The 114,448-nt window shown below is 42.7% G+C and carries 98 protein-coding genes and 8 pseudogenes; 26 read left to right on the top strand and 80 right to left on the bottom strand.

Annotated features, from left to right (window positions below; genetic code table 11):
- Positions 1 to 78 (top strand): IS3 family transposase (locus AB4Z50_RS27060; RefSeq protein WP_441884045.1); only part of this gene is annotated, 78 nt, incomplete at its 5' end.
- 100 nt (positions 79 to 178) lie between these two features.
- On the opposite strand, the gene bioC is transcribed toward AB4Z50_RS27060, so the two are convergent.
- The 26 genes and pseudogenes from bioC to AB4Z50_RS26930 all read right to left on the bottom strand — a co-directional run bounded on the left by bioC (position 179) and on the right by AB4Z50_RS26930 (position 24,262).
- On the bottom strand, positions 179 to 1,045 hold the full coding sequence (gene bioC / locus AB4Z50_RS27055; RefSeq protein WP_441884024.1) for a malonyl-ACP O-methyltransferase BioC: 867 nt from the start codon (positions 1,043 to 1,045) through the stop codon (positions 179 to 181).
- Complete coding sequence (locus tag AB4Z50_RS27050) at positions 1,035 to 1,793, bottom strand: alpha/beta fold hydrolase (protein WP_441884021.1); 759 nt, start codon at positions 1,791 to 1,793, stop codon at positions 1,035 to 1,037. Before AB4Z50_RS27050 ends, bioC begins: the two co-directional genes overlap by 11 nt.
- Positions 1,790 to 2,968, bottom strand: a complete 1,179-nt coding sequence (gene bioF, locus AB4Z50_RS27045) for an 8-amino-7-oxononanoate synthase (RefSeq protein ID WP_441884018.1) — start codon at positions 2,966 to 2,968, stop codon at positions 1,790 to 1,792. The genes AB4Z50_RS27050 and bioF overlap by 4 nt, the downstream gene beginning before the upstream one ends.
- A 13-nt stretch (positions 2,969 to 2,981) precedes the next feature.
- Positions 2,982 to 3,980, bottom strand: coding sequence for a biotin synthase BioB (gene bioB, locus AB4Z50_RS27040; RefSeq protein ID WP_441884015.1), 999 nt, complete (start codon positions 3,978 to 3,980; stop codon positions 2,982 to 2,984).
- Between the two features lie 5 nt (positions 3,981 to 3,985).
- Positions 3,986 to 4,732 carry a dethiobiotin synthase gene (gene bioD, locus AB4Z50_RS27035; RefSeq protein ID WP_441884012.1) on the bottom strand — a complete coding sequence of 249 codons (747 nt, stop codon included), beginning with the start codon at positions 4,730 to 4,732 and terminating at the stop codon, positions 3,986 to 3,988.
- Between the two features lie 5 nt (positions 4,733 to 4,737).
- Entirely contained in the window at positions 4,738 to 6,060 is a 1,323-nt protein-coding gene (bioA, locus tag AB4Z50_RS27030) for an adenosylmethionine--8-amino-7-oxononanoate transaminase (RefSeq protein WP_441884042.1), read from the bottom strand.
- A 370-nt stretch (positions 6,061 to 6,430) separates the two neighbouring features.
- A complete protein-coding gene (cntE, locus tag AB4Z50_RS27025) occupies positions 6,431 to 7,618 on the bottom strand; it encodes a staphylopine family metallophore export MFS transporter CntE (RefSeq protein ID WP_441884009.1) in 1,188 nt (395 codons plus the stop codon).
- Between the two features lie 58 nt (positions 7,619 to 7,676).
- Entirely contained in the window at positions 7,677 to 8,411 is a 735-nt protein-coding gene (locus AB4Z50_RS27020) for an ABC transporter ATP-binding protein (RefSeq protein ID WP_441884006.1), read from the bottom strand.
- Positions 8,412 to 8,414: 3 nt separating this feature from the next.
- Complete coding sequence (cntD, locus tag AB4Z50_RS27015; RefSeq protein ID WP_441884003.1) at positions 8,415 to 9,221, bottom strand: staphylopine uptake ABC transporter ATP-binding protein CntD; 807 nt, start codon at positions 9,219 to 9,221, stop codon at positions 8,415 to 8,417.
- Positions 9,222 to 9,225: 4 nt separating this feature from the next.
- Positions 9,226 to 10,122, bottom strand: coding sequence for a staphylopine uptake ABC transporter permease subunit CntC (cntC, locus tag AB4Z50_RS27010; RefSeq protein WP_441884000.1), 897 nt, complete (start codon positions 10,120 to 10,122; stop codon positions 9,226 to 9,228).
- Complete coding sequence (gene opp1B / locus AB4Z50_RS27005; protein WP_441883998.1) at positions 10,123 to 11,055, bottom strand: nickel/cobalt ABC transporter permease; 933 nt, start codon at positions 11,053 to 11,055, stop codon at positions 10,123 to 10,125.
- Between the two features lie 96 nt (positions 11,056 to 11,151).
- Entirely contained in the window at positions 11,152 to 12,768 is a 1,617-nt protein-coding gene (gene cntA / locus AB4Z50_RS27000; protein WP_441883995.1) for a staphylopine-dependent metal ABC transporter substrate-binding lipoprotein, read from the bottom strand.
- Between the two features lie 44 nt (positions 12,769 to 12,812).
- Entirely contained in the window at positions 12,813 to 14,117 is a 1,305-nt protein-coding gene (locus AB4Z50_RS26995; protein WP_441883992.1) for an opine metallophore biosynthesis dehydrogenase, read from the bottom strand.
- Positions 14,118 to 14,147: 30 nt separating this feature from the next.
- Positions 14,148 to 14,942, bottom strand: coding sequence for a class I SAM-dependent methyltransferase (locus AB4Z50_RS26990; RefSeq protein WP_441883989.1), 795 nt, complete (start codon positions 14,940 to 14,942; stop codon positions 14,148 to 14,150).
- Between the two features lie 26 nt (positions 14,943 to 14,968).
- The gene (locus AB4Z50_RS26985; RefSeq protein ID WP_441884039.1) at positions 14,969 to 15,802 is read right to left on the bottom strand and encodes a diaminopimelate epimerase; all 834 of its coding nucleotides are present in this window, start codon (positions 15,800 to 15,802) and stop codon (positions 14,969 to 14,971) included.
- 97 nt (positions 15,803 to 15,899) lie between these two features.
- Positions 15,900 to 16,133: a hypothetical protein gene (locus AB4Z50_RS26980; protein WP_441883986.1), complete on the bottom strand. Its 234-nt coding sequence runs from the start codon at positions 16,131 to 16,133 to the stop codon at positions 15,900 to 15,902.
- A gap of 117 nt (positions 16,134 to 16,250) precedes the next feature.
- On the bottom strand, positions 16,251 to 17,150 hold the full coding sequence (locus AB4Z50_RS26975) for an NAD-dependent epimerase/dehydratase family protein (protein ID WP_441883983.1): 900 nt from the start codon (positions 17,148 to 17,150) through the stop codon (positions 16,251 to 16,253).
- 35 nt (positions 17,151 to 17,185) lie between these two features.
- Complete coding sequence (locus AB4Z50_RS26970) at positions 17,186 to 17,845, bottom strand: type 1 glutamine amidotransferase domain-containing protein (RefSeq protein WP_441883980.1); 660 nt, start codon at positions 17,843 to 17,845, stop codon at positions 17,186 to 17,188.
- 109 nt (positions 17,846 to 17,954) lie between these two features.
- Entirely contained in the window at positions 17,955 to 18,842 is an 888-nt protein-coding gene (locus AB4Z50_RS26965; protein WP_441883977.1) for a LysR family transcriptional regulator, read from the bottom strand.
- A 276-nt stretch (positions 18,843 to 19,118) separates the two neighbouring features.
- Positions 19,119 to 19,658 (bottom strand): GNAT family N-acetyltransferase, encoded by a 540-nt coding sequence (locus AB4Z50_RS26960; protein WP_441883974.1) that lies wholly within the window; start codon positions 19,656 to 19,658, stop codon positions 19,119 to 19,121.
- A 374-nt stretch (positions 19,659 to 20,032) separates the two neighbouring features.
- Positions 20,033 to 20,926 (bottom strand): nicotianamine synthase family protein, encoded by an 894-nt coding sequence (locus AB4Z50_RS26955; protein ID WP_441883971.1) that lies wholly within the window; start codon positions 20,924 to 20,926, stop codon positions 20,033 to 20,035.
- 177 nt (positions 20,927 to 21,103) lie between these two features.
- Positions 21,104 to 21,337 (bottom strand): annotated as a pseudogene (locus AB4Z50_RS26950) (thioredoxin reductase); the annotation flags it as partial.
- Positions 21,338 to 21,398: 61 nt separating this feature from the next.
- Positions 21,399 to 21,851: a helix-turn-helix domain-containing protein gene (locus AB4Z50_RS26945; protein WP_441883968.1), complete on the bottom strand. Its 453-nt coding sequence runs from the start codon at positions 21,849 to 21,851 to the stop codon at positions 21,399 to 21,401.
- 363 nt (positions 21,852 to 22,214) lie between these two features.
- On the bottom strand, positions 22,215 to 23,081 hold the full coding sequence (locus tag AB4Z50_RS26940; RefSeq protein ID WP_441883965.1) for an SDR family oxidoreductase: 867 nt from the start codon (positions 23,079 to 23,081) through the stop codon (positions 22,215 to 22,217).
- Positions 23,078 to 23,587, bottom strand: a complete 510-nt coding sequence (locus AB4Z50_RS26935; RefSeq protein WP_441883962.1) for a hypothetical protein — start codon at positions 23,585 to 23,587, stop codon at positions 23,078 to 23,080. The genes AB4Z50_RS26940 and AB4Z50_RS26935 overlap by 4 nt, the downstream gene beginning before the upstream one ends.
- A 105-nt stretch (positions 23,588 to 23,692) precedes the next feature.
- Complete coding sequence (locus AB4Z50_RS26930) at positions 23,693 to 24,262, bottom strand: MarR family winged helix-turn-helix transcriptional regulator (protein WP_441884036.1); 570 nt, start codon at positions 24,260 to 24,262, stop codon at positions 23,693 to 23,695.
- A gap of 300 nt (positions 24,263 to 24,562) precedes the next feature.
- On the opposite strand from AB4Z50_RS26930, the gene AB4Z50_RS26925 reads away from it, so the two are divergent.
- On the top strand, positions 24,563 to 25,147 hold the full coding sequence (locus AB4Z50_RS26925; RefSeq protein ID WP_441883959.1) for a hypothetical protein: 585 nt from the start codon (positions 24,563 to 24,565) through the stop codon (positions 25,145 to 25,147).
- Between the two features lie 159 nt (positions 25,148 to 25,306).
- On the opposite strand, the gene AB4Z50_RS26920 is transcribed toward AB4Z50_RS26925, so the two are convergent.
- The 5 genes from AB4Z50_RS26920 to AB4Z50_RS26900 form a co-directional block, all read right to left on the bottom strand.
- Positions 25,307 to 26,032, bottom strand: a complete 726-nt coding sequence (locus AB4Z50_RS26920) for a glycerophosphodiester phosphodiesterase (RefSeq protein ID WP_441883956.1) — start codon at positions 26,030 to 26,032, stop codon at positions 25,307 to 25,309.
- Between the two features lie 78 nt (positions 26,033 to 26,110).
- Entirely contained in the window at positions 26,111 to 26,296 is a 186-nt protein-coding gene (locus tag AB4Z50_RS26915) for a hypothetical protein (RefSeq protein ID WP_441883954.1), read from the bottom strand.
- Between the two features lie 116 nt (positions 26,297 to 26,412).
- Positions 26,413 to 27,243 carry a metallophosphoesterase family protein gene (locus AB4Z50_RS26910; protein WP_441883951.1) on the bottom strand — a complete coding sequence of 277 codons (831 nt, stop codon included), beginning with the start codon at positions 27,241 to 27,243 and terminating at the stop codon, positions 26,413 to 26,415.
- A 36-nt stretch (positions 27,244 to 27,279) separates the two neighbouring features.
- On the bottom strand, positions 27,280 to 28,227 hold the full coding sequence (locus AB4Z50_RS26905; RefSeq protein ID WP_441883948.1) for a glycoside hydrolase family 43 protein: 948 nt from the start codon (positions 28,225 to 28,227) through the stop codon (positions 27,280 to 27,282).
- Positions 28,228 to 28,282: 55 nt separating this feature from the next.
- On the bottom strand, positions 28,283 to 28,642 hold the full coding sequence (locus AB4Z50_RS26900) for a GntR family transcriptional regulator (RefSeq protein WP_441884033.1): 360 nt from the start codon (positions 28,640 to 28,642) through the stop codon (positions 28,283 to 28,285).
- Between the two features lie 567 nt (positions 28,643 to 29,209).
- Between AB4Z50_RS26900 and AB4Z50_RS26895 the strand changes: the two genes are divergently transcribed.
- Complete coding sequence (locus AB4Z50_RS26895; protein ID WP_441883946.1) at positions 29,210 to 29,662, top strand: GNAT family N-acetyltransferase; 453 nt, start codon at positions 29,210 to 29,212, stop codon at positions 29,660 to 29,662.
- A 251-nt stretch (positions 29,663 to 29,913) separates the two neighbouring features.
- Here AB4Z50_RS26895 and AB4Z50_RS26890 read toward each other — a convergent pair whose 3' ends face one another.
- Positions 29,914 to 30,666, bottom strand: a complete 753-nt coding sequence (locus AB4Z50_RS26890) for a class I SAM-dependent methyltransferase (RefSeq protein WP_441883944.1) — start codon at positions 30,664 to 30,666, stop codon at positions 29,914 to 29,916.
- Positions 30,667 to 31,610: 944 nt separating this feature from the next.
- On the opposite strand from AB4Z50_RS26890, the gene AB4Z50_RS26885 reads away from it, so the two are divergent.
- A complete protein-coding gene (locus AB4Z50_RS26885) occupies positions 31,611 to 32,063 on the top strand; it encodes a MarR family winged helix-turn-helix transcriptional regulator (RefSeq protein WP_441883942.1) in 453 nt (150 codons plus the stop codon).
- A gap of 23 nt (positions 32,064 to 32,086) precedes the next feature.
- The gene (locus AB4Z50_RS26880; protein WP_441883939.1) at positions 32,087 to 32,605 is read left to right on the top strand and encodes a GNAT family N-acetyltransferase; all 519 of its coding nucleotides are present in this window, start codon (positions 32,087 to 32,089) and stop codon (positions 32,603 to 32,605) included.
- Between the two features lie 996 nt (positions 32,606 to 33,601).
- Here AB4Z50_RS26880 and AB4Z50_RS26875 read toward each other — a convergent pair.
- The 12 genes from AB4Z50_RS26875 to AB4Z50_RS26820 all read right to left on the bottom strand — a co-directional run bounded on the left by AB4Z50_RS26875 (position 33,602) and on the right by AB4Z50_RS26820 (position 50,120).
- Positions 33,602 to 34,483 carry a carbohydrate ABC transporter permease gene (locus tag AB4Z50_RS26875; protein WP_441883936.1) on the bottom strand — a complete coding sequence of 294 codons (882 nt, stop codon included), beginning with the start codon at positions 34,481 to 34,483 and terminating at the stop codon, positions 33,602 to 33,604.
- 24 nt (positions 34,484 to 34,507) lie between these two features.
- On the bottom strand, positions 34,508 to 35,440 hold the full coding sequence (locus AB4Z50_RS26870; RefSeq protein WP_339203157.1) for an ABC transporter permease: 933 nt from the start codon (positions 35,438 to 35,440) through the stop codon (positions 34,508 to 34,510).
- A 1-nt stretch (position 35,441) separates the two neighbouring features.
- Positions 35,442 to 38,141: a glycosylhydrolase-like jelly roll fold domain-containing protein gene (locus tag AB4Z50_RS26865; protein WP_441883932.1), complete on the bottom strand. Its 2,700-nt coding sequence runs from the start codon at positions 38,139 to 38,141 to the stop codon at positions 35,442 to 35,444.
- Positions 38,138 to 39,670 carry an ABC transporter substrate-binding protein gene (locus AB4Z50_RS26860; RefSeq protein ID WP_441883929.1) on the bottom strand — a complete coding sequence of 511 codons (1,533 nt, stop codon included), beginning with the start codon at positions 39,668 to 39,670 and terminating at the stop codon, positions 38,138 to 38,140. Before AB4Z50_RS26860 ends, AB4Z50_RS26865 begins: the two co-directional genes overlap by 4 nt.
- Positions 39,671 to 39,766: 96 nt before the next feature.
- A complete protein-coding gene (locus tag AB4Z50_RS26855; protein WP_441884030.1) occupies positions 39,767 to 41,365 on the bottom strand; it encodes a response regulator transcription factor in 1,599 nt (532 codons plus the stop codon).
- A gap of 2 nt (positions 41,366 to 41,367) precedes the next feature.
- Positions 41,368 to 43,146, bottom strand: a complete 1,779-nt coding sequence (locus AB4Z50_RS26850; protein WP_441883926.1) for a histidine kinase — start codon at positions 43,144 to 43,146, stop codon at positions 41,368 to 41,370.
- A complete protein-coding gene (locus AB4Z50_RS26845) occupies positions 43,131 to 43,760 on the bottom strand; it encodes a TetR/AcrR family transcriptional regulator (RefSeq protein ID WP_441883923.1) in 630 nt (209 codons plus the stop codon). The genes AB4Z50_RS26850 and AB4Z50_RS26845 overlap by 16 nt, the downstream gene beginning before the upstream one ends.
- Before the next feature lie 11 nt (positions 43,761 to 43,771).
- Positions 43,772 to 44,977 carry a pectin acetylesterase-family hydrolase gene (locus tag AB4Z50_RS26840; protein WP_441883920.1) on the bottom strand — a complete coding sequence of 402 codons (1,206 nt, stop codon included), beginning with the start codon at positions 44,975 to 44,977 and terminating at the stop codon, positions 43,772 to 43,774.
- Positions 44,965 to 45,900, bottom strand: a complete 936-nt coding sequence (locus tag AB4Z50_RS26835) for a poly(ethylene terephthalate) hydrolase family protein (protein ID WP_441883917.1) — start codon at positions 45,898 to 45,900, stop codon at positions 44,965 to 44,967. Before AB4Z50_RS26835 ends, AB4Z50_RS26840 begins: the two co-directional genes overlap by 13 nt.
- Before the next feature lie 530 nt (positions 45,901 to 46,430).
- Positions 46,431 to 47,570 (bottom strand): Ger(x)C family spore germination protein, encoded by a 1,140-nt coding sequence (locus AB4Z50_RS26830; protein WP_441883914.1) that lies wholly within the window; start codon positions 47,568 to 47,570, stop codon positions 46,431 to 46,433.
- On the bottom strand, positions 47,567 to 49,015 hold the full coding sequence (locus AB4Z50_RS26825) for a spore germination protein (protein ID WP_441883911.1): 1,449 nt from the start codon (positions 49,013 to 49,015) through the stop codon (positions 47,567 to 47,569). The genes AB4Z50_RS26830 and AB4Z50_RS26825 overlap by 4 nt, the downstream gene beginning before the upstream one ends.
- Positions 48,999 to 50,120 (bottom strand): GerAB/ArcD/ProY family transporter, encoded by a 1,122-nt coding sequence (locus AB4Z50_RS26820; protein ID WP_441883908.1) that lies wholly within the window; start codon positions 50,118 to 50,120, stop codon positions 48,999 to 49,001. The genes AB4Z50_RS26825 and AB4Z50_RS26820 overlap by 17 nt, the downstream gene beginning before the upstream one ends.
- 108 nt (positions 50,121 to 50,228) lie before the next feature.
- Here AB4Z50_RS26820 and AB4Z50_RS26815 point away from each other — a divergent pair, with 108 nt between their 5' ends.
- Positions 50,229 to 50,438, top strand: coding sequence for a hypothetical protein (locus tag AB4Z50_RS26815; RefSeq protein WP_441883905.1), 210 nt, complete (start codon positions 50,229 to 50,231; stop codon positions 50,436 to 50,438).
- 246 nt (positions 50,439 to 50,684) lie between these two features.
- Here the strand turns inward: AB4Z50_RS26815 and AB4Z50_RS26810 are convergent, their stop codons facing one another.
- From AB4Z50_RS26810 to AB4Z50_RS26770, 9 genes are all read right to left on the bottom strand, one after another.
- Positions 50,685 to 51,290, bottom strand: a complete 606-nt coding sequence (locus tag AB4Z50_RS26810) for a DUF1349 domain-containing protein (RefSeq protein ID WP_441883902.1) — start codon at positions 51,288 to 51,290, stop codon at positions 50,685 to 50,687.
- 997 nt (positions 51,291 to 52,287) lie between these two features.
- Positions 52,288 to 52,509, bottom strand: coding sequence for a hypothetical protein (locus tag AB4Z50_RS26805; protein ID WP_441883899.1), 222 nt, complete (start codon positions 52,507 to 52,509; stop codon positions 52,288 to 52,290).
- Positions 52,510 to 52,741: 232 nt separating this feature from the next.
- A complete protein-coding gene (locus AB4Z50_RS26800; protein ID WP_441883896.1) occupies positions 52,742 to 53,740 on the bottom strand; it encodes a phytanoyl-CoA dioxygenase family protein in 999 nt (332 codons plus the stop codon).
- Between the two features lie 93 nt (positions 53,741 to 53,833).
- A complete protein-coding gene (locus AB4Z50_RS26795; RefSeq protein ID WP_441883893.1) occupies positions 53,834 to 54,742 on the bottom strand; it encodes an AraC family transcriptional regulator in 909 nt (302 codons plus the stop codon).
- 754 nt (positions 54,743 to 55,496) lie between these two features.
- Complete coding sequence (locus AB4Z50_RS26790) at positions 55,497 to 56,330, bottom strand: carbohydrate ABC transporter permease (RefSeq protein ID WP_441883890.1); 834 nt, start codon at positions 56,328 to 56,330, stop codon at positions 55,497 to 55,499.
- 24 nt (positions 56,331 to 56,354) lie between these two features.
- Positions 56,355 to 57,233, bottom strand: coding sequence for a carbohydrate ABC transporter permease (locus AB4Z50_RS26785; RefSeq protein ID WP_441884027.1), 879 nt, complete (start codon positions 57,231 to 57,233; stop codon positions 56,355 to 56,357).
- 171 nt (positions 57,234 to 57,404) lie between these two features.
- Positions 57,405 to 58,745 (bottom strand): ABC transporter substrate-binding protein, encoded by a 1,341-nt coding sequence (locus tag AB4Z50_RS26780; RefSeq protein WP_441883887.1) that lies wholly within the window; start codon positions 58,743 to 58,745, stop codon positions 57,405 to 57,407.
- Positions 58,746 to 58,883: 138 nt separating this feature from the next.
- Positions 58,884 to 60,440, bottom strand: a complete 1,557-nt coding sequence (locus AB4Z50_RS26775) for a response regulator transcription factor (protein WP_441883884.1) — start codon at positions 60,438 to 60,440, stop codon at positions 58,884 to 58,886.
- On the bottom strand, positions 60,418 to 62,190 hold the full coding sequence (locus AB4Z50_RS26770) for a cache domain-containing sensor histidine kinase (protein ID WP_441883881.1): 1,773 nt from the start codon (positions 62,188 to 62,190) through the stop codon (positions 60,418 to 60,420). Before AB4Z50_RS26770 ends, AB4Z50_RS26775 begins: the two co-directional genes overlap by 23 nt.
- Before the next feature lie 293 nt (positions 62,191 to 62,483).
- Between AB4Z50_RS26770 and AB4Z50_RS26765 the strand changes: the two are divergent.
- Positions 62,484 to 62,933 (top strand): annotated as a pseudogene (locus AB4Z50_RS26765) (transposase); the annotation flags it as partial.
- 483 nt (positions 62,934 to 63,416) lie between these two features.
- On the opposite strand, the gene AB4Z50_RS26760 reads toward AB4Z50_RS26765, so the two are convergent.
- The 5 genes from AB4Z50_RS26760 to AB4Z50_RS26740 form a co-directional block, all read right to left on the bottom strand.
- Positions 63,417 to 64,682, bottom strand: a complete 1,266-nt coding sequence (locus AB4Z50_RS26760) for a chloramphenicol phosphotransferase CPT family protein (RefSeq protein ID WP_441883879.1) — start codon at positions 64,680 to 64,682, stop codon at positions 63,417 to 63,419.
- Between the two features lie 488 nt (positions 64,683 to 65,170).
- On the bottom strand, positions 65,171 to 65,296 hold the full coding sequence (locus AB4Z50_RS26755; RefSeq protein ID WP_441883877.1) for a hypothetical protein: 126 nt from the start codon (positions 65,294 to 65,296) through the stop codon (positions 65,171 to 65,173).
- A gap of 545 nt (positions 65,297 to 65,841) precedes the next feature.
- Complete coding sequence (locus tag AB4Z50_RS26750; RefSeq protein ID WP_441883874.1) at positions 65,842 to 66,201, bottom strand: winged helix-turn-helix transcriptional regulator; 360 nt, start codon at positions 66,199 to 66,201, stop codon at positions 65,842 to 65,844.
- Between the two features lie 809 nt (positions 66,202 to 67,010).
- Complete coding sequence (locus AB4Z50_RS26745) at positions 67,011 to 67,139, bottom strand: hypothetical protein (RefSeq protein WP_441883871.1); 129 nt, start codon at positions 67,137 to 67,139, stop codon at positions 67,011 to 67,013.
- Positions 67,140 to 67,299: 160 nt separating this feature from the next.
- A complete protein-coding gene (locus AB4Z50_RS26740; RefSeq protein WP_441883868.1) occupies positions 67,300 to 67,431 on the bottom strand; it encodes a hypothetical protein in 132 nt (43 codons plus the stop codon).
- A gap of 163 nt (positions 67,432 to 67,594) precedes the next feature.
- On the opposite strand from AB4Z50_RS26740, the gene AB4Z50_RS26735 reads away from it, so the two are divergent.
- Both AB4Z50_RS26735 and AB4Z50_RS26730 read left to right on the top strand, forming a co-directional pair.
- Positions 67,595 to 68,002, top strand: a complete 408-nt coding sequence (locus tag AB4Z50_RS26735; protein ID WP_441883865.1) for a hypothetical protein — start codon at positions 67,595 to 67,597, stop codon at positions 68,000 to 68,002.
- Between the two features lie 179 nt (positions 68,003 to 68,181).
- On the top strand, positions 68,182 to 68,361 hold the full coding sequence (locus tag AB4Z50_RS26730) for a hypothetical protein (protein ID WP_441883862.1): 180 nt from the start codon (positions 68,182 to 68,184) through the stop codon (positions 68,359 to 68,361).
- A 712-nt stretch (positions 68,362 to 69,073) separates the two neighbouring features.
- Here the strand turns inward: AB4Z50_RS26730 and AB4Z50_RS26725 are convergent.
- Genes AB4Z50_RS26725 through AB4Z50_RS26710 form a run of 4 tightly spaced genes read right to left on the bottom strand, consistent with a single transcriptional unit; the run spans position 69,074 to position 72,528 of the window.
- Positions 69,074 to 69,484, bottom strand: a complete 411-nt coding sequence (locus tag AB4Z50_RS26725) for an SDR family NAD(P)-dependent oxidoreductase (RefSeq protein ID WP_441883859.1) — start codon at positions 69,482 to 69,484, stop codon at positions 69,074 to 69,076.
- On the bottom strand, positions 69,484 to 70,644 hold the full coding sequence (locus AB4Z50_RS26720; RefSeq protein ID WP_441883856.1) for an SMP-30/gluconolactonase/LRE family protein: 1,161 nt from the start codon (positions 70,642 to 70,644) through the stop codon (positions 69,484 to 69,486). The genes AB4Z50_RS26725 and AB4Z50_RS26720 overlap by 1 nt, the downstream gene beginning before the upstream one ends.
- Before the next feature lie 31 nt (positions 70,645 to 70,675).
- Positions 70,676 to 71,689 (bottom strand): zinc-dependent alcohol dehydrogenase family protein, encoded by a 1,014-nt coding sequence (locus AB4Z50_RS26715; RefSeq protein WP_441883853.1) that lies wholly within the window; start codon positions 71,687 to 71,689, stop codon positions 70,676 to 70,678.
- On the bottom strand, positions 71,686 to 72,528 hold the full coding sequence (locus AB4Z50_RS26710; RefSeq protein ID WP_441883850.1) for an SDR family NAD(P)-dependent oxidoreductase: 843 nt from the start codon (positions 72,526 to 72,528) through the stop codon (positions 71,686 to 71,688). The genes AB4Z50_RS26715 and AB4Z50_RS26710 overlap by 4 nt, the downstream gene beginning before the upstream one ends.
- Positions 72,529 to 72,810: 282 nt before the next feature.
- Between AB4Z50_RS26710 and AB4Z50_RS26705 the strand changes: the two genes are divergently transcribed.
- Positions 72,811 to 73,470 (top strand): TetR family transcriptional regulator, encoded by a 660-nt coding sequence (locus tag AB4Z50_RS26705; RefSeq protein ID WP_441883847.1) that lies wholly within the window; start codon positions 72,811 to 72,813, stop codon positions 73,468 to 73,470.
- Positions 73,471 to 74,009: 539 nt separating this feature from the next.
- A complete protein-coding gene (locus AB4Z50_RS26700) occupies positions 74,010 to 74,174 on the top strand; it encodes a hypothetical protein (protein ID WP_441883844.1) in 165 nt (54 codons plus the stop codon).
- 90 nt (positions 74,175 to 74,264) lie between these two features.
- Here AB4Z50_RS26700 and AB4Z50_RS26695 read toward each other — a convergent pair whose 3' ends face one another.
- The 3 genes and pseudogenes from AB4Z50_RS26695 to AB4Z50_RS26685 all read right to left on the bottom strand — a co-directional run.
- Positions 74,265 to 75,719 carry an alpha/beta hydrolase family protein gene (locus tag AB4Z50_RS26695; RefSeq protein WP_441883841.1) on the bottom strand — a complete coding sequence of 485 codons (1,455 nt, stop codon included), beginning with the start codon at positions 75,717 to 75,719 and terminating at the stop codon, positions 74,265 to 74,267.
- Positions 75,720 to 75,768: 49 nt separating this feature from the next.
- Positions 75,769 to 76,257 (bottom strand): annotated as a pseudogene (locus AB4Z50_RS26690) (alpha/beta hydrolase); the annotation flags it as partial.
- A gap of 725 nt (positions 76,258 to 76,982) precedes the next feature.
- Positions 76,983 to 77,198, bottom strand: a pseudogene (locus AB4Z50_RS26685) (transposase); the annotation flags it as partial.
- A gap of 553 nt (positions 77,199 to 77,751) precedes the next feature.
- Here AB4Z50_RS26685 and AB4Z50_RS26680 point away from each other — a divergent pair.
- From AB4Z50_RS26680 to AB4Z50_RS26665, 4 genes are all read left to right on the top strand, one after another.
- The gene (locus AB4Z50_RS26680) at positions 77,752 to 78,042 is read left to right on the top strand and encodes a putative quinol monooxygenase (RefSeq protein ID WP_441883838.1); all 291 of its coding nucleotides are present in this window, start codon (positions 77,752 to 77,754) and stop codon (positions 78,040 to 78,042) included.
- A 176-nt stretch (positions 78,043 to 78,218) separates the two neighbouring features.
- Positions 78,219 to 79,385, top strand: coding sequence for an MFS transporter (locus AB4Z50_RS26675; protein ID WP_441883835.1), 1,167 nt, complete (start codon positions 78,219 to 78,221; stop codon positions 79,383 to 79,385).
- 27 nt (positions 79,386 to 79,412) lie between these two features.
- On the top strand, positions 79,413 to 79,871 hold the full coding sequence (locus tag AB4Z50_RS26670; RefSeq protein ID WP_441883832.1) for a heme-binding protein: 459 nt from the start codon (positions 79,413 to 79,415) through the stop codon (positions 79,869 to 79,871).
- Between the two features lie 264 nt (positions 79,872 to 80,135).
- Entirely contained in the window at positions 80,136 to 80,870 is a 735-nt protein-coding gene (locus AB4Z50_RS26665; RefSeq protein ID WP_441883829.1) for an IclR family transcriptional regulator, read from the top strand.
- Positions 80,871 to 81,436: 566 nt separating this feature from the next.
- Here the strand turns inward: AB4Z50_RS26665 and AB4Z50_RS26660 are convergent.
- The 4 genes from AB4Z50_RS26660 to AB4Z50_RS26645 form a co-directional block, all read right to left on the bottom strand.
- Entirely contained in the window at positions 81,437 to 81,955 is a 519-nt protein-coding gene (locus AB4Z50_RS26660; RefSeq protein ID WP_441883826.1) for a ClbS/DfsB family four-helix bundle protein, read from the bottom strand.
- Positions 81,956 to 83,557: 1,602 nt separating this feature from the next.
- Complete coding sequence (locus AB4Z50_RS26655; RefSeq protein WP_441883823.1) at positions 83,558 to 85,318, bottom strand: S-layer homology domain-containing protein; 1,761 nt, start codon at positions 85,316 to 85,318, stop codon at positions 83,558 to 83,560.
- 418 nt (positions 85,319 to 85,736) lie between these two features.
- Complete coding sequence (locus AB4Z50_RS26650) at positions 85,737 to 88,508, bottom strand: GLUG motif-containing protein (protein WP_441883820.1); 2,772 nt, start codon at positions 88,506 to 88,508, stop codon at positions 85,737 to 85,739.
- A 240-nt stretch (positions 88,509 to 88,748) separates the two neighbouring features.
- Entirely contained in the window at positions 88,749 to 90,806 is a 2,058-nt protein-coding gene (locus AB4Z50_RS26645; RefSeq protein ID WP_441883817.1) for a LuxR C-terminal-related transcriptional regulator, read from the bottom strand.
- Between the two features lie 334 nt (positions 90,807 to 91,140).
- On the opposite strand from AB4Z50_RS26645, the pseudogene AB4Z50_RS26640 reads away from it, so the two are divergent.
- Positions 91,141 to 91,296: pseudogene (locus AB4Z50_RS26640) on the top strand (IS110 family transposase); the annotation flags it as partial.
- 975 nt (positions 91,297 to 92,271) lie between these two features.
- Here the strand turns inward: AB4Z50_RS26640 and AB4Z50_RS26635 are convergent.
- Complete coding sequence (locus tag AB4Z50_RS26635; RefSeq protein WP_441883814.1) at positions 92,272 to 92,415, bottom strand: hypothetical protein; 144 nt, start codon at positions 92,413 to 92,415, stop codon at positions 92,272 to 92,274.
- Positions 92,416 to 92,831: 416 nt separating this feature from the next.
- On the opposite strand from AB4Z50_RS26635, the pseudogene AB4Z50_RS26630 reads away from it, so the two are divergent.
- Positions 92,832 to 93,878: pseudogene (locus AB4Z50_RS26630) on the top strand (SpoVR family protein); the annotation flags it as partial.
- A gap of 623 nt (positions 93,879 to 94,501) precedes the next feature.
- Here AB4Z50_RS26630 and AB4Z50_RS26625 read toward each other — a convergent pair.
- On the bottom strand, positions 94,502 to 95,788 hold the full coding sequence (locus AB4Z50_RS26625; RefSeq protein ID WP_441883811.1) for an IS110 family transposase: 1,287 nt from the start codon (positions 95,786 to 95,788) through the stop codon (positions 94,502 to 94,504).
- Positions 95,789 to 96,131: 343 nt separating this feature from the next.
- On the opposite strand from AB4Z50_RS26625, the gene AB4Z50_RS26620 reads away from it, so the two are divergent.
- Positions 96,132 to 96,731: a hypothetical protein gene (locus AB4Z50_RS26620; protein ID WP_441883809.1), complete on the top strand. Its 600-nt coding sequence runs from the start codon at positions 96,132 to 96,134 to the stop codon at positions 96,729 to 96,731.
- Positions 96,732 to 97,552: 821 nt separating this feature from the next.
- On the opposite strand, the gene AB4Z50_RS26615 is transcribed toward AB4Z50_RS26620, so the two are convergent.
- The 3 genes from AB4Z50_RS26615 to AB4Z50_RS26605 form a co-directional block, all read right to left on the bottom strand.
- Positions 97,553 to 98,299, bottom strand: coding sequence for an SDR family NAD(P)-dependent oxidoreductase (locus tag AB4Z50_RS26615; RefSeq protein ID WP_441883806.1), 747 nt, complete (start codon positions 98,297 to 98,299; stop codon positions 97,553 to 97,555).
- Positions 98,300 to 98,375: 76 nt separating this feature from the next.
- Positions 98,376 to 99,560, bottom strand: coding sequence for an epoxide hydrolase family protein (locus AB4Z50_RS26610; RefSeq protein WP_441883803.1), 1,185 nt, complete (start codon positions 99,558 to 99,560; stop codon positions 98,376 to 98,378).
- Between the two features lie 102 nt (positions 99,561 to 99,662).
- Entirely contained in the window at positions 99,663 to 100,607 is a 945-nt protein-coding gene (locus tag AB4Z50_RS26605) for a helix-turn-helix transcriptional regulator (RefSeq protein WP_441883800.1), read from the bottom strand.
- 575 nt (positions 100,608 to 101,182) lie between these two features.
- Here AB4Z50_RS26605 and AB4Z50_RS26600 point away from each other — a divergent pair.
- Positions 101,183 to 101,320, top strand: a pseudogene (locus AB4Z50_RS26600) (IS110 family transposase); the annotation flags it as partial.
- Positions 101,321 to 101,365: 45 nt separating this feature from the next.
- Here the strand turns inward: AB4Z50_RS26600 and AB4Z50_RS26595 are convergent.
- The 3 genes from AB4Z50_RS26595 to AB4Z50_RS26585 all read right to left on the bottom strand — a co-directional run bounded on the left by AB4Z50_RS26595 (position 101,366) and on the right by AB4Z50_RS26585 (position 104,971).
- Positions 101,366 to 101,956, bottom strand: a complete 591-nt coding sequence (locus AB4Z50_RS26595) for a pentapeptide repeat-containing protein (protein WP_441883797.1) — start codon at positions 101,954 to 101,956, stop codon at positions 101,366 to 101,368.
- Between the two features lie 27 nt (positions 101,957 to 101,983).
- Entirely contained in the window at positions 101,984 to 104,089 is a 2,106-nt protein-coding gene (locus AB4Z50_RS26590; protein WP_441883795.1) for a PrsW family glutamic-type intramembrane protease, read from the bottom strand.
- Positions 104,090 to 104,413: 324 nt separating this feature from the next.
- Positions 104,414 to 104,971, bottom strand: coding sequence for a hypothetical protein (locus AB4Z50_RS26585; RefSeq protein ID WP_441883792.1), 558 nt, complete (start codon positions 104,969 to 104,971; stop codon positions 104,414 to 104,416).
- A 154-nt stretch (positions 104,972 to 105,125) separates the two neighbouring features.
- On the opposite strand from AB4Z50_RS26585, the pseudogene AB4Z50_RS26580 reads away from it, so the two are divergent.
- Positions 105,126 to 106,109 (top strand): annotated as a pseudogene (locus AB4Z50_RS26580) (IS110 family transposase); the annotation flags it as partial.
- Positions 106,110 to 106,313: 204 nt separating this feature from the next.
- On the opposite strand, the gene AB4Z50_RS26575 reads toward AB4Z50_RS26580, so the two are convergent.
- Positions 106,314 to 106,844 carry an acyltransferase gene (locus AB4Z50_RS26575; protein WP_054025019.1) on the bottom strand — a complete coding sequence of 177 codons (531 nt, stop codon included), beginning with the start codon at positions 106,842 to 106,844 and terminating at the stop codon, positions 106,314 to 106,316.
- Between the two features lie 991 nt (positions 106,845 to 107,835).
- Here AB4Z50_RS26575 and AB4Z50_RS26570 point away from each other — a divergent pair.
- Both AB4Z50_RS26570 and AB4Z50_RS26565 read left to right on the top strand, forming a co-directional pair.
- Positions 107,836 to 108,264: an IS3 family transposase gene (locus AB4Z50_RS26570; protein ID WP_441883789.1), complete on the top strand. Its 429-nt coding sequence runs from the start codon at positions 107,836 to 107,838 to the stop codon at positions 108,262 to 108,264.
- A gap of 89 nt (positions 108,265 to 108,353) precedes the next feature.
- Positions 108,354 to 108,728, top strand: a complete 375-nt coding sequence (locus AB4Z50_RS26565; RefSeq protein WP_441883786.1) for a transposase — start codon at positions 108,354 to 108,356, stop codon at positions 108,726 to 108,728.
- A gap of 542 nt (positions 108,729 to 109,270) precedes the next feature.
- Here the strand turns inward: AB4Z50_RS26565 and AB4Z50_RS26560 are convergent.
- Positions 109,271 to 110,137, bottom strand: a complete 867-nt coding sequence (locus AB4Z50_RS26560; RefSeq protein ID WP_441883783.1) for an AraC family transcriptional regulator — start codon at positions 110,135 to 110,137, stop codon at positions 109,271 to 109,273.
- A 190-nt stretch (positions 110,138 to 110,327) separates the two neighbouring features.
- Here AB4Z50_RS26560 and AB4Z50_RS26555 point away from each other — a divergent pair, with 190 nt between their 5' ends.
- The 4 genes from AB4Z50_RS26555 to AB4Z50_RS26540 are packed head-to-tail and all read left to right on the top strand — an operon-like array spanning position 110,328 to position 112,810.
- Complete coding sequence (locus tag AB4Z50_RS26555) at positions 110,328 to 111,062, top strand: hypothetical protein (protein WP_441883781.1); 735 nt, start codon at positions 110,328 to 110,330, stop codon at positions 111,060 to 111,062.
- The gene (locus tag AB4Z50_RS26550; protein WP_441883778.1) at positions 111,022 to 111,360 is read left to right on the top strand and encodes a hypothetical protein; all 339 of its coding nucleotides are present in this window, start codon (positions 111,022 to 111,024) and stop codon (positions 111,358 to 111,360) included. Before AB4Z50_RS26555 ends, AB4Z50_RS26550 begins: the two co-directional genes overlap by 41 nt.
- Before the next feature lie 6 nt (positions 111,361 to 111,366).
- The gene (locus tag AB4Z50_RS26545) at positions 111,367 to 111,825 is read left to right on the top strand and encodes a GyrI-like domain-containing protein (RefSeq protein ID WP_441883775.1); all 459 of its coding nucleotides are present in this window, start codon (positions 111,367 to 111,369) and stop codon (positions 111,823 to 111,825) included.
- Between the two features lie 58 nt (positions 111,826 to 111,883).
- Positions 111,884 to 112,810 carry a phosphotransferase family protein gene (locus tag AB4Z50_RS26540; protein ID WP_441883772.1) on the top strand — a complete coding sequence of 309 codons (927 nt, stop codon included), beginning with the start codon at positions 111,884 to 111,886 and terminating at the stop codon, positions 112,808 to 112,810.
- Positions 112,811 to 113,423: 613 nt separating this feature from the next.
- On the opposite strand, the gene AB4Z50_RS26535 is transcribed toward AB4Z50_RS26540, so the two are convergent.
- On the bottom strand, positions 113,424 to 114,104 hold the full coding sequence (locus AB4Z50_RS26535; RefSeq protein ID WP_441883769.1) for a GNAT family N-acetyltransferase: 681 nt from the start codon (positions 114,102 to 114,104) through the stop codon (positions 113,424 to 113,426).
- Between the last annotated feature and the right edge of the window lie 344 nt (positions 114,105 to 114,448).

The raw sequence follows: 114,448 nt of genomic DNA, 5'->3' as shown, positions 1-114,448 counted from the left end.
ACTTACTATAACGCAATTCGTATTCAAACGAAACTAAATAACCAGTCGCCGATTGATTACAGGCGACTGGCCGTTTAAACTTGAAGGTGTTTTGATCCCTGTCTCACAAATGGGGGTCAGTCCCGAATACCATGTTCTAGACGGGGCTGCTTTTTTTAAACTTTGTGATTTTACTTATTTACTCATTTGCCAATGCTTGAATCAATAGAAGTTCATAACTGGCAGCAACGCCTCCTTGCATGCTGAACTTCTCCTCGTATTCCTTATACATGTTGGCAAACAACCGCCTCGAACTGAGACCTCGCTTCGTATTAGCCTCTGAAGTGCTAGCTCCCATCGCTTTTACCGAGTGAAGAAAGTCTCTTGCTGAAGCATACTTTTCCGTCTGAATGAAGCTTTCAGATTGAATACTAGAAAAACCAGATTGAATGAGCAAGCTGCTCCATTCATTTGTCGATAGAAACCAAAGTCCGTGCCGCTGCGGCTCGACTACACTGGCTCGATAAGCTTCGTTAAAAGCATAATGCATCTCGCAAAATGTAGCAGGTCCGAATGTCGTGAATATGAGCAAGCCTCCAGGACGAAGCATGCGCCGAAGGTGACCAAATGTTTGCCTTGAATTGCTCAGCCATTGAAAACAGGCGTTGGAGACGATGAGATCATAAGAGGATTCCTGAGCATCTTCTCCCCATACTTCAACATCCGCCTGAATAAAGCTTATACGCTCTGAAGTGTTTTTTAGGATGCCATCACGGTTCGCTTCATTTGATAATACACGTTGTTCAGCCAGCTTGATCATGGCGGGAGCAATATCAAGTGCTGTAATACTTGCACTAGGCCATTCATGAACTAGAATCTCAGTCAATGTCCCCGTGCCGCAGCCGATCTCAAGAATCTTGGGCTCGGCCATGTTGCGTTTGTTCTTCCACCCAATGAATGCTTTCGCAAGGTGATCTGACATCCTACGCTGAACATGAGCATGAGCGTCATACGAATTTGCACTGCGGTTAAATTGACGTCGGATATCATTTATCCTACTGATCATGCCACCATCTCCTCAGTTCATTAGCTATTTGGTCTTCCCTTCCTAAGAAAGAGGCATGCCCGCAGGCTGGCATCGTGAATAACGTTGCTTTTGGCAACTGGGTCATAAGCTCCACTGCCGCGCCGTAAGGACAAATACGATCATCAGACCCATGCACAATAAATACCGGGCAAGTGATGCTCTTTAGTTGAGACAAACAATCCTCGCTTCGCAAAATTTGAAGTCCTGCGATTAACGCTGGGGTTGTCCAGCTGCCGATCGTGGATAGGCTTTCGTCTAGAATGACTTCCCTTTCTGCATCCGAAAACATGAGCTCTCGGAATCTTGATTCTACCCCTTGTCGGTCCTGTTTGAGCCCTGTAATCATCTTCCTAACATATATATCTGCAAAGCCGAGATCAGACTCACCTTTTGATCGAGTAAATCGAGCAGTTGCTCCGAACAACACAAGACCATCAGCAAACCCTTTTGCCGCGAGTCTTAGTGCAAGTAAACCGCCAAGAGACCAACCTCCGATTAACAACGGACCATGATCAGCCATCGTCTTGTCTACTGCCATTTCAGTCAGGAGCAGCATTTTCTCTGGAGAATCGGCATCACTGTAATCAACAGAAACATGATGAAAATCCGGAAGAAACTCACGAATCCGATCGAAAACCGTATCTGGCATACTCCATCCGCATAACCATAAAATAGTGCCGCTTGTCTGTCGCTTAAGTTTCACTGATTCGCTATCCAATGTAATCATGGACTCAGCACTCCTAGTCGAAGTCCGATTGAATGAATGCGTGCGGCTGCATTTAACAACTCCTTATCTGTATGAACTGCTGACAAGGAAAAGCGAATACGCGCTGTTCCATCAGGTACAGTAGGTGGACGGATGGCAACCGCTGTGATTCCCTCTTCTTCAAGAGCTTCGCTGAAGCGTAAAGCCATATCGTTAGAGCCTACGATTAAGGGTACAATTTGGGAATTTCCGGAACCGATGTTAAACCCCGCATCACTAAGGAAGGAACGAAATAATCTGCTTGCTGCATAAAGCCTTTCTCGACGCCAGTGTTCCTCTTTTACTAAAACTAACGCCTTTGAAATACCAGCAACGATTGAAGGAGGCAGCGCAGTTGAATATAGGAGTGGTCTAGCCTTATTCACAAGCCATCGTATTAGCAAGCGGCTGCCACAAATATAAGCGCCATAAATACCGAACGATTTACTGAATGTTCCCATATGAATATCAATGTCATTCTGCAATCCGAATTCATGGCACAATCCTTCGCCTCGCCCTCCGTAGATCCCCCCACTATGTGCCTCATCCACCATAAGCATCGCTCCGTACTCCTGTTTGAGCGCAACAAGTTCACGCAATGGTGCCATGTCGCCATCCATAGAGAAAATAGCGTCTGTAACGATCAGCTTACGCCGTTTATCACGATACTTATTTAATAGCGTACGTAAATGTTCCATGTCGTTATGGCGATACCGGGCGTGCTCCGCACGGCTGAGTACAATGCCGTCCACCATACTCGCGTGGTTCAACTGATCGCTAAAAACAACATCTCCTCGCCCTACAAGTGCACTAATCACACCAGAATTAGCCATATAACCATTTGCAAAAACTAACGCTGCTTCACAGTTTTGCCAATCCGCTAGTTCTTCTTCTAGACAACCATAAGGTAATCGGTTGCCTGTCACATGGCGTGATGCACCTGAACCAGCTCCTTCAGTGAGCAAGGTCTCACGCATCACTTCAAGTATGGCCGGATGCTGGGCAAGTCCAAGGTAGTCATTAGAGGACAAATTGAGCAATGTTCGTTCTCCGCGCATCGTATAACCAGGTGATCCGAATACAGAGCTAGTTATACGCAAAGAACGCTCCCTCGAAACATCAGCCAATAATTCTAGTTCTTCTTCCATCCATTTCATAGTTGGCACCGCCTTAAAGGGCAATTAACTCAATCTCAAAGCCCAAATCCTCAATAATTTGATGATCAGCTGATATGTCTTGGCCTGCTGTCGTTAAATAATCCCCCACAAAAAGTGAATTCGCGGCGAAAAGAGATAAAGGCTGCAGCGTACGTAGGTTGACCTCTCGGCCGCCTGCCACACGGATTTCTTTAGAAGGACATATGAAACGAAACAGTGCTAGTACCTTCAACGCTTTCATCGATGGCGTGCGACCTGCGTGTTCCAGTGGTGTTCCCGGTATTGCATTCAGAAAATTGATTGGAATTGAATCCGCATCTAGTTCGCGCAGCGCATAAGCCATTTCGACAATTTCCTGATTTGTCTCACCCATGCCGATAATGACGCCAGAGCAAGGGGACATGCCGTATGTCTTTACTTTTTCCACAGTTTCAACGCGTTGATCATAAGTATGGGTCGTCGTGATGGAAGGGTAGTTGGCTTTACTGGTGTTCAAGTTGTGGTTGTATCGATGTAGGCCTGCTTCAGCAAGTCGCCTGGCTTGATCATCCCCAAGAATACCCAAACATGCGCAAATTTTTAGAGGCATCGTTTCACGAATTTCTTTTACTGCAGCCACCACTTGGTCTAGCTCCCTGTTAGTTGGGCCTTTCCCGGACGCAACAATACAATAGGTTCCAGCTTTACGCGCCATCGCCTCACGTGCACCTGAAAGCAATGTGTCTTTATCAAGCAGAGAGTATTTTTTAACTGGGGCCGTCGAAACAATCGATTGCGAGCAATAGCCGCAATCCTCGGGGCAAAGGCCGCTTTTGGCGTTGATGATCATATTCAGCTTCACTTTTTTACCGTAAAAATGTTTTCTCACCGTAAACGCTGCTTGCATGAGCAGCAGCAGCTCATCATCGTCGGCTTCAAGCACTGCGAGCCCCTCATCTAGCGTTAAGCATTCTCCATGCAATGCTTTTCTGGCAAGCGATTGCCAATCCGTCTCTACTTTAATTGTTTTCATCTCTATCATCCTCCTATGGGTTTAACTGCAAGTGCCTCTCTAATAGGCGCGAATTGTATGGATTTTTGTAAGGTATGTATCAGCATGTGTGTAGTCTCTTCGGTATGCAAACGAGGAAACCGACCGAGAACTTTAAGGCCGCTAAATTGTTCAATTAGTTGTGCATTCGTAGCAACACTCGGATCGTCATCTGTTTCCGTTAATTCACCATCGTTCAGTATAACGCCAACAATAGGAACCCCCCGATTTTGAAGGAAAGAAGCAGTCAGAAGTGTGTGGTTAATTGTCCCGAGGCTGGAACGGGCTACAATTAGAGCAGGAATCCGAAGCTCCGCAATGAGATCCACCATGAGGGTGCCATCGGTCAGTGGCACAGCGACGCCGCCAGCCCCTTCGATGAGCAGTGCTTCATAATGTTTTGTGAGCGGTAAACCAGCGGCAATTAGCTCCTTAATCGTAAGCATCACACCAGCCTGCTTAGCTGCGAGCATTGGCGCAAGTGGAGCTTCGAATGTAAATGGCGCGACTGCCCCAGGCTGTTCGTTTATTCCCGTGCTTCTTATCAGCCGCTCAGCATCGGTAAGACCGCTGCCAAGAGGAGCACCGGTTTGAATCGGCTTCCAGACACCAGCATTCATTCCTTCAGCACGGAGCATAGCGGTAATGGCTGCCGTTATAACCGTCTTCCCGACGGCTGTATCTGTACCTGTCACAAATAATCCGCGTATCGAATCATCGTTAAAAATGTTCAAAGAACTCATTCCCCTTCGGTGACGTGAAGTATCGATTCCATCAAAATATTTGTCATGGCATCCAGTTCAGCAACATTACTCGAGAGCGGAGGAATAAAGACGATCACATTGCCGAGCGGCCTTGTTAGCATTCCTAGCTCCCTTGCCCGCAAGGTTGTGCGAACTCCAATTCGATCTGCCCAGTCATACGGCTCACGTGAAACCTTGTCGCGTACGAGCTCTATTCCAATCATTAGTCCCTTTTGCCGGATTTCACCGACATGCTGGCAATCCTTTAGCGCTGCGAGCTTTCGCTGGACAAACGATGCCTTTGCTCTTACTCCCTCGATCATATTGCGCTCTTCAAACAACTTTAAGCTTGCCAAAGCAACGGCACAGCCAATCGGGTTACCGGTATAGGAATGACCGTGGAAAAATGTTTTCTGCTCTTCGTAATCAGCATAAAACGCTTCATACACCTCGTCAGTTGCAAGTGTCGCTGCTACAGGCAAATACCCACCGGTCAGCCCTTTGCCAATCACCATCAAATCAGGCGAAACATCTTCGAGTTTACAAGCGAACATCGCGCCTGTCCGACCGAAACCAGTCGCCACCTCATCAGCAATGAGCAGTACGCCATACTCACGGCACAGCGCAGCCATCTGGCGTAAACAGCCTGAAGGCATAACGATAATTCCCCCAGCCCCTTGCACAATCGGCTCCACAATAAGTGCCGCGATTTCATCCGACTTTGTCTCAAGCAAATGACGCAGTGACGCTAACGTATCTTCCAGTGCCTGCGCCTCACCGCCTGAATGACGATAAGCATAGGGATATGGAATGGTGTAAGAAGAAAATAACATGGGGCGAAAAGTGTCATGATACAGAGGAATGGCACCGACGCTCACCGCACCAATTGTATCGCCATGGTACGCTTGGTTCATCGTTACAAACTTCGTCTTACCTCGTATCCCCTTGTTATGCCAGTATTGAAATGCCATTTTGATCGCGATCTCGACACCGGTTGCTCCTGAATCGGAGTAAAATACTTTGTTTAGTCCTTCCGGAGTAATTTCCACCAATTTTTCTGCAAGCTCAATTGCCGGAACATTAGCCATACCAAGAAGGGTGGAATGGGCCACTCGCCCTAATTGTTCTGTAATCGCCTGATTTAGCTCCGGCACATTGTGTCCATGTACGTTAAGCCAGACGGATGAGAAACCGTCATAATATGCGCGTCCTTGGACGTCATATAGCATGATGCCTTCTCCGCGTTCAATAATGAGTGGATCAGCGTTATTGTAATCTTTCATTTGAGTAAATGGATGCCATAAGTGGTTCTTATTCATGGCAGCAAGCCGTTCGAAATCTGTTATCACAAATGATCACCATCCATTATTTTTAATTGTTAACCTATAATAATTAATTTAGGTTAACAATCGGATTTTGCTATTCTAGCAGACCTGCACTCCCCTGTAAAGAGAATACAAAATGAAAGATTAAAGATTAACTCCGTGAGGAAGCAACCGAAAGCCTCATGAATAATAACAAAATATAGAATTATACTTTTGTTCAGCTACTCAAAAAAATACTAAAATAGAAACAACAAAAACCCTTCTGCTTGGATCACAAAAGGGTCGATTTTTTAAATTATGAAATATGATTTAATGTTTTTTTAGCTTGCACATGTCTATGAATAATAAATATTTTCAAGCCCTGCTATCGTTGTCGAACAGACATTTTCCCTCGATCATAAGCAAGGATGATCATCGTCGCACCTAAGCCAGCACAGATCATATACATCATAGAATATGAGGTGAAATCAGCTATTGGCCCCATTATAACGCCGCCCAGCGAAATTCCTAAATCAGCCATAGCAATAAAAAGTCCGATTAACACATTGCGGCTCTTCTGCGGCAAAACAAATGTTAAATAGGTTGTTAATGTAGGATAGATGAGAGCCTGAGCCGTTCCCATTAAAATGGATCCCGCATAGAAAAAAACAGCTCCTCCCGTTACAGAAAAGCTCACGCATTGCGCCGCCAATGTCAAAAGGAGCATATTCCCCATCAGAAATGATGAATGCCATTTACCGCTTGACGGAATCTTTTTTCTTAAAGCAAAACGAGCCAAAACAACGGTACCCGCTTGCAGCATTAGATAGATTCCAGCATTGCCATTTTTTAATTCCGAAGCGTATAAAGGAATAAAGGTGGTAACTGCTCCAAATACCATTGAAGCTACTAACATCAACATGCTGCACTTAAACAAGATTGGGTTAGTTACTAACTGACCGAAGGATTTAAACATACTTTCTGACTGCCCGGTCTGATTTGCAGCAGTCTGGTCGCTTCCTTGATCCATTTTGGTGCCATAACCGAACACCCCAGTAAAGATTGCAATCGCAATCATGACCATCGTAAAATAATTCATATCCCCCGTTTGCCAAATGCCCAAAGCCAGAACAGGGCCAAGGATACCCGGCATATACGTAAATAAAGAATAAAGTGAAATGCCTTGGGAGCGATCCTTCTCTGGCAGTGAATCAATGATGCCGATCTGCAAAGCCATTGAGAAAAAAGCGGTTGAAACTCCTTGTAAAATACGAGCAATTAAATAACCCTCTAAACCCGTAATCGTATAGAGGATTAATGCAAAACCATTGACGATAAGAATAATGCGCAGCACTTTTATCGGTCCGTGCATTTGAATAATTCGGCCTGCCCACGGTCGAAAGAACATGGTTGTGAACAAATACGCCCCCATGATTAAACCGATCGTTGTGTTGCTGGCTCCGAGTGACTCTCCACGCAAAGGTATAATGACATTTAATATGGAATTGCCGCTGAAATAAAGAAGAGCCAGCATATACAATCGTATAAAAGGCCAAGATAATGCTCCACTCACAACTTCCCTTCCTCCTAACTTCTGCATGCAAATATCCTATTCTCCAAAACTCATTCAGCTAAAAAGTGATAAGCATCTGCAACAATTTTTTCGCATATTCCGACTTGACGTCTTTTAATTGTTCGATTCTCACTATTTCTTCAACTTGACCATCTCTAAAAATAATGACTCTATCGCAAATATAGGCCGCAGCCTGTATATCATGTGTGATAAATACATAACTCATGTTGTACATTTTTTTTAAATCTTTTAATAAATCAAGCACTTGGGTTTGAACAGATACGTCTAATGAGCTGATTGCTTCATCCAACACAATGCATTTTGGCTCTGTGGAGATGGCTCTTGCAATACATACCCTCTGTACCTCTCCGCCCGATAGTTCATGTGGATATTTTTTTCTATAGGATGGATGTAATCCAACTTGATTTAACAGCGTATCAACCATGCTATGTTTTTTTTTATACCTTTTTATTGGCTCCATAATAGCTTCTTCGACCGTAAAAAAAGGATTAATGGACGACTTATAGTCTTGAAATACCGCGCTAATGTTGCCAAAGCGCACTTTTCTATCCCCTACACACTTRCCATCAAATAAAATGCTGCCTCGATCAGGATTTTCAATGCCTAATAACAAACGCCCTAAGGTTGATTTTCCGCTGCCGCTCTCTCCAATAATACCGAGACATTCACCCGCTCCACATTCAAAACTAATATCATTCAACACTTTTTGTTTCTTTTTCGAAAAAAACCCGCCTTTTTCATACGATTTATCCACATGATCAATTTTCAGCATTGTTCAACCCTCCCCCATAATCAGCTTAAAATGTTTACTCAGCGCCAATCTAGTAGACAACAAATATTTAGTATATTCATGCACTGGTTCTGAAAAAACAGCTCCATTGCTCCCTTGTTCTACAATCTCTCCATCCTTCATAACCAAAACGTCATCAGCCATTTTTTTTACAACGCCTAGGTCATGAGAAATAAAGATCATCGAGCAGCCCATTCGCTCACGCAATTGCATAAATTGTTCAATCACTTCAAATTGTGAAATGGTATCCAGACCCGTTGTTGGCTCATCCGCGATAATAATGTCAGGCTCCAGTACTAATGCGAGCGCAATCATAACTCGCTGCAGCATGCCCCCAGATAGCTGATGCGGATACTTATTCATCACTTCGATTGGATTGTTCAACATCACGCTTGCCATAGCTTTTTTCATTTTTCCTACGATTTCGTTCGTACTCCAGCCGAAATGTTCATAAAGGGTTTCCTTCAAATGAATGCCGATCACACATGAAGGGTCAAATGCACTCATCCCATTTTGCATAATCATACATAGCTGCTTTCCCCTTTTTTTCCTCATTTCATGTTCAGAAAGATGATTTAGATGTTCACCTTTAAATATGATATCTCCAGCTTGGCGCAGCCAGCCTTTATTCAACCCCATAATCGACCTGCTGGTGACAGACTTGCCGCTCCCGCTTTCCCCTACTATAGCGAGGCAGCTGCCTTGCTTTAACTCGAATGAGCTGTTATGAATGATCACATGATCCGTTTTCATATCCCATACTTTTAAGTTTTTCACCTCTAATACATTCATGGCTCTAATCTGCCACCTCTTTTTCGCGAAAACTTTCTTTGGTCACGATTCGTTTCTCTTGAAGCATAGAATTAGACCTCATTAACTTCGGATCCAATGCAATCTGAAGGGCATCCGACAAGAAATTAAATGCCGAAACGATAATAATAATAGCTATGCCTGGGGCTAACATGAGCTCAGGTCTTGTGAACATAACTTCCCGCGCTTCATTCAGCATCATTCCCCATTCCGCGTCGGGCGCTTGAATGCCTAATCCTAGAAACGAAAACCCTGATATTTGCAAAATCATCGAACCGATCGCGCTGCTCGAGATGACTGTTATGTCCGCAAATGTAACTGGAATCATATGCTTATAAATAATTTTTGTATTGCTGATGCCAGATGCTTTGGAAAATTTGACATAATTAAGTTCGGAATACTGCATCACAGACGTTCTGATTACCCGAGCAAACCATGCCCATTTCATAACAACAAACGCTATCAAAATGTTTTCAAGACCTACGCCTAGAATGCCGACTAACGCCAGTGTCATAACATATAGCGGGAAAGAAAGCATGATATCGCAAACTCTCATAATAAAGGCATCTACTTTTCCTCTAAAGTAACCCGCGATAAAGCCTAATAAAGCGCCTATCCCTATCGATATCGCTAATGCTGCCAATACCCACAAGACACTGGGACGAATCCCATAAATTAATCGGGATAGAATACATCTCCCCAAGTGATCGTTCCCGAGCAGGTATTCCCAGGACGAGGTCGCATATCTTACGCTCATCTTGACTTCGTTAGGATCGTGCGGGGCAAAAAAAGAAGGAAATAATCCGACAATAAGCGTTGCAGCAATAACGATTAAGGATAAGCTGCCTATTTTATCTTCGCTTATGTTTTTTAATCGTTTCATCTAGATCTCCTTCCTCATTTTAGGATTCAAAGCGGTATTTACGATGTCCGATACAGTATTAAATAGTACAAATGCGACTGCCACTATCAGAACATAGGCTTGAATCACAGGGAAATCTCTGCTCAGAATCGATCTTATACTTAAACTGCCTAACCCTGGCCACGCAAAAACATTTTCAACAACGACGGTGCCTCCTAAAATAATCGGGATAGCCATACCGAATATCGAAATGGCAACCTGCAAGGAATTTCTTAATATATGCATCGTAATTTTTTTCTCAGACAAGCCAGATGCCCTGCCATATAGAACATAGTCTTCATTTAGATTGCTTATCATCGAGCTTCTGACGTTTCGAAAATAAATCCCTGCATAACTTATCGCAATCACAGTTACCGGCAAAATATAGCTTTTATACGAATCCATTCCGCTCGTAGGCAGTAAATCCAATTTAACGGATATATACCAAATTAAAATAGCTGCAAGCCAGTATGACGGCATGGATGTTAATAAAAATGAGATGCCCCTTACTGATTTGTCTATCATTTTCCCTTCATTTATTGCACTAAGCACCCCCAATAGGATGGACAAAACAATAACAACGATAGATGAAACCAGCGTTAGCTTTAACGTATTCAGTAAAGCTGGGCCTACCATTGACCAAATCGGTTTTCCTGTGACATATGAATCTCCAAAGTCTAGTTGCATGCAGGCAACGACCCAATGTAAATAACGAATGATAAATGGCTGGTTCAAGCCAAGTTCTTCTTTCGTCTGAGCAATTAAATCATTTGTCATATTGGGTATGCCTTGCGCTTGCAATATCAATTGGGCCGGATCTTGGGGAGAGAGATTAATGAATACAAACGTTATAAACGAAATAATTAATAGAAGAGGGATTGCTAACAATAGCCTTCTAATGATGTACCTTGCCATATAAAAATCTCCTTTCTACAGAAAATATCAAATGACTCTATCCTTCTTTACTCAAAATAAAAAAGGGAGTAATCCTCCCCTTTAATTTTTTGCGTTCTATTCAAAGCTCATTCGCTCGAATGGCAGCTCAAATTGTGTTTGTTTAAACGTGATATCTTTTATTTCTTTTGGCGCCACGATAGTGACACTGCCATTCGAGATTGGAATAAAGACAGCTTCGTCATGAACGATTGTCATAATATCAGCATATAACGATTTCCGTGCAGCCTCATCCTTGGATACCATGACCGCATCAATTTTCTTGTAAAGCTCACTTGCTTCCGCAATTCCGCTTGTTGTATGCAAATAAGCATTCTCAGAAGTAAAAGCAGAGATAGTGCTTTGCGGATCATAAGCTAGTCCCCATGTTTGATTGAATAATAAATCATAATCTCCGGTTGATCTTCTTTTGGCGATTGAGGTTGATTCCTCACCGATAATTTCCAATTGAATACCTATCTCCTTCAAAGAGCTTTGAATAAATTCAGCCTGCGTTTTTTGGGAAGAAGAATTGCTGTCATAATATAATTGGATTGCTAATGTTTTGTCATCCTTTACTCTAGCAGCAGCGCCTTTCTCCAGTTTCCATCCTGCACCTTCCAATAGTTGCTTCGCTGCTTCCAAATCATAGTCTCGTTTCTTCAAATCGACATTCGCATAATTGACGTTAGCAGAAAATAGGGAATGGGCTGCTGATTCAGTCCCGTTAAAAATATCCTTACTAATCGTATCTCTATCAATAGAGTGCCAGATGGCTTCACGAACAGCTTTTTCACTTACGGGATGATCGGATTTACTGCTGTTGGCCACGATCATTTTTGTGTTCATCGCTTCACTTCTAACAAGCTGATAATTGCCTGTTTCGATTAATTGTTCCATAGCTTCAACATCAATACTGTCTGCACCACGATCATCAGTGAACACAAAGTTCACTTCACCCTTTTGCAAAGCTAGGARTGTCGTCTCCCCCGCTGGGAGAACTTTAGACGTAATTTTTTTAATGTTAGGAACGCCGCCCCAATATGCATCATTCGCTTCAAACGAAGCATACTTATCGGTTTTATGATCCGTAAGCTTATATGGCCCTGTGCCGTTGTAGCCATTTACGCCATTTTTCGTTTCTCCATCCATAAAGTTTTTAGGGGAGATGAATACGTACGGCCTAGTCATGGATAATTCAACTAAGGTTGGATAATAGGATTCAGACAGTGTGAGTTCAACTGTATATTCATCTACCGCTTTAACGCTTACTATTTTTGTCGACAGCTTGATCCAAGTATGCTTTTCTTTATTATGTTGTACCGCTTCAATATTTTGCTTTACAGCCTCTGCATTATAAGGTTCACCATCATGGAACTTCACATTTTTCCTCAAATGAAAGGTATATATTTTGCCATCTTCAGAAATTTCCCATGATTCAGCCAGTAAAGGCATGATTCCCTCCTTTGTGTTTTCGACTAAAGATTCGTACACTATTCCTTGTGCTGGCATTGAACCTGCATAAAGATGTGGATTCATATCATTAATGTCTTTGGCCGATGCATACACGAGTTCTGTTTTCTTTTCCTTATTTGTTGATTTCGATTTCGCATCCTTGACGTCGCTGCAGCCTGCCAGCACAATTAAAAGCATCAGCATGGATAAAACAACAACAAGCAAATTTCCTTTTTTCACAATATTTCCTCCTAAAAAATATAAGTTCATTATGATTTCAACAATTACGCTTTTAAATATTTTCCAATTTCATTACAAATTCTGTTCAAGTCTTCTTCAAAGCTTTGAACAGCAAATGCAGCAGATAACCTAATTTCCTTATGGGATTGAACAACTTCTTCCAATTTATTCTCATAGGTAAGTATGAATTTATCGATGGTAGGGCAGCTCGAATCTATAAATTTTGCAATTCCCTGAATGATTTTCAGACGATAATAATCCTCCTTTGGCATTCTTGGAATATCCAAATCACCTTCCCTATTGATGAACATCTTTCTGATAGGGACTGCAGAAAAGTCGAAATATTTCCCATCCTTATCTGGTTCAGAAAAAGGATCGATCAATAGCGAGGTGTAACGGATATACAACAAATACTCTTGATGAATAGTTTCGAACGTGGGGAAATTATCTATATCATGACGTGATAAACTTTCGAGTCTTACCGGATAATTGTCATCCGTCATAAATTTAAGTAAATTTATACCTTTTATATGTAGCTTACTGATAATATTCATAATTTCTTTCCAATGGGCCAACATCTCACGAATGAGTAATGGTGTAATTGGCCCTTCAGGATAAATTTTATAAACATACTTTTTGGTTTCTCGATCCCCGAATATCGTGCTTAAAGAAACGTCATTCATAAAGAGCGGCGGATGAACGTATAACGAAATATTTCTTGTTTCTGCTTCAATCGGCGATTCCATTATGTCTATCGCAATACCTAATTGTTTGTATGCTTTACAGAGTTCTTCAACATTAGGAGATGGGTACTTTGTAGAGCCTATAAAAACTTTTTTCTTGACCGCTGTCGTTAGGGCATGATTTGTAGGTCTCGCATGCATCCATCTTGTATCACCAAAGTAGGTGGAAAAACTAATAATTTCCGTACTCGGATTATAATCATTCATATAATGGCGAATTAAGCTATTCGAGCCCAACGTCGGTGAAATTAATAGCATGCTCTTTACTTTCCTTAGAAGCTTAGGATCGATTTGTTTCAACACTTCGATATAGGCATCCGTTGTGACAGCAAATATAAGGGTATCCCACTCACCTGTAATCGTTTCGTACCCTTTAAATACGTGATCTACAAAACATTCACCCTCCATAGCACGATGCTTCTCATTCTGAATGCTTACACGTATACGTTGATTGCTCTGTTTAATCGAATCAAAAAATGACTCAGAACGCACGGATTCTCTCCCTACTATCGCTATACGGCAATCCCAACATTTTTTTAGATTCACAGCGAGTTGAATCGTAGCTGGTCCCGTGCCTAACAGCAAAACATGTTTGAAATCACCCATAAATGCCTTCCTTCCTAATAAAAAAACACACTATGCTTTTTGGTACAATGCAATATCAAACAAATGATCTGGACGTCTTACCTGTTCAACCAACCTCCATTTTTGAGCATTCACCTCTTTCAATGGAAAATTGAATAATGATTTTATTTGTTCTCCATATCTCATTGCCACAACGACATGCTTATTGGTCAATGAATAGAGCTGATCCAATATGTCATATTTATTTTCAACGGTTGAGCTAAAAATGATATGGGACGCCAGTTTCGTAAAATCAAGATTTTCCACCAGCCTATTCTCTAATCGAATATTCAAGCCGCTGCTAAATTTCTCCACAACGCTCCTTCCAAGCTCTATAGCTTCATCGTCAATATCTAAGCCAACGACCTCCGCTCCAGTGCGCTTCGCAATCAAAATGGGCGTCATCGGAAATGCACCTGAGCCTATTAATAACACTTTTGAATCCGAGGATAGTTGGAAGCTCCCAAATTCTTCTTCGATGCACGATTCTATGTTTTTGAAATAATCGGTTATCTCAGCATTTCCTTCATGAAGCTTTAATGCACGATATTTCTCCATAATCGCAACGCAAAATGCCGATTTTCTTCTCAAATCCACCACAAGTTGAAGAATATCATTGGAATCATGATGTCCAAGTAGATCCCAAGCTTCATGGTTACTTCTGTTTGTTACGAATTTCGAATATTCATCTATTAAATTTTCCATCTCCGAGCTATTGTTAACCGTATGATCATATCGACCTGCTAAACGATCAAATTTTTCTGAAAATTCAATCAATTTATTTTGAAAACTCTCCACCTTATTCATTGTTTTCCCCCTGCTATAAAAAATCACTACACTTCTATAAAAGCTTTGCCCTGCGCAACAATTCCAACAGATCCTTCAATTTTAAGACTAGCAAGTACTTCTTTATAACAATCCGCCATTACTTTAATCGTGCCACCGGGTTGTTTTATTTGTGCAACAACTCCCTTCTTATTTTTCCATGCTAGATAAGCACCCAATGAAGCAGTACCTGAACCGCATCCCCTTTCCCAGATCATACTGTCTAGATGCGGAACATAAATCAGCGGAGCTAATTCAGCAGATTGTGATTTATACAATAAAATGCCAACCAAGTTTGCTTTTAAAGTTGATCCAAATAATTTAGCTAATCTTTGCGCTTTATCTCTATTCCATTTATCAAATTGCTCTACTTCTATCACAATATGAGTAAACTCCTGGTAACTCACTAGAATAACATCCAGATCGCAACCGTCATGTTTAATCGTTCTCTTTTCTATCTTGTTAGGAACTGGCATAGCAACTTGACATAAATATTCATCTGCCATTTTCCTTACCTGGCATATGATTAATTTATCTGTTCCTGATACCTCTAATCGTAATTCCGCCAAGGCATCCTGATCCAACCCTTTTTCTGACGCAATAAAAGCTGCCAATGACATGCACGCATTCCCGCAAAACTCACCTCCAGCCATGATCAAATGTGCATCCGCTTCTTTTTTATTCGATTTTTCGATAAAACCTACTTGCTCCGCATTCACGTTGTCATAGGACATCATTTTTGTTGCAATATGCTTATACTCATCAACAGGATGATTCGATTTAACTAAAATCGTCATATTTTGTGTTGGATTAAATTTAATAAAATCTATTTCCTGTTTCATCACAACTACCCTCAACCCTCCAATTTTTTATTGGTATTCCTTTAATGTGTAGAGTTTCCCAAGCTATAAAGTGTAATCATTACGATATAACATTGTTTTAAATGTAATGATTACGATTATCACTCACAGGATTGATTATAGCATGATGTTGAACCGTGTCAATATTGATTTTGGTTTTTTTTGGTTTTTCAATACTATTTGACGCTACTAAACATCGGTTGCGCGGAATTTTATGTTTTTCAAAAAGAAAAAGCCACCTAAAAAGGCGGCTTACAATCCAAAAGAGTGCAAAAGAATATTTTCCATTCCCCGCTCCCAGCTTTAAATCCAATAACAAAGGAACAATTCCCTCCCATTAACCTTTTTCTTCTGTCCTCGATTGGATGAAAGTGCTCTGATTAACGGGAGCTCCTCCCTTGTTCATGCTCTTAAAATTCTCTACTTCTTACTATTGTAAATTGTTTTTTATCCAGCTAAGCAGTGATTCTTCCTTAGGGGCCCAGCCAAGTAAATTTCTTGCGTGAGCCGCACGTACACGGCTGTTTGAAGCGATGGCAAAACGCGCCCAATCCCCAAGCTCTGCAATCGCCTCGTCTGCGGACCAGCTTATCGTCTTGCCGCCAAAGCCTAGCGCCTCACTGACCGATTTGGCGATGTCCCCGTACGATTCCTCCCCATTTTCGGCAAAGAAATACGATGCGGAAGGTGCTTTTTCAAGTGCCAACACATACAGCTGAACCAAATCCTTGATGTGTACATTGGACCAGCGGTTTACGCCTTTACCAACGTGAACGCCACCTTTCAGCTCACGCGACTTGCGAATAATTTGAGGCAATTGATCGCTTTCCACAGGCAATGCTAATGCATCACCATAGATCATAGACGGGACAATCACGATGCCTCTCACCCAATCCTCAATCCCAGCCCTGCGCACGAGGTTGTTGATCGCTACGCGATTTTCCCTAATATCCATAGGCACAAACGGCGTTTCCTCGTCAAAAATATGTTCGCTCGCTGTATCGCCGCGGGCATCATCCCCAACCACACTTGAACCCGATGTATGCAAAAATGGTTTCCCGCTTCCGCGCAGCGCAGCAATAAAAGTCTCAACTGCCACTAAATGATCAGAATCGGCCGTATGAATAACCGCGTCGCTGAGTTTGGCATACTTCGTTAGATTATCTGTATCATCCAACGTTCCGAGTATAGGCTCTATACCGATTTCCCTTAATGCTTCCACCTTATCGGGATTACGAACCAGACCGTAGATGGTATGCCCCACATCAAGCAAAGCTTTTGCCACCGATCCACCAATATAGCCTGAAGCTCCTGTAACAAACACTTTCATAACTATCCCTCCTCAATCATGTTGTATAACTTAATTTAAGATAACTTTTCAATAACGGCTTTCGTTACAGCAAGCGTAGATTGCGGGTTTTGACCAGTAATCAGGTTGCCGTCCACCTCGTAATGAGTAGACCAGTTCGGCGCTGCAACGAATATTGCTCCCAGATCACGAAGCTTGCTCTCCAGCAAGAAAGGCAGATGCTTGTCCAGCGTCGTTTGGGCTTCCTCCCGATCAGTAAATGCGTTGACTCTTTTACCCGCTACAAGCGGTTGTCCATTTGTCAAAGTTACACCAACCAGCCCCGCAGGACCGTGACATACAGCAGCTACAATTTTATTTTGTTCATAAAAATCACATACCAGCCTCTTCAGATTTTCGTCATGCGGGAAGTCGTACATCGTTCCATGACCGCCAGGCAAAAATATAGCGTCGAACCCTTCAGCGGATACTTCATCCAGTTTTATAGTGTTCTCCAAATATTTCTGTGCATCCAAAATTTCTTGAGGTGTGTTAGCATCAACACTTCCAGGATCAATTGGGCCGTTTCCTCCAAGCGGGCTTGCAACCGTTACTTTATATCCTTGAGCCGTAAACTCCATATATGCTTCGGCGAACTCTGAAAGCCATATGCCGGTCTTTTTTCCTTCATGAATATCGGAATGGTTCGTGACAACGATCAGCACTTCTTTTGACATAATATTTAGCCTCCATTATTTTTTATTCTGCTGCTTCTTTATTTTAAGGCTCAGTTCATATATAAAACAAATTACGAAATAACTGTTCATTAATAATTATTTTTATAAATCAAACGAAATGCTCCTTCGTATTTTCCTTAATGACTGACATGATTTCATTGATTAGAGGCAAATGCTTATTCTTTAACTGATAAGCGAGATATAGCTCGTTTTTTACTTTTAAATGTTTAAAAATAACTTTTGTTTTCCCTGCTTTTAACGAATCTTGCAAGAGATATGTAGGGATGACACTCAAGCCCATTCCAAGCTCAACAGCATTCAGGATCATATGTAAATTAGGAATGACATGAATAGGTCTAATTTGAGGACGCATCTTAAAATGCTCTCTCCAAATTCTTCTTATGATTGGCAGTTCCAAGCCATAGCTGATCCATTTCTGTTCTGAGAGCCATTGCTCTTCAAGCTTCAGATTATCGAATGCAACAATTTCATAATCGCTTGGAGCAACGATAACAAACTCCTCATCCATCAATTTCAAATACTCGATACCGGGCGTTTGAAACCTTTTGGACATAATGAGGATGTCTAGCTTGTCTTCCTTCAGCAGCTCCAGCAATTGCTCAGCAGTTCCAAAATGTGAAATGGTACAAACATTATATTTAGGAAGCTGCGGCAGTATTTTTTCACTAAAAAACTCATGCGCCGCTCCAATCTTGATTACGCTCAGCGTAGGCAAAGAAGTTGATTTAAAGTTCATCGTCGTATTCTCTAACGATTCAATGAGCGGAGCGAGCTGGGAATACAACTCCTTTCCCCGCTCTGTCGGGGTGATTTTTCTAGTCGATCGAATAAATAAAGTTTCTCCGACCTCCGCTTCCAAGGCAGCTAAATGCTGACTCATGGCCGGCTGCGTCATCATGCGGGTTTTTGCTGCTTCGGAAACGGATTGATGCTTGTAAATCGTGCAAAAGCTTCTATACCATTCAAAATCAACCATGCTGAATCCACCTTTGTACTAACATAAATAACACTATATTATCACACCTTGCCAGTGGGAACATGCATTTAAAACACATGGGAATGCAGTTCTATAAAATATTGTTAATATCAATAAAAGTAAGTACAGAGCCGGTTTAGTCAAATAAAACAATTACACAGAAGAAAAACCTTCCAGCAATCGCTTAGAAGGTTCTTTTTGTTGCTTTTAGTGAAGCTTTTCGTCATACAAAAAACGGTCCAAAACTTTCTTGAAGACAGTTTTTTGCATAGTTTGTTACGTAGCAATATCATGTTGCATGATTTTATTGCAATCTAAAAAGTCTAACCGCTCCACTTTATACAAATCATAGATCTGTTGCGCATTATTTATCGATTTATATATTTGATGGTTTATATCATTTGCTAATTTGGCATACGGTAATTTTTCTATCGCCTTCCTCGATCGAATATTTTGTTTACGGACTTTCAAAAATACCGTTTCGATATTATGCTCAAGGAATAGTTCAGTAAAAAAGGATTCCTTCGCTCGTTGGTTATAACCTTTTCCAAAATAAGGAGTTCCAATCCATGTGGCTAAAAAGCCGGTTTTATTAACAATATCATATAGATCAATGGTACCAATGGGATGTCCATTCTCATTTATTATTGTTCTAGATATACATGTCTCCTGTTCTTCTTCAACGATCAACTGTTTGGTTATGAATAAGTATTGTTCATATAATTGGCAATTATAACGAACGTAAGGAAAAACCGCAGGATCCATCATTAAGTCATACAGTGAATGGCATTCCTGCAAATCACGTTTTTTTAACATTAAATCTACCACCTAGTCCTTTTATTTCGCTATTTCTAACCCTTAAAGTATATAAAAGAACTTCGATGCTTTAATTAATTCTATATGGTCTTTGTGTAAATTCATCGCTGAAATTACTTACGCTTTAACTGCGGCAGAGAATGATGTGAGTTGATCTAATCAGCTTGTCCACCATCCCTCATTTAAAGCGTGTCCTTTAGCAGATAGGTCACTAAATGAGCAATAAAAATAGCCACCTGGAAGGGTGGCTCGCACTAAAAAAAAGTGCAAAAGTATAGACTGCTCGACTTATCCCAAGCTCCTCATGCAAATCAGCTCCTCTAGATCTTCGCCAATAATGTCGATTGCTTTGACGTTATGTACACGATACGGTGTCAACCAGGTATGGCAGGACTAGTCATACATTCAAGAAACAAGGTCGAATTAATGACTAGCGTTTCTTCAGGCCAAGTTCGCGTCAGAATCCGCCACCCTTGCTTTTTTAACTGCGATTCATCAACCGCTTCGTACATGATTCGCTTCATTCCCTCAGCTGTTCGAACAGCTACTAGAGAATCTGGGGATGTACGTTTAATTTGATTCAGCACCCCAAGCTTATCTCTAACGAGACTAGCCACGAATACTCTACTATAAGAGCTATAATCAAAATCTGATCCATTCTCCAATACAACAGTCACTTTATTCCCTAATCCCATACGCTCGAGCAAAAAACATGATGCATCATAGGCCACAGGATCAATTTCTAGGCAGAGAACCTCAACATCCCCGATAAGATGCAAAATAATAGGACTTAGCGGCATCGGCCCACTTCCAACAAAGACAATGCGCGACTTCTCTTTCTGGCCATCAGCTCGAGTAATCCGGCGAAGAGTGGACAGCTCCTCACTAACTAAGGCCATATAAATGTTCCAGTAAGATAGCCTTCGAACGTTATCCAAGACGGAATCCTCTGATTTGCAAATGTGAAGAGAATCGCCTAACTCTACTAAAAATTCGGCTTCTGACAACTTATCCTGCAAATTTCGTTGRTTCATTCGAATATATTCGTTGCTAAGAACGGCCTGTACCTCCTCCGGTAAGTAGTGGGAACGTAATTGAAGTGAAAGGCGCCTAATCATGTTCGTAACTAATTGATTAGCAGGAGACAGATCAACTTCTTTTTGAAGAAGTTCATTTACTTCACGGATAAAAGCGATAAAGCCGTCAACCATTTGTATTCTTGTTGTGTTGCTTGTAAGTAAAATAGAACCAGATGAATAAACCTCCATTTACCCATTTCCTCCTTCATTCTCGATCCAATTTCTTACTACAGAATATATTCATATGATTAAGGTTGTATACGAATATAGGAACGTGGATGGAACAAAGTAAGGGGACGCGAAGGTTCGCGTCCCCTACTCACTCAAATACTTACTAAGAACCAAATGCACTTCACAAAATGACTTTTATTTCGTATATGAGCTTTTCATCAGTTCACGGTTTTTTTTCCTAAACAGGTCATTGTGCGAGGATACCATTCCATTCGCATTTGCATCCGGAGTCATGTATTGCTTCGCTTTATTAACTGCGTTCGCAGCGTCCTGGAACGCCCCCGCAATGAGATGCAGCTTTCCATCATGTTGTAAAATATCGCCTCCTGCATAGATGCCTGGCATCGATGTTTCGCTCATCGGAGATCCAGAAATCCAATGATCATGGAGCACAACACCATCAGTTGCAAGCTTAATCTAAATCGGAAAATCAATATATATGATTATCTAATTTATGTGTGTATGCGGATGGAGACACACCAAATTTTTTAAAAAATAATCTGCTGCAATATAAAGGTTTCGTATAACCTATGCTTACGGTAATATCGTGGATGGAGAAATTGCCTGCTTTGAGTAGGTCACTGGATCTTTCCATACGATAATTAAAAACATAGTCAATTGGACGGAATCCGGTATATTTGTTAAAGAAGTCATTCTCTCGATTCCTGCAACCAATTAGAACTTGATGTAAGATGCTTAAGAATAATTCCTTGACACGAAGTTTTTCAATCCCTCCAGATGCATGAACATTCTGATGAAGCATGATTTGTAATTCTATCACTCTTGGATTTGCTCCCGGTTCAAGCCTGAAATGAGAGTCGCATTCATGAGTCCAATTTACATCATCTAACTTATCTATTTTATAAAAAAGCGAATATTTCACGCAATATATTTTTCGGCTGGATGACTAAACGATAGACATCTTCTATTTCATAGGTACCAGCAGCAAAGATCTCTGCTAATTTATTTAAATTTATCATTGTTCTCTACCTGCTCCCTAGCATCAAGTCGTTTTTAATGTAAACTTCGAGAATGTTGTATTTATAATTCTCTCATATATTTCTTCTACAATAAATGATGCCCTTCTAATATTATCAGAATCGATTACATCAATAGAGTGGCGTAAGAGGTTTTCCTATTTCAAGCAGAACCTTTCGCTGGAATAACGTTAATCACAAAAACCGCCTGAAGGCTGTGACAGCCGGTTCAGACGGTTTGGTTTGGAGAACGGACTATTTACAGATGCCTACCGAAATATTTCCACATTCTCTTGCAGGAACCCGTCCAGCGTTCGGGGCTGTCTGCCGAGCAAACGCGTGACATCGTCCGTTAGCCTTTCCGGCACCAACGTAGACATCGTCTGAATTTCTACAACGTGGTTTGCGAGCCAAGGGGGCATGCGCCCTTGCTCAGTCAGATTGCGAAGCATTACTTGAGGCTCCACGTTTATGTAGCGAATCGTCTTGCCTAGCAAAGCGGATAGCTTATCCGCGATCTGCGGATAGCTGTAGATCTCCGATCCGGTAAGCGTATAAATACGACCGGTTGCCTCCTGGTTGGTCAGAACTTCTGCTGCAACGTCCGCTATATCCCGGCAATCGATGAAATTGCAAGGCGCATCGCCCATGACGCCGAAGAAAGCACCTTGAGCTGTAATCGTCGGAACATGGCGCAGCAAGTTTTGCATGAATGCATAGGGACGCAATACCGTGCGAGTCATACCGGAATCGTCCAAAAACGACTCGATATCGCGATGCCAGCCGGCGACTGCCACGGGCGAGAGCTCCTCGAAGGCTGGACTGGATATTTTGACGATATGCTCGATGCCGGCTTCGGCGGCGAGGCGAATGATGGACATTTCCATCTCGACCTGTCTCGGGCTGTTCGATATGGTCAAGAAGAGCTGCTTCACTCCAGCAAACGCGCGGCGAAGCGATTCGGGATCGGCGGCATCTGTCCCTGCCACCTCGATCGTGGATTTACCTGCATCTCCGAGCTGGTTGCGCAGCTTCTCCGGTTCTCTGCTGAGCGCCCGAGCGGGCACCCCAAGTTCGGCCAAACGTTTCAAAAGTTCGCTCCCTATCGTGCCTGTTGCTCCAATAATCGCTATCATCTTCGATCTCCTCCGTTTAACGTATCATTTTTTTCCAACGCCTTGCGCCAACGCCATGTTATGATCGTACTTGCAATCGTGCCGGATAACGGAAAATCGATCCATATGCGATCAAACCAAATCGAATAGTCGCTCAAACGAACTGTATCCGGCACTTTGTTCGTCACCCATGCGGCGTAAATGCCAAGCGAAGCGCAGATTATCGCGAACATGACAACGACTAGCAAACGAGGCGGTCCAACAACCCATCGTATGCTTCTCCCCCGTTTGCGCAGCCAAAGCCCCAATAGCCATGCAATCAGTGCGGACGTTCCCCCAATTGTGGTTAACGCAGCAATCTGAAGGCTCTTGTCGCCTGTGATCAGTCCCCCGATGCCTGCCATGACGGCGGGCGAAACATAGGCCATCAGTACTTCGCGCCATAGCACAAAACCTTTCAATTCGGAACCTTCCGTTGCAAGGTTATAAGCAGGATCTGTTTTGTGCGAATGCTTCACATTGTTCATGTTGTCACCCCTTTCTTCCATGATTTGCTGCAACTATTTATATCGCCATATAATAAGGCGCCTAACTATATGGCGGTAAATAAGGGCTAGCATGACTAGCCCGTTTTACCCTTTCTGTATGCTACCATTTTCCTTAGATGCGCCCGGCTCGTCGGTCAATGCCGACATGCCTTGCGTCACCCGGCCTAACAAATCGAGAAATACACTGCGCTCCTCGACCGTAAGCAAGCGGACCATCGCTTCCAGTCTCTCGAAGTGCTCTGAAGCCATGTCGCGAAGCTTGCTCGCTCCATTCTCAGTTAAGATGACTGACTTCTGACGGCCATCCGCCGAACTGGTCCGGCGGGATACGTAACCGTCCCGTTCGAGATTGTCGATAAGCCCCGTCACGGTAGCACGCGTTACGCCTAGATGCTCCGCTAATTGCGAGGGCAGCTCTTCGCCCTGGTGATCTTCAAGATCCGCTAATAAACGATACCGGCCTGTGGACAAACCGAATCTGGAAAAATGAATTTCCGCGGCATGTTCAAGCTTGGCTCCAGCGGCCATCAGCCTAGACGCGACAAGTACGGCTTGCGCATCGACGTTCAACCCGTAGCGCTCAATCTGACGTTTCGTTTGGACAAGTGAAGGAACAGCTTGACTATCCATCATTACATTTTTATCGTTCGCCATAAATGTAGTATGGCACCTAATCATTTTTGAGTCAATATTTTTTTTCGCTGTCATCCCAGCTCCTCTCCCCCTCGTGAGTGTTCAGTAACACAAATGGGCGAATGCGCATAGACTAGCGCTGAATATCATGATTCTTTGGCATTGGAGATGTGAGAATTAAGCAATACAAAAACAAATAAGGATAAAGCACAGCAATTTTCCATGAAAAAACTTTCACCCGTAAGCATTGTAAGAGAGCTTCCTCCCGTCCGCGGTAATTTAAGGACCTCCTCCTCAAATTCTAAGCCCTCCGATAATCAAATGGGCACAATATCGGCTATCGATGCATGCGTAGATCGCGCTTTTCGAATTCCTATATTTTTGAGTACAACAAACTCAGTAAATGACCTGCAAGGACAATTTCTGAATCGTCTTATTGCGGAAATTGAAGATGCATTGCTCTTTCCCCGCACATTGACTGTAAGCGAACAATATCCAGAGAGCATCCTCACGAATATACGACGCTTGGTTTTTTCAAGTTACGGGTTGCTCGCGATCAACTTCCGCAAATTTTTTGTTGAAATTCTTCAATCCAATGTGGGGCAGCCGCCATCGAGCACTCCGTTCTGGGAAGGATCGACTTTCTCTCAAATCGAGCCTGCCATGGCTTTTCAATTCGGAATTCCAATATTATTAGTTAGAGAGAAAGGAACGGACGTCCATAATGGCGTTTGGGCTGGAGGAATCACACCTCTCAACATATTTATTGATTGGGATTCCGACAACCAATCCGTTGACGATTTCTTTAACAGTGTTCAATGGAGAGAGGTCTTTGCAAATTGGGCTGCAGAGGTAAGAGGTAACTATTTACTTAGAACGGAACCCTTGTTCAATAATCAACATTAATTAAAAATCCACAGCCTTAATGGCTGTGGATTTTTAAGAATGAAGGTGAACCAAGTGTGAGCGTGTGCAAGTGATTAAGCCTAAAAAAAAGACAACCTTCATCAAAAAGGTTATCCTTTACACAGTCAAATATGTAATCATGTGCTTGTAAACGTCTTTTTAAGATATGTGTAATTCGGGATGTTTGCGGTAAAAATCCGCCCAAAGCTCCAGATTGTCAGTTGTAACCAGAGATGTCGGATAATTTTTTGCGATTAACTCCATATCCTCAATCGTATCAATCGGCCAAGGGCCGGATTCAATGCCGTGCTCCGCAATCATTTCCGCATATTTCGGCGTCATAAATTGTTTATGCACCCCAAGATACGTACAGCGGATCTCCTTCATAAACGGGAAAACGTAAGGCATACTGCCACCGCAAATCATTCCCAATTCAATATTAGGATCAAGTTCTCTAGTACGTGCTATGGAAAAATGGTCGAAGCTGATAATCCGCGATTGGTCCAATGTATTCGTACGGCGAACAACATCCAGCACCGCTTCTTCCAGTCCCGGATACCGGTCTCCGGTTTGCTTTAATTCGATAAGCACAGAAATGTTGCCCTTAAGCAATTTCATCGCTTCCTCCAGCGTCGGGATCGTTTCTATTTCCTTCACACGAAACCTTTTCAATTCCTCCAACGTAAAATCGCGGATCAAACCTTGCCCGTCCGTCATACGGTCAATGGCAAAATCGTGCATCAGCACGGGCACACCGTCCTTAGACAAATGGACGTCCAGCTCCAAGTGGGTAAAGGACAAGTCAATGGCCGCCTGAAACGAAGATAATGTGTTTTCCGGCAATATCACCGGATAACCCCTATGCGCTACACCTCTGATTTTCATAGCCTTTTCCTCCGTTATTATGAATTTATGAATAGGCATTCGGCTGATAAAGTAAACAGCAGAATTTGCAAGCAAATTCTAGTATTTCTTAACTGTCAGATTCGAATCCGCCGGTTGTTCGATACGAGAGACTTTCTGGAACCTCTGCCGCTCTACATAGTTGGCGACTCTTGCAAACATCATGCTTGTCAGTACAGTAAAAAGCACGAAACCATAGAAGCCTGCTCCTAACCCGATACCCGCTCCACCCACGAATAGTATCATGGCCGCCGAAGTTCGTAGTATAGTTCGAAATGACGTACGATATCTGACACGGCGCCTGCCAGAGCATCATTCATTGCCTTGCCTCCACTCCAGAGCGATCTTTTTAGTTTGTACCACTAAAACAACATGATTTGATCCCGATCCGCGTTTTGCCCATATGCATTTAATGGCCGATGATACAGAGGTAATTTTTCATATAAAACCTGCGCAGCTCTTACTAATTCTTCATCCTCGAAGGCTACAATTCGGGTGCGAACTTCAGACTTATCGATTTCCACGATGCGTATGGAAGGATGACACAAGCCTGCAGCAGTTTGAATAAAGTTCCATTGTCCTTCCTTTACAATGGAGTGTACGTGATTGTGGCCGTTGAAGTAAAAACAGTTTCCTTGTCTTTTTTGTAATACGGCTCGCATATCAATCGTAGGATCAATATGCATCTTCTCATCCAGTGACCCAGTTGTCGTGTTATATAGGGGATGATGGGCAAAAACCAAGATTGGCTTAGATGGAGAAACGAACATTTGTGCCTCCAACCATTCCAATTGTTCCGGATTAAGATGACCGCTATAATCTTGCGGGTCCATTTCTCTAGTCGAATCAACAAACACGAACAGGGCATCACTTGTTTCATATACATCGTTTAATGGTTGATCAATCAAATATTGAAGTTTTGTTTTAGGTAATTCATATGCATCGTGATTCCCTAGTACTTGTCGAAACGATACACCGGAGCTACGAATATACTGATATACGTTTTCGAATTCTTCCTCCGTTCCCATGTGAGTCAAGTCGCCAAGGGAGATGTGTAAATCTGCCTCGATTTCGAATAGCTTTTGCAAATATTTTTCATAGAAACATTCTTTAGCCCTTAACAGTTCTTCATTTCCTTGCACAAATTTGTTATCAAAAAAATGCAAATCTCCAAATAGCACCAAACGCATCATTTTATCTCTCCCCTATCTAAATTTGAGTCGATTTCATTATTCGCCAGAAGGCACATCAATTGGCTGATCGATTGGGACCGGAATTCCGAAATCGGGATTACCCTGTTCATCCCATCCGAATTTTTGTGCTCTAGTACTTCTATGCGCACTTCCTGCGCCTGATACTGAAATAGCGTGGTAGATTATCCAATCTTCCTTGCCATCAGGTGACTTAACAAAACTATTATGCCCTGGCCCGAACACTTCGTTTTCCAAGCTCTTTTGGAATACTGGACTTTCGGTTTTTATCCAAGATTTTGGATTCATCAAATTATCCTGTTCAGAGCACGTCAGCAAACCTAGTGAATAGTCATCAGACCAACAAGTGCTAGCCGAGAACACAAGAAAAATCTTCCCGTTATTTTTCAAAATTACAGGGCCCTCATTAATCGCCATACCACCTTGCATTTCCCAAGGGTCCGTTGGTGCACTTAGCAGGACGTTTTCTCCTTCTAATGTCCAAGGATTGATCATTTTTGCCATATAAATTGCAGACCCATACTCCGGAAAATGGCCATATCCCGCATATAGGAAAAAAAGACTGCCCATATGTTCAAATACCGTACCGTCCAAGCCTGCATATTCTGTATTAATAAATCCTTTATCCGTCCAGGTTCCTTCAAAAGGGTCATCTTCTTCATTCTCAAGGACAAATATTTTACGAGTACTGTCCCCGTCCCCATCATTCGCCGTATAATACACATACCACTTTTTGTTAATATAATGAATTTCTGGAGCCCAAAGATTATTACTGTTTATTCCGGTCTCTTCCGGGATCCAGATTGTTTTTTTGTCACCGTTGGCGATATTCGTAATATTGTCTGATCTCCATAGGTCAAGACGATTCCTTCTTGTAACCATAAAATAATAGGTTCCATCTACGTGTTTATACATCCAAGGATCCGCGCCATGCACTAGTAATGGATTCACAAAAGTTTTGCTCATACGATTCCCCACTCTTCTATATTATTTAAAGTTTGTATAGTCCCATCCCTATTCATCAAGATTTCAGATGAAACTGAACGGGAACCACAATATGTTTAACAACACTTTTTCCATTGATTTGAGAAATTAAAGAATGCACAACATGTCTGCCCATTTCTTCATAATTTTGTTTAATGAAATGAACATCTGGTAGACCGATTTCGTCAAAGGTTATCATTTCTACTTTGCTTAATAAAGATAACTGGTTCAAAGCATTGTAGGTTATTGTTGCCGTTTCAATATTCCCAGTAATCAAAGCATTTTTTGCCGTCATACTGCTCACATGATACTGATTCATCAATTCACTTTCAGACAAAGCCCGATCGCCCGGCCGTAAAGTTCCTTTACGAATCTGATTAACGATAATATCCTGGATATGTTTGTAAGTAAGTCTGCTTAGGATAGAAAACGCTTTCTCAAAAGTCCAAAGAAACTCTCATCGTTTTTGTCTTACTGCGGTATTGAACATCAGCTCAACATGCCCTAAAATCCGAATATCAATATGCAGTTTTATTTGTAATACCTCCTTTTCCAATTTTTTCAATACCAAGACTGTATATTTGTGTTTATTATACTTAGGTTATTTTTAAAGTTATATATTAAATTTAGTACATAATATATAAGTTATAATAAAGAATATGAGCTGTTAGCCTAAAAGAAGAAATTCTCGCAGATTTTGAATCTTCAGTGAATACCTCTTACTAGCCTCCATGAATTCCGAGAATGCAAAAAAGACACCTGACAAGGTGTCTCCTCGTATTTTTTTAGCGTTAGCCATTCTAGAACCTCAACCAAAATAACCTTATTAATATTGATATAATAATGTACAACCACTTTGCTCACTTTTGGTCACTCTCAACATCCATTATTAGATTATTAGATTTGTATAAATATACTTTTCACTGTATTATTATTAAATGCATTTAAAAAAGGAGCATATCTAATGTCATTTCTAATCCGAAACGCTGAACCTAATGATTTAAACAATTTGACCGAGTTAATGTATGAATATATCGTCGGTTTTTATCAAAATCCTAAACCACCTGTCGAAAAAATTCATAATCTTATACAAACCCTTTTTGACCAGCAAAATGGCGTGCAGTTTGTAGCCGAACAAAATGGAGAGTTAGTGGGTTTTGCTACATTATTCTTTACTTTTAGCACGATGAAAGCAGAAAAAGTCACCGTTATGAACGACCTCTTTGTGATTGAAAAATTTAGAGAAGATACAGATGTAGAATCACAGCTTTTTTCAGAATGTCAAAACTACTCACATAATCATGGATATTCTTCCATGAGTTGGATAACTTCTTCTGATAATAAACGCGCTCAAATCCTCTTTGAAAAAATGAATGCAGTTAAAGGAAAAGATTGGGTTCACTTTTCCATAAGCTAAGTGGTTGTAACCCTCTACTTTTGAGGGTTTTTATTTTGTTATCTAAGATGCAGACCAAATTCTTTTCTGCGCCTTTTACTTACTTGATCACTAAAAAATACCATTGCTTTGATACAATTCTACCGTTCATAATAAAAACCCTCCCGGTCATTGAGCTTGTTGGATATTAGCTCTAGTCGGGAGAGTCTTCAAGTTATTTGAGCACATAAAGTGGAACTCAAGCAGCATCTTCTTCGATTGAGCTTGAACTCTTATAGTTTTCTTGCCTTGATTACAAAAGTTAAAGGAAGCATCTTTGCTTTTTTGGCAAATTCACTGCTTTTATCTTCCCGCGATTGCATTATTTCATCATCAGTTTGCTCAATCATTTGCTCAATGACAAATCCCGCTTTTGCCAACGCATTCACATAGGTTGATAGTTTACGGTCCGACAATGTTAGCATTCCTTCACCGGCTAAATTAAGAGGTACCGAATACCAAGATTCATCAAAATAACTCTTGTTAAAAGTAAGTGTGTTATTTTCTGCAACAACACATTTATGTATAGGATGAGACCAACTGAAAATAAATACGCCGTCTTTTTTTAGATAGGAAGCGATCCGGCAAAAAGTACTCTCAAGGTCGGTGGTCCAGCCTATGGCATAAATCGAATAAACATAGTCAAAATATTCCTCTGGTATGCCACATTCTTCTTCCATGGGAGAACAGATCAATTTTGCTGAAAGACCGCACGACGTCAAATGCTGCGTTGCCTTTTCAATTTGTTTTTCTGATATATCCATACCCCATAGTTCAGATGCTTTGCGTTCCCCCTGATACTGCAAGGATTGACCATTTCCACAGCCTATTTCCAACATCTTTTTTCCTGAGACATCACCAAAAAGTTGGCATTTTTCTTCTGAGACAAATGCTCCATAAAGAGGAAGCACGATTGCCCCTAAAAAGTCATTTCCTTTGGTATCCCAATAGAAGCTGTTTGTTTTATAAACTGCATTCTTGTCCATGCGGGCGCCCTCTCCCTCTAAGCTCTTTTGCTATACTAATGGTTGAAATATTCTCCTTGATACTCCTCATCATCATATCCGTAATAGAATGTCATTTCCCAGAGGCAATGGGCAATAAAAATGTACATGTTAGTTGCGTTTTGTGCAGGTAGAGTCATTCTCAGTTTTTCATATAAGAGACTGAATTTTTTTCAATCTAAAAAAATTAGATGTAATAATATCATTAAAACGACTTGATAATTCGACGAATTTATTACCCCAACCCATTATCTATGGATATTTCTTGTAATGATCCTGTCGGAGCAAAAAGAATTTCCAACTCTGAGAAGACTGATTCGTCATGTTGGTTAATTCTTTTCTTGTACATATCTAGTTCTAACCATATTTCTTCAACAGAATTGTATTTGGACCATGTAATGTCCGTTTTAGGGGAATTTATCAAATTTCTAACATCCAACAGTAAGTCAATTAATTGACTATAACCATCCACTTTTTTAGCACCTTCATTTCAATCAAATCATGTTTTCTTTGAAAGATATTTTAATAGTAGTGTTCTTGCTTTCTCATAACTCCTGTATTCATAAATAAATATTGAAAAATGTGCAGCGTTCTTTTCAAGGAATGTAATCAAGGATAGCTTTCTTCTGGAATTATGAAGAACTCACGTTTATAACGTTCCAATATTCTATCAGCAACTCTATAAGTAAACATTGACTATCTTTGTTTTATTCACATTTTTCACTTCAAGTACAACATTGTTCAGTATATAAATAATACCATATATTGGAACGAACGTCTTTATCGTATTCTTTGAATTTTTCCCATAGTGGATCGATGGAATTACTATCCCTATTTTAAACTCAGTTTTTTGTTGTATATGCAACAAAAATGCTGTATTATTTTTCTTAACTTATTGAAAATTTAATGTTAACGGAGTTGGTAAAATGGAGGAAATTTTACGTGAAATCGGTATGATTGCCAGAGCTTTGGATTCAATCAGCAATATAGAATTCAAAGAACATGAGCTTACAAAGGGGCAGTATCTGTACCTCGTGCGCATAGTTGAGAATCCAGGATTTATACAAGAAAAAATAGCCGAAATGATAAAGGTGGACCGAACAACAGCTGCTCGCGCTGTACAGAAACTTAAGATTAATGGCTTTATTGAGAAGCATGATGATCCTAATAACAGGAAAAGTAAAAAACTATTTCCTACTGAGAAAGGGAAGACAGTTTACCCTTTTATAAAAAGGGAAAACGGTTATTCCAATGAGGTTGCACTAACTGGATTCACCGAAAGTGAAGCAGTAACGCTTAATAACCTGTTGCAAAGAGTTCGGGAAAATGTGACAAAGGACTGGGAGCTTATAAAACGGGGAAACAAGAGAAGTTATTAATAGATAAAAGGAGTGCTATTAAAATGACTATTACTATTAAAAGGTGTACGGTTGATGATCTCAGCCTACTTCAAGAAATTAGTGTTGAAACATTTAATGAAACATTTCAGAATCAAAATTCACCTGAAAATATGAGAATCTACTTGGAAAGTGCATTTAACTTACAACGATTGGAAATAGAATTGACAAATAACTCTTCAGAGTTTTATTTTATCAATTCAAACGAAGAAACTGCTGGGTATTTAAAGTTAAATATGAATGATGCTCAATCTGAACCTATGGGCAATGATTCGCTTGAAATTGAGAGAATTTATATTAGAAAGAAATTTCATAAACAAGGTCTTGGTAGATACCTAATAAATAAAGCTTGTGAAATAGCGATAGAACGAAGAAAAGAAAAGGTTTGGTTAGGAGTTTGGGAAAAAAATCAAGGTGCAATTACCTTTTACAAAAAAATGGAGTTCGTTCAAACAGGAACCCACTCTTTCATTATGGGGGACGAAGAACAAATTGATTTAATTATGATCAAAACAATCAAATAACGTTTGAACCATGGAGCAGTTTGCAATCCGCTGTTGTTATGATTAAAAATATATTTAAAGTATAAAACCAATTGCCCGAAAAAGACTGCAATCAGAAACATTCATGAGATGTTAGTTTGCGAAAGACAACCATCTTGAAAATTCCACGTTTGTCCTCTGCCGTTAGCATAAAAGATGGTTCTCCTGGCTTCTTAAATCTCCGTCCGTTCTGCCTTTTCACTTCACGATCAGGCGTATGTACAACCATGGGTTCCATGTCGCCTGTTCGTACTTGAAAGCATCTTATATGTCCCCCTAGGAGCTGGCAGCCTGTTACTTGTAGTATTCAAACTTACGGGGATAATCGTAATTTCAAAAGCAGTAAGAGCACCCTCTCTACAATCAGAGTTGTAATTAACTGTATATGTATGGTAACAATGTGCTATCCAGATGAAATTACAATCTATCTCTTGTTCCAAATGTGCCAGCCGGATCTATTGTTAATGGATGATGGCTAAAGCTCTTTTCGAACAGCTCAGTAAAAGATTTGCACTCGAAAAACACACCGATGATTAACGTGTCTCATTGCTCCATCTTATTTCTAATAAAATTACTGGAGAGAGCATAGCTATTGTTACAGCTCCAATATTTTTCTCAAAAAAAACCACCCCGAAGGGTGGTCCGTAATGATGAGCACACTGTAGGATTTGAATAGGAGTGGAGAGTCCTGTGCTGAACCTGTAGGTTTTACTCTTATAATAACTATCAAATATCCTATCATTTTATATAGTTTTTTCTTTGTCTAACGACAGTTTCATTCAATAACTGTGGATGCTCTGAAAAATCAAGCCTACGCAAACCATGAGGCCTATTCATCATGACAACACTGGGATTGCCCATTTCTGAATTTCATTGATTCTCCAATACTCTTTACCTCAGCACATGCTCGCCTTCTCCTCCACTGTCATGAGAGGAAGCCATTCCTTTATTTTCACTTGTTCCATTTATTCATCCACCTTACCCCTTCACTGCACCAATCGTAATCCCCTTGATAAGATACTTTTGGAAAAAGGGATACATCACCATAATCGGCAGAACTCCGATCACAGCAATCGCCATTTTCACCGTCGTACTCGGCAAGTTAGCTCCAGCCTCACCTAGCTGAGCACTAAACTTGCTCTCCGTCAGAAACTGGATGTCGGTTAGCATTCGATTCAATATGTTCTGTACGCTGAACAACCTGGAATCGGTCACGTAGATCATCCCATTAAACCAATCGTTCCAATAAATAATCGTCTGAATCAAACCTACTGTAGCTACGATCGGCATCGATAGCGGCACAATTATTTTCCAGAATATTTTTAATTCTCCTGATCCGTCGATTTGCGCCGCCTCGATAAGTGCCGGGGGGATCGTCGTCATGAAGAATGTCCGCATTAGGAGCACATTAAAGCCATTCATGAGCAAGCCTGGTACGATCAAGGCCATAATGGTGTTTTTAATATCGAAGTATTGGACATAAACCAAGTAGGTTGGTGTAAGTCCGCCGTTGAATAGCAGCGTGAAAAACACAAAAAATGCAATTCCGTTACGTAAAGGAACTCCCTGTCTGGACATCGGGTAAGCAAGCATCGAGGTCATCAGCAGACTTGCTGCCGTGCCGAATACCGTAATAAACACCGTGATCCCATAAGCACGGGCGAGCTGCTCCGAGTGATTCCATAGATAGTTATAAGCGCCCAATCCCAATTGATCCGGAAAGAAGGTATATCCCTGTCGCAGAATTGAGCTCTCATCGGAGATCGATGAGATTACAAGCAGCAGGAACGGCAGCACGCAGGCCACCGCCAGGGCCATCATCGGAAGATGAAGCCATATTCCCTTGTTGATCGTTTTCATGCTTCTACACTCCAGTCCCACGCCTTAGAACAATGCGCTGTCCTTGTTGAATTTGCGCACCGCGTAATTCGATAACAGTACCAGTATAAAGCCGACTACGGACTGATATAGCCCCGCTGCCGAAGACATTCCAATATCACCTAAATTCATAAGCGCCCTGTATACATAGGTATCGATAACCTGTGTCGTATCATTCAGTGCCCCAGAGCCGAGTGGAACTTGATAAAATAGACCGAAATCAGAATAGAAAATTTTGCCGATGGCAAGCAAGGTCATCATGATGATAATCGGATACAATAATGGGAGAGTAATATAGCGAATTTGTTGCCATTTGGAAGCCCCGTCTAGTTTTGCTGCCTCATAATATTCAGGATCAATCCCGATGATCGCAGCCAGATAGATGACGCATAAGAACCCGGCGCCTTTCCATAAGCTGATAATCGTCAGAATGAATGGCCAATATTGCGATTCGCTATACCATGAAATACCCTCTATCCCCAGACTGGAAAGAATGGTTTTGTTAATAAATCCAGTCTCCATGCTGAGCAGGGAATAGGCCAAATAACTTACGATAACCATCGATATCAAATGGGGCAACAGTAATACACTCTGGTAAAACCGCGACATAAAGCGGCTGCGAATTTCATTCAGTGCGATTGCAATTCCCAGTGCAAAAGCAGTATTTAAGATGATGAAACAAAAATTGTACAATATCGTATTGCGTGTAATGATATACGCATCCTGCGTTTTGAATAAATACTCAAAATTTTTCAGGCCAACCCAGTCACTGCCGAGTAGTCCCTTTGCAAAATTGTAATCCTTGAAGGCGATAATTAGCCCGAACATCGGCAAATAATTGTTGATGAGCAAGTAGACAAGCCCCGGTATCATCATGAGCAGCAGTACGTAGTACTTTCGCACACTGCTCTTCCGGCGGGGCCGATAGGTTTGTTCCATATTACTCCCCGCTTCCCTGGCTGATCGCAGATGAACCAATAATGCTAACTGGACCCAGCAAGCCAGAGGGCTCCTGCTGGACGAACTTGGAGAACCAGTCCTGCTGATTCTTCGCTAGTGTATTGGTCACCTCAATAGTCACTTCATTCTCTCCTTGCTTCCAATAGCGAGCGATATTCCATACATAAGGCGCACACAGCTTCACACCGACATCCTGACCATTAACCCACACCTGTGCAGTCTCATAAACCTGCCCCAGATCCAGCCATATCGGGTCAATTATTTCACCAGTTAATTCACCAGTTACGACACACTCATATTTCATCGTGCCAGAAAATCTCGGCATCAGGTCGCGTGAGCTCATATTACGCAGCTCCTTCATGGTCCCCCAAGGTGTGAATGCTGGATATTCTTTGGCTGTAGCAAGGGAAATGTTCCACTGGACATTCTCAATCAAACGTCTGGATAAAGCACGATCCGCACTGGCATACAGGCTCAAATCTGTCCCAAGTGGAGCACGCTGCCACTGGCCTATTGGTGCCGGTAGATTCCCCTCTTCTCCATCCAGTACACGAAGCAAAATTAGTGATTCATAAGTGCTCAGTCGCAAATCAAGCTGATAGTTTTCTCCTGCCCCTACGCGATCCACCTTGTTAGTGAATGCGTCATAACGAAGCCATACACCAGAGCCTGGGAGCGTAATGCTAGTCTCAATTGGCTGATCTGGATTCTCATTGAACAGCATAAGAACTTCCAATTGATCATGACGGTATTGGTAGGCTCGTAGATAAGGCTGTTTGTCCCTGAGCACCAGCTCATTCATCCCTCGGTCGATAAGCGTCTCTGCCAGAAGCTTCAATGGGGTTATAGTAACCTGAGGGTAAGCCGTCAGCTTCTTCAGCACTTCCTCGCATGGTACAGATTGGCTCGCTCTTACTGGCAATGCGTCAATGAAGATAATAGACAAACCAGCTGATGCGAGCTCAGTAAGCTTATCCAGCCATTCTATTGGCAGCGCCTCGGCATAAGGTACGATTAGGCAGCGATAACGTTCTTTGTGCACCGCTAGCTCCCCATCGATAACTTCCGAAGAAACCAGGATATCGATCGGCAGCACATCGCAGTCGATTTGGCTCTGCATCAACTGCTTCACCGGCTCCTGGAACAGCATGTATTCCCCGGACCATTCAGCCTCAGCGTGATAAAGCACAGCAGCACTCGCAATATGCTCCCCATCATTCAACAAGTGGCATACCCGGTTCGTATAGTCATTAAGCAGTCGGTAATACCTGAACTGCGGATTATACCCTCTGGCATAGAAGTGCGGCGGGCAATCCCAGTCAGGGAACTCTTTCTGAGAAAAAGCATGCGGCACAAAATGATTGACGCCTCTAACCAGCATATGGTCGGTCAGCCACTTCATCAGCTTCAGCCCTTCCGCCCAGCCGTAAGCGCCGAAGATTTCGCAAAAGGTTCTTCCTTGCTTCCTAGGGTCGATATGTCCCAGTGAAGCAGCTAGTTTGGTCATCCCGTAATGGAAAAAGACGCTGTCTGTCTTTCCACCCATCCATGAGAAAGACATTTCATCAAACCCGGGTACAATTTGCCATAACACGACATCTAGACCAGACATGTCCTGCCCCTCCAGTGCACGGAAGAAATGCCCTGCTCCGCAGCCCAGTCTGGCGTGTACATTATTGTCCTCCATTAGATGGCCGATATAGGCTACGCCGCGTTCTCGGCACCAGTCTCCAATCCGCCTGCTGAAGTGCTCCGCGTACAGCTTGCTCACTACGTTCATGTAGGCGTAGCGCACAGCAAACGTCTGAGGTCCTCCCTCATGCCAGAGCAGAGGCAGATGCTGCCGCAGGTTCTGACCGTATTCTGCCTCCAGCAGCTCCAGCAAATCAGAACGCCACGGCAGAGCCATCTTGGCATCGCCAAGTCCCGAAGCATAATCGTACGATGCTTTGCTATTATAGAAGCCAGGCTCATCCGAGAAGAAACCTGCGAATGCGACGCCAAAATCATCCTTGTATCTTGCGTAATAGGCTTCGTAGATTGTATCGATCAGAATCTGCGTCGATTCCGGCACGATCGGGTTCAAATAATCTTTGCGGCGATCATCCCCGCCTTCCCTGGTGACGACGAACAGGCAGATCGTCCAGTAGCCTTCCGGCACAGGCCAATAAAGAACCCCGTCTTGCACTGAAGCTTCGAGATCTATTGCAATAAACTCCCCATCCAGCTCGCCCGTAACTGGATCACGCCTAGCTGCAGCAGCACCGACAGGTCTTGCTCCATCTAGCACCGACCAGGGGCGCAGCAGGAACGAAGCTTCAGAATCGGGACCGCGTGCATCAATTCGACGCTCTGAGAGGAACTGCCGCTGGTGTTCCAGCGGCGCGTCCTTCACCTTACCTGCTGCGTGTCCTGTCGGAAAGTGATCATCGTCGAAGACCCAAATTTGCATGCCATGCTTCCGGGCTTCATCCATAATGATATCCATATCCTTCCACCACTGTGGACCAAGCATATCAGGGTGGGGACGGGATTCCACACATACGGCATGGATGCCCGCTTCCCGTATACGAGCCAGCTCCTCACGAATGACCGCCTCTTCTTCTCCGCGCTGCCAGAAGAACGGAAGAATATAATTCCGTTCCTCACCTCTTAGCAATTCATGAAGTTTACGACTCATTGCACACCCTCGGCTTTCGCCCATTCATCCAGCTGGCGCTGCTTATCCGCAATAACCTTATCGATTCCTGCGGCCTTCAGCTTCTCAATAAATTGCGGCAACACCTTATCTGGGTCCACAGAGCCTGTTTCCAGAACAAGATAATATTGCGCGATGACGTTGGATACTGCCGCTATTTCTGTTTTGACGGACTCCGGATTCATCGTAAAGCCCATCGCCTTGGATTTAATCGCCTGCTCATTGAATTCCTTCATCTTCTGCCAAATATCCGGGTCTTCACCCTCAAATACATAAGAGAGGAACTGGTTGCCAAACAGCCAGCTCATATTTAAATTGTAGCCGTTCGTCAGCATTGTGACGCCTTCTGGGTATTTGATGACATTATCGGACACTTTGACATAATGCTTGCCTTCAATACCCCAATCCAGCAGATTAACAAGCTCAGCATCCCCATACATCAGATCCAGAAACTTCATAGATGCCACCGGATTCTTAGCTTGACGCGGAATCCCCCACATAATGTTCAGCACATGATCTGTCATGGATACAGGATTAGACAAGGTTGCACTAATCATTTCCTTGCCAATGGATCTGGACTCCTGCGCATCAAATCCCGGTTTCAGCTTAGAGAGATAACCAAAAGCTCTATCAGCCTTCATTAATTCAATTTGGCTCGACTTGTTGGTTGCTGAATCTTTCAACGTATAACCCGCTTCATACCAGTTCCTCATCCGTTTCAGGAGCGCAGCATATTCCGGAGACTCGATGCTGTTAACAAGCTTCAGACCATTATCGTAGCGTGGTAGCACACCCATCCCGTTGCTAAGACCATCATGCCAGCTGTAGCTGGTCAGAAAGGAGAAGCCAGCTCCGCTAGGAATTAGTGGCGTAATGTCTGGTTCATTATCTTTAATGATTTTGAGCGCTGCTTCTACATCATCCAGTGTTTTAATCGCACTCGCGTCGATTCCATGCTTATCTGCAAGATCCTTGCGCATTGTAAATCCGTTGGCTGTTGCCAAGTCTCTCACAGGCGTGACGCCGAAAACCTTTCCATCTACCTTACTGGCGTTCAAGTAGTCCGGGTCAAGCGCCTTGCGAATATTTTCCCCATTCTTCTCCAGCAGCTCATCGAGCGGCAACAGCTGTCCTCTGGACACTTGGGAGCTAAATCCAAATGGTGATCCGACGACAATCAGATCCAGCTTCTCATTGCTCGTCAGCATTAAGTTAACCTGCTGGGCATAAGCGCCGTAATTGATTGGCATCAGATTAACCGCTACATTGATTTTTTCCTTTGTAATCTTGTTAATCTCATCTTCTACTGCCTTCATATCCGGTGGCGTGCCGGTTACACTGAGAAATGCGACATTCAATTCATCGATCTTTTGCGATGCTTCCTCGCCTGTTGTTCCGGGGCTGTTAACCGGTTCTTTCGCCAATCCGCCTGAATTTCCGTTCGAACCACATGCGGATATGAGTAGCGATAGACTCACTAGACTTGCGATTAACCATGTCTTCTTGCGCATTTTGTTTTCCCCCTGGCTTGATCATTTGGCTTTCTCTTGCCATTATAGCGGGAAGAGGACCGCATCCTCTGCTTCAGGTTCGACCTTTGCCTGACGTCATTTCGACTTTGCAAGGGGGGCACCTCGTCCGTGCTGGCGAAACTCGATTGGGCTTAAGCCTGACTGAGCCTTGAACAACTTTGCAAAATGAGAAAAGTTCGAATAGCCCGTAGCCATCGCCACGGCGCTTACAGGAAGCTCAGAATGAATAAGCAGCTGCCTAGCCAGCTTGATTCTCTCCTGCAAAATATACTCTGGAATCGTACAGCACAGCTCTTTTTTAAATAAGCGGGTCAAATAGTCCGGGTGCAAGTATACGTGATTCGCTGTCGTTTCTCTGGACAGATTCTGATCCAGATTGGATACAATATAGCGTGTCGCCCGTTCAATCACATCGCTAATCGAGGACGGATGTGTGGTATTCACAGCCTTCATAATGACATGGGCAAGCCAGCGCTCCAGATCGGTAAGCGAGCGGGATGCAGCTTCCGCCAGACGCAGGCTCTCCTCATCACAGAACATGAGATGTGCTTGAACCCCTTGCTGCTGCAGGACTGCATGGGCCATTTGCAAAAAATTCTCCTTCAGCGCACGCAAATAATCGCCATCTATTCCCGTTTGATCCCGCAGTCCATGGATGCAAGCTCTCACTTCTTCCTGCAGCCTCTCCTTCACGCCTTGCCTCATCATCGCTGCCCAGCCACTCATATCTGGCAGAGCTGGAGGTGCTGCTGCAAGACGCTTTGCCTCATTCAGAGCAACATAATGGATTCCGGTCACATTATCTCTGTCTAAATTGTGTAATTGAGCCAGCAGAGCAGGGAGTTCATGTCCTTCTACTGGCCGCCCCCCATAGCAATATAATTCACAGTATAAATGTACACGACAAAACTCAACCAAGCGGCTACACATGATGGCAAGTCCGTTCTCTAGTTGTTCCTGTTCCACAGGCACAATAAGCAACCAAGCGTCATTCCCGGCAGGTACAACGACACTGCCTAACGTAAGCCTTCCCAGCATCTCTTTGCCTGCGTTCTTGAGACCATATTCCAGCAGCTTTCGATCTCTGACCAGGAAGTCCTGCTGCCAACCACGTATGATCATTAACACTGGCAAAACCAAGGAGTCCGCAGGGAGAGATACTTGCCTTGCCGCCGCTTCCTTTGCAAAAATCTCACTCACTGCCGGAATGGTTTCATTCAGAACATCCAGCCAGAAGCGCTCATGATTTATATCCTGCTGCCGAGACCACCAGTTCTTAACCCGCTGCGCATCCGCCAGTTCTTGCTCGCGCTTCACAGCGTCTGCCGCCTTGCACAGTGCGGCTTCCAGCTCTTCCTTGGTCAGCGGCTTCAACAAATAATTGGAGCAGCCCAGACGTACAGCTTCTTGGGCGTAATGAAAATCCGCATGGCAGGTCATCAACACAGGAACGGTGCGAATTCCCTTCTCCCGCATCCACTTCAGCAGCTCTAGTCCGCTCCGCTGCGGCATTTCAATATCGCATAGCAGAATATGAATCTCCTGTACCTCAAAAATCCGCTCCGCCGCAGTCGGATTGTAAGCAACATAAACGTTGGAAATACCAAGCTGCAACCAGTCCACCATTTTTTTAACCGCTTTCACAAAATGAATCTCATCATCTACGATCAGCACGTTCAGCAAGGTGTGCCCTCCTCTCCTTCCGGGAATGACTTCATGGGTAAGCGAACTTCGACTCGAGCCCCGCCTGAATGAAGATTAAGAAAGGTAAGGTCGGCTTTTCCGCCATACAATAGCTCCAATCTGCGCCATGCATTCCAGATGCCATGCCTGCTGCCGTCCTCCCGCTCCAAGTTCCTCTTCTCATTTAAGAGCTGCAGCAGCTCTGGGGTGAATCCTTCGCCGGTATCTTCAATAACGAGTAGAATGCGAGGCACCTGACCATCTGATTCTAGCTTTCCATGAATCGATAGCCGGAATGGCGCTTCCAGCGTAAAGGCGTGCTTGATGGCATTCTCCACAAAGGTTTGAATCACAAGCGGGGGTATAGCGAGGTTCAGCAGATAAGATGGCACCTCAATTTCACTGCTCAGCTGATCTGGAAACCGCAGCTCCTGAATACGTATATAATTGCGCATATGCATCAGTTCATCCCCGAGAGAGACGAGTGACACATGACTACGGAAAATGTAACGGAAATAGTCCGAGAGACAGCGCGACATCTCCTGGATTAATTCATAATTGCGTACAGCAGCCAAACTGTGCAGCATATTAAGGGAATTTAAATAAAAATGAGGATTAATCGTTGTCTGCAGCTGCCTAAGCTCCGCCTGCTGTTTGCTTAATTGTTCCTCATAAACATGGATTTTCAGCTCTCTAATGTGGGAAAGCATTTGGTTAAAATGATCGTTAACGACGCGAAATTCTTCGGTTGAGGCTTTAGATTCTGGAATCCCTTGCATATGCCCTTCACCGATTCGATTCATGGCAGATAGCAGTCTTCTGATCGGAAGCAAAATCATCTTGCGAAGCAGCACCAAACTCAAGGGAATCAGCAATATTGAACCCACAGAGACAAACCTATTCCAGCTCCAGAGATTGAAAAAACCTTTCAAAATATCTTGCTCCGGTATAAGCGCAACCAGTCGGAAACCACCATGCCGGGATCGTTCACCTACCGTCAGATAACGTTCCGGACCACCTGATAAGCTATATCCACCAGAGGCAAAGCTTAAATCAATTTGTTTTTCGCGAACCACTTCAGCATGCAGCATAGGCTCTCCAGCTTCTGTAGAAAATAGCGAAAAACCGTTCTCGCCTAAATTAATCAGGTTAAACGGAATGAGAAGTGTGTCCGCCTTGACCCAGGCGCCAACATAAGTGTTGGGAGCTGCCTGAAGCAAGCGGAGAATATAATAGCTGCCATCGATCTGTCGTACAAGCCAGTCACGCCCCCCAAGCTCAGACTGTGTGGGGGACGCATTCAGCTTACGGGTAACCTCACCTGATACCGCTACTCTTTCCATATAGGATGGGCGTGGACTGAATGCTTCTATGAAGCTTGCATCTAGTGTGCTATAAATAAAAAAGCCGTCCACTGCTCCATTACGGGAGTTTTCGTTCCATAGCTGCTTGGACAGTTGTACCTTTAGCAGTGCCGTCTCGGCTTCTGGCTGCCTTCGGTCCAGCAGCAGCAGGTTCGAGTCAGAAGCCACCATGTTAATTAAGAAGCTGTCGATTTCATCGAGCAGCCCATCAATTTGATTCATATAGAGGGTGATAAAGCTCTGATTGCTCTCAGCGACTTGCTTACGTACTACTTGAGCGGCATAATATTGGTTGAAATTGAGCAGCACAATGAGCGGAACCAAAATGGCGGCTACGCCCACAATGAGTTTGAATCGCATCGTATTTCGAAGCTTGCTTCTGCGCTGTATATTCATTGCCTTTCCCATAGGCTAAGCAAAAAATCCTTATAACGCGCATTCTGCTCCAGCTCTTCTGCCTTGGTTGCGTCACCGTTCTGACGGCAAATCAAGACAGACTTTTGTAAATAAATGAAGTACAAATGTGTAATCATTCGCGTCCGTTCGATCCAAGCCAGCTTCTCATCATTAGGAATTTCGGCTGCGCGCTCAGTGGCAAAAGCACTCATCGACAGGCGTGTCTCCTCGCTGATCAGCTCCTTGAATGCCTCCAGTTCCGCCGGATTCTTGCCCATACTGGCGTAATACACACTAAAGAGCGAATCATAATAGAGAAGATCTGGCTGGTGCTCTCTTAACCACAAATACTTGTCGAGAATGGCTTCAATAGAAGCACGCGGGGATTTAAAATCGAACTCCACCAGCAAGCGTCCGAACATGCGCTTCAGATTATCTACATACACTTCAGTGGCCAGCTCCTCCTTATCCTTAAAATGATGGTACAAGGTACGTCTGGACGCGCCTGAGCGGGTAGCAACGAGTACCAAATCCGCACCCTCAATCCCCTTCTCGCAAAAGGCGGCCAGCGCCGCCTCTTTAATCATTTCTCTGGTAAGCTGCAGTTGTTTCTCTCTAAGCTTCATCATGTGCTCCCCTATCCTGTAGTGCTAAGCTCTTCGGCAGCATTGGAGCTCGCTTCTGCAGCGTTATGCAGGAAGCGTGTGCCTCGAGAGCTGCGTTCTTGCTTGTGAATAATGCTATCCAGCCATGCCACTAATTTCTGCCCTTCCTCCTCTGCCTCGTAGAAGGCTTGCATCGGCAGCAGTGTATGCGGAGTCGTGTGATTCTCCTTATCATAGCCGTATTCTGTTAGAAAATAATAAAAATTAGGCAGTTGTTCGTCAAGCTGGCGGGTAGCCGCTCGAAACTGTTTGCTCCATGCCTCCAAACTTTGCGGGTCAATATCGTCTCCTTTGCCATTAAGACGGTTCTGGAACGAGGTGAGCACCTTGTCATTAATGGTACAAGCATGCATGAGCACAGCATGAGCAGGCATGGCCTTCGCATTGTAGCGGAACGCCGCTCCAATCATATCTGTCTCCATCGGAAATGCGAACTGGCGTGTGAAATCAGTATTCCACTGCTTGTTTACAATACTCGGCCATTGCTCGGAAGCAAGAAAGGAGCTGTCAGAGAGATGATAGATTTCTGCATCTGCATAATGGCTCGCAATGTCACTGGCATAGAATGCTGAACCAAACCCACCAGCACTAGAGCCTGTAATCAGAAGCTTATCCGGTGTGTCGAAATTTGCATACACCCATTGCAGCGCTTCCTCCACATTATTCCTGCCATTATGACGGATATGCCGCACCTTCTTTCCCTTCTCATCGCTGTAAGTAACTGCAGCATTGCCGGTATGGAAGTCAGCTGAGACATAAGGAATGAAGACGACATTCCACTCGGAGAACGGGTTGTCTGGACGTTGATCGAAGATCCCACGGTGCATATTAAAGATGTAGAACGGAATTCGGGCGAAATAATAGCCAAATTGCCCATACTTGAGATAAGAACGCAGGGACAACGGGATCTTCGCTGTCTCTGCATCCCAGCAGGCCCCGCCCCCGCAGAAATAGACCATCAAATTTCGGCTGCTGCCTTTGCGAGAATACAAGCAAAACGTTGAACCATCCGTGGCCATTGTCTGCTTGCTAAGCTTTACCTTGTTCCACTTGCCCGGTTTCGTATCACGGAAGCTATTCTTTTGGCTTGGTCTTTTGAAAACCTTACGGCTGACAAAGACAATGGAAAGGACTGCCACTGCAACAATAAAAAAGAATGTTCGCTTCAGCCTTTGCATGCTAATTCCCCTCTTCTCTCATAATTAACAGCCTTCAATCCTTGTGAATGGACACCGCTCCAGCCTTTATTGCGGTACAGCTCCGGATGCTCTCCAGAAAAAGCTGCCGCTGCATCTGAATCATCAGCCAACCGATAACGCAGCCATGCGGTCAAATAACCTCTATGCATGCCGCCCTGCCCCATGCTCTCTAGATGATGTGCCGCTCTCGTCATCGCCATAACAGCTGCTTGGCCTGATCGAACCGCTGCGTAGGCACTCCGATTGGAGAATTTTGGCGAGATCATAAAATCATGCGTTCCCGCCATGAAAAATAATGCAGCAGTTTGCGTTTCAATCTCATAAACATCCTTGGGTTCACACCACATCGGAGCAGGCAGCGCAATTGTAACCACCGTCTGAAGCGGCTCATCCAGATAATTCCCTGCATTCAGGACCCCTGTCGCGCCTTGGGAATGACCCACTGCACCAATGCGGTCTATCAGCAGTTTGCGATAAAAGAGGCTCGCAGGATCAGCATTCTCCTGCAGGGCATAACGGACCGTATCTGCAACTTCTCGGCCTGTGCCCGTATGACGGCAATAGCTGTCGATGACAACAAAGCCCCACGTCGCCAAATGAAGCAGCAGCGCATCATAATTCTCAGGCTGAGCATCCGAGCCATTGCCCCAAACAATAACAGGACAAGCTTCGTCCATCTCCTCCGGGCAATAGATTTTGTATTGCGGATTCCCATCCTCTTCCTTAATTACCACACTTCTGCTACGATGCGGCCCTGGTTCGCCATAACGCTGCTCCACAGGTTCTGGCTGATAGCGGTAAAGCCACCTTCGTAATTTAAGCGGATACATCATTAGCAGATAGACCGGAATTAAAATCCACTTTACCCAGGGGCGGGAAGCTGGCTTCTCTGATGTTATCATCCGTGCTTGCCATCCTCTCATTTTCATTTCGCATTACACCAAGATTACTTACTGCACACCGTGTGTAATGAAAGTATAATAAAGGACACTGCCACTGTCAATGCAGGATTTGTGAAGTTGCGAATTGTAGTTGCTAGGGACGAAAATAAGGGCAGAAAAGTGCAGCACATTAAGGCTTTTGTGTGGAGAGGAATCCTAATTCTTTGATCGTGGCGTTGTTGAGGGTTCTGGAGAGGATAGGGCTATTGGACCTTCGCCAATAGCTCTTTCTTGTACCGTTTCAGTCTCATCGCTCGGACTTTTTTTCCCATACCGTTGCTTCTCGACGTTAGCTTTTTTGCTTTTGCTTTGACTTTCATCTTGGCGGTAGATTTTGGGTGAACTACTGGCGGTTTCTACTCCAGGTATGTAATTGGCTCTCTTAAAAACAAGGCTATGTATACTGATAGATCATTTTAACGAATAACTAGCATTGCTTTTAACGCATAAAAGGCCAGAATCACCTTAATGTGACTACCAGCCTTTATGACTCAAGAAGTAAAATTCGTATGATCTATTCTCGTATGCACCTGTATGTCAAATTTCACTACCGGATAGTACTCCTTCCAATTATCCTTCATTTTACGCCAATATTTTGGCTGCTTACGATGAATCATTTCTCCTATCCCAAGCATATCAACCTTATTTTTCTTGGAAAATTGAATAAACCGATCGATCTCTTGGGTAATGCTTTCATTTAGCGCTTTCTCCCAAGTGGCTACCTCTTCCGAATCGATCTTCGTATCTGTGCATTGTTGACTAGTTAAATTCAGATCCGCATAAATTTCTATTTTGACAATTGCTTTGAGCTGCTGATCCACAATAGGATGTATGACGCTGCGGTTATTAATGTTTTCAAATGTCAGCATCTCCTTCTTTCGCCCGCACCTTATCGTTTCGGAAGAACCGTTCATCTGGCCTGAAGCACGAAGGAAACCTTTTGTTTCCTGTACATGCAAGAAACCGACGAGATGATCGCCTTTAAAAGCAAAAAGTCCCTTCGTCTGTAACAATTGAAGTTTTTTATCTACCTGGTCACTAACAATCTCTATCGACGGAATGCTTATGTCTTTGTACTGGTTAATTAATTCTTGATAGACATCAATGAAAGTAGTTTTTTGGGTTAAGGCCGTCGTGTTCCCTCCCTCGGATAAACCCTTTAGTGCTTGAGAAGAGATGGATACGTTTGGCATAGATACTTTTAACGCTTCAAAAGCAGTACCTTCCTTTACGTACACTAAAGTTGAATTCCGAAATTGTCTTAACCGCCGGATATCCTCTAACATCTTATCAATTCCGCTCCTAGCTAGGTCCGCACTAAATATAATGGCAGACGTGTGGCCCCAAAGCAGCGTTCGGTCCGATTTCGATCTCATGAGACGGGCGGCCTCGAATAAGCTTCTACCCTCCGTGGATAAAAAAAACGTTCGCTCCTGCATCCCCTTCGGCTGTTGTCCGCCAGTCGTCAGCCTCGCAATTTCAGCCGTTAATCTAACCGCTCCGTTCTCTCCTTTGTCAATGGCAATGGAATGTACAATATGGAGTTCGTTAAGCTCCATACTGCCCTTGCAGCCGGTATTAATAAAGCAAACAACAATTACCGCGACAGCAAACCATTTTCTTGCTTTCATCTTTGCTTACCTGAGAATCGCCTGTTTTGAATCGAACGAAACAATCCGGGCCGTTTATTGTTCATTGAATGCGGCCTACGAACGATAATGTCCGTTAATTCTTCGAACTTAAATGGTGAAGCAGGTCCCAAATAAGGAATGCCGAAAGAGCGAAGCGAAGCGAGGTACGTCAAGAGCATAATGATCCCAACCATCACTCCGACATATCCTAATAAGGAAGCAAGCAGCGTCATTCCGAACTGAAGCATACGTATGACATAGTTAATAGCGGTAGGAGGCAGCGTAAACGTGCAAATTCCGGTTAGAGCAGCGACGATAACCATAATGGGGGATACGATTCCAGCTGCTACGGCAGCTTGCCCCAATATGAGGGCGCCTACGATGCTGACAGCTTGTCCGACCTGCTTCGGCATGCGGATGCCCGCTTCGCGCATAATTTCGAAAGCGATCATCATCATGAAGCTTTCCACCACCGCCGGAAAAGGAACAGGCTCTTTCGCCGATGCGATGCTCTGCAGTAAAGTCGTCGGTACCAGCTCATGGTGAAATGTAACCGTAGCTACGTAAAAAGCAGGAAGCAGCATGCCGATCATTGCGCTGAAAAATCGAATTAGACGCATCACAGAGCCGATATAGTAGTTCCAGGCGTAGTCCTCGCTCACTTGGAATGCTTGCAAAAAAACGAACGGCAGAAGCATTACAAAAGGCGTTCCTTGCACAATGACCGCAATTCTGCCGTCAAGCAATGCCCCGATAACTCGATCGGGCCTCTCTGTCGATTCAATTAACGGAAATAAGGTCCCGCGGTTATCGGTGATCCACTCCTCCACGTAGTTGCCTTCCAGTATCGTATCCGCTGGAATTTCACTGATTCTTAAGTGGACTTCCTTTAAAATTTCCGGATTCGTTATTCCTCCAACTGACAGAATGATGAGGTTTGTTTTACTCAAGTGACCTACCTTGCGGTATTCAACCTTTAAGATGGGAGACGGAAAATGATAACGGATCAAAGCTAGATTATTGGTCAAGGACTCCGTAAATCCACTTCTTGGACCTTTCACTACCGCTTCAGTTACCGGTTCATCCACGCTTCGTAGTTGGATTCCGAGCGTATTGATGGATATCGCATATTCTTTTTCATCAAAAAGCAGTACCGATAGGCCAGCCGAAAGAGAGTCCGCGGCATCCTCGATGGTGTAGACCTTCTCGTCCATTCGGAAAGCAGTCAGCAAGTTTTCATCTTCTTTATATCGAATCAGCATAAGATCAAGCTTCCTCGTATCTGTCATTTCATTTAGATAACATACCGTAGCAGACTGGCCCTCGCTAAAGGTGGAATGAACCATAACCAGATCATCCGTCGCTTGCATGTATTCCTTTAGCAATCGTTTGTTATCGCAAACGTTGCTCGTGAGCTTTGTTTTGTTGTTACTGTTGTTGCCCACAGCATTCACCTGCTTTTTTTTTCATATTCTCTTTGATCAAAGCAATAAACAGCAGCACGGCTGGAATGAATAGCTGAAACATAACAAAATACCAAGCCTGGCTGTCATAAAAGGCAGATAGCTCGATTAATCCCCATACTTTGAACTTGGAGACGATAACAAAACCAATGGCCAGCGGAATAATGAACATGTGAGGCTTGCGGAGCCGCAGCAATTGTGATAGACCCTGGTTCGCGGACCAGAAGTATACCGTTATTTTGATAAACGAGCTCATCACCCAAACAACAACGAGCGCGGCATCAAACCGTTCTATGTTGCTGAACAGCTTTATATTTTGAATGAGACTAATGCTCGGGTAAGTAAAGGTTGCCGTCGTCTTGCCGCCAAACAGCATCGTGCACGATAAGATCGACATCAAAAGCAGCAGCAATGTAATGCCCACGGCACTTATGGCATAAGCATTCGTGTGCTTCGTCTTACGAACATGCTGCAGAACCATTGATATAAACATCAAATCACCAAACCAGGACATAGAGAGCAAAAGCCCCCTGAGCGGCTGAGCCAGACCGTTTTCCAGTATTGGAAGCAAATATTCGGGGTGATATTGGTTGATCAGCAGCAAGTAGATCAACAAGAAGGTGGTTACTGTAACAAAGAATATTATCTCTGAAACACGCGCAAACACTTCAAGGCCATGATAAGCCGCATACGCACACATGATAGCACCGGCAGACAAATACCAGATCTGCGGAATGAGCGGATTTAATACGATAATAAAAAACTGGGAAAACTCGCGTAAAACCCAAGACGTTACGTCAATAAAATAGCAGATAAATAAAAAGGCCATAACGCTTCCGATCCAAGAACCGAGCAGATGCGTACAAATGGAAATGATATTTTTATTCGGGTAAAGTTGATTGAGCTTCAAAAAAACGCACAAATTTATGAGACCCATTATTCCTCCCGCCACTGCCAAGTACCAAGAGTTTCGTTCCGCATAATCGGCAAATGTTGCAGGGGCGTAAAGACTTGAGGTTCCGATCGTTGAAATGACGATTAAGGTCATCATTTGAAAGTTGCTTATTGTCGTGATACGACGTTCCATATTGAACCTCCCTTACCGATTGATTCATTATGCGCTGTAATTGGTAATTTATTCGTGGCATAATTGGGTTGCGCATAAGGAATAATAGCTCAGAGGTGAGAGATCATTGTGAAAGCTTATATCATCGTGTCTACTTTTTCAGCCGTCTGGCTTGTTATGGTGTATGTGTTTTTATCTGACTACTATTGGTACCAAAGGATAGCTGCTGGAACATGGGGATTTATACTCGTGAATGCCATTACGCTGGTTCCCGTATTGCTATGTTTCTTTATTGCTGATCGGCTTCAGCCTGTCGTGAAATCGGAAGATTCGCAATAAATTGATTTTATGCGTTCTTCGCTATCAGCTGAGTTTATCTGTACCTCTCTCTCTATACGAATAATGCCAATGAAGATATTAAGAAGTACTTGGGTTCTGGCAGTTCGCCACAGGAATACAGGTGTATTATAAATAAAAAAAAACTGCGATAATCCCGCACTTATTTGGGGTTATCGCAGCTTAATCAGTTTCTTATATGTTGGAAAAAACCTCTTTATATTTGTTAACGAACACATTCGAATCAAGTTATACACCATACCGAATATTGTTAACCTTTGTATTTGTCAATGAAAAGTTTTGAAAGACTCGTTCTCCACCTTTTCCTATTGGTGCTTGAGCTACAAGTCCCACCTTAATTGTCTTTTCGACTGGTAAGCTAAAGAATCGCATCATATCGAACTTAACCCCATCCAACGAATAATGGAATGAAAATGAGTTATCAACTCTTGCAACCTGTAACCATACATGATTACCTTTAATGTTACACCCGTTAGCGTCATCCGAATGATGATTCGTGACAACACTTACTACAGCATGTGTACCAAAATCTGTCTGTTCGAAGCATGCTTTAGCCCACACCTGGAGATCTTGCATAACCATAATTGTCGCCGCATCGTAAGTATCCCTGAAATCATGAGAAACCTGAACACGCATCACAAAATCGCCTGTAACTTCTTTGTAATAAAATGGTGCATTGCAAAGATTTTCCGGTGTAATTCCTGTTTCGGAAACGGCACCATTATTACAGAAGAAATCACTTTCTGCAGGGGCTTCAATAATCAGTTTGTCATTTTCATAGGTTGCCTTGCTTTCATTAATCCACTTAAAATTGTCAAATATTGAATTTCCCATTGGAGATTCTCCTTTGTTTCGATAAAGTATGATGCAAATTACTAGTTTAAAGTAGCTGATTGCTTAAATACAATAGTACCATTTTATGCTGATACAACGATAAATTAACCTAATCAATCTCCTTCAAACAAGAAAACCGACATGTTTGACAAGTAAATTATACCGTTTTTAATTATCCCAATAATTCACTAGTAAGAGTTAATGATTACATTTGAACATTTTTGAGATGGAACCAAACGATTCATCGAGGTAGGAAGTCCCAACTGATATCTGTGTTGATTATAATAATGTGGCCAATCTCTCTTTGCAATTATATCAAACTTTTTCCATTTTTAACAATTGTCATTATCATATATATCGCCGATGATAGACTCCTGAGGAGCATTACATCATTTGAATTGACTGTAGGTTTATTTGTATCTGTATACATCAAGGATAAGCGATACTGCTCTTTTGGATCATTCTCTGCTCTACCGCTATAAACCAAACTAAACCAGTTATGACGGACACGTATCTGGTATCGACGTGACATCAAGAAAAGTCCTTCAGCAATTCATGATTGCTCAACCAGGTGAATGTCCATTCTCTACTTTAACTACAGCTATGAAAAAAGTAGATGTTGTTTAGCTAAGCATAACATTCCCCTGTACTTGAATCCGCGACGAGATAAACGTAACATGATAGAACGTATTATAGAAAAAACAATTCCAAACAGAACCACACGAATCCACTGCTCTATCCATTTCTGATTAACTTAAGATGGTAATAAACCTGTTTCTTGTTGTCCCTTCGAATGCCATTTTTATTGAATGATTAATCCAAAGTTATTTTGAATGTAATTCACGTTAGGATTAGCAAATTACTCGTTGTCAGATTGTTAAACGTTGCATACCCATTGCCGGTATAAGTGTAAATAGCTGCTCCTTTATGCGGCAATGTGAATCGTGAGGTTAATGTTCCGTCAAGCCCAGTACCATTGATGTTACTTATGCCACTACTAATAATCGTATCCGGTAAGAGAATGCCAGTATTGTTCTGAAAGTGGGTAATCAGGGAACACGGTATTCATTCTGATACCGTTACCGTCTACAGTGTCGCTGATAGCATTATTTGTTGACTTGTGTCCTCCTCCAAAGAATGCAACGGCTGCTGCACGCCAGTTGTTCTCAATGGTGTGGTGTGACACTGCTGACGCGCCATTGGCTTTACTCGTCCACACAGCGATGCCATCATCTCCATTATTGTGTAAGCTGCTGTTACGAACAGTCGAATTGGGCAGTTGGAATTTATATAATGAAAGCGATATGCTTCTTTCATGCCCAATAGACAGAAAAGGTTTGATATGTATAGATGTTTACACAGAGCAGTCGCCCCAAGCTATGAACCCGCTTGAGGCGACTGTATTTTATTTATTTCAATATGGTTGGAAACAATCCAAATATCAATACTTCTTATTCGCCTTTTTCCGTTCCAATTGGCATCATCATACCATTATCCATCCCCATCATTGTAACGCTGCTCGATTCTTCTTCTCCGTCTGCCAAATAAACCTCAGTTCCAAATGCTGGCTCAGCATAAGGGAGGTTTGTGTTTCCGCGGACGAGAATTTGACGGTAATTCCCTGAATGACCTTCGAATCCGTCATGGTCCCATGGAACCCAAGAACGTGCATTGCAATAATGGCAAACGAATGAGCGACGGTAGCGATCCTGGGTACGATTCGGGTAGGAGCGATGAAGTAGATGCGAATGGAAAAATAAAACATCTCCAGGACTTAGCCGAACGGGTATGGCAGGAGGATAGTTTGCGACAACCTTAGATAGCGTATTCACATTATCGTCCAAATGGCTCACATTCTGCACACCATTCAAATCCTCGAATGCATCCACCGCGTGCACATTTCCTCCTCCAACACCATCAGGAGGATATATGGGTTCGTGGTTCGAACCGGGTACAACCCATAAGCAGCCATTTTCTTCATCTGCATCCTCTAAGGCGATCCACGCTCCGATTATCGTATCTGGATGCGTCTTAATATAGCATGCATCCTGATGCCAGCCTTGACCGCCTTTTCCAGGAGGATTTAAGAAAAGCATGGACTGAAGGGCGTATACATCCGGCCCGACCAATGCCTCAGTAACATCAACTATTCGAGGGTTAAGCATGCCCCTCTCCGCTGCTCCGCTGAAACGAGACATCATGTGAATTCGTGTCGCCTTTGCAAATTCCTCCTTGAGAGGGTCCTTACTATCACGATCTGCCTGATTATCCAGCTGAAGGCTATTAAGCCTTGATTGCTCTGCTAATTCATATAGCTCGTCGATGTCTTCTTTTGACAATAAGTTTCTGACAATTAAATAGCCTTCTCTGTGATAGTGGGAATAATCCTTCACGCTTACTAAATAGCGGTTATCCCTCGCACGTGATTTAGGTATATAAAACTTCCCCATAACCAGTTCACTCCCTCGATTTATATGCCTACCCCCTAATTTTAGCGTGATGAGGCAGCACTCTCCATAGTCTAAAACCGGCAAATGATGTGTTTATTTGACCAAGGAATTCACCAAAATATTTCGATTTAAAGGATAAGGAGTGTACGGGTCCAATACGGATACCGTGTGGCGAAATAAGGGATCCTGGCACCTTTTTATGTAATCCGATGCCGTTATTCCACGAACTTTTTTATACATTTTTGAGAAATGGTGTTCATCACCGAAGCCTACCGAATAGGCAATCTGTTTTACCGTGCCGGTGCCCCTCATCATCAGTATCTCAGCACGCCTAAACCGTAATTCGAGCAGCATCCGTTTGGGGGACATGCCCGTGGTAGCGACAAACATTCGTGTGAAGTATTCATGTGACCAGCCCGATATCGCTGCGATTTCTTCAATCTTTACAGGATCGGTCAAATACTCTTCCATATAGGTAATCGCGTGTTGAACAGGAATAGGCAAGGGAATGGCTTCCCCTTCCGCAACTTGTGAGGAAAAGGACGATAGTTCTTCTAGAGAGGCGGAAATCAAAACGGCAAGCCTTCTCCGCCAATACGCAGGCTGGTGATTCGCAATCCAAAGTATTTTCTCCATTAAGCCAGTTACGAGCATATGGCGCCCTGCCAGGAACATATGCCCTTCTCGGAGCAAGGCCACGAATCGTTCGTCCGCATTCCGCAGTGAAGCATAATCAAAATGCACAAACAAATGCCGTACGTTTTTTTCCGGCGCGAACCGGTAGGTATGCCAGTCACCTGGGCGTGTGAATATGAAGCATGGCTCTTTAAGAACAAATAGGCTTCCGCCTATCTCATATTCCGTTTGGGTACCATCGGGAAAGTAGACTAATTCGAAATCGTCAATTTGCCTGGGCCCGAGCACAAACCCAGCTTGAATGACAAAGTCTCCTGCGTTATGGACTAAGGGCAATTGAAAGGTCTCTTGCTCTTGTTCACTCATATTCATCAACTCCCTCTCTATCTAATATGTACAGTCAAAGGAATTATTTTATTTGTCCCTTCGCTTGAAGATATCATATAAATAGTCTAATGCTAAAAAAGAAAAATACCTTACGCACGATCGATGCACCATACCCTGCAGTTATATCGCTACCAGTTTCATTTGTGGTTTTCACACATTATATAACTGATACTCTCCCTGATCCTGTTGAGCTGGACGTGGTAAAAATTCAGTCAGAGGTATGAATGCCTCCTTCGAATCATCACATAAATTCAGTCGTTACTTGCTGCTGATCCCCTCCGGACAGTATGTATGGAAAAACGAAGCCATATCTTTCACTCCACTCAACTTCATCGACACAAAAAAATGGACATCATCGTTCCTAAGAAACGGATGCCCACATATGTTGTGTAACAATATATAAAAATACTAAGAATTATAGGTTCGTCAACGTAATAGATAACGGAGAGAAGTAACTGCATACGGAATACCACAACCTGTTTGGCCACGATGAAGCTGAAGCAACTTATAATGCTTATGCGAAGCATAAAAAGCGAAAAAAAGGCTTGGCAATTCGTAAAGAAGTTGAAGTTATCAGCCGGAAGTACATTTCGATGCGTTCTGCAGAAGATCCAAAAAAAATAAAAGCTGCTAATAACACATAATTCTATAATACAGGGTTCGCGGGCATCGCTGTACGATAAGGAAACGGATAGAGGTCTCTTAGGTCTCAACCCGTTTTTTTATGATCGGTTTATCCTTTTATGCCGGACAGTGTTACCCCTTCAATAATATAACGCTGTCCGATCATGTAAACGACCAATACCGGGAGCAGAGCGATTGAAGCACCAGCCATCATCAGCGTCCAGTCCGTCGCATACATGCCGCGGTATAGATTCAGCATCATAGGTACCGTAAATTGCTCCGGGCTGTTGAGAAAGATAAGCGGATAAAAGAAATTGTTCCACATGCCCAGAAACGTGAATATRCCGAGTGCTGAAAGTGCAGGCTTGACAAGCGGAAGCATGATGCGCGTATAGATCGTAAAGCGATTGGCACCATCCACAATGGCTGCTTCTTCCATTTCCTTCGGGATGCCTCTAAAAAATTGGCGAAGCAGAAAAACGCCAAAGGCATTTAATAAGGCAGCAGGCACGATGATCGACTGATGCGTATCGAGCCAACCGAAATTTTTCATCATCAAGTACAGCGGGATGATTGTCACTTGTCCGGGCACCATCATCGTTGCCAGAAACAATATGAACAGCGGTTCCCGGAATGGGAACCGGATTTTGGCGAAAGCGTATGCAGCCATCGAGCATGTTATCAGCTGCGCGAATACGACGATGACATTAATATAGAAGCTGTTAAAGTAAGCTCGCCCGAATGGCAAGGCCGTCAACGAAGTTTTGAAATTGGACCATACGAACGGTTCTGGAATCCATTTAGGCGGAACGACGAACACTTGGGACAAATCTTTTAGCGCACTGAGTATCATCCATAGGAAAGGCAGCCCCATGATGCAGGCCCCAATGATCAGCACGACATGAAGCACCATCGTAGAGGGTTGAAGCTTTTTCGAATTCATGAGTTTTCTCCTTCCCGGTCATCCTTATTCTTCGTAATGAACCCAACGTTTGGATATTTTCATCTGCAGCAAGGTCAGCGTCAAAATCATCGCAAACAGCGTGACAGCGGCCGATGTGCTTGTACCGAAGGTAAAATCAACAAATGCCGAGTCATAAATGTGGTATACAAGTGTATAACTGGCTTTTGCCGGTCCACCCGAGGTCATGACAAAGGATTGATCAAACACCTGGAAAGATCCGATCACGGACATGATGGTGACAAAAAATGTAGTCGATGACAACAAAGGAACCGTAATATGCCGCAGCTGCTGCCATTTGCTGGCGCCGTCAATTTGTGCAGCCTCGTAATATGTCGCGGATATTCCCTGTAATCCGGCAAGGAAAAGCACCATACTGCCTCCAAGTCCCATCCATATGCTAAGCAGCGCAATGGAAGGCATCACGAACCGCGTGTCTGTCAGCCAACGGGGACCTTCAATGCCGAACCAATCTTTTAAGTATAAATTAATCAACCCGAAATCCGCGTTAAAGAGCCACATGAAAACGACTGCTACAGCTACGGACATCGTAATGTTAGGCATAAAATAAATGAGCCGGTAAAGGATCTTTCCTTTTACTTTATTTAAGCCAATAGCAACAAGCATCGCCAGAATGATGCCGGTCGGTACGGTGAGAACGGTATAATACAGCGTGTTAACAAGCGCGATCCTGAAGTCGGGATCTTTAAACTGCCCCAAGAAATTGTCCAGTCCGACAAAGGTCCGTTCACCGAAGCCGTCCCAGCTCATTAGACTGATGGCGAAAGCCAATATAAGCGGAATCAACGAAAAGATAACCAAACCGACCATTTGCGGAAAGATGAAAAAATATCCCCAAAGGCTGTCCACCGTCTTCGTCCTCATGAAATGACGTTTCGTATCTGTTTGGTCTATTGACGGAGAGGGCCCATTATTAACGGCCGTTTTCATATCCATGTTCGCCACGCCACCCTTCCTCTATTATAGTAAGAAGGAAGGGATTTCCGAATGTTCGAAAGGCCCCTTCCATTCCCTTGTGAAAGGACTGCTGCTTGCTTATTTTTTTCCTTTGTATTCCTCAATCTTCTTGTTCGCCAATTCCTCGATTTCCTTCATTGCTGTATCCAAATCCTCATTTTTCAGCCATAGCGCCTCAAAACGGGAATTAATATCATTACTTAGACCGGGAATACCCGCTTCAAACGGGGTTAATGCATAGCCGATTTCACGGGCATCCAGGAAAAACTGTGCATGCTCGGGAAGGTTCCCTTCAAGCACTACTTCATCTGCTCCCGATACCGAAGGAACGGCATTGCCACCTCCTTGAAGACGATAGGTTTGACCTTCCTTATTGACGAATTCCGACAAGAAGGTGTACGCCGCCTCTTTATGCTTGGTAGTCTTATTCAGTACCATATAGGCTGTCGGGATACCTGCAGGCTCGATTTTATTGCCGGTATTTGTCGGCCAGGTGACGATATCGTACTCGAGGCTATCGTTTTTCTTGAACAGCGGCAGGTACCAGCGCCCTGCGCCAACAAAGCCAACCTGATTGGACATAAACATCGCATCGCCGCCTTGTCCTTTTGGAAGCGTACCGGCAAATGTAATGTTTTTACTCTTGACGTTATCATATAAGAATCGGAATGCTTCGACCGCTTTCGGATCCGTGTAGCCGATATATTTGCCATTGTCGTCATAAACCTTTCCGCCGTTAGAGGTTACCCAACTGTGAGTACTGTTCCATGCATTATCAAGTACGTAACCATATTTGCCGCTTTCGCGGATTTTGTCGGTCATTTCCTTAAAAGCGTCCCAGTTCCACTGACCATTTATCTGCAAATCGGCGGGCATTTCAGTAATGCCTGCGTCCTTTAACACCTTCTTGTTATACCAAAGCACCATCGGGTTATTGTCTACCGTGGCCCCGTATATTTTACCATCGCGCTCAGCGGCTCCCCATAGGCCAGGAAAGAAATCCTCCTTCTTAACTGCGCTTCTTGCATCATCCATTAACGGTGTGAGTTCCTCGATGCTGCCGTTTTCAATCAATTTAACAATAAAAGCGTCACCGGCATAGAAAATGTCTGGGGCCGTTCCGCCACTCAATTGTGTTAAGATTTTTTGATCGTACTCACCCGGGATCGGGATTAACTCTGCTTCAATTTCAGGATGCTTCTTATTAAAATCGTTTGTGAAATCTTGAAACCTTGTTAATTCTCCCGGATTTCCCCATGTAGCCCACTTGATTTTCACTTTCCCCTCTTTTGGACTGTTTGTTCCGGCTTCTTCTCCATTAGACACCCCGTTGTTGCCACCACCGCTCGTACCGCAGGCTTGAATCAAAGCAGTCACAGCAATAATCATGATGAGTAGAGACCATTTGAGCTTATTCATTCTCTTTTTCCTCCCTCAAGATATCTAATTTTCATTCAAAAATATTTTGTAAGCGCTTTAATTATAGTTCATTGTCAAAGCGGGTTTGAACGGTTTATGTTCCGAAAGAGTGTCTTGTTTTCCGCAATTAGCATGATTTTATTTTCGCAACAAACCTTGAAATTCGGCTGGAGATACACCTACGATCTTTTTAAATTGCTTGCTAAAATATTTTACGTCGTTAAAACCAGACTGCTCGGCTACCTCATACACCTTGAGCGATGATCCTTGCAGCAGCTCTTTCGCTTTCTTTACGCGCAAGGCGATCAGGTGGTCGATGAAGTTCTCTCCTGTTACACGTTTGAACATTTCGCTGAAATAATTCCTGCTAACATTTACCGCATCAGCCACTTCCTGCAGGGAGATCGATTCCCTATAATGGCTCTTGATATAGTCAGCGGCCTCCATTACGATCCTTTGGTGCAATGTTTTATCCGGCCGCGGAGAGTCTTCACCGCCCACGATTGTTTGGTAGCCATCTTTTACATGTTGAATGACCTCAGTGACATAACACAGCCTGCCAAGCTCCCGGATTTTCCGGATGATGGAAGAATCTGCGTCTTTGAATATGGCAAACAGGCTAAGCAATTCCTCTGCCTCCTGCAGCACTTCCTCTTTCGATCGATATTGCGGTAACCAATGCTTCATGATTTCATTTATTATTTGTTCTGATCTGGAATGAAAGCCCATCGTTAACGACTCTTTGAGATCGTGTAAGGCTGTCGCAAAAGGATAGGGCGATGCCGAAATGGAATCCGTTTGCTCCTCAGCAGCAATCAAGCGACACGGTCCGAGGAAGAAACCGACCGCTAGCATTTTTTTCGCCTCCATGGAGGCATTCTGAAGTTCAAGATAATTCTCATAAACGACGCTGAGTCCTATGGATACTTGCAGTAGGTGCGACTCGGTATGCTGCGAAAACTGCTCGATAAGCTCATAAAACGTGGCATGCATGTTTGGGTGTACAGGAAGAGCAGCCAAAAGCAAGTCCGGACGAAGCATGACCGACACATAGGAACCAAATGCTTGATAGAGTACCTGTTTGAGCACTTCTCCCAGCTCCGTTAGGAGATCATTCCTTTCAGCATCCGTTTTGCCAAATACGTTGATCCCCAATGCGGCAATACGGTAGCTTTCTTCCGGGCATTCTGTCTTTATTCGTTCGATAGCAGCCAAGTCACCGCATAGCGCTTTGCAGAATGTCTTCTCCAGCATTTTCAGCTTATTAGCGAGCTGTTGGTCTTCAAACTGCTGAACGATTTGTCTGTTCTCGCTTTCTTCCTGAAGCTTTTTTTTCATTTGATTCAGAACCGTTATGAGTGAATCCGAATTAAGTGTCGGCTTCAAGATGTAATCGCTGGCCCCTAACCGGATTCCTTCCCGCACATATTCGAAATCATTATGACAGCTGAGCAGCAACACCTTGACCCAAGGACATAATTCTTTAGTCTTGCGCGTGAGCTCGAGTCCATCCATCACAGGCATAGCAATGTCGGTGATCAATATATCAATCTCTTGATTCTGAATCCATTTCATTGCGTTTTGCCCGTTTGACGCTTCACCAACCAATGTAAATCCGTGTCTCTCCCAATCAAAAGTGGTACGAAGCCCGATTCGCGCTATCTTCTCGTCATCAACCAATAGCACTCTGTACATAAGTTTCCTCCTTTGAATCAGCAATCGTAATAAGCACCCGGGTCCCTTCGTTTTTGATACTTGAGATGCTGAGACCGTATGTATTTCCGTAATATAACTGGATGGTCTGATGAACATGATTCAGCCCGATATTGGTCATCCCTTTATTGCTGCGCTCTTTATCGTTCATCTGCAGTTGATGAAGCCTTCCTTCATCTATTCCGATACCGTCGTCGGTTATTTTGACCACGATATTTTTCCCGTTTTGTTCGACTTCGATATCAATTGATCCATCTGCATCCTTTGGAGCGATCCCATGGAAAATGGCGTTTTCGACGATGGGCTGAAGCAGCATTCGGGGAATTTGTATTTTTTTGAGCTCCTCCCGGCAATGGATATTTAAACTGATTTTGTTATCATAGCGGTATTCCTGAATGATCATATATTTCTGGAGCAGTTCAAGCTCCTCCCCGAGTGGAATGAAAACGCCATTCCGTTCAAGACTGCCTTCCAATATTTGAACCAGCGTAGTGACGGCGTTATCTACATCATTGGTCCGGTTCAATTTAGCCATCCACCTAATCGAGTTCAGCGTATTATAAAGAAAGTGAGGGTTAATTTGATAGCGGAGCGCTCGTACCTCCGCCTTTTTTTTCTCCGATTCCTCCTTGGCGATTCGGGCGATTAACAGATCGATCTGTTTGATCATTTTATTAAAGCTGCGGCCCAGCTGCCCAATCTCGTTCCGGCCGACGCTCTTGCTCCGGACGCTCAGGTCGCCGTTCTCGCCTTTACGCATCAATCGGCTCAGATTAACTAACGGATTACCGATTTTACGGGTAACGAAATACCCCATGCCCATTGCAGAAAGGATGCAGCAAAGTGCAATCCACATCGTGAATTTCCGGATACTGGCCGAATCGGCTGTCAGTTCCTCGAGAGGTACAACCCCAACCACATCCCAGCCGTTATACAGGCGTTCAGGAATCACCAGCGTGCTTTTGTTGTCTTTGTTATATTCCGTCGCTTGCGAAGGAAGGATGAGCTTGGACTCTTTCCCATACTGCTTGGAATCCGGATGATAGAAATAACGGTTCTTGTCATTTGTGACGTAGATGTAACCCGTATCCCCAAATTGAACGCGGTCAAGCTCATCGATCAGAACCTCGCCCATAATCTCAAAAAACATCACGCCGATAATGTCGCCGGTTTCCCAGCTTCGTATGGCGCGGCCAAGGCCGAATACAGGAAACCCCATTTCCGTTTTTTTTAAATAAGAGTTTTGAGAGAGTCCGAACCAAACGCTATTACCGTTTGCTTCCAATATCGCTTTATACCAGTCGGAATCCCATTGATCCAGAGACACCAAGGAGTCCGAGCTTAATACCGAATTGTTGCGGTTCACATCGAATATATAGATATCGAGGATTTCTGACGAATTAATCATGATGGATGTTAGGATATCTTGTCCATCTTGAATCTTGAGCGTGGTTTCATACAACTTCTCTTTCGATTGTTCCTTCAAAATATTGTGGATGACCTTACTGTTTAACACCATCATGGACGAATCATCAAGCTTTTTGAAATAAAGGTTCAGCTTGTCACTCACCTGTGTAATAGTAAGCGAGGCTACCTTACTGACTTGTTCCTCTACGATAGAGGACGATTTATGATAAGACAAAAAACCCATGACCAGAACGGGAAGCGTCATGCCGATAAAGCAGAACAAAAAGAGTTGGACTACAATGGAATGAAAATGACGGAAGCGCATGGTCGTTCCTCCTTTATATTCAACATTAGTTTGCTGAACTCTATATTACTCAAACTATAACAGCGCTTACAATAGTTCATATTAAAAAAAAAAAGATTATCTTCAACTCTTTCTCTTTTTTTATGAAGGTGCATTTTTTAATAATCAATGCCCTCGAACCATAAGGTTTTCTGAGCATAACAAAGAAACTTCACCCTGACTTGGAGAAGTTTTCAAGTAACACACCCGAAAACGAGCCAAGCAAGTGAAGTCACTTGTATATTCTCCAAGAAAGCCTATTATTCTTTAACAAACTGCAAGCACCGCTTGAGAACATCGATACATTTACCGGCCTGCATCGCCGTTTGAATGTGGATCTTCGCTTCCGTTACCATTGCAGCCTTCGGCTTGATCGGGAAGCTCCTTCGGTAGCGACATTAATCCGTATCTTCGCCGAGAAGACAAATCAAGAACTTGCTAAGCGCCTATTTAATGATCTTGTCACACGCTGTATGCAAGAAGGAGTCATCGATGGGAGTCACATGGCTGTCGATAGTGCAGCGATTCATAGCTATGAGAAGTAGCAACCGAAACGCAAATTAGAACTGACTGGAAATGCCAACTGGGGTGCGAAGTTCGACTCCTTCCGCAACAAAGTCGAGTGGTTCGGCTACAAGCTTCATCTTGCCGTTGATACCACAAGAGAGCTACCTATGGCGCTATCGATTACACCGGATCATGTTAATGACGGCGATATGGCCCCCTGCTCTGATAAAAGATACCGATACCGAAAACCAATAATAAATATGGCAGTTTTGATGATCTTCTTAACGAACTGGCAATCGCATTTGAAATTGGATTATAACCTCTGGACAAAAGAATAATGACAGAACTCATAATTGAGAAAAATAATTCCCAAAAAGTTACAGAAACACCTCTCAAATGGGGGGGGAAATAGCGGTGATTAATTTATTACGTCCTTGTATAGGAATAATGAGGTTTTTTTCAAAAAAACGCCCCGAAGGGCGAAGCATGTTCCTCCACTATCGTACCCGTTAGCTTAATAAAATGAGCATGCCAATGTAGTGACTGCTCATACATGTGTGTTTTTCAACTATCGTTACCCGATAATTGAATAGAAACGTGGGTTCAGGCTAAATATCATACGTAATCTGACCCCAGTCATACCAGGTAGATAATGCGAATGTTGCGCTTTCAGAGTCGTTTCAGAGTGTGTACTCCACCACCTACGTCATGGCCTCAAGATGCTGGAAAGCTGAGGGCAGCGACTCTTCTTCGAGGCGCTGGTGGATCAAGGCGGCACACTCTTCGGAACTAAGCACCGAGGTGTCAACCTCCAGATCATAGATACCAAGCATATGGACAGCCTGCTGCCACAATCTCACCGGCTTTGGCACAGATCCGTCATCTTCGTAGCCGGAATTCCAAGTAGCGATCCTCCGCTGCATAACAACCTCTAATGGGCATCGCACACCAACAAACAAAACCGGCAGTCCACTCAGAGTCCGGGCACAGCTAGGAAGAATCCCCCGCGGGATCGAATAAGCATCGTGGTGACCGACATCAACTACAACATTCAGCCCCAAGCGGCTGTGCGCAGCAATAGACTCATACATGGCTTGATAAAGGGTCACAATGAGTGGCTCAAGGTCGGGGCGTTCCCCACCTGGCCGAAGCCCAATCCCTGGCCGGTAGCGTTCAGGGGTCATCTGCATGAACCGGTCGACTCCCATGTTCATCCACACACCCTCGAACGTATTCTGAATCACAGTGGCAATACTGGACTTCCCTGACCGCGGAGTCCCGTTTAAAATAATAATCTGTCCGGGCACATCTACCTGTAACATTTGCTTCCCCCTTGATTGTAATGAATAAAAGTTCCTGCTCTCAACCTCAAGACGTTGGAACTCCGGCCACTCTTGGAGGCGCTGGCGGATCAGGGCGGCACACTCTTCAGAACTGAGCACCGAGGTGTCAACCTCCAGGTCATAGTTACCAGGCATATGGACAGCCTGCTGCCATAATCTCACTGGCTTTGGCACAGATCCGTCCTCTTCGTAATCGGAATTCCAGGTAGCGATCCGCCGCTGCATGACAACCTCTAATGGGCATCGTACACCCACAAACAAAACAGGCAATCCACTCAGGATCCGGGCACAGCTCGGAAGAATCCCCCGCGGAATCGAATAAGCATCATGGTGCCAGACATCCACCACGACATTCAGTCCCAGACGGCTGTGTGCAGCAATGGCTTCATACATGGCTTGATACAGGATCACAATTAGAGGCTCAAGTTCAGGGCGTTCCCCACCTGGCCGAAGCGAGATCCCAGGCTGGTAGTGTTCGGGGGTCATTTTCTTGAACTGACTGCCCCCAACGTTCATCCATACACCCTCAAACATATTCTGGATCGCGGTGGCAATGCTTGACTTCCCAGCCCGCGGATTGCCGTTCAGAATGACTATTTGTCCGAGTTTATCTTCTTGTGACATGCGTTTCCCTCCACACAATGATTTCGTTCATACTGTGAATGTTTTTTCTATCTTTGGAAGTTACAATATAGATTGTAGCAACTATACGGCTAATGGAATAGTCTGTAATTTTAATATAATAAGGCGTAAAATTGAATGAGAACATAATCTTATCTTGTTGTGCTATTCTGCCCGTTCATATTATAGTTCAACTAGATATATCCTTATGCCGCAGTCATTGTCAGATAGGTCACTTAATTAGCAAAATAAACCACCACGAAGGGTGGTCCGAACTCATGATGAGCACTATCGGATTTGGATAGGAGTGGAGAGTCCTGTCCTAAAGCTGAAGCTTTTTAGTGTTAGACTCATACATGTCTTTCTTCATCATTCTAGCAAGAGATTAATGATTGATTATTCGACACTGCGTAACCAACAAAAATGAAACCTGTAAAGACGATGATTCCAATCAAGGTTTGTTGGTCGCAACTTTGGATCTCCACGAGCCCCTATGCCTTTACGCCGAGCACCTCTGATTTTCGTTGAAGTAAATCGTATTGTGTAAGCAGATGCTCTTTTTTGGCTAACTTCGTACCGTGCCTGATGCCAACCGAACAGCTTGCAGCGGCTTTCAAACCTGATATTGCTTAGTATTAGGGATGCTGCTCGTAACTTGAATGAAAACAAATAGCAGTTGCCGCGGCAAGCTGCTACCTGTTTGTTTATAGAATCAATATTAACACATATTGGAAGTACCGACATTTAGTTAAATAACGAAAGAGGAGCTGCCAACTAGCAAGCCCCTCTCCCATTAGGTAAAGACTATATACTCCTGTTCAGTTTAAAATCGAAACAATTATCACTTGTATAGCGGGATCTGCAGCTACTTGTTCGGGCTTTCTGAGTATTACCATAAAATGTGAACATCCGTTTCTGTTCCGTAATATCCGGATATTCGTCGATCGCGCGGTTGTTGCCGTCTCCAGCAAAGTTCGCTGTCACCTATTTGCCGATGAGCCTTCTCCCGTCGTTGTTGGTATAGGATTGGTTTATTCCGCTAAATTTTGAGTCGGCATTCTCTTTGAACATAAAGCTTTGCGTCCTTTTAATAATACCTCCACACGACCGAATAACCTCCTACATTGGTAATGGAGCATTCAGGAACTATGGCGTGATTTTATTATGAAGTAATATCGTCGAAATTTCGCAATAGGCGCTGCTTCAGCCCTTTTTCGTTTGTTGTTAGTTCTTGCATGATCGGAATACTCATATTGGTATTTGGGTTGTATTTAAGGCCCCAGTGCATTATGGAAAATACGACCGGAAACAGATCAAGTGCCTTTTGTGTTGGTCGGTACATCGTTTGTGCGCGGTTTGAATCGCCTTCAATCTTGACGAGCAGGCCTGCTTCAGTGAGTGATAGGAGCCGTGCGCTCAAAATATTGGTTGAGATGTTCTCGCGTGAAGCAAGAAACTCACGGTAATGCCGCTTGTTATGGATAAGGACGTCACGAAGTATGATTAGGCTCCATGGATCCACTACCAAGACATTCACCACTGCACCATCAATATCACCGAACTTGTTCTAGGTAAAAAAGTTGTTTGGCACATTGTAGACAACTACTTTAGCTTCGTAAAGGACAAGAGCGAGTGGAAAGGTACCGACATTGTCTTTGAAATCGCCATGAAGGGTGACAAAACAGAAGTTCGCTTTACGCACGTAGGCCTCGAGCCCGCGCACGAATGCTACGGCGTATGCTCGGACTCCTGGGGTACCTACATAAACGGCAGCCTGCGCAACTTGATTACCGAGGGTAAGGGCAGCCCAACCAAAACGAGCAAATTGCAAACAAACACGGCATAGAAAACTCTTAAAAGTTTGTTGAAAATAAAATTTTAGAATGGCTTTGATGATCTGTTACGTTTTTTGCATCGCCAATTCGATATCCTTCATTTTGACCTTGATAAAAGAGAAAGCGGCAGCCCAGTACGCGAAAACCAGATAATAGTTGTCAAGCTACAGTGTGGGGAATTTTTCAAAAACTGATATACTGTTTTTTGAACACAACAAATAATCCTTCAATGACGTGAAAGATTGTGGATAATTGCGGTGATTAAATCTGCTAGGGTTGGTCTTTATTAAGGATGGCTTAAACGTGATGAAGGAGCTTATTGGCGTAAGTAATCACAACCTCCTTGTAGGGCTTGCCCTCTTTTCTTTTCATATCATAATAATCCTTCAATCTGCTATTTCTTCCACCACGTAGTCCGCATTGAAAGGCTAAATATAGAGCTCTTCGAAGTCTTTTTGATCCTCGTTCTTTAGCTTTGCCTCGACATACATCGAGGTTATAACTCATGTTGTCTTGTCACATGCTGTAGCTCATTATACAACTCGTCCCATGTACGATGTGGAGTTACATCACCCCGATAGTAAATGTCGGCTAAGTGCCATGCATCTATAGCTTCGGTTTTCACTTTTCGCAGTTGCGTGTTTCTTGCAGGTTTAGATTGAAGTGGGTGATTATAAAAATACTCCCCACTTATTAGAAGAAACTAATCCTCGACGGTAATGATCTGTTGCTTCCAAAACAACGACTGGCTCCCTGCCCGTGTGTTCCTTCAATTTATCTAGCAATTATCCTAGTCTTTCAAAGCCGCTCTTCACGTGCGTAATACTCTCCAATATTCCATACGGTTCATTCCTTCGTACAAAAGCCTGAACGACGCTGAATCCTTTAGCTACATCTAAACCTACAACCGGCTCCATAACACACTCCCTAATTTTAAAGTTGCCTTCACTCCCACAATGGTTTTAAACCCATAGCTTCGCTTGTGATGCGAGATCCCTAGCTCAACCACCTCAAACATGGTCATTGGGGCAGTGAGAGAACTGTTTTCACGACGGGGTTGCCCCAGTCGGCTATTACCACATGCGAAAAGAGGCTCGCAGCTTCCGTATAGATTGGATACAGATGCTAACAGCTACTGATGAACGATTCGAGCGTCCTGCTGATTTTTCTGCGCCTAGATTTCTCTTATCAAGTCTACTACCTGATTCTGCTGAAATGGATACCTTTATTTCCATTCAGATAGATGGGAGCGAGCCTGCATTCGATGATTTAAGTGGACATTGCTTTTTGGCTCATGGCCTTGTTGAACGTTCTCAGTTCGAGGCGCATTTCAAGCTAGAGGAAGATACAATTTTGCATCAACTTCCTTACTTCCTTCTTAATTATGGCGGGAAAATTCAATTGAAGGAACCGCAGTTTCTCAAACAGCGGATGGTTGAAGTAACCATGAACTTGTACAAATATTATGAAGCACAGCTTCTTCACTGACCATTCCTGTCAGTGAAGATGGGGTAGAATGAGAGTATGAATTTTTTTAGAAACATCATATTAACTTTAGACCTAGAGGAGCTGGATCATGAATTTACTTCAAGTTCGAATATTGGTATAAGATTTCCCGAAGAGCGAGGCTTTTTATAGAGATGTTTTGGAGCTCCAAGCTGACTGGTATGAGGAATCGATGGAGCATGCACTATTGTGCCGCTCGAATTGAGCTGCTGTCTCGTAAAGCAATTGGAGAAACGCTTGGTGAAGATCTGGAGCAAGCTGAAAGATATGGGACGAAGTCTTCACCAATCGATCATAGATTTCTCATTCATTCTCTCGAAGAAGCATGTGGTGTTGACTAATGCCAAGCAGAAGGGATGCTGTTGCGTAGCGTAAATGATTATCCACAAATATCCGGCTTGCTGCTGGAGCGTGTCGGTAGGATAAAAGAAAAACCCACGATTTTAGCAGGTTGGAATAGGACTATATTCTTGTCATCCGACAAGTAAGCATTGAAAAGAGAGTACGTTTAATAAAGAGAGTATAGTGCCACTGCTATTTTTATTTTTTATACAACTCAAACGTAAATAATCGACTCCCTCAGCAACTGGAATTATGCCAAACTACCAGTATGTCTGGGTCCAAAGTTGTTAACACTCTGCGATGAAGAATCGACAATACATCAGAACTATCGGACTTCTACCAAATAAAAAAGCAACCTTTACGGTTGCGATGTTTTATTATCGTGGAATTTAGGGGGGGATGCATGAATCTTGATTTTTGTAGCTGACGACGCGTATCCGGATGAAGCTTTCAGCGGTAGATTCAAACGCTGTGCTCCTCCACCTTCGGCTACGTTTACGCTTCACTGAACCCCTGACCAATTTTGGTCCAGCGAAGAGCTCTCCATCAGAGCTAATTTTCCAAGATAAATCCTGATACTGAACTTCAATTCTTTGGGTTAGTGTAACAAATCCCTCCATGCTCCCGTGGTGGTTCGTTGCCATGACCAGAATTGTCAAACTTAAGGCATGTACCTTGACACGGTACATACCACGCTCAGTGGACGCCGCTTTATTTGAACCGCTGGGATTGCCTTGAAGGCATAATAGTCAGTTCCGGAATGTTGACATGCTCAGTCTGCTCCAGTGCATAGAGTGCTGCTTCTGCAACATCATCGGGGTGTAACGGCAAAACTTTCGAAGTAAACGCACGAACTTCAGCCAGTTGTATATCGGCAGGTACCGCCAAAACCTCGTACAATTCCTCTTTATGCAAGTCTTGAACCAGCTCATCCAATCGTTCCCGACGGCGTGCCACTAAGGCTACATATGCGCCGCGCTTTGCCAGTTTCCTGGAAATCGATGCCCCGATGCCACTGCTGGCGCCAGTCACCAAGGCTACTTTTCCTGCTAGACTCTCCTTAGCATTCCAAGATAGCTCCAAATCATCCAGTTTCATTTCGCATCCTCCCGGATCCAACATTATTTTGTTAAAAGCACGCGATGTAAACCCTGGCTGCCTCCAGGTGCCGTTCCTATATATAAATATCCGTTATGACTTACAGCCGTAGTTACACCATATAATGAGCCTTCTGGATCATGCCAGCTTTCGATAAGCTCTCCCTGCGGACTGAACACAGCAGCAAGCCCATGCTTCGCCGGTGCGCTTGCACCGCTAAGCAGCGATTCTGGCAATTTGGCCATGGTACCGGCCAACCAAGGGCTGCGATGCATCTGATCTACAAAAGAGATGCGAGTCGTGAAGATGCCCACCCAGAATTGACCATGCTCATCACGTGTAATATTGTCTGGGAAGCCTGCGAGATTTTCCGCAAAAATATCAGATGTCCCCTTCTTTGTGCCCTTGAGCCAGTATCTAGTCAACTGGTAATGATATGATTCCGCAACAAGCACAAAATCTTCATCCGCAGACAAGGCAACCCCGTTTGCAAAATAGAGGCCTTCCAACAGGACGGTCGTCTGTTTGGTCATTGGATCGTACTTCAGCAAACGTCCATGCGGCTTATTCTCGGCAATTTCTTTAAATGTCACCTTGCCATAGTTCGAGGTATCGGAAAAATAAATTGAGCCGTCCTGGGCAATATCAAGCTCGTTAGCTAAATAGATCGGCTTGCCGTCCACTTGATCAGCCAATACCTCTATGCTCCCGGAAGGGTTTATAGACAGCAGTCCCTTCTGGATATCAGTAACGATCAAATCGCCATTGGCATCGAATTTAAGCCCATTAGGCGTTCCTTTAGTGTCTGCAAATACTTGGGCTTCTTGCGGATTGCCATCTGCATCGAAACCAACCTTGTAAATTTTCCCGTCAGAATCTCCTGTATATAGCGTACCCTCTTTATCAAACGTAATGAATTCCGGAGATTTAGGGGCATCCGTAACAAGCTCAGCTGAGCTGAGTTTATTGTTCTGTTGCCACGGACCAGGTTCCTTAAAAGAGGGACCCGTCGGCGCGATCCATTTTGCTGGTGTGATAGGTGAAGGTACAAGTGAAAAAATGATTATTCCAAGAAGCATCACCGCAAGCAATGATAATACCACTCTTCGAACTTTACGACTCGGGCGTTTAGGACTATTCAAGCCTTCATTAGATTTAACGGAATGAACTGGTTTATTGGGCATTATAGCGCCTCCTATGTCATGTCAGTGAGATTTAAATTTGAACTACGATTTTACCGAAATATTGCTTTCCTTCAGCCAAGAGCGCGAATGCTTCTCCAATTCGATCCAGAGGGAATACGTGGTCGATGACAGGATGTAAATGATGATGGGCAATCGCTCGATTCATCTTTTCAAAGTGATCACGGTTGCCGACTTGACTGCCGCGAATAGTTGCGGCTTTCTGCAAGATGCCAGTGACATCGTATTCCGGAATGGTCAAGCCCGTTAAGAACCCGACCATACTCAAGGTCCCTCCAACACGTAGCGCATTGATGGATTTTACCATTGTTGCCGCTCCGCCAACATCCAGAACATGATCGACGCCGCAGCCAGTCACCTCTAACACCGCCTTATCCCAATCGGGAACTTCCGAATAATTGATCGTTTCCCATGCGCCAAGAGCTTTTGCTCGTTCCAGCTTGGCGTTGCTGCTCGATGTGATGATGGCCCGCGCTCCAGCCATAAGAGAGAACTGAAGCCCGAAGATGGAAACACCCCCTGTTCCTTGCAGCAGCACGGTATCACCCGCTTTCAAACCACCGTATTCCATTAGCATGCTCCATGCGGTTAAAGCTGCGATCGGCAAGGTGGAAGCCTCCTCCCACGTGAGGTGATCGGGAATAGGAACGACTCCGTTTTCATTCAGAACGACATACTCGGCCGCCACTCCGTTCAACGGACCTCCCAGACTGTCTCTTAACACCTTCGCTCTTGGGCTGCCGGCAATGAATTGCTGTTGTAAATTACCCGCTACTCGGTCTCCAACCTGAAACTTTGTTACTCCTTGGCCAACGGCTACAACTTCTCCCGCTCCGTCTGATATTGGAATGAAAGGAAATTTGATGTCGACCGGCATTAATCCGCTCAGAATCACTAGATCCCGGTAATTGAGAGAAGCTGCCCTCATGCGGATCAGCACCTCTTGAGGACCCGGCGTTGGTATTTCAAGTTCCACCAGGGTTAATTCCTCAAATCCAAATCCGTTTTTCAGTTGTATAGCTTTCATCGTATTGTCCTCCCTGAAAGATCAGATTGATTACCCGAATTCCTATTATTACTGGATCCATTGCGCGGACGAAGCATGCTTCCAACAAGCCGAAGACCTTGCTTTCGTGTAATGAAACGCCCTAACTGCGCCCCGATATAGTTCTGCATACCAGGAACGACATACATTTTCCCTTCCTTTAATGCACGAAGTGCAACCTCTACGACTCTTTCCGGAGTGTCTTTCTTTCCGACGGAGGCTTCTTCCGCTCCTACGACATTAAAGAAACTGGTATCCGTCGAACCGGGACAAAGTGCGAAGAATTTTATGCCGCGATCGCGGTTTTCCCAATATAACGCTTGAGTAAACGACAAGACAAAAGCTTTTGTCGCCCCATATACGGCCATATAGGGAAGCGGCTGAAATCCGGCGGTTGAAGCAACATTGATAACTGTACCTGAGCTTCTGCGCAACATGTCCGGTAAGAACAAGTGGGTCATATCTACAACAGCGGCGACATTGAGCATAACTTCTTCATGTTGACGCTCACCTGACACTTCTTCAAACAAACCATGTGTAGCAAAGCCAGCATTGTTGATCAGAAGTTCAATATCCACTTTCAAAATTCGACATTGCTGATATATTTCGCTAGGTGCACCCTCCTTCGCAAGATCCATAGTGATAACCTCTGCTTTGATGCCATACTTCTTTCTGAGCTCTGATGCCAGGCTCTCAAGCTTGCTCTTCGACCTTGCCACGAGAACCAAATTACTTCCTTGTTTTGCCAGTTGTCTCGCGAATTGCTCTCCAATACCGGAAGAAGCTCCCGTAATAAGTGACCATTTTCCTTGAATTGTCAAGTGTCAACTCTCCTTTCAAATACAATGTTTTATTATAGAAACAATGTTACCAAAACCCCAAAAGTTATCCCCACTTCCCGAGGGAGTAAGGAATCGTTGCGTTATGTTTGGTAACAGTGTTTCTTATTGGTTTCATTGTAACTACCCTTTTTTAGAAAGTCAATATGAGATTTGGATATCCAACGTCGCATTGACAATCGTCCAACAACTAAATAAAGTTACTGGTAAGAGAGTCAGACACTTTGTTTCCTGATGAAAACACGATAACTGAAGGTGATGATTATGAGCGACCAAGAGATATCTTCCATTGCGAATACACAAAAGTTAAAAACCTACCAAGAAGCTCGCTTGCAAAATATTGATAATCTCCGTAAACTCGTTGTTGATGCTGCGGCTACGCTCTTGCAAGAAGAAGGGCCGGAAGCCGTTACGGTGCGTAAGATAGCACAGAAAATGGATTGCTCGACAAAAATCATCTATAACTTGTTTGTTAATAAAGAGGGTTTAGTTCAACAATTGTATCTGGACGGCTGTAAGCTTCTTGCTAACGAATTCGAGGGGACACCACAGTCTACTAATCCGGCGCAGCAGTTGCTGAATTTAGGCGAAACCTTTTGGCAATTTGGGCAGCGCTACTCCAGCTATTATAAGCTGATGTTTGGAGGAGCCTTCGCAGATTTCAAACCGGACGAGGAAAGCATGCATGGCACCATAACAGCCATGAGGCAATTATTGACAGTGATCAGCAATGCACAAGAGCAAGGTCTGATTCACAGTCAGTATGACACGGAAACCTTTATACTTATATTCTGGGCTTCACTCCACGGCGTTATTCATCTTTACATTGGAGGACACTTGGGAGATGTACAATCGGCCCATTCAGTATACAGGCAAACGTTGTCTTTAATTGTCAGCTCGTTGTTTCCAAATCATAACGCCTAAACGGGGATCCTAATTCGGTAAAGGTGGGGGCATCACAACTGAGCCAAGTGCCATTTCGTGAAGAAAAACTATTTCAAAAAGCCTTCCCATATATGTTTCTTCAACGTTCTAGTATTAATATAGCCTCCAATTTTTAAAAAGATGGGGGCTAATAAACGTTTGCCCATTTGAATAGACTCCCAGTATATAAAATTTATCCTTTTGGAGTTAACACAATTTATAAACAAAAAAAAACCACCCCGAAGGGTGGTCCGTACTCATGATGAGCACAATAGGATTTGGATAGGAGTGGAGAGTCCTATCCCAAACCTGAAGCTTTTTTAAGTGTTACACATATTCATGTCTTTCAACTTCAATAACCGATTAATGAAGGATCTATTCGACACTAGGTTACCCTCCAAAAAAAAAACGAAACCTGTAAAGGCGATGATGTCAACCAAGGTTTGTTGGTCGCAACTTAGCCCCTTTGCCTTTACGTCAAGCACCTCTGATTTTTGTTGAAGCAATTCGTATAGTGTGAAAGCAGTACCAGCTCCACTATGATTAATCCTTACCGTGCCTGGTGCCAACCGAACGGCATACATCGGCTTTCAAATCCGATATTTCTTCCTATTAGAACGCTGCTCATTAGCGCAGTGAGGCTGCCGTTACATGCCTGCAGCCTCGTCTTGGTTATTGTTAAGCTAAAGTACACGTTAGTTTAATACCATGTTATTGCATAATATTTTATTTTAATCCATTTTGTTAACTGCTGTTCACTTACAGCGACACTCTACGCCGTCGGACATTATCGGTTAAAGGTCTTCCGGCTTTATAAATTTCACCTCTGGATACATGTCGTTCGGACCCTGAATCAGATTTCCACCTGCTCCTTTCAACTGCTTATTAAAGAAATCGAGTACATATTGATTTACGATGCTTGATCCTCTTTTACCATTTATATCTCCTGTTATTCCAGTCAGTTTAATCAACTCAGAATAGAATTGAAGGTCCGTGAAATTGAAGTGTTGGGTACCTTCTACATAAATCGCACTTCCCCCCTGATTGATAACATTTTTAATAATGTGCAGCTCATCTGAAAGTTGTTTATTTATTTCGTTATCCGAACTTTTATCATTTTTAAAATCTACTAACCAGTCTTTAAAACTTCCCGATCTAATGAACATAAAAGGCTTGTTTATAACATCTCTATTTTCCACTTCAAATAGTGACCCGTCCATATTAATCCCGGCCTTGATTCTATGATCTAAATAAGTTGTATTAAACGCCGTTGCTCCCCCAAAAGAATGCCCCATCACGCCTAAGTTATTTAAATCTATTTTCCCTTTAAATTGACTTTCGATTGCACCTGAATTTAGCTTTTCAATTTGGTTGATTACAAACTCTACATCTTGTGTCCATATATTTCCAATTATTCTGCGTTCATCTATTGTTGTCATCTTTGTTTTATAGTCCGTTACACGGCCATCCGGAAAAATGGTAGCAAAGGTGCTATACGTATGATCGATTGTGACCACGATAAACCCATGACTGGCCAGATTCTCGGCCTGTGATGCATGTAGAACTCTACTGGTTCCCATTCCGTGAGATAGCAGTACCAAGGGATAAGGACTTGTAGAAGGTAATATTTCTACATTATCATAAGAGTTGGTTTTACTATACTTCCAGTAATCGAACACAAAATCGGGAAGGTTTAAAGAATTAGAGTATGTCTGAATGTACTTTTTGAACATTTCTTTATCTTTTGGAAAAAGAGCTTCACTCTTGTTGTTATTGCTCTTTTCAGAAGGATACCAAACTTGAACCATTAGTTCCCTCTTATCGTTTTGATCTTCAGTTAAGACTTCATCTCTGTTCTGATCCGTAAAATGAAAAGTTTGAGTACCCACTTTCTCTGGACCATTAGGCTTTGGCAAATGAAAGACAGGCAAGTATACAGACAAGCTGGTAGATACAACAAGTAGAATGACGACTAGGGAAGATAAACTATATTTCAACGGCTTCCCTATTTTTAAATTCACCATCTTTTTTGATTGCCTGAGTAAAACGATGAGTATGAAAAGAGCCGTCATAATATAAACCAAAAGCAACTGCCATCTGTATCCCTCAACAAACAATTGAGCTACAAATATAACGCCACTTCCTATACACAAAACCAATCCTGTTTTCTTTGCACTTCTTTTAATAAACAATAGATCTACGAGTAAAGCGAAACAGGATAGAACTAAAAGTATCTCAAATAATCTCATTTGAATTCCTCTCTTTCATCACGAACTATTACAGGTTATTTACTTCGCTTCATTCATGAATGCGCTCAGCTATTTCTTTAAATTTGGTATGGTGTAAATAATGTGATCCATCCATTGTTATTACTTTTCCATGCACCGAGTCTTTGATCTGTCCTTCGTGCAAAGGTATCCATCCTTTACACCTTCATTATTCGCTTGAATCACGAGAAGAAGTGGAAGATCTTTAGGGAAGGTTAAACCTTGAGCCCCTTTAAAATTCGAAAAAAAGATGGTCCATCTCATTCAACATCGTGGAACGATTTGAGTTTTTATTCGGCAGCATTTTCATCTGCTATACAGTGTGCTCATCAAATGCGAATCCAGCTTAAGGGTCACCACCAAATTTGATCGCCAATCTTTGCAGACCTGATTTTTTGAGAAATGCAAAAGTCTTTAATGGGAATTTAACATCCATACCCGGTTGTGTTGAAACACTGCTATCGATTCCGAAAAATACAGTCAACTCGTATGGATATTTATTCACATAATCAATGCCATAAAAAAAATACCTAGAAACAGAACAACGGCGATTACGATTGCTCCTAGTATTTTAAGTATAATGTTTCGTACTTTCTTGGCCCTCGATCCATTCTACGTTTTCTTTTCCTTTGGTTGTGTCACTCTCATCTCTCCCTGTCTTGAACTGTTTGTTGGATTTTCTTCTTTGATGCTAATGAAATCTTAACCAATGAATATGTATTCCCCATGACGTCAATATGAACTGAATATGAACAAGCAAATAAATTAATAATTACTGCGACGTCATTGGCGGATAAATTTGCGCGAACAATTTATAAAATTTCCTTCATAAAACCCCTGAATCTTTCAGTAATGCACTTCTATTGGGAACGATAAAAATAATGATGATTTACTTCCAGCAGCACCACTGCACCATGTACAGAATCCTGTATTAGCTTCTCGTGCTCGGGAATCCATCTGTCCGTTGCCGGGCAATTCGCTTGGATAAAGAAAATAACAGGAAGATTTGGAGGGGAAGTTAATTGTTCAGCTGCTTTACAAGTTGAGGCTTGAAACGTGGGACACAGTCAATCTGGGCAAATGCACCGATTGTGTATCTCATGGAAACTTCCCCAAGCGGGTTTATTCTCTGCAATAAATCAACTTGAACTGGGAGTTCATTAMTTGATACCGATTGTACTAATCGGACTCCCTTTTCTGTTGTGGACGATTGGCATCATGCGTAAACGTTATTCCATTCGATGGTTACCTTATGGAAAGTAAACTTGAGGAGCTTAGCATAGATTTTGCATTGCAAGATATGTGCCTGGCATGCGAAAGCCAGCCGCCCTCCATTCTCACCTTTGGTAAACCTCTTAGCAGATAACTCCGGAATCCCCTGTTGTACTTTATTTGCCCAAACACACTTTCCGATTCAATCATTCTTCGAACCGACAACGCGTATCCATCCTCGTTCCTAAGTTACTCACGGAATTGCTGCTTGTCACATAATTGAATAACTTTTTCTCAGGTAGCTTAATAATGTTGTTTCTTTATTAGAAACTTTCAAACATTTTTTGAAAAACCCCTATGATTTACCTATGATTAGGCCATGCTGCATATGTTTTTTTGATATTTAGCAACTGAACATTATCTCTTTAGGAGTGATGCATTATGAACTATTGAACATTTGGTAAGAGAACTATGTCATTCCGGAATACAGAAATGAAGATGCATCAAAGTAGGACTGACTATGAAGTACCATGCTAAAAGACGGATAGACCCTGTTAATGTTCATATTGAAAAGAAACCAACTCCCCCTTTGCACTTATCACTTCGCAGGAAGAGTAAAAGAGATGTTCAACTGGCTGTTGATAAAAACGGATAGTTGATCATGGCATCAAAATAGCCCTACCTACGCTCCATGAGTTTTGGGTTTAGTTCATGGTATCAATTGGGCGTAAAGATAAAATAATATCGTTACTAATTATTGATTTGTTTCTATCAACTAAATTGTTATTAAGAGGTGTACTTTATGACTTTCATTACAATTTGTGCAATTCTAAAAGCAAAACCTGGACAAGAGGAGCAGCTACGCGATGAATTGATCAAACTTATTAAACCGTCACGTGCAGAAAAAGGCTGTAAACAATATAAGCTGCATAAATCGCTTGAAGAAAAAGGCACATATGTTTTTTATGAGTCTTGGGCTGACGAAGATGCCATAATCGCACATGTAAATACCGATCATTACCAAACATACCTCAAAAATATAGAAACTATAATTGCTAAAATGGAAGTTTATCATTTGGAAAACATTGAATGATAAGATCAAAGCACATGCAAGTAGGTTGTTTTCGTTTATGTTAATATCATTCGATTTTCGAATTGGTATTAGCATTTATCTACCGAGAAAAAGTTTCTTTTATAGAAACTCTTTCTCTTTATTTGAACTTATTTAAGTTCTCACTTAATATTGGCCTACATAAAGGAGGTGAAAGTATGAATTCAAAAATCTTTATAGCACTAATGTCACTTGCGTTAAGTGCTTTTGCCATAGGAACGACAGAATTTGTTATTGTCGGTATTCTGCAAGAGGTAGCCACCGATCTTGGCATATCAGTAACCCAAGCTGGGACACTCGTGTCTGGGTATGCAGTAGCCCTTGCTATTGGAACCCCGATCGTCGTAGTTATGACCGGGAAACTGYCTAAAAAAGGATATCTGGTGTTCCTCATGATTTTGTTCACTGCAGGGAATGCTCTGGCAGCATTAGCTTCTACCTATTCCATGTTGCTCTTATCAAGGATAATTACAGCTGTTGCACACGGTGTATTTTTCGCTGTTGCAGCTACAGTGGCCGCAGATATGGTCCCTGCTAACAAAAAAGGCACCGCCATTTCCATCATGTTCACGGGGTTAACCGTTGCTACCATTTTGGGTGTTCCCCTTGGAACATATATCGGACAGGAATTTGGTTGGCGGATGTCATTTGCCGTGGTCGCTGTATTAGGGCTAATCGCTTTGTTGGTCAGTCTTATAGCCATAGAAAAAGTCCCGCGTTCAAAGCACTCACCGAGCCTTAGAGATATTGGAAGTTTGATTTTCAATCCTCGGATCATCACTGCACTGCTAATGACTGTACTGGGTTTCGGCGGAACCTTCGCCTTATTTACGTATATCTCTCCTATCCTTAAAGAGATTAGCGGATACTCAGCCTCGTCTATTTCATGGCTGCTGTTGGTTTACGGTGTTGCAGTGGCAATTGGGAATATTATCGGGGGGAAATTAGCAAATGGGCATCCTGTCAAGGCGCTTCGATTCGTATTTCTATTTCAAGGCATTGCCCTGCTGCTGCAAATATGGCTACTGCCCAACAAGACGCTCACTATTTTGTCCCTTATATTAATGGGTTTCTTCGCCTTTATGATGTCTCCCGGCGTACAGGCTTACATTCTAATGCTTGCAGAAAAGCTGGTACCTTCTGCTAAGGATGTCGCTTCTGCATTAAACATCTCTGCATTTAATATTGGGATAGCTGCTGGTTCTACTTTGGGTGGGCTTGCTGTAGACCATAAGCATATTATGGATACAGCTTGGATCGGTGCAATTATGGCTGGATTCGCATTTTTACTCGCAGCTATAAACTACAGAATGGATAATAAATAGAATCTTTTTGTTGAGGAGAGAGGATAAATGAACTTGAAATCATTAGACCTGTTAGAGAAAGAATTGGAATTTACAAGTTTTAGCCATAAAGATGCACTCGCCATTGGCAATCGGATTGTGCAGTATTCCCAAGAAAACAACGTAGCGGTGGCCGTGCATATTGAACGTAACCGAGTTCCTGTGTTTACGCATCTAATGGATGGTACTTCGGAAGAAAACTACGTATGGTTATTTCGTAAAAAACGGATCGTCGATCACTATAATCGCAGTTCTGCCTACATCAACCAGCGCTTTATCCAAAGCGGTGCATCTCATGAAGAACACTCTCTGCTTTCCACTACAGAGTATCAAGCAGTTGGCGGTTCTATTCCCATCCGTGTCAAAGGTGTTGGCGTAGTCGGGTCTGTAACAGTCGGAGGATTGTCGGGCGAGTTAGATCATGCTTACGCAGTTGAGGGCATTCGCCTGTTTTTAAAAGGAGAATAAGTGGTCATGGTTATGGCCACTTTAATGATGAGAGGGTTGGGCGTAAAGCTCTTTCCCTCTCTTTTTCATTCATAATCAGTTCATCAAAAGCTACTTTCTATATTTCACTTCATACATGTTAGTATGGAATGCAATGGTTTTTACTTATATGTAAAATTGTATGTCAATCATTCAATTATAATAAACAATTTCCCGCTTTCAGTAAATCTGAAACTATATTGATAGTCATGAAGACAATATATAAAGATGCTTAGAGGTGAATCAATGGAACAATATGAGGTTGCAACCCTAAAAAAAGGACTACTAATTCTAGACGCATTGCAGCAAGGTGCACCCATGAGACTGAGTGAGATTATGCACCGGTTTAACCTTAACAAGTCTACAACTTTTCGTCTGCTATATACGCTGGAAATGACAGGTTTTATTCAAAAAGATGGTTTCACGTACAGAGCTTCTGAATTAAAGGAGCACCATTCATCATCTGCAAACACTCGACTTAATTGGTTAGCTGTTCCATCCTTGCATCAATTAGCGCTGGAACTTGGCGAAACCGCATATATAGGAGTTTTAGATGGGATGAAAGTCATGACAGTACAAGTGGTGGAGGGAAATCATGCCATCCGTAGCCACACACGCGTAGGTGATTCCGCTTATGCCCATCTAAGTGCCTTTGGGAAAGTTATTCTGGCACACCTAAGTGATGAACAACAAAAAAAAATGCTTACACATCTTACCCAGCACAAAGCAACAAAACATACTTTTGACGACAACCATTTATTAAAAGAGCATCTAAATGTAATCCGTCAACAAGGATACGCCATTGATGATGAAGAAACAGAAGTAGGTTTACGCTGCGTAGCTGCACCAATATTTTATAATGGTAAAGTGATCGCAGCATTGGCTATATCCGGCCCTGCCGCACGATTAAGCCGAAAGAGAGACCGTGCGGTAAGTAAAAAATTGAAGGAATGCAGTGCACAGATTTCCGGTCTATTTTGACCCTCTCAACTTCGCATACGAAGATTAACAAAAAAGAGATCGAACAACTCTACAGTTGCTAAAAGAATACTTGGCGAAGCAATCCGACCCCTTAAAACCAAGCAGCTTGGGCCATCTCTGAAATAACAAGATCTCCAAATTCGGCAACTTGCATTTTTATCTGCAAGACGTATGCTTTTCGTTTAATAAAGAGAGCAGGCTTTCGTAGCGCCTGCTCATCAATTCTGTGTATTTTAACTTTCACCGTTAACTATTTGCTCAAAACTATGGAGTCTGCGAATCGTATCGGGTAAATCTCTAATATCAGAAGTTAGCTTCGGGGTATCCCAACAGTATAGGAGAGTGCATTCATGCGCTTGCTAAAATCGCAAATACCCAACCACTTAAGAAGGAATTACATAATTTCATTTAAAAATAATTCCAAATGTATAAGGGCAAAATACTGTTTACATTTGTATAAAACGGCGGATATAAAATGGTACAGAATTACTCGAAGAGAATCGACATTCTTATTGAAAAATTGTTAGGAATTTTTGTGCTCAATTTCACGAAAGCTTACCTGCATCTCAAGTTCCCCTATGTTTTTTCCACTTCCTGATTTTCGCACGAAAGGTTTTGAAAGGGGCTGCTGAATTAATGTGAATCCACCTTGCCATAGGCCAGTTTTCCTTGCCGCCTGTCCATTTGCGGATGCCTTGTGTAAAAAGCTCTTCCTCGGTCAACGTGTTGATCCAGTCAAGCCATTGCTGCTCCGCTCTCCGTAATAAGTCCCGCAGCTCAGGCAAGGAGACTGCGGTATATCTGTCGTAAAAGGACCGATACAGTCCGCCAAGTTGGTTCCATTTATAGTCGGGAGATGGCATGAGAATGGGTCGGCCTTCCTTTTCATCCTTGTCCCAGCCCATCACCAGATCAAGCCAACCAAGCTGGTAAGCGATGATCTCGGCGGGTGTTTTATCCACTTCAGGTATCCTAATATCCTTCTCACTATTGTCGATCCCGTCAAACTCAGCATCCAACAACATATATTGAGAATGGATCGTCTTCATCAAATCCTCTTTGGAAGTATAATCATAGCTTGCCACAGCACTCACTCCACTTTTTTTATTCTGGTAATAACATAAAGCTGTACCGACTGTCAGTGTAGTTTCAGATTGACAAGCTGAAAATCAATTATGAATCCAAACCAATCAATGGAGCTGGATCGTGAGTTCTACGAGTAGAATCTAACACGTCGTTTGTATTGAACAAATTCAACAGCCTGTCTCTTTGTGTTTGGATTTTGGATACATCTTTTCGAGTTAATCATTCTCAGATATTTCCTATAACATAATTTTCATAAATTTCTAAAAATTATATAATTAGTAGCACTTATAGATCCGCAAGCGATCTGCCCTATCAGCTATCATATCACACCATGGTTAATTATGGATATTTTTTGACGGTTTATCCATATGTGACTTCAACAAATTACGCTTGTCTTCATTTGATGCCACTTGATATATCCTATCTTGATCGTGTGATCCAACGCCGACTTTTCTTTCAGATCAAATTTTTTTTATATTAGTACAAGCTGTAAGGATTCACGGGTCTTGCGACTTTCCAAACTGCTAATAAATTTTGCATTATTCAGCAATCCCTTGTTTTTGAATATTTCGAGAGGAAACATAGTAACTGGCGATTTCCAATGCCTATACCAAAATTAATATTTTGTATGGGAATTTTGATGACCTTCTTAGTGAACTTGCAATCGCAATTGAATTCGAACTAGATTCACGAGATAAACGTATCACAAGAAATTAACTACACAAAATCATCTTATAAGAATAATGAGGTTCTATTTTTCTAAAAAAAAAACCACCCCGAAGGGTGGTCCGTACTCATGATGAGCACTATAGGATTTGGATAGGAGTGGAGAGTCCTGTCCTGAACCTGTAGTTTTAGAGTCAGCTTCATCACAACATTGGAGTCCCAGGTTAAACGGCCAGCTTTTCAACGATAATCATTCCTTTCTACAACGAACAATTTGAGAGCGCATTCAATACGTCGTGAATGATAAGACTCAATTAACCTTGCTTGATTCTGTTAATCTGAGATGAATGGTAATTATAGTATATGCTACTGAAATATGTGTGCAATCTCTACTAAGCATTTTAATATAGAATGTCTGCTGAGTACAAGGAGCAATAAAGTTCACTATCATCAAAGTACTAAATCGGGGTAAAATATATCTAATTAGCCTTCTATATAATACTCAGATTTTCTTCAGGCTCCCTATGAACAAAATCACAATTTTTAACATGACGCTAGTGCACAACAGAACCAGCGAAGCGCTCTCCCAGACTGAGCTAGGCCCCAAGGTACCTTCCAACATACAATAGAATCATTTTCAATCTACGAAAAATAGAGCAACATAAGCACTTTCTCTCCTAATGCTTAATAATTAATCAGGTAAATGAGTTATTCAACGCATCCTCACAACCGACACACATCACTCCACATGTGTTAGTTTGAAGAACACAAATAACCTTCTACAATCCCTCCGTCGTTTCGATTCTTACGAGTTTTATTTCCTACGTTACAACACAAGAGTAAAGGTAGAAATATATCCTTTTCAGCATCTGGGTAAACCAAAAGCTCCTATCTCTTTGGCCTAATAGACCAGATAGGAGCTTTATACAATAAGCTTATGGGTAAACGCGATGTGGAAGAATTTTTAGCCAAATCTCAGTTTCTTTATCCTTTTTGCTGTAGTCATGATAATTAGTTGCTTCAAGGACATCTCTGTAATACCAATGCTCTGGCTTGTTATCCGGCCACTGCTTCGCGTCTTTGTGAATCTCTTTGGTCTGGACATGTCGATCTAATACACTATTGATTAAGGTCATGGCTTCAGCACGTGTGATGTATTGATCAGGCCTAAAGGTCTTATCCGCATACCCCTTTATCCAGCCTTTGTTCACTGAGGATGCAATGTACTTCTCTGCCCAATGACCACTGATATCTGTAAAGAAATCATTCGTTCTTTCATCTAGTTTATCAAATCTCGAAGCAATTGCAGCGAACTCTGCTCTAGTTATATACTGTCCCGGTGCAAATGTTCCATCTGGATAACCATTTATTACTTTGGCTTTATTCATCGTAGCAATGTATTTGTTAGACCATCGATCACTCGTCACATCAGAGAAAGAATGCGTGTTAGAAAGATAATCTTCGCGGCTGTTATCTTCCATTAATCGGTAAAAAATAGTAGCAACCTCTTCACGATCAATACTGTTTTCGGGCTTCACCATTCCATCTGGATAACCAATTATATAGTCAAAATGAAGATCATACTCTAATTTAGGCGGCTGTACAGGCGTTGGCGTTGGTGTTGGTGTTGGTGTTGGTGTTGGTGTTGGTGTTGGTGTTGGTGTTGGTGTTGGTGTTGGTGTTGGTGTTGGTGTTGGTGTCGGTGTTGATATTGGTGTTGGCGTTGGTGTTGGGTTAATCAGAATTGTAATCGTCGATAAATATTCATCGCCACCTTCACCAGTTTGGACGAGGACTGTGAATGTATCCGTACCTGTATAATTGGCTTCTGGCGTATATGTCCAGATTCCATCCTCATCCTCATCCTCATCCCATTCTACCTTTCCGTGGCTAGGACTGCTAGCAAAGTCGAAATCTAACCAATCCATTTCAAAATCTACTGCTACGGGACCTCCAGATACAGCCGTATTTATCATCGTTGCTTTATTCTCATTGATTATGCTAGGCGGATTGTTAACTGGATACTCAAATGGAGGAATAATTAAAATATCCCATTTAATTATGTATACATCTTTATTCGTAGTAGCAATTATAGTAAAGCTATCTTCACCCGTAGAACCTGGACTTGCTTCATATTCAAAAATAGGATAAACATATCCACCATCTATTATCTTCCCAAGATAAGGACCATCTGTTAATTTATAAGTAATTCCTCCATGTTCAGGATAAGGAACTTTTATATTTCCCTGAAATATCTCCCCAGATTGCACTACGTCATAGTTCGGTATATTGGAATAAAGTGCATCTACAGAATAGTAATTTTTACTCGAATCAATTGTAATACTTTCCTCACTAGTAACTGGAGTTGCAATAGTATAGCCTGCCACTGTGCTAAACTTAATTGTATAGGTACCATCAGTAACATTATGAAAAAAGAATCTACCGTCCTCATAGGTTCTCGTTTGCGCTACTTCCACACCACCATTCATAAGCACTACAAGTACACTCTGCTCTAATGGGTAGCTTGAATCAGCATCATCACCTGTATCATTGCCTGTTACTTTACCAAAAATTGTAGCTTTCCCTGGCGAAACAGCCGAAACGCTTGGAGTAACCATGAGCACAGGAGCCACGAATCCAACTACAAGTGATACCATACATAACCATGAAAATACTTTATTCATATGTCGTTTCATTAAAGATTACCCTCCTATAATTCTGGTTTTTGACCCAACAACCACATCTGCGTGTAAGAACCGTAGTTGTTCAGCGTGATGAGCAGAATACCTGAGATTACCACAAATTGAGCCTCCGATCATACATGAATCAACACCAACCACTTCTTTGCCCAGTTTCCTCCACTCCACAATGCTCTGATTTGACATAAATATTCTTAAATGTACCATCTTACCTTCGCGCTCTCTATTATCCGAAAGTAGCAAAATAGTCGAAGTTGGGTATACTTTCGTTCTCCTCACTCATAAAAAAAGCAGACAAGCTCTCTCCTAAGTGAAAACTTGCTGATCCGCTTTCCCAAAATGCCCGATCAAGTCCACATAAAAAAATACAGTAGATACTGTTATCAGTACCTACCGTACTTGAGATAAGTGTTTTCTACTCTACGTCTAGTGTATGACCAAGACTGGCATTCAGCATGCGTAAGATCATGAGCAACGACTCCGTTCTCGTCGCAATTGCATTCGGTTTGAATAAACCGTCCGGCGTACCCTTTACAATTCCCATATCGGATAATGTATCAATTTCAGCTTCTGCCCAGTGATCTCTAACATCACTGAACTTCGTACTCTTCACAAAGTTCATGTTTATTACTTTTGAAAGCATAGTTACGATTTCCGCTCTTGTTATCGTCTGATTCGGTTTGAATGTTCCATCTAAGTAACCCTTAGCAATACCTATTGTTTTTAATGTAGCAATGGGATCTGCTGCCCAATGACCTTTGGTGTCTATAAAGTCGTAATCACCTTCTGACGTTAAACCAAGGGCTCTTACGAATAGAGATGCAAACTCTGCTCTAGTTATCGTAGCGTTAGCTCGAAATGAACCATCCTCATATCCATTGATGATGCCAAGCTTAGTCGCAAGTACAATCGCTTTAGCATTTTGGGCATTTGCAGGTACATCCTTATAGGATACGATAGGCGCAGTGTTCGATTTTGCTACCATTGACTTAATTACCTCAATATTAACCTCATCAATATAAAATGGCTTTGGTGCTTGTGTTGGTATTGGTGTCGGTGATGGTGTCGGTGATGGTGTCGGTGTCGGTGTCGGTGTCGGTGTCGGTGGCACTACGATTGGACTATTCTCTCGTGTCACAGATACCGTATATGTCTTAGTCGCAACTCCATCCGACGCGGTAACCACCACATTTAGCGTGTTCACGCCTACCTTCAGCGGAAGCTCGCTGCTCGCTGAGCCGCTAGCAACCAGTTCCGCTATACCACCGTTAATCGCTACAGTTACAGTTGATATCTGTTTAGCAGTTACGGGTGTTACATGAATACTGCTGACACTATTCGCGACGTTAGCATTATAACTGAAACTATTTTCATCAAAAGGCTGACTAAGCTTTGCCCCAGATGATAGACGCAATCCGCTAAGGTTTTCATTATTTATTACCCAATTTGCATATAACAGAATATTGCTGCTAGATCCTATAGTGTCACCCTTGTTATATGCAGTCCCTCTGCCGTCACTTTCCGTATTCCAGCCACCCAAGACGAAGCCTGGATTGGTCCATTTGCTTATGTTTCCATCGACCGTCACCGACTGGTTTGGCGTATAGGAAACACTATATGACCGTTCATCTTCTTGAACCTTGTCATTACTTACATAAGTTAAAAAGTTTTGATAGGCACTTAAGTAAGGATATCCACTGTTATGCTTATTCTGTTCCCATATACCTGCAAAATCCCAGCCTACGTATGTATCGTTATTTTTCATGGATAGAGAAGGCAGTCCTATACCCTTATTATCGGCTTGCCCTGAAGTATCGGTATCATAATAGCTATCGATAATATCACTCTCTTCATTGGTACCGACTAACCCGCCAACTTCTACATTTCCGGTTACATGCCCTCTCGAATAGCTGTTTTTAACGATTCCATAAAGAAGATTATAACCTACTAGACCACCAACAGATTCATTTCCATTTACTTGTCCTGTTGCATAGCTATTAGAAATAGTACTATCGAAATTATCACCTGACAAACCGCCTACATATATCTCTCCTTTAACTCGCCCTGCTGCATAGCTATGAGAGATCGTACCATAATAATTTCTTCCTGATAGACCGCCAATGTATTCAGATCCTTCTACATTTCCTGTTGCATAACTACTAGAGATAGATCCTTCTTTATTCTCACCTACTAGTCCACCAACATCTTCAGAACCATTTATATTTCCTCTTGCATAGCTATTAGAGACAGTACCTTCTATATTATTACCTACTAAGCCGCCTGTGTTCTCTGTAGCATGGCCTTCACCCGTAAAATTTTCCTCTATGCCAGTTACATTACCGGTTGCATAAGAAGAATCAACATTTCCCTCCTGACTCCTTCCAACCAAGCCACCTACATCAACGATACCAGTCACTGATGCAAGTGAAATGCCATTACTTATATCACTTAAAAAATGAAAACCGACAAGGCCACCAACTGCTCCCTCACCCTCTACGATCCCTTCAAAGGTAGCATGAGTGAGGGTAGAAAGATAATTAAAGCCTATGATTCCACCTACTGATCCACTGCCCTTTACGGTTCCATCAAAGTTGACGTTAGAAATGGTCGTATCGCCATCATTGTAGCCTATTACCCCGCCTATCCAATTTCCAGACCCTGATACTAATCCTGTAGCCGTAACATTTTCAATCATTCCATCCCCATAAAAATGGCCAACTAGGGCTCCTACACTTTCTGTACCCCTTACATCTACATTTTCCAGTACTAGATCTCGAATACTGCTTGAAGCAGCAGCTTCCCCAAACAACCCTCCTATTTCAACAGAATCAGTATTATCTACATACAAATTGACTATCTTAAATTTTCCCCCATCAAGATGTCCTGAAAATGCTGCTGCATCAGAACCTATCGGTTGCCATGAATGGTTTTCATCATAAGCACTTAAATCAATATCATTGATCAAAACAAAATGGCTATCCAGATAATTCCGCACTTCATTTAATTGATCTGCTGTCGCAATTTGATATGGATCTTGATCCGTTCCATCCCCTCCATTAAAGCCTGCTGCCGCTTGAACGTGGACCCCTTCAGGATTAGGATTTGCCAAACTCGGATAATTTCCAACCACCATAGCTAACACAATAATAAATACAATTACCCGTTTATTCCAATAACGAAATGCCATTAATACTTCTCCTCCTCTATCATTTCAGTATCTAAGCTACTTTACCCTTTCGGTTTTCATGGACAAACCATCCAATTTCCCCCACTTTAAAATACTTCGATTCTTAATTTTACCCGCTTGCCTTCGCGCATTCTATTATCCGAACGTAGCAAAATGGTCCAATTCGGGTATACTTTCGTTCTCCTCACAGACAAAAAAGAAGACAAGCTTTCTCCTAAGAGAAAACTTGTCTAAATACAATCAATATGTTTTATTCAAGTAGCTGTTAACGAGCTGCGTACGATTCCTGACATTCTGCTTCCGAAATACAGCTGTCAAATGCTTCTTGACCGTTACTTCTGTAATACACAAGTCCGTCGCAATTTCTTGATTCGTATAACCTTTTACGAGCAGAACCACCACTTCTTTTTCCCGCTCAGACAGCAACCCCATACCATCGTCCTGTCGCTTGGCATGATCTAAAAGACCGAAGGACGTGATCATTTTGTTCAAATAATCCTGCAGCTTATCACCTCTCGTATCGAGAACGTAATACGGCGTAGGCGTGTTATGGTCATAATCGTAATGTGCAACGTTCTTCACCTGCTCGCAGCCCAAGCCCAGGTGGAATTTCTTTAAAAAGGGGAGCTCCGTAGGGCCAGTCGTCACGACATAACCGGAAGATATAAGCAGTGAGACGAACGCTAACCCCGCAGTCGTACGTACCGCCACGTCCTCAAAATCCGACACATCGATCGATTTCACAAAATAACCAGCATTATGTTCATTCGGCACCCGGAGTTCCTTTAGCTTATGGTCCGGCAAACTTTGGAAATAAGTGGACGACAGCGGATGAGTTAGCAAGTAGTCAAGAGTACCTCTATGAATCGGTATGATTGCCGTCAGACCTCGTATTGCCCCATCCTGGTCTCTCATCAGCTTAACAATGCCGGGATCGAGCTCGTAAAGCTCTTGAAGATGAATATGCTTAATCGAGTAAAAGCCTTCTTCTTTAGAAAGCATATATTCGAACCTCTCCCCCGTTTCCTGGTTCTGGAGAGGAAGGCAAACTTCCTTCAGATTGATGCGACGATTGTCCAAATACTGCTCTGCCTCCACCCAATTGGACGGATTCAATGGCTCCATGAGAAGCGGAGTCAATTTCTGAAAACAGAGATTGCGTACAACATGATCGCCGATATAATAGTACCATTCGACCGCTTCCCAAGTGATTGTCTTTCTCTTGGACGGATTAGTCATCCTGCTGTAGTAATACATGATGCACCGCTTCCATAACCAGTCGTAATGTTCAGGCTGGCGCAAACGAAGTCCATTGCTGATTGCATCCCGCATCAAATCATGGAGGATCCATCCCCTATCCACTCTCCGAATGAAGGAAAGTCCAACCAGCCTTTGGAATACATCTGTCTTTACCTTTTGATCCAATACATCGGAGAGCAGCTCCTGGTTAAAATGCCTTAGTACAGCTACCGTTTCTACGAGTTCCCTAAGATTATCGTCCGGAACCTCTTTTAACCAAATGCTCAGAATATGTTCGAAAACTTCGATTTCATCGACTAATTCTAAGCCCTGAATGTTCTGTAGTATCGTTGTCGAGACGACCAAGGACAACGTTAGCGGATGTCCTCTCGTTTTCATCCAAATTTGTTGGATCATTGGCTCCTGAGAAATGCCTGAGCGCTCCATGTATTGCTTAACGGAGATATAATCCAGATCGCCAATGGGCATCCGGTGTATCCAGTGGCGCCATACCGGAGAACTGAGCCACATCCCTTGCATGGGGAATCTCCCCGCAACGAGAATCAGGATATCTGGGTACAATTGTGGAAGGAATGCCTCTCTCAGCCATTGCTCCATATCACCCATGTCCTCGAATGTGTCTAATGCTAGGACAAGCTTCTGATTCACCGCTTTTTCCCTCAGGATATCATGGCATAGCTCTAGAAGCGCCTGCGGCTCGGTGGTCTGCTGAAACTCCTCCATCGGATAGCCGAGTTTGTGCAGCAATTGCGTGCAGAAGTCCTGCGGTGTATGAGAGAACCCGCGGCTGTCCATCAACAGAAAAGCGGCGTTCACATTCACTGCCAGCCGCCGGAACTCATCGATTAAATAACTTTTCCCTACGCCGCCGGTACCATAGATATTCAAGATCCGTCCCTGTTGCCCGCCGACTGTCAGTTGCTGCAAGAAATACTGAATTTCGAGGTCCCGTCCTACCAAATAATGCCGTTCCAGCTGGTCAATCTGGCCAGCTCTACGTTCCTCGGGACCGCCTACCTTCACCTTGCTATCATACATAGGATATACCCACCTTCGAATGACATCATTATAGAATTGAAGGACAAGTGCGGTACTACCGGCAATTTAAATCCCATAACCATCGTGGATTGAACAGAGATAATAAGTCCACTTGGTAAGGATTACAATTACTGCCTAATCTCTTCCACTCATATCGTAAAAACTATCAATTGTAGTTTTATCTTTGTTCGTGCAAACAAATACCCATGTACATCCGATCCATGAATACATATCGCAATATCGACTATGGCATCTCCTATTATAAAATTACATATAAGATCATATTTTAAAATGGGTCATAGCCCTTTAGCCATCTTAAGGAGGTCGCTCTATCTTGAAGTTTAAAGCTCAAGCCAAACAAAATCAACTGCTCGAAAGCATTTCAACCCAGCACCTTGTCGTCGGCATCGACATCGCCCAGGAATTCCTTGTAGCTCGCGCTGTCAACTTCCGTGGGATTATGCTCGGCACTCCGCTTCACTTCTCCTCGATTTAGGCATTGTCGTCCACCTCAGTCTCTCTTTTTATTCACTATACTTTTTAGAGAGGGGTACGACAACTAGTCTGACACAGAAGGTCAACAAGCATATTTAAACTATTATTAATATAATATGGGAGAATGTCGATTAAAAAGTTAAGTCAAAGTGCTTTTTAATCGGAGGCTTTTCAAATGAATTATAGGCGTACATGTCTAATTATTTTATTTGTAGGATTAGTAATATGGTTTGCAGCCTATTTAATATCTCTACGCGTCTTTTCAGGTCTAATATTAGTATTAAGTTACCCATTTTTCGTCATCATACCATGGATTAGCTTGCTATTATCTATTATTATGTTATTTATGACTAGAAAATGGTGTTCAATTGAAAGACTTTTTTCCCTACTATTACTATTCCCGTTTCTGCTTGCTGTGGAAACTCCTACCGTCAACGAAAGGCTCACATTATATAAAGAACCTACTGATTCAATCATACGAACTTATTTTCAAACTTTTGAACTCTCACAACCCAAAGTCTTAGATCTATCAGACCCCCTTATTACTTATAACGATCATAATAAGACATTGTTATTAAATATAAAGTTAGTACCAGAACTTGTATCAAAGAACATGGATATTTTTTTAAAAGGTAACTCGGATGCTCCTGTCGATGGATATGCAAAATACTTTATGAATATTCTAGCATTACAATTTATTCATCATTCAAAGAGTATTAATGAAATTAATCTACGGCCAAATCATTTGATCGTGCACGGTTATTGGGGCACTGAACTACTGCTACAGGAAGGGAGAGGTCTTACCTGTCGAGCTAGAATTATCAGTATATTGATTTATAGGCCATGTGAATAAGGAGCGGCCCAGTGTGCCCTCGGCAAACACCAGCTTTCCGTCCGGATTACGGTCATGTAGTGCCGGAAATAAGCGCTCACCTCCTCCTTGCTCATACCGCCCAAGTGGTATTGCATATCAATGCGTTGGATGGTTTCTTAATACTTTTTCAGCCTCAGCAGCTCTGGAAGCTCCTGCTGGCCGACGAAAATCAACGAGAACGGCGCGACGGAATGGATTCCTTTTCTCCATTGGCACTACAACCGACGCGATGGACGCCATTTATGCGCATACCGCGGCATTTGCCGCGAGATGAACAATGTTGCACAAGCTTGAGGCTGTACTTCGGAAAGACAAGTTGATTGACGCGATTCACGTCAACCGCGTCTTAATCGAGTTTAAGGAAAAGGCTCCTGATGCTGCGTGAAAACGTCTCGTATGCTTATGAGTTGCCCTGGATCGATGGTAACTCTGTAAGGATCTTTTTCGTGTTCCTCATGGTGCACAAATTCGGCTGGGTGACCATTGCCAAACGAAACACCACCCTATTTCGATTCGTGGGCGAAAAAGTCTTAACTTAATCAAGACGGGACTCCCCCCTGCATTTAGATAGGGGTCAAATATCACTTACCAAACTCTCAAAATGAGTGATTACCGATATATATTAACCCCTATAATTTACTTCATATTTATTATTATTTGATAAAACTTTCCATAAAATGAAACTACAATGCGACTTCGGTTTAAGCAAAGTTTATTAGCTCGTCATTAACTCCAACCCCTGCAACGCGTTTCTTCTAGAGGGCTATTCTCTCATTCAAAATAAACTCATCGTCGCTCATGTGCTGGCTCACTGTGATTTCTTCAAAAAATAACACTCGCTTTGGTGCAACCAATCGCAATATGGTCGAGAGCATGTCTGCTACAGCAGTCCGTATTCATCAATATGAAATGGATCATAGCACGGAGGCGGTCGAGAAGTTTATCGACACGATTCTTGCTATTCAAGAGCATGTCGATCCGACGCTCATTAAGCCTTATCAATTGGATAAAAAACCTTATATCGAGATGATGCAAAAGGACAGCGAGCGCTCGGAGTGGAATCTAGACCCGGATCGAACAGCTGCCGCCGCATCAGCTGCTCAATCACAGGCCGCTGACGCCAAGCGATTTCCGCCACGCCCAGATACGCGAGCTTGATCTAACTAGCGATGAAACGATTGAGTTTGCGAAGCTAAACTCTTCTGTCGTGCAGCCTTCCGGCACACCTTGAATCCCTATTATTTGGGCTTAAAAATATTCGAGGATATCGAACGCCGATTCGATAATCCAACGAAGGAAGAACAATCACGCTTCGGACGCGTTCCCGGTAAGGGCAGGGAAAAAATGTTCGAGGTACGCGAGCTTGATTCAGATATTTCGTTCATTCGCAACTACCTCACGAAGGATCTGGTTAATGATCTTGATCTGTACATTTTCGAGAAAAAGGGTCCTGAGTGGAAAATTACCGATAAAAATGGCGGATTGCCAAGCCTGATGGTTAAGGATGGGGATTTCAATCGTGTAGGGGAACTCTATCTCATTCATGAATATGAGGGTATGGAACTGGATCTCAGTACGTGGAGCGTACGCGGCCGCATGTAGTTCAGCTATGGGGAAAAAACGTTCATCTGGAGACGTTTGTTGAAGATAAGAAGATTGTGTTCAGATGTGATGGGAAGAAGACGAGTAGGAAGTTTGTTTAATTGATTGAAGTCCATCAAACAGAATACTAATTCAAAAACCCGATCACATTCGATCGGGCTTTTATTTTTTCTGACATAGGGGGATGAAGGGCGTCGCCCCCCTCTATATACAGATTTTTTTCTCTGTACATTCTCACTACAAAGAGTCCTTTTCTGAAAGACTAAAAACATTCGTACGTGTCGAAGAAATAGAACTGCTACCGAAAGCAAACTGCTACATAGTCCATTGAACTAACGTATCCCGTCCCTCGTTTTTAAGGGTTTATCTCACATATACTCACTCATTCGCAGGATTTCACCACCTTGGATTAGGCCATTCACAGGAAACAACTCGGGTGATAGCGGTTAAGGTGGTGGGCTAGGCATGCGGAAATAGAGGAACTATTAGGAAATATACCCCAGGTAGTTTCTACTGCACGCATACTCCACAATCCCTTGGAGGTTCACCCTCCCAAATCTCAACGGGTCAATGCCCTTACATTCCTTCGTTATACCTGTCCAAGGTGTGGAGACCGATAGCGTTTAGCGGATGGGTCTGAGCCCTTATGGGTAACGAACTCGGTCCTCCGTGCTTTCTTTTTGAAATCCTGCGAATGAGTCATTATACGTGTTTGCTACTAAACTTAAGCTGCTTCTGCCCATGCAATGACGGTTTTCTCTGGCGTGAACTTTTCTCCTCGTTGAACAATGCCAACTAGAATTCGTGCCAGCTTTCCTATTAACTTAAATATGGATTGCTGCTTTTTCATCTTCTTTTCTTTCACATTATGCTCATGCAGATGACGGAACACGGGATTATTCCAAACGAGCTGAGCCGTCGCGAGATAGAGATATTTTCGCAGGGCTGAGTCTCCTCGTTTCGAAAGAACAATTCGTCCTTTTCTCTTTCCTGACGTACTTTCAGCCAAATTTAGGCCAGCCTTCCGTAATACCTGACGCCCATGTGCATACTGGCTTAAATCTCCTGTGCCAGCTAGTATCGCCGCGGTGAAGATCTTTCCCAGACCTTTTATGGTGCGAAGCTGCTGCGCCATTGGAATCTCAGAAAGCAGGGCTTCGATGTCCTTTTCAAACTGTTCAAGCATGGCGGTAACTCGTTCATATTCTTCAATGAGCCGTATTAAATCTGCCTTCGATTCTTCTACAGCGGTTCGATCTCCGACACTGCGTTTAGCATGTGCGATGAGCTGTGCGGCCTTCTCAATCCCCGTAACTCCCCCAGCGCGCTGTATATGTGTTCTCCAAGCCTTGATTACATCCGGTATTGCATACGTCTCCAAATCCTGTGGGCAAGGTAATGTCTTGAGGGTCGCAAATGATCGCTTACAGGTCCAGTCTTTGAATACGGATGGATACTCAGGAAAGCGAATGTCCAGCCAGCGTATGATTCGATTCTGCAGGCGTACACTGTTCGACACCCAGAATTCGCGATCACTCATTATGGTCCGTAAGCGTTGAAACACAAGCGATTGACGCGTGTACTCATAGTAGAAGCCCCGACTTACTGAATCTGCGATGATAAGTGCATCTTTGGGATCATTTTTTGATGGACTGTTATCCCGGTTTTCTTTGTTTCTCTTGGTCGTAGCAGGGTTAACCATAACTACGTGTAATCCCTTATCTGCTAACCAGTTGGCCAGGTTAAACCAGTAATGGCCGGTTGGCTCCATGCCGATGATGAGCTTCTTTAATCGGTGTTTCTGCTGTAACTCCGTCATCCAGCGGTTCAATTTTTCAAAGCCTTCCATGCTATTTGAGAATGAGTAATGTCGTTTGGAAACCACGATCCCTAGGAAATTGGAAGCTTGTGCTACATGCGTTTCTTTGGCCATGTCGATCCCTACGACGAGATGCGAGGTGGTAATTCGTTCAATCCGTTGATTTTGTGCGTCTGATTGCTTAAACTTCATAGTAAGAGCGCCTCCTTGATGTGTTGTCGACAAACCCATCATACCGAGGCGCTCCCTTTTTGACAAAGGCTATTTCTTAGCCTTAACAGGAATGTTTAGCTTAGCGAAGATAGGTTGAGTCATAAACCAAAAACCTACAAAATCATCTTATAACCCCTGCCTCACACAGGAAATCCTTTCTAGTTATTTCGCGAGTTTCTTCAATTGCTTTAGATCCAAAGGTTAATCATCTCCAAACCGAGATGTAATTTAACATAGCCTTTGTTACAAAAGCTAGACAAAATGGAGAAAGGATGATTTTATAAGAGTAGATAAAAAAATGGATCTAGGAGTCTGCATAATTATGAGTGATTTAGTAAAATTGCCGAAAGCTGCTGTCTTTGGAGCTTCAAATGGCGTGATGTTCATGACTTTTTTTGGAGCGCTTTGGGCTTCCATTGGTATTATTGGTTCACATGGACTTGGAGCTCCATGGTTACTTGTTCTTTCGAGTGTTGTGACATTAATCTTACTCATCGGAGCCATAACGCTTTTTGGTAAAGCTCGTAACATGAACAACGCTGATACACCGGAAGAGAGGGAACATCGGAAAAAAATAAATCGAAAATTTGGTTTGATTTTTGGTCTAGAAGGTCTTGCGATCTTTATTGCAAGTGTGATTTGTAACATAATCAATCATTTTGAAGTCTTTTTCCCTATCATGGCTATCATTGTCGGTATTCATTTTTTTCCTTTAGCTAAATTGTTTCGAGAAAATTTTTATTATGGTACAGGTGTAGTGCTCTGTATTTTAGGCATTATTACTTTCTTTTTACCAATGAATGCCATCGTAAGCAATGTAACTCTGATTGCGACATCTACTTTTATCGGTTTTGGCTCTGCTTTGACGCTATGGGTGACAGGTCTGAGAATATGGATAACCATACTCAAACAATTGAAATAAATATAAAAAAGAGCGTTGAGCGAACTGTACCCCAATCGCAAGATACAGTTTTTTATCATGACCAAGTATTCATTTGAAACCAATTTAAAGGCTATTGAAGGATACAAATTCATCTTGAATGAGCCCATTCTATGGTGCAATGCTACAAATATGCCCAACTCAGCTGCGGTCGATATCACCCTACAAACCTTAGGCAAAAAGCAGCGATGCCTGCGCAAGTGACTCCATCCAGATACCTGTCATGACCGTTACATGAAATTCCTCATCTACATCATCAGCATAACTGTTAGCTGACCTGCTAATGTTTCGAAAACAACTGATTCTCCCCATACCCTGCGAAACCAATTTTAACACAATAAAAGGGATATATAGGGTAAATTAAAAACCACTGCGAAGGATCATTTTTTTCAACTATCCTACCCATTCGTATTATAGTTCAACTTGATGGATCCTTATAGCGTATCCTTTAGCAGATAGGTCACTTCAAGAACAATAAAAAATAGCCACCTGGAAGGGTGGCTCGCACTCAATAAGAGTGCAAAAGTATAGATAGGAGTGGAGAGTCCTGTCCTGAACCTGTAGTTTTGAATGGTATACTTTCATACCGTACCTGATGCCAATCGAGCCACCTTCAGCAGTTTTCTAACCTACTATTTCTTCATAATAGGAATGCTGCCTGTTACTTGAGCAGACTATTGAAATGATGCTATCGTTTTCCATTAGAGCGTAATAACTGTTGATTAGCAAACATTATCTAATTCTCTCGGGTGTCTCTTAAACGTACTTTGGCATTGGTAGTATCAGATGACACTGGACTCCAGTTACAGTCCCCCAGTAACAGGGGTATACGATCCGGTAATAAAACGCGAATCGTCGCTTGCCAGGAACGAAATAACACCTGCAATATCATCAGGTTCCGCCAAACGCCTCAGTGGTGTGAAGCTACTAATTGTTCGTTTCTCTTCATCTGACAAAAAGGCAGTCGCATCGGTTTGCACTAATCCGGGTGCAACCACGTTGGCTGAAATCCCTTGTGGACCAAATTCTTGGGCAATATAGTCAGAAAAAGTATTCAACCCTCCTTTTGCCGTTCCATGAGCGATCATGTAAGGCGAGGGATCCTTACCTAAACTGCTGGATACATAAATGATACGTCCAAACTTTTGTTCGATCATATACGGAATAACGGATTTAGTCGTCACGAATGCTGCTTTTAGTTCATCGTTTAATTTCTGAGAGAACTCCTCCCATTTCATTTCGGTAAAGGGTTTCGCAGTGAAACTCATATTCGCATTACATACCAATATATCAATTCTCCCAAAGGTTTTTAAAACGGCGTCTACGAGCTTTGCAAATTGGTCTGAATCACGAACATCCGCCTGGTGAGCAATGGCTTCCCYGCCGCTGGATCTAATATCGGATACTACTGCTTCAGCAGCATCTTGATTTTTTAAATAATTAACTACGACTTTCGCACCCCGATGGGCCAATAATTTTGATGTAGCACTTCCAATTCCTCTAGCGCCTCCGGTAACGATAACCACTTTCCCCTGTAAATTCATATTCATCTTCCTTTCATCCTACTATTTTATTTCGAAAATTCTAACTTTAGATTCGAGACTCATAACAACATCCAGGTTCGTCTTAGCGAAGTTGACCAAAGAACTTTCGGATGTCATTAACTAATAGATCAGGTACTTCCATTGCCGCAAAGTGACCTCCGCTATTGAACTCTGACCAATGCACGACGTTATGCTCGCGTTCGACAATACTTCTGATCGAGATGTCGTTTGGAAAAACCGCAACACCGGTAGGAACCGTAGAGCGATGAGCAGGCATGCCCCAGGATTTCGCCTCCTCTTTATAAATCCGTGCCGATGACCCTGCCGTTCCGGTGAGCCAATACAAGGTGACATTAGTTAGCAAGTGGTCTAGATCAACGGCATCTTCCGGAAGATTGGCTATAGGATCTGTCCATTCCTTAAACTTCTCAACAATCCATGCAAGCTGGCCGATGGGTGAGTCAGTCAGACCATAGGCCAGCGTCTGAGGTCGCGTAGATTGTATAATCGCATAACCAGTTGTCTCAAAGCTATGTCCAGTCAACTTATCGTAGCGTGCTCGCTCGATCTCAGTTAAATGAATCGACTCTGAGGGGTCTCCAGACGGGAATGTTGTAAGCCCGTTTGAATGTACTCCAATAACACAGTCTGGCGCAAAACGTCCAAGCATTGGTGAGACCAATGCGCCGGTGTCCCCACCTTGTGCGCCATAACGTTCATAACCTAGTCGATGCATCAATTCTGCCCAAGCTCTGGCTACTCGGCCTATGTTCCACCCTACCTCGGTTGTCGGTCCAGAAAAACCAAAACCGGGCAGCGAAGGTATAACGACATGAAAAGCATCTTCCGGGTTGCCGCCATGAGCACGGGGATCGGTGAGCGGTCCTATAATGTTCATGAACTCTACAATTGAACCCGGCCAACCATGTGTGATGATCAATGGCGTTGCTCCAGGTTCTGGTGAACGTACATGCAGAAAGTGTATGTTCTGTCCGTCTATGGTGGTGGTGAACTGTGGAAATTTGTTAAGAAGTTTCTCGTGTTTGCGCCAATCATATTTAGATCTCCAGTATTCCGCCAGATTCTTGAGATAATCAACGGGAATACCATTGTCCCAGCCTACACCAGCCAAAGCATCCGGCCAACGGGTACGGGTTAAACGGTCTCGCAATTCATCAAGGTCAGCCTGCGGAACATCGATGCGGAAAGGCTTGATCTCCGTGTTCTGTTGGCCGCTGCTTACACTTTGTTGTTCTGAATGAGTCATTTTTGAAAAACCTCCTCAAATTTCTTTAATATTTTCTTGTGCTGATTAATGTGTTCTCTCTAGCTATACTCATATTAAATCAAGCTTGTTGACAACTGTGTGTCAACAACCAATATAAAGTTTAGATATCTCCAACGCACATTTCCGTACCTCTTCAGCAACATGCAAGGGTTCAAGAATCAATAAATCCGTTCTAAAATGGAGTAAAAAGCCGACTAACCAGTCGTTATCCGGGTATCTGACCCGAACAATAAGCGAGCCATCAGGTTGCCGCTCAATCTCATCCGAATCAAAATGATCTGCTGCTGAAACCTTAGCCGGTCCTGTAAATCTCAGCACCAGATCAACCATTTTGGTATCGCGCTGCGGACTCCAATTTTCATTTAACTCAGACAGATTCACTATTCGGCGCTGGAACGTATCCTCAAGAATGAGTAGGTTCCGGATCCGTGAAAGCCTGAACATGCGGTAATCATCTCGATTTAAACAATAACCGTGAAGATACCACGTGTAGCCTTTGAGCACTAGACCCATAGGTTCAATACAACGTTCTGTTTCTCCCCCTTGTCCGTTGGTGTATGTAAAACGGATCAGCTTTTTATCACTTACGGCTTTATGCAGCGTGTCATATTTGTTTCGTTCTGAAGAGCTGCTTTTCCACGGATTTAAATCTATGATGACCTGATCAGCACCAACCAAACGACCTTGTTCAGCCTTCGAGACCAATGCGCCTACTTTATCGAGCAAACCTTCCAAATTTTGGTTTTCAAATACCTGCGTAGATTGAAGACCTCGCAAAGCTGTAGAGAGGGCAATAAGTTCATCGAATGAAAGCATTTGCCGATCCAATCGAAAGTTCTCCATGATTTCGAATCCTCCTTCCGCCCCCGTGTACGAAACAATAGGAATTCCTGCTAGATTCAGTGAATCTAAATCGCGATAAATCGTACGTAATGAAACCTCCAGACGATCAGCCAATTCTTGTGCCTGTACGCGTTTGCGGTTTAATAGAAGGATAGTAATAGCCATAAGTCGCTCAAGTTTCACAGTTGTCCCCCCCAAATTCAGAGCATCTTGTTACAGTTTCATTTTCAAGGTAACTGATTAATAAGATGTTTCAGTTCCACGAACACGATCCTTTAACTCCTGCAGGTAGTTAGGCTCTTACTTACATAATAAACTTTTATTGTTGACAATAGTCTGTCAGGATTAGAAACTTCACCAGTGTTTTGTAGCTTTATTTTGAAACCACGAATTCAGATATCATTTTAATTGATCAAGCCCCAGTTAATAAAACCGGGTTATCATGCACCTACAGTTTGGTTGAGCTTATTTCTTTATTCTGCCGGTTCGTATAACAATAAAAAAAGCCACCAAAATGGTGGCCTGCACTCAAATAGAGTGCAAAAGTATAGATAGGAGTGGAGAGTCCTGTCCTGAAACTGTAGCTTTTAGAATAACACACATTCTAACTGCACGTTTCTTATTCAGCTAAACTACCCGTTAGCATTCCTGTAGAGCGTTAAATTACCGCTTTGCAAAAAAACGAGCGCCTCGGTACGATGGAAGTACGCAACGGGTCATAGCCCTAAAAATTCCATCATCCAGGAGGTCGCTCTACTATGAAGTTTAAATCGCAAGCGATACAAAATCAACTCATTGAAAAAATTACCACTCAACATCTAGTCGTCGGGATCGACATCGCACAGCAAACGCATGTCGCTCGTGCTGTTAATTTTCGAGGAATCGTAGTCGGTAGTGTCTTCTATCGAGCCAATTAAATGAAATTATTGCCCAGGTGAATGTTACCCTCTTCTCTGCTCTATCAACCATTTGTGGATATCATCGCCTTCCAACCTAATTGGTTCCTCTTCTGTCCCAACAAAAATATAATGGGCAGACACTTCATCAATCCCTTTTGCACCTTTGAAGCTAGTTCCATAGAGAAGGGCTCCTTCAAGTAATGCACTTGTCAAATCAACATTAGAAAAATTTGCGTGACTTAAATTTGCTCTTCGGAAAGATGCTCGACGAAAATCCGATCCAGTTAAGTCAGCAAAGCTAAGATTTGCATCTTCAAATGACGCCTTTATACCTATGCAATTTTTCAAAATTGAATGTTTTAATGACGCGAAATCAAATATAGTTTTACTCAGTATACTTTCCGAGAGATTTGTTTCATCAAACGAGGTACTTAAAAAATAGCAATCACTCATATCATTATTTGTTAAGATTGAATTGTTCACATTCGATTCTACAATTAATGAACAACTTAGATCCATACCTGTAACTTCTAATTCACTCATTTCTCTTTTTTCAATTTCTAATTTCTCACCAGCTTCACCATCTGAATATACCCATTGGTTATGTTTAAAAAATATGTTTTCAGTATCCATGCAGTACTTCCTTTCGGATATTTTTTGTTATGGCCACCACAATACTTTATCACTTAAACCTAATTCGTTAACTGCCTCGCGTACTTCTTTGATATGTTCTGGGAACATTTTTGTTGTATCTATGATTACATTTTCACCTTTTGAAAGAGATTCTTCTATTCCAGAAACTGCCTTTTCAAGTGAATACCCCTTAGGAGCATATTTAGAGTGCCATCCTTTTACGTCCCATTTTACACCAGTAGCATCAATAAACTCTGCACCGGCAGGATTGGGATCCCTAACTATAGGACCTGGTAGATCCCCTCTTGCCTCTAACTCTAAGCCGGCTTGTCTCTCGATCCTTGATTTTTCATTAATTTTAAAATTTTTAGCTGGATCTTTAGCTAAACTCTCATAGTCTTCTAGAGATCTATTAAAGTATTTTCCTTTATCTCCATACTTGTTCATCAAGTCCTTATAGTATTCTGGAGCTGATTCCCTAATTTTTTCTAAGTCAGCTTTTGACATCCCCGGGGGTTTCGGTTTAACCGGGACGTCGATATCCGGCTTTCGGGAACCGAGCTTATCCAGAAGCTTGCGCACATATCGAAGTCCTTTTTTTCCAACCCATCTTAGCGCTCTGCCGAATGGAATTCGGCTTAATACAATGCCTACAGCCACGGAAAGCGCATTTTCGGGAGTCAGCAGCTTCTTCGGATCGCGGATATAGCCGGCAATCTCATGTCCGCCCCCGGCGATTCCCGCCCCCGTCATCGCGACGCCTAAGGCCGGCCAGAATCCAACGAACAGCAGTGATAAGGCAAGTGCCCCGAGCACGATCGCGCCCTGTTCATACCACTCCAGCCGATCCCACCAATTTTGCAGCGAATCGAACATGCAGGCGAAACATGCTGTTTCTCCACCGCCCGTATGAGCCCCGATGCCTGCGAACAAACCGGCCACAAGCAGAATCACAGCGAGTCCGGTCAGCGCCTGGTAAAGCGTTTTTACCCGAGCCTGGACAGGCTCCTGTCTACTGGCCGCTTCTTCATTTCCATAAAGCAAATGAAATCCAAGCTCCCTGCGCCCCCGGTAAAAGCCTAGCCAATATATGAAATTTCCCCGGTCCAGACAAAAAAAGCGGGTCATATTCCACAGCTCGGTAAACGGATTAAGAAGCGGCTCGTTCTGCAGCAAAGGAATGCGGTTTCGTATTTTGTTCAGCGACCAGTAATCGGCAAAAATCGATGCGGCCAGCATTAACAGGAAGGCCGGCTGAGTTTTATAACCGCTGCCGGTCCAATCATGAAGCCAGAACACCCAACCCGGCAGCTGGTGCTGACCGTTATAAGCCGCGTGATCCAGGATGGACCAAAGCAAAAGGATTGCCGGGAACAGATAAACCCATTTCGTCAGTCTTATCCGCAGCCGATAGGCAATTCCGCACGCAAGCGCGATCATGGCGGTATGTACGGGATGACCGACGGTCATCAGTGTCGGAAACAGGCTTTCTTCGAAACGCCCGGGAAACAGCGAGAAAAAACCCCAATGAATCGTTTCGCCGCCCAGCATCGTAAAGCTGTAGCCGAACTTTTCCGCAAGAACGCCAGAACTTAGCCACCTTCGGGACAGCTCCTCCATCAGTTGGAAGCCGACGCCGGTTGCCGCACCGATAAGCGTGTAATCACTTAAACTCAAAGCGGAAGCTCGACGTGAGAACAACAGAAATATGCCTAGCGGAAGGAGCTTCCATAATTCTTCGAAAATTGGCGTGATAACGGCAATGGACCAGGTGTCGGATGTTTTTCCGCCGAAAAGCACGTGGAGAGCATTGACCGAAATCGTTGTGAACGGTACGACAAAGAAAACGCCTGCCAGAACGAACAGAACGATCGGCTTCCACGGCATCGTTTTACTTCGGCACAGAACCCAAAATTGAAGCAGCACATAAAACGACCATAAATATTGAACTATCATGGTACGAGATTCTTTAACGAAAAACAAACTTAAAACAAGTATGATTAGCGACAACCAGGAAAAAATCGTATACGCCGTTTTAATAAACGGATATCTCTCAATCCATGATTGGCAAGTTCGATGGATGGCCTCAAGGAAATCCCGAATTCCGGTTCGGATGGACCAGATCGTATTCATTAAGGTCGCCTCCTTTGAAAGCAGACTTCGTGTGAGCGGGACGTCTCCCTTGACGACGGTCCAGCCACGAGTAATTAAAAAGAACATATGAAAACCATGGTCACTGATCGATCGGACCGGAGACTTATAGAGTAACTCCGCAACATGTTCCTAACCTGTTTCTCAAGGGATACTAGTATTATAGGCATTCTTCTAAAATGTGGCAAAAGGCGCTGGTCTCAAATTGTTGATGTGTTATGTCGATTCTTTGAACTATCGTACCCGTTAGCTTAATGACCTTATCATCAAACTGTGGTAAGGCTTAGCTTTTATTCAACATATAACCTACTTTACAGATTCCGCTATTCCAAAGAGCACATCCGCTGTAACATGATTCCCTATCCGACTATCTACTGCCAGACGGTACTGCCATCCGTTTTTTTCAAACACTAAAGTATTGAATCCTCCCCTATCCTTTGGGGATTTAGTTGTAAAGTAAAGTGCTTCACTACCGTCTTTGAATTTGTATTTTCCCCCAGCTCTCTTTGACTTCCCAAAGACTAATTTCTGCTCAATAGGTCTTACATCAATCTTATAGTGGTTTTTGCCCTGAGATTCATGGAGGTATTCTATTTGAATTTCATCGTAATAATTCTCCTTGTCGTTTACACATCTACCCAAATAATGAGTAAATTCCATAGGTGGTAATTTAATCGGCAATTTAAGTTCTCTTTGATTAAGCGTTTCGCATTCCTTTAATGCTTCCCCAACCGACTTATACCCGATTTCGATATATGGCTCATCTAATTGAGGAACATCGCTCTGTGGTGCTACACTTGATGCAAGTATTTCGTTTGTAAACAAGTTACTCAGTAGTAAACAAATTATCAGAAAGCGGCTCATGATATAACACCACCCTTTTTTAGGTAGTGTACTCATAGCCGATTATTTGTACTCGAACCACGAACCGCTTCAAACTTAGAGTGCGTTAAACTACCCGTTAGCACAACCAGGCTGCCGTTTCATGCCGGCAGCCTGGTTATGGTGATTGTTAAGCTATAGTTTCCCGTTAGTTCAATTTCTAGATGATCATCAATATCTGTATATCGTTATCAATCCGTTAATTTCACACCAAGCGAAAAAAACGAATTTACGTAAGGTGAAAACGGATGTTGCTGACGCATACCAATTGGGTGAAATGTTCTACAAAGAAGAGCTGGAGCCTTACAAAAAACGGAGTCAGTATCTCATGAATCTGCGTTACCTGACACGGCAACATGAGTCACTAACTGAAATGTATGTCCAGGTAAAGTTGCAGTTTCAAGCGGTGTTGGATCAAGTCTTTCCAGAGTATCATGGCGTGTTTGGTGACCTTTATTCTAAGGTATCACTTCGTTTCCTGGCCCAGTATCCAACGTCTCAATCGGTGCTAGCGTTGTCCGAGGAAAACGTTACGGCGAACATAAAAAGCCTTGTTGGACATGTTGCCTCGAACCGGTGGTCGCTGGAACGGGCACAGAAACTAATGGCTGCAGCAGAGCGAAATCCCTTCAGGGAGACCGCTTTTCCGAGTCATTTAATCTCATTAGAGCTATTCATTAATTTACTTCTTCAGTACCAGGAGCATCTAACGAAACTGGATAAATCGATAGAGACTCTGGCTGAAGAATTAATGGAGTATGATCTAATCCAATCGATACCTGGCATTGGCACCAAAATTGCAGCAACAATTTTAGCTGAGGTCGGAGAAATTGATCGATTCGATCACGCGAAGAAACTGGTTGCGTTTGCTGGTATTAAGTTTACAGCAACCCGAAATAAAATCACCAAACGTGGTTCTAGAAGGCTTCGGACAGCCTTATATCAAGCTGTAAGGTGTGGACTGAAAGGCTCACGTAACAAGAGAATAAGAGCTTATTACGACAAAAAGCGTGCAGAAGGCAAACTATTTAAAATAGCCGTGATCGCTTGTGTAAATAGACTGATCCATTGGATTTATGCGATTTTGACCAAGAAAGAACCTTTCCGCTTGACTGAATAAGCAACGTTTAGATATTGAGGAAAACCTTCCCAAATTCTAAGAGCGGTTATTTGTCATGCATTTTTACCAGTATAGCATCCTTCGTTTACTTCATTAATAATTAAATATTGACAGGCTATTAGCTGGTATAGCGGAATGAAGGGCTACCACTAGGCAGCCCTTTCAGTCCATCCGTATGAATTTATTGATGATATGATAAACTGATTATTCCCTAATCCAGCCATCCTCTATTTCAAGCTCGCGAATCACCTTTGCAGGACTTCCTCCGACCAATACATTGTTAGGAACATTCTTATTTACGGTACTCTTAGCCGCGATTACGGAATTGTCTCCAATTGTGACTCCCGGAAGAATAGTACAATCCGCTCCAATCCAAACGTTATTACCGATTTTAATTCTTTTAGCGAGTTCACCTTTATCGGTAGAATCCATACGGTGGTAATTGCTATCAAAAATACTCGTTCTTGGACCAATCTTAACATTATCTCCAATGACAATTTCTTTATTAGCCGCGATTCCCACACCTGCATTAACGTATACATTATCACCGATTGTCAAGTTGGCACCCTTGGTACTGGTAATTTGAACTGCCCATGGATGTCCTATTATGGAAATATTATTTCCAACTTTGATTGCTCCAAATTTATTAACGAACACTTTCCCACGTAGCTTTGGTGCTGTTTTCCCGAATTTGTAGAGTCCTCTAAGTTTGTACAGTACAGTTTTAAACCCCATATCAAAACCTCCCACTCCTTTCAGTTCGCTTATTGAGTATTATAACAGAGATAAATACAAATTTTCGAATAAAGTTATTCATATTGAATAATTAATTCGGATTACCGATATGTAGAACCAGGTATGACCAGGCGTCATTTTTTTATAAAAGCGACTACCGCAGCAACCGCTTTTCCACTATCGCGTCCCGTTTTCTCACCCTAGATTATTTGATGTACGCTCTGAAGGTCTTATCATGCTGACTGCCCAAATAATACCAATCAAACCGATGTTCATAGAATTTTCTTCTGAAACCATAGTGCCAGTTCTCCTTGCTCCTAACAATTCAATCCAGCCCCAAGCCCAACTGAATAAAATAGAGTGTATTAAAAACCATCCATATCCAGCTCTTATATTTTACAAGAAGGGTAATGATCACTAGGAATATCAGAGAGATTATAATTCCAAAACCTATTCTTAAAAATGATAAGACTTCAGCCTCCATTGCCACATTTAACACCTCAATTTTTTGTTTGCGACCCACTAAGCAATTAGACGTTAAAACAATAGTGTTTGTTACGTAATTCTGCCGGTCAGTTAACAACAGATTAGTGGCAGCTAAACTAACCTGCCAAATAGCTTAGCGAAAAACATAAAGGGCTCCACATATTATGAAGTGCACCCCTTAGAATAGACATTGGAAAAACCCCCGTGTTATTCCGATGAAATTCTAGGGGGTGTATTTTTGTGGCGGTTAAAGGGCAAAAGTTTAAGCATTATGAAGATACAACGAAAGTGGAGGCAATCCGCTTACATGTTGAAGAGGGATGGTCGTATCAAAAGATAGCGAATCACCTAAATATTAATGACAAGAATCGTGTGAAGATTTGGATGAGGAATATAGGTAGCTCGGTGAATATGGATTACTGGATCAGCGAGGACGTCTTGAGGAATACATCGATCAGGATAGATACGTTCAAAAGCTTAAACGAGATAATTAGATGCTAAAAAAGTGTTTGGAAATCTGGATGCGGGAGGTGCAAAAACGAAATATCGTGCCATTGAAGCAGCAGCAGAATCCTACCCTCTTACTGAACTCTGCAAATTGTTTGGCGTCTCCAGAAGCGGATACTACGCCTACTTGAAGCGCAAAGATATAGATCGCGATGAAGATCTCAAGGCACTAATCAAACGAGTGTATGCGAAGTACAATGGCGTGTATGGGTATCGGCAGATTCAAATGCATCTGCTTCAGGACCATGAAAAACGAGTGAATCACAAGAAAGTTCTTAGGCTTATGCAAGAGATGGGGATTCGCTCTAAGATGCGTCAGAAGCGAYGTCAGAGCTATAAAACCACAGTAGGTGCACGCGTGCACGCGTTGCGGAAAACTTGCTTCAGCGTGAGTTTAGAGCGGATAAGCCTAACCAAAAGTGGGTAACGGATGTCACTCAATACCGCGTATTCGATACGTGGATATATTTATCAGCCATTTAGGATTTGTATAACGGAGAACTCGTAGCTTCTCATATGAGCMTTCGTAATGATAACCAACTGGTTCTTCAAACCTTTGAGAAAGCCTTTAAAAAGGAAACGGACGTGACTGGATTGATCGTTCACAGCGACCAAGGATTCCAATACACGTCCTACGATTACCAAGACATGCTGCTGAAGGTTGGCGCCCGAATCAGCATGTCTCGACGAGGCAATTGTTATGACAATGCCTCTATGGAGAGCTTCTTTTCGCATTTAAAAGCGGAAGCGCTCTATCCTTATCATATCCGAAGTTTAGAAGAGGCACAAAGGAGAATTGAAAAATATTTGCATTTCTATAATAACGAGCGACCGCAGAGAAAACTAAAAAAACTGACGCCTGTTGCTTACAGACGTCAGTTTTCTGCCTAGGTGTTTTTTGCAATGTCTACAAATAGGGGTCTTGACCAACGACAGCTGTTTCTTTTGTATTTAAGATCTTAATTGAAAATAAGGAATCGAACCCCTGACCTCATCTCTGCCAGTGATAGAGATGGATTAGGATTTAATATGTTGATGTAGGATAAATCCTTATTAAATAAGGGTTTGATCCGACAGATGTGTGATCTAGTTGATTCTTTTATGTTGCTTGGTGACGGTTTTCGTCCCCAATTCGTCCCCATAAAATAATGTTCATGTTACAGCACTCCACATGTGTGGAGTGCGTAGTGTCGGATACTTTCTAAAAAATAAAAGCGCCCGACAACCCCGCAGATTTTTACAATCCCTTATATTAGCCGAGTGCAAAAAAGGATGGCGGGTTCCTTAATTTAACAAACAAAGTGTGTAGCTAAAGATCACGCCCGCCAAATTGGCGGATCCGTTATATGCTGTAGGTAATGGAGAAAAAAACTGGGGCTTGGACACGAAATGCTCAACATATGTCCTAAGCTGCTGATTATTAGCGGAACGGTTTACTTTTTCTCTACAGGGATCCAAATTTCGCTTTTATAGTTTGGACTATTAGTATCACTATTTGTATAGAGAATTTCCGGACCTTCTACAACTTGATAATCAGATGAAGGAAACCATTCAGCATAAATTCGTCCCCATACTTCCTGCATGTTGGCGGGATTACCAAGGACAGTGAAAATTGCCCAAGTAGAGGCTGCAACATGAAGAGAACCCAGACCTAATAAATCTTTTTTTGTTGTTGCTACACCAATAAGATGATCAAGTTCAGCCTTTTCCTCATTTTCTCTTTCCCTAATATTAAATGAAGCACTATATCCTCCAAGAGGTGCAACATTTGCAAGAGATTTCAGCTTGGAGTAAACGTCACCTGTTATTTTCGTCAACATTTCTGTTATAGCAGGATTTTCTCCTTTATAAACGAGAGGGATTCTTTCTTTTATACCTACAATTGTAAATGCTTCTTTTTTTTCAATTCGATAATTTAATTCGCTTCCTCCTGTAATGGTTAATTGAAAAGTCATGAGTGGAAAAGATTTCAAGGATTTCCCGGTTTTATTAACCTCGGAAGGGTTAATACCATGCAATTGATAAAAAGCTTTCGCGAACGAATCTGGTGAATGATAGCCATATTTGATGGCAACGTCGATAACTTTCATATGTTGCACCTTTAATTCAAAACCAGCCATGGTTAACCGTCTTCTTCTAACATATTCAAGTAACGTAATGCCTGCTAAATAGGAAAACATTTTTTTGAAGTGAAATTCTGAACAGCGAGCTATTTTTGCTACTTCAGCCATATCTATATCATTTTCAAGGTTCTTCTCAATATAGGTTAAAGCATCGTTCATATGCTTCAGTAAATTCATGTCTTTACACATCCTGTCCCTGATTATCATAACTTCTATCAAAGAAATGCTCTCAACAATTAGTATTTATTTTATCGGGTCTTTATTCTAACTAAGTTTATTACTGTTGATCCGACAAAAGCAATATCAGAATTGTCGGGAACGATGTTGGCAAAGTTGCTAATGTTTGTTTAAGAAGGGAGCTTCTTAAATGAACTATTTTGCCACGGTGTTGCCTGGTTTAGAGGATCTTTTGATTGAGGAGATTAAAGACAGATGCTTTGAAATAGTGATTACAAAAACAAATCGAGGAAAAGTTTTCTTTACAACCACTCTAGCTATTGAACATCTAAAAAGTTTAAGACTAGCAAATAATTTATATTTGGTTATTTCTGAATTAGAAATTGGATTGCATCGGTTACATCTTCATCATTTGTGTGATCAAGTTTCTCGTATAAATCTAAAGCCATTCCTAAAAAAAGGTACATACTATTATGTGAATGCTAGCCGTAAAGGATCACAAACCTATAGCCGATTTGAAGCAGCAAATGCAGCAATGGAAGGAATAAAAAAACGTTACCCTTCCAAAAGAATTAGTATGAATCGTCTTCCTGATGTAGAGTTTCGATTAGATATTGAAGATCATAACGGACTTTTTTCACTTAAGTTAACTAATGCATCCTATCGCTTTAGGCGAATTGATAGACGTTTCTCAGCAGCATCACTATTACCAACTGTCGCTCATGCAATGGTTTGGCTTTCTACTCCTGTAGAAGAGGATGTTTTTATTGACCCTTGTTGTGGATCGGGCACAATCTTATGGGAACGATTATCCTATCCATTTACCTATATTGGAGGGGGGGGATATCGATCATCAGGCGCTCAAAGTAGCGAAAGAGAATCTCATGGATACTTTTGCAGAGGTCACACATTGGGATGCTCGTAAATTAGCTTTTGCCGATGCTTCTATTGATAAAGTCGTGACAAACCTGCCATTTGGAAGGCAAATTTCATTTGGAAAAGAAACAAATGAAATCAATCGAGCAATATTAATTGAAATTACTCGAGTGATGAAAATCCAAGGGAAAGCTGTCATTCTAACAGAAAATTGGGATGAGATTTTACAAGTTGCTGCGTCATTGCATTTGCGATTAATAAAAGCATTCCCGTTAAGTCTCAAGGGATTACACCCTACCATTTATGTTTTCGAGAGGGTTAAACACAAAAATAAACGGAAAGGTTGATAAATAATGAACTTCCGATTTGTGAGTATGGAATCCTTCAAGATTGTCGGTATTAAAAAGACTTCACCAATACATAAAATTGGAGTCTTTGTTCCTGGAATTGATCAAACAACACATGAAGACATGCAAACTTATTTTGAGCAGGTAAATATGGAAAAAGTAAATGAAATCCTTTATATAGCAGTCGATCATACAGACAATCTAGTTGATTATTATATTGGATTTGAAACAACTGCAGAATGTCCTAAATCTCTTGTTGAGTTGATCATTTCCAAGCAAAAGTGGGCAGTCTTTGATCTTTCCTCAACATCACCGCAAACATTGTATAACACCTGGTATTATTTATTTTCAGAATGGTTTCCTACAAATGGATACGAGCTTGTGGTAAATGTACAATTTTTCCGAGTACTAAAAATGGATGCATCATATGAGCTCTGGGTTCCAGTCGCAAGAAGTAAATTGTAACTATGAATTAATGAAGACGAGAATCAGCATACATTGTAATAAGGGAGGATGGGAATAGATGACTGCATACGAAAAACCAACATTGGAAACTTCGGAAGTGGGAGTTGTGCTGAGTAAATATTTTGGTTCGAATGTGATTGGGGTAACGCCATTAAAAGGGGGTAATTTAAGCGCTGTATTCTCCTTCTCGGTTTTTGATAAGGAATACGTTATTAAATTTAGCGACTTAGCAGGGAGTTTTGAAACTGAAAGATTTATTTCAGGCCTCTTAACATCACAGGGAATCCCGTTTCCTTCTTGTCTCGGGCTAGGTAAATTTAAATCATTTAACTATCTAATTTCAGAAAAGATCAGTGGACTCAATCTGGCAAGCTGCTCTCCTGAGCAACAACGCCAATTGCTTCCAGAGGTCATTCAACTTCTAACTCGGATGAACCACGTTGAGTTAGGTAAAACACACGGTTATGGATTCATAAATACGAGCGGGAATGGTATATATAATTCTTGGAGGGAACATGTAATTGCTATTAATGCAGAGGATCAGGCGGGCACCTTCTGGGATGGGTGGTACAGCTTATTCAAAACTTCTTGTCTGGAGAAAGATGTGTTTGATGAATGTTATAACCGTTTATTGGCCTATTCCAGCTATAATGAACCACATCGGTATTTTATTCATGGTGATTTTCATCAGTTTAATATTTTATCTGATGGTCAACGTATAACCGGTATTATCGACACTAATGGTAAATATGGTGATTTTCTTGTCGACCTTGCAACATTAGACTGGCACTTGAGGAAACTTGATGTGATCCAGGAATACCAGAGTTATCAGCAACAGGTTGGCATTTCCATTCCTAATTTTAAGGAAAGAATAATTGGGGCAAAATATTACAATGGATTGATCGGATTACGCTTTTATGCGAAGATGGGATGGAATGATGCTTATTTCGGACTTCGCGAAGAGCTTTTAAGATTGACCAATTAATACTTATATGAAGTTCCGCTAAAGGATACGATAGTTAAAACTGTAAATAGGAGAGCCCTCATATTCTGATGGCTCTCCTTATTAACTTGCTGGCTTTATTTCGTTAACATCATGGCTCTCACATATTAACCAAGTGGCTCTACCACGCCGAAATATTCATTAGGGGAAACAAAAATCATAAGAAAACCTCTCGAGGAACAAGTTTGCTGTATGTTACCTTGGGAGGAACATATTATCAACTATATAGAAACTTGCATCGAGATGTAATACTATTCCCTCACTACCGACACACAGCACTCCACATGTGTGGAGACGGTAATAGGAATTTACGTTTGTTGATGGTATGACAGAGGTCAATTAAACTAGGGTTCTAGGATAATATAACTACTTTCCCCATGTAGGTTCGCCAGAAACTGCATCTATCTACACTCTCTACTACATCTCGTTTTCGATCCGCTTCATGAACTCTTCAGCGGCACTGTAGTCGCTGCTTGAGATCCCAATTGTTCACCGTTGCCTCGAACAATCAGGCCACTTGGCGTCAGTAAAAAATTCCGCCCAGCGGCGCAGGTTCGGTCAGCAAAGTATGACATTTTAATTTTGAGTCGGACTCTCAGTCAGTGGAGTCGGGAGAAATCACATCCCATTTTCCAAACAGCGTTAGACCCGCCGCTTTTGCCAGCGACACAGACGCTAGGTTATCGAGCTGGCATCGGTACTGGGGTTCGTACCCCTGATCATAGGCGTACTTGCTGATTGAACGCACCACTTTGCGGGCATGACCTTTTCCTCTAAAGGACGTCAGAGTCAGTACGCCGAGATCTGCGACTTGCGCATTCTCCCAAGGATACATGCTGGCGGCGCTGACCAGGCGGTTTTGCTCAAAAGAGCCGAACACCGCCCAGTGATCCAACTCCACATAAGCGTCATCCAAGTCTTGTTCCGAGGCGGAGGACTGGAACTCGGAGAAAACCGAATCATCTTGCTCGCTTAACCGACGCAAGACACCTTCCAGGTTTTCTTGCAGCAATACGTTCTTATCTGCTTCTGAAAAATAAAAAAGATAATCTGCGCCATGCAGAGTGACTCCCGCTTCATTCAATTTCCGGCGAAAGGTCGGCTCAGAATGGTCTTGTCGTTGATAAAGGCTTAACTTTTCGGCCAGCGCAGGCGTCAGGACCGCCATAACCCGGCCGACAAAGGTTTCCAGCACCATGACCCGACGGTCTTCGCTCAGGTCAGTGTTGATGGCGACAGTAAAGACTTCATCGCTATAGAGAATGTCTCCGTTCAAAAATGACGTCCGCCAAAAGTCAGTTATCGTATGTGAAAATAAAGGCATATTAATTACTCTACTTGTTTGATTTCTCATTATGTTCACTTCCCTATACTTATTTACTCGTACCCTTAAGCAATCTTTTCACAGATTGAATTTTTCTTTTCTGCTCCTATACCCGAACGAATGTCCGATTCAAACAAATTCGGAACGTGTTTCAACTTTTCGGCCAACAATTTGGCATGAAGCTTAGTGTGTGAATCTGTTTCAATCCAACGAGTAAAATACGTGATATCCCGCCGTTTATTTGATACTGGTTGGATTGTGAACTAAAGCTCTGGTTGGATTGTGAACTAAAGCTC

The sequence above is a fragment of the Paenibacillus sp. 2TAB26 genome (genome assembly GCF_052115145.1).
Taxonomy (GTDB): domain Bacteria; phylum Bacillota; class Bacilli; order Paenibacillales; family Paenibacillaceae; genus Pristimantibacillus.
The sequence above is the reverse complement of the archived record's forward strand: the minus strand, read 5'-3'. Positions and strand labels throughout refer to the sequence as shown.

Excerpts from the sequence above, each read along its gene's own strand:
- opp1B (WP_441883998.1), bottom strand. The coding sequence starts at position 11,055 with ATGGCAAGGTACATCATTAGAAGGCTATTGTTAGCAATCCCTCTTCTA.
- AB4Z50_RS26860 (WP_441883929.1), bottom strand. The coding sequence starts at position 39,670 with ATGCGCAAGAAGACATGGTTAATCGCAAGTCTAGTGAGTCTATCGCTA.
- cntC (WP_441884000.1), bottom strand. The coding sequence starts at position 10,122 with ATGAAACGATTAAAAAACATAAGCGAAGATAAAATAGGCAGCTTATCC.
- AB4Z50_RS26985 (WP_441884039.1), bottom strand. The coding sequence starts at position 15,802 with ATGAAACAGGAAATAGATTTTATTAAATTTAATCCAACACAAAATATG.
- AB4Z50_RS26665 (WP_441883829.1), top strand. The coding sequence starts at position 80,136 with ATGGAACAATATGAGGTTGCAACCCTAAAAAAAGGACTACTAATTCTA.
- AB4Z50_RS26700 (WP_441883844.1), top strand. The coding sequence starts at position 74,010 with ATGATTAATCCTTACCGTGCCTGGTGCCAACCGAACGGCATACATCGG.
- AB4Z50_RS26575 (WP_054025019.1), bottom strand. The coding sequence starts at position 106,844 with ATGGGGTTTAAAACTGTACTGTACAAACTTAGAGGACTCTACAAATTC.
- AB4Z50_RS26680 (WP_441883838.1), top strand. The coding sequence starts at position 77,752 with ATGACTTTCATTACAATTTGTGCAATTCTAAAAGCAAAACCTGGACAA.
- bioA (WP_441884042.1), bottom strand. The coding sequence starts at position 6,060 with ATGAATAAGAACCACTTATGGCATCCATTTACTCAAATGAAAGATTAC.
- AB4Z50_RS26925 (WP_441883959.1), top strand. The coding sequence starts at position 24,563 with ATGGGCACAATATCGGCTATCGATGCATGCGTAGATCGCGCTTTTCGA.
- AB4Z50_RS26760 (WP_441883879.1), bottom strand. The coding sequence starts at position 64,682 with ATGTCACAAGAAGATAAACTCGGACAAATAGTCATTCTGAACGGCAAT.
- AB4Z50_RS26585 (WP_441883792.1), bottom strand. The coding sequence starts at position 104,971 with ATGAGCCGCTTTCTGATAATTTGTTTACTACTGAGTAACTTGTTTACA.
- AB4Z50_RS26595 (WP_441883797.1), bottom strand. The coding sequence starts at position 101,956 with ATGGATACTGAAAACATATTTTTTAAACATAACCAATGGGTATATTCA.
- AB4Z50_RS26930 (WP_441884036.1), bottom strand. The coding sequence starts at position 24,262 with ATGGCGAACGATAAAAATGTAATGATGGATAGTCAAGCTGTTCCTTCA.
- AB4Z50_RS26970 (WP_441883980.1), bottom strand. The coding sequence starts at position 17,845 with ATGTCAAAAGAAGTGCTGATCGTTGTCACGAACCATTCCGATATTCAT.
- AB4Z50_RS26890 (WP_441883944.1), bottom strand. The coding sequence starts at position 30,666 with ATGGACAAGAATGCAGTTTATAAAACAAACAGCTTCTATTGGGATACC.
- AB4Z50_RS26770 (WP_441883881.1), bottom strand. The coding sequence starts at position 62,190 with ATGCGCTTCCGTCATTTTCATTCCATTGTAGTCCAACTCTTTTTGTTC.
- AB4Z50_RS26740 (WP_441883868.1), bottom strand. The coding sequence starts at position 67,431 with ATGGAGCCGGTTGTAGGTTTAGATGTAGCTAAAGGATTCAGCGTCGTT.
- AB4Z50_RS26695 (WP_441883841.1), bottom strand. The coding sequence starts at position 75,719 with ATGAGATTATTTGAGATACTTTTAGTTCTATCCTGTTTCGCTTTACTC.
- AB4Z50_RS26915 (WP_441883954.1), bottom strand. The coding sequence starts at position 26,296 with ATGATACTATTCGTGGGTGGAGCGGGTATCGGGTTAGGAGCAGGCTTC.
- AB4Z50_RS26820 (WP_441883908.1), bottom strand. The coding sequence starts at position 50,120 with ATGGAACGTCGTATCACGACAATAAGCAACTTTCAAATGATGACCTTA.
- AB4Z50_RS26775 (WP_441883884.1), bottom strand. The coding sequence starts at position 60,440 with ATGTACAGAGTGCTATTGGTTGATGACGAGAAGATAGCGCGAATCGGG.
- AB4Z50_RS26965 (WP_441883977.1), bottom strand. The coding sequence starts at position 18,842 with ATGGTTGATTTTGAATGGTATAGAAGCTTTTGCACGATTTACAAGCAT.
- AB4Z50_RS26880 (WP_441883939.1), top strand. The coding sequence starts at position 32,087 with ATGACTATTACTATTAAAAGGTGTACGGTTGATGATCTCAGCCTACTT.
- bioF (WP_441884018.1), bottom strand. The coding sequence starts at position 2,968 with ATGAAATGGATGGAAGAAGAACTAGAATTATTGGCTGATGTTTCGAGG.
- AB4Z50_RS26735 (WP_441883865.1), top strand. The coding sequence starts at position 67,595 with ATGCGAAAAGAGGCTCGCAGCTTCCGTATAGATTGGATACAGATGCTA.
- AB4Z50_RS26725 (WP_441883859.1), bottom strand. The coding sequence starts at position 69,484 with ATGTTGGATCCGGGAGGATGCGAAATGAAACTGGATGATTTGGAGCTA.
- AB4Z50_RS26590 (WP_441883795.1), bottom strand. The coding sequence starts at position 104,089 with ATGAATACGATCTGGTCCATCCGAACCGGAATTCGGGATTTCCTTGAG.
- AB4Z50_RS26705 (WP_441883847.1), top strand. The coding sequence starts at position 72,811 with ATGAGCGACCAAGAGATATCTTCCATTGCGAATACACAAAAGTTAAAA.
- AB4Z50_RS26935 (WP_441883962.1), bottom strand. The coding sequence starts at position 23,587 with ATGAACAATGTGAAGCATTCGCACAAAACAGATCCTGCTTATAACCTT.
- AB4Z50_RS26620 (WP_441883809.1), top strand. The coding sequence starts at position 96,132 with ATGAGTGATTTAGTAAAATTGCCGAAAGCTGCTGTCTTTGGAGCTTCA.
- AB4Z50_RS26650 (WP_441883820.1), bottom strand. The coding sequence starts at position 88,508 with ATGGCATTTCGTTATTGGAATAAACGGGTAATTGTATTTATTATTGTG.
- AB4Z50_RS26780 (WP_441883887.1), bottom strand. The coding sequence starts at position 58,745 with ATGAATAAGCTCAAATGGTCTCTACTCATCATGATTATTGCTGTGACT.
- AB4Z50_RS26995 (WP_441883992.1), bottom strand. The coding sequence starts at position 14,117 with ATGGGTGATTTCAAACATGTTTTGCTGTTAGGCACGGGACCAGCTACG.
- AB4Z50_RS26870 (WP_339203157.1), bottom strand. The coding sequence starts at position 35,440 with ATGGAACAAACCTATCGGCCCCGCCGGAAGAGCAGTGTGCGAAAGTAC.
- bioB (WP_441884015.1), bottom strand. The coding sequence starts at position 3,980 with ATGAAAACAATTAAAGTAGAGACGGATTGGCAATCGCTTGCCAGAAAA.
- AB4Z50_RS26610 (WP_441883803.1), bottom strand. The coding sequence starts at position 99,560 with ATGACTCATTCAGAACAACAAAGTGTAAGCAGCGGCCAACAGAACACG.
- AB4Z50_RS26550 (WP_441883778.1), top strand. The coding sequence starts at position 111,022 with ATGGATACTTTTGCAGAGGTCACACATTGGGATGCTCGTAAATTAGCT.
- AB4Z50_RS26960 (WP_441883974.1), bottom strand. The coding sequence starts at position 19,658 with ATGTTAAAAAAACGTGATTTGCAGGAATGCCATTCACTGTATGACTTA.
- AB4Z50_RS26975 (WP_441883983.1), bottom strand. The coding sequence starts at position 17,150 with ATGAAAGTGTTTGTTACAGGAGCTTCAGGCTATATTGGTGGATCGGTG.
- cntD (WP_441884003.1), bottom strand. The coding sequence starts at position 9,221 with ATGAATGTATTAGAGGTGAAAAACTTAAAAGTATGGGATATGAAAACG.
- AB4Z50_RS26785 (WP_441884027.1), bottom strand. The coding sequence starts at position 57,233 with ATGAGGACGAAGACGGTGGACAGCCTTTGGGGATATTTTTTCATCTTT.
- AB4Z50_RS26555 (WP_441883781.1), top strand. The coding sequence starts at position 110,328 with ATGAACTATTTTGCCACGGTGTTGCCTGGTTTAGAGGATCTTTTGATT.
- AB4Z50_RS26795 (WP_441883893.1), bottom strand. The coding sequence starts at position 54,742 with ATGAGTGAACAAGAGCAAGAGACCTTTCAATTGCCCTTAGTCCATAAC.
- AB4Z50_RS26920 (WP_441883956.1), bottom strand. The coding sequence starts at position 26,032 with ATGAAAATCAGAGGTGTAGCGCATAGGGGTTATCCGGTGATATTGCCG.
- AB4Z50_RS26885 (WP_441883942.1), top strand. The coding sequence starts at position 31,611 with ATGGAGGAAATTTTACGTGAAATCGGTATGATTGCCAGAGCTTTGGAT.
- AB4Z50_RS26800 (WP_441883896.1), bottom strand. The coding sequence starts at position 53,740 with ATGGGGAAGTTTTATATACCTAAATCACGTGCGAGGGATAACCGCTAT.
- AB4Z50_RS26625 (WP_441883811.1), bottom strand. The coding sequence starts at position 95,788 with ATGAAGTTTAAGCAATCAGACGCACAAAATCAACGGATTGAACGAATT.
- AB4Z50_RS26990 (WP_441883989.1), bottom strand. The coding sequence starts at position 14,942 with ATGAATAAGGTGGAGAGTTTTCAAAATAAATTGATTGAATTTTCAGAA.
- AB4Z50_RS27050 (WP_441884021.1), bottom strand. The coding sequence starts at position 1,793 with ATGATTACATTGGATAGCGAATCAGTGAAACTTAAGCGACAGACAAGC.
- AB4Z50_RS26905 (WP_441883948.1), bottom strand. The coding sequence starts at position 28,227 with ATGAGCAAAACTTTTGTGAATCCATTACTAGTGCATGGCGCGGATCCT.
- AB4Z50_RS26720 (WP_441883856.1), bottom strand. The coding sequence starts at position 70,644 with ATGCCCAATAAACCAGTTCATTCCGTTAAATCTAATGAAGGCTTGAAT.
- AB4Z50_RS26865 (WP_441883932.1), bottom strand. The coding sequence starts at position 38,141 with ATGAGTCGTAAACTTCATGAATTGCTAAGAGGTGAGGAACGGAATTAT.
- AB4Z50_RS26845 (WP_441883923.1), bottom strand. The coding sequence starts at position 43,760 with ATGAAGCTTAGAGAGAAACAACTGCAGCTTACCAGAGAAATGATTAAA.
- AB4Z50_RS26655 (WP_441883823.1), bottom strand. The coding sequence starts at position 85,318 with ATGAAACGACATATGAATAAAGTATTTTCATGGTTATGTATGGTATCA.
- bioC (WP_441884024.1), bottom strand. The coding sequence starts at position 1,045 with ATGATCAGTAGGATAAATGATATCCGACGTCAATTTAACCGCAGTGCA.
- AB4Z50_RS26560 (WP_441883783.1), bottom strand. The coding sequence starts at position 110,137 with ATGAATTTACTGAAGCATATGAACGATGCTTTAACCTATATTGAGAAG.
- AB4Z50_RS26545 (WP_441883775.1), top strand. The coding sequence starts at position 111,367 with ATGAACTTCCGATTTGTGAGTATGGAATCCTTCAAGATTGTCGGTATT.
- AB4Z50_RS26635 (WP_441883814.1), bottom strand. The coding sequence starts at position 92,415 with ATGGCGTCCATCGCGTCGGTTGTAGTGCCAATGGAGAAAAGGAATCCA.
- AB4Z50_RS26645 (WP_441883817.1), bottom strand. The coding sequence starts at position 90,806 with ATGTATGATAGCAAGGTGAAGGTAGGCGGTCCCGAGGAACGTAGAGCT.
- AB4Z50_RS26835 (WP_441883917.1), bottom strand. The coding sequence starts at position 45,900 with ATGATAACATCAGAGAAGCCAGCTTCCCGCCCCTGGGTAAAGTGGATT.
- AB4Z50_RS26895 (WP_441883946.1), top strand. The coding sequence starts at position 29,210 with ATGTCATTTCTAATCCGAAACGCTGAACCTAATGATTTAAACAATTTG.
- AB4Z50_RS26830 (WP_441883914.1), bottom strand. The coding sequence starts at position 47,570 with ATGAAAGCAAGAAAATGGTTTGCTGTCGCGGTAATTGTTGTTTGCTTT.
- AB4Z50_RS26810 (WP_441883902.1), bottom strand. The coding sequence starts at position 51,290 with ATGGGAAATTCAATATTTGACAATTTTAAGTGGATTAATGAAAGCAAG.
- AB4Z50_RS26850 (WP_441883926.1), bottom strand. The coding sequence starts at position 43,146 with ATGGGAAAGGCAATGAATATACAGCGCAGAAGCAAGCTTCGAAATACG.
- AB4Z50_RS26715 (WP_441883853.1), bottom strand. The coding sequence starts at position 71,689 with ATGAAAGCTATACAACTGAAAAACGGATTTGGATTTGAGGAATTAACC.
- AB4Z50_RS26940 (WP_441883965.1), bottom strand. The coding sequence starts at position 23,081 with ATGATAGCGATTATTGGAGCAACAGGCACGATAGGGAGCGAACTTTTG.
- AB4Z50_RS26670 (WP_441883832.1), top strand. The coding sequence starts at position 79,413 with ATGAACTTGAAATCATTAGACCTGTTAGAGAAAGAATTGGAATTTACA.
- AB4Z50_RS26910 (WP_441883951.1), bottom strand. The coding sequence starts at position 27,243 with ATGATGCGTTTGGTGCTATTTGGAGATTTGCATTTTTTTGATAACAAA.
- AB4Z50_RS26840 (WP_441883920.1), bottom strand. The coding sequence starts at position 44,977 with ATGCAAAGGCTGAAGCGAACATTCTTTTTTATTGTTGCAGTGGCAGTC.
- AB4Z50_RS26875 (WP_441883936.1), bottom strand. The coding sequence starts at position 34,483 with ATGAAAACGATCAACAAGGGAATATGGCTTCATCTTCCGATGATGGCC.
- AB4Z50_RS26730 (WP_441883862.1), top strand. The coding sequence starts at position 68,182 with ATGAGGAATCGATGGAGCATGCACTATTGTGCCGCTCGAATTGAGCTG.
- AB4Z50_RS26540 (WP_441883772.1), top strand. The coding sequence starts at position 111,884 with ATGACTGCATACGAAAAACCAACATTGGAAACTTCGGAAGTGGGAGTT.